We start from the raw sequence: 81,567 nt of genomic DNA, 5'->3' as shown, positions 1-81,567 counted from the left end.
GGGGGGGGGGCACGATCGAAATTTCCGATTCGCTCTCTTATATCAAAAGCTACGAAGTTACATTGGTTGCGGCGCACAATATGTTGCGCCACGCTTTACCTTGTTTACGTCAAGCTGTAGAAAAATCCGGTTATGCAAGCGTAATTAATATTGCGTCAATGTATGGATTAGTGAGCCCGGATCATGGTGTATACAGCTCTCCGCAATCTGTAAACCCGCCGTTCTATGGTGCTGCAAAGGCTGGCTTGATTCAGTGGTCGCGTTATGCTGCCTGTGAGTTTGGCCGTGAGAACATTCGTGTAAATAGTCTTTCTCCTGGGCCGTTTCCTTCCAAATCCGTGCAGATAGACAACCCCTCATTCGTTGAGTCGTTGTCAAAAAAGGTACCGCTTGGTCGCATAGGGTACTCAGATGAAATCAAGGGGCCTGTACTATTTCTGGCTTCTTCTGCTTCCTCGTTCGTCAATGGCGCCAATATTAGCGTCGATGGCGGTTGGACGTCGTGGTGAGCGGCAAAATGCGGATTGCTATACGTGCAGATGCTTCATTGCAAATAGGCACAGGGCACATCATGCGTTGTCTGACGCTAGCCCGTGCGCTGCGTGAACGCGGACACGATTGCCTGTTTATCTCTCGCGAGCATCCGGGCAATCTTCTGAAGCTGATCAGCGATGAAGGTTTTGCGGTGCATGCTCTGCCTGTCGGCAGTGAGCTCGATAGCGAACTGGCGCATGCGCAGTGGCTGGGCGCGTCCCAGGCTGAAGATGCATTGTCTTGCAAGGGGCTACTTGCATCCTGGTGCCCTGACTGGCTTGTGGTTGATCACTATGCGTTGGATCATCGATGGGAAGTAAGCGTGCGGCCTGTCGGCTGCCGCGTGTTGGTAATTGATGACCTTGCAGATAGACAGCATAGTTGTGACCTGCTGCTGGATCAGAACCTGGGGCGTTCTCGTCTCGATTATCAGGATTTGTTGCCGCAAGATTGCGCAATCCTTACGGGCCCGCATTACGCTCTTCTGCGTCCGGAGTTCGCGGAGTTACGCCACGGCTCAATGATCAGACGCCAGAATTCGAGGTTGGAGAACATACTGATCTCCCTGGGTGGTGTCGATCAATCCAACCATACCGGTCTTCTTCTGGAGGCGTTGAAAAAATTAGAGCTTCCTATCCGCACTCGATTCACTGTAGTGCTAGGGCGTACCTCCCCAAATCTGCAAACGGTGCTTGAAACAGCCAACGGCTCTCCATGGTCGGTCGAGGTGCTTTGTGGGATTAATAACATGGCACAGCGCATGGCCGATGCTGACCTCGCGATTGGTGCGGCGGGCGGTAGTTCGTGGGAGAGGTGCTGCCTTGGGCTGCCTACGTTATTAGTAATATTGGCCGAGAATCAGAAAGATGGTGGGCTTGCGTTGGCAGGGAGAGGCGCGGCCCTGCTCATTGATGCTTCCGTATCACTGAGGCGTCAACTTCAGGATGCATTGGTCATGATGAATGAGCCCCAGGCGCTTCAGCAGTTCAGTATTGCTGCCAGTCATATTGCCGATGGGCTGGGATGCGCGCGTGTGCTGGAAACCATGGAGGCACGGCGATGAATGACATTGTAAGGAATATGCGTGAAGAAGACCTTGCGCGTGTCCTTGAGTGGCGCAACCATCCAGATGTACGCAAGTTTATGTACACCCAGCATGAGATAACGTCTCTGGAGCACCGTAGCTGGTTTGAAAACAGTCAGCGTAATCCTGGCCGCAATTTGCTTATTTTTGAAAGCGGGTCAGTGCCTCTCGGATTCATCAATATTAACCAGACGGTACCAGGCCATGTAGCTGATTGGGGTTTTTATCTCGATCCGGTGGCGCCCCGTGGAGTTGGGCATCGACTGGGCGTCACAGCATTGGCGTTTGCGTATACAGTACTCGGCCTGCATAAAGTCTGTGGTCAGGCACTGGCTTTTAATGAGCGATCAATCAGGTTTCATTTACGTCTGGGTTTTAAGTGTGAAGGTGAATTGCGTGATCAGCATTACGATGGTGAAAGCTATCACTCAGTCATGCATTTCGGTTTGCTGAGCAGCGAATGGCAACCCCCATTGTGAGAGTTGATGTTATGAACAGTTCCTGTATTAGTATTGCTGGTCGCCGTATTGGCATGTGCGAGTTACCTTACATTATTGCTGAACTTTCTGCGAATCATAATGGCCGGCTTGAAACTGCGCTCAGGATCATTGAGGAGGCAAAGAACGCTGGGGCTGATGCTATTAAGCTGCAGACTTATACAGCCGATACGATCACTTTAAATAGTAATGCTGAAGAGTTTCAGATTCGTGGTGGTTTGTGGGATGGAAAAACTCTCTACCAGTTATATAAAGAGGCGCACATGCCTTGGGAGTGGCATAAACCGCTATTCGAGCATGCGCGCAGAATAGGTATCACCATTTTTAGTTCGCCTTTTGATAACACTGCAGTGGACCTTCTTGAGAATCTCAACGCGCCAGCCTACAAAATTGCGTCTTTCGAGGCTGTAGACTTGCCGTTGATCAAGTACGTTGCCAGTACTGGGAAACCGATGATCATTTCTACCGGTATGGCTGACTCTGAGGAAATTGCTGAGGCCATTGAGGCCGCTCGTGAAGGTGGTTGCAAGGAGCTGGCCATATTGCATTGCGTCAGCGGTTACCCGGCACCGGCTGAAGATTACAATTTGCGTACGATCCCGGACATGATCGCTCGGCATGGCTTGGTAACTGGGTTGTCCGATCATACGCTGGATAACACTACGGCAATCACGAGCGTCGCTTTGGGCGCTTCCATTATTGAAAAGCACTTCACTCTAGACCGATCCGGCGGGGGGCCTGATGACAGCTTTTCTCTTGAGCCTCATGAGCTCGTTGCTCTTTGTCGTGATACCAAGACAGCTTGGCAGGCGTTGGGACAAGTGGATTATGGACGTAAATCGAGCGAGCAGGGCAATGTCAAATTTAGGCGTTCTCTGTATTTTGTAAAGGATTTGAAAGCAGGGGATGTTGTAACTCCAGGCTCAATTAGGAGCGTTAGACCGGGCTTTGGTGTGGCGCCTAAGTTTATGAGTGATGTGATTGGGCGTCGTTTAAGTTTTGATGTTGCCGCTGGATCAGCGGTGATGTGGAGTGTTCTAAGTGATAAGGCTTGATTTTTTGAGTTCGCAAAAAGAATTTGGCGTGGCTGTTGGTAGTGTTCTTTTTGCTATATTTGGCGCTATTTTATTGCTTGCCTTAGATGTGGCGTTGCCGTTTACATCTGCCTATGCGGATGTGGGGCCAGCGTATTTAATCTATGCTTCTTTTTTTTGTGTTCTATTATTGTCTTATTTCCTCTCGCTGTTCTTTGTAAGTGGGTCCTCCAATAGGAATGGGCGGAATGGTCTTCCGTCCGGCCTTTTGCAAGTTGTACACATCTCTTTGCTTGTCTCGGTGTTGGCGATTTTTTCTTTATTCATAGATAGGGTTTTTTATCGAGGCATCGACTTCAGTGTGAATAACTTTGTTGAAATTCGCGATGCTCTGAATGCTACTTCTGATGGTTCTGTCTCTTCCGTCTTTAGTTTTTTTGGGAATTTATTTCAGTTCTCATATTTTTTTGCATTGGTCTCTGTTTTTTTTTATAGGGATTTTTTGGGTTGGAAGCGCTTTTTGTTTTATCTTTTCGTTATCTGCATGTGCGTGTTTGTGGGTTCTTATTTGCTCGGGGGAAGGGCGATTATTGCAGTTTTTATTTTGACTCTCTTAACGGTTTTGGTTGCCAGGGTTATAGCGGGATTTTCATCTTTTAAGATTTTTTTAAAGGCTAGATTTTTGTTGTTGTGTGGTGCTTTGGTGGTTCTTTTTTTATTTGTTTTTATTTATGTTTTTTATATGCGTTCTTCTGTGGGGGGGGATGGCTCGCTTGAATATTTGAATAAATTTTTGCTTCATCTCCATGGTGTTTCTCTGCTGCCTTCTCAGTTGTGTGGTGGAGAATTTCTTTGTGATGTAAAAAATTATTTCTATCTCACGGTTTTATATTGTACGCATATATTTTGGGTGCTTGCTGAGAACGTAAGTTATTCACCTTTAGAGGCGGGCGGTGATCCCGTCTTCGGGGCTGTGCTAAATATCTTATCTCGCTTATTTCAGCTTGAAGTGGGCGAGTATAGGTTTTCTGGTTTGTTTAACTCTATGCCGGGCTCTCTCTATTATAGCTGGGGGCTTTGGGGTGTTTGGATTGGGGCGGGGGTTATTGGGTGTTTTCTCGCGTTGGCTGTGTTTTTTTTGCGCTTCTATAAGAGTTTTTTCTCGGTCTTGTTTTTTTATTTTTTTTACATGGTATTACTGGTTTCTCCTGTTCTATCTGTTTTGAATGTTGTGTCTTTTGTTTTTTTAATGTTTTGTTTGTGTTTTTATTTTTTGGTTCTTCGAATATTTTACTCGACTTGAGAGGTGTGATTGTGAAGATTGGTTTCGCAAATATTTTTTCATTTCGGCCTCATGTCGAACAGCTTTATTACTTGGCCACGCTGTTGGAGCATGCAGGTCATGACATCTTCTTTCTGACTTGTGACTCTGCATTGAGCAACTGTTACCCTCGTGCAATCAAAGGTACCAGTAAGCTTAAGGAGTGCGCTAAATGTATGATAGGAGGCGTCCGAAGCTACACTGGGGGAGCTGTTACTTCGATTCGACAGGCTTCATTCAGTGAGCTGCCTGAGTCCATTCTGGACGAGCTCGCGTTGTCTAGTTCCTGCACATTGACGCGCACCGAGTCAGAAAAGGAGTGGCTGGAGCCTGAAGTGGTTCGGGTGCGGCAGTCGCTCTACGAGCCCATTGCAAGCACTTATTCGAGTACGCGGCGCTGGATTGAAGACAACGATATTGAAGGTGTCATCTGTTTTAATGGGCGGATGGACTTGACGCGTGCGGTGACCTTCGCATGCGAACAAGCCGAAGTTCCTTTTATTACTCACGAGCGTCCCTGGTTCAGCCAAGGGCTTAACTTGACGCCGAATGCGAATTGCCTGTCGCTCAAGGCGGTGAGTGATATGGTGGCCGAATTTGATGAGCGGCCACTGACTTTGGCGCAGGCGAGAATTGCAGGTAGGCATATCGGCGAGCGCTTCCTTCAGCGCAACTCTCTTGAGTGGCGCCTTTACAATACGAATCCAGAGCCGGCGCCTTGGCCTCTCAAGTCAGATGGCTTGCGTGTCTTGATACTGCCCAGCAGCAAGAATGAGTTTGCCGGTCATGCCGAGTGGAAATCGCCTTGGATTGATAATACTCAAGCCCTTGACGATTTCTTCGAGGCATTTTCAATAAAGCCAGAGCAGGTTGTGCTGCGTTGCCATCCAAACTGGGCCGAGAAAATCGGACAAGTTGGTGGTGATCGGTCACTGACACTTTATAAGAAGTGGGCTCACCTGCGCGGCGTTCATTGTGTGTCCAGCGAACAAAAGGCCAATACATACGACCTTATCCAGCAAGCCGATATTGTCGTGCTCAATGGGGGGAGTTCTGCAGTCGAGGCGGGGGCCTGCGGTAAGCAAGTCATTTGCCTCGGCCCCTCGAGCTACGCGCGGGCAGGGTTTGTTAGAGCCTTTCCTAATAAGACAAGTATGTATGAGCCCCATGCACGTACAGATCTCGACCCCGACCTAGTAATGCGCAAGACGCTGCGGTTTATCTATGTGCGCTCCCACCGTCATCCTCAGTTCGTCGATTACGTTCGCCCCATTGAAACCACGCGTTATCAATATTTCCAAGGGGCGGATGCTGGTCGGATAATCAATATGTTTAAAACAGGTGTTCTGGTCGCGGACGATCCTGTCTATGGCGCATCTGGAAGCGAAGAAAATCCCATCCTTGAGTTGCTGAAGGAAAAAAATTGGGGAGAGCTTGCGGATTACGAAGTGCCAAGGCGCATGCTGCCGGTAATGGAAATCAAGCGTCGCCCGGCTTTGCGTTGGGTCGATGACTTCAGGGCCATGTTGCCTAGGGGAGATAGAGGTTGAATCAAGTAGGTATCCCGGCGGTTACTATCGTCACGCCGTCTTACAATGCAGAAAAGCTGATTGGGCGAACTATCGAGTCTGTTCTTGCGCAAATTTTCCAAGATTGGGAGTTGCTCGTCATTGACGATTGCTCTGAGGACTCTACTCGAGAGGTCGTCGCGGCCTATGCTGCGCGTGACGAAAGGATTCGCTTGATTGCCCTCACGAAAAATAATGGCGCCCCGGCGGCACCCCGTAACATAGGCGTACGTGAGGCTAGAGGGCATTGGATTGCATTCCTTGATGCTGATGATATATGGCATCCGGCGAAGCTCACCATGCAGTTGGAAGCAGCCGAGGCGAAGTCTGCAGTATTCGTTAGCTCACAGATGAAGGATTTCTGGGATGAGTCTGGCTTGACTTTTCCTGCCGTGACGGGGGCTGGGCTGGAAGCAGTAACCTTTACTCGGCAGCGCCTCAAGGGGCGGATTCCCACTTCAAGTGTGCTTGTGACACGTGAGCTGATGATCGCATTCCCGTTCAATGAGGATATCCGCTACAAGGCTGTGGAGGATTACCACTGCTGGTTAAGGATCCTCGACAGTGGAATTGTGAATTGGAAAGTTAAGTGCCCACTGCTTAATTATCGTCGTATCGCAGGCCAGATTTCCGGCTCCAAGCGTTACATGTTGGAGCGAATGTATATGCTGCATAGGGAGTTTCCCAATACTCGAGTTTCAGCGGCGGCGCTATTTACCGTTACCCACGCGCTGGGTGGTTTTTATTACCGTATTTTAAGGAAAGGTCTATGAAACGGATCATGGTGACCGGCGGAGCCGGCTTTCTCGGCTCACATCTTTGTGAGCGGTTATTGTCCGAAGGCAACGAAGTGTTGTGTGTCGACAATTTCTTCACAGGAACCAAGCGTAATATTGCCCATCTGCTGAGCAATCCTTATTTTGAGTTGATTCGCCATGATGTGACGTTCCCGCTTTATGTCGAGGTCGATGAAATTTATAACCTCGCTTGCCCGGCATCGCCTGTGCATTATCAGTTCGACCCCGTACAGACGCTCAAGACCTGTGTGCATGGTGCTATCAACGTACTGGGGCTTGCCAAACGTACCAAGGCGAAGGTTTTTCAGGCATCGACCAGCGAAGTTTATGGTGATCCTGAGGTGCACCCTCAGCCCGAGTCGTATTGGGGGCGCGTAAATCCCATCGGTATTCGCTCTTGCTATGACGAAGGTAAGCGCTGTGCTGAAACGCTTTTCTCCGATTATCACAGGCAGCATGGTGTAAGAATCAAGATTGCCCGCATCTTCAACACCTATGGCCCACGAATGCATCCCAATGATGGGCGTGTCGTGAGTAACTTCATCGTTCAGGCCTTGCGTGGGCAGGACATCACCATTTACGGGGAAGGTCAGCAAACTCGAAGCTTCTGTTACGTTGATGACTTGATCGATGGCTTTGTACGCCTGATGGGCACGTCCGATAATGTGACCGGGCCGATAAACTTAGGCAACCCGGGTGAGTTCACCATGCTTCAGCTAGCCAAGCGTGTTTTGGCGCTTACTGGTTCTTCTTCGAAGCTGGTGTTCCGTCCTTTGCCTCAAGATGATCCCAAACAACGCCAACCCGACATTACTCAGGCAAAAGCGGTTCTCGATTGGCAGCCCGCCATTGCACTGGATAACGGCCTGGAAAAGACCATCAGCTATTTTGATGCTTTGCTCAAAGAGGAGCCGCTGGTTTGAGTTCGCTGATGAGAATTACGGTTTTTGGCAGCGGCTATGTCGGTTTGGTAACCGGGGCTTGCTTGGCTGACGTTGGGCATTCGGTCATGTGCATCGATGTCGACCAAAACAAGATCGATGGCCTTAATCGCGGCATCATTCCTATTTATGAGCCAGGGCTTGAGGAGATGATCCTCAAAAACTCCAAGGCAGGTCGCTTGAACTTTTCGACGGATGCGGCTGCTGGTGTCGATCATGGTTACTTGCAGTTCATTGCTGTTGGTACTCCACCTGATGAGGATGGCAAGGCTGACCTGAAATACGTGTTGGAGGTGGCAGCTACAATCGGCCGTCACATGACTGATAAAAAAGTTGTCATTGACAAGTCAACTGTTCCCGTTGGTACGGCAGACAAGGTACGTGATCGTATCGATTCGATATTGGCCGAGCGCGCTGTGCAGGTTGATTTTGAGGTGTGTTCGAATCCGGAGTTCTTGAAAGAGGGCGCTGCAATCGAGGACTTCACCAAAGGTGCGCGTATCGTTGTTGGAACGGATTCTCTTGAGGTGCGTGATGTTATGCGTCACTGCTACGCACCTTACAATCGCAATCACGATAAGTTGATGCTCATGGACGTGCGCTCAGCAGAACTGACCAAATATGCCGCCAACGCGATTTTGGCAACCAAGATCAGTTTCATGAACGAGATGGCTGCTCTGGCCGAACGTCTGGGTGCGGACATCGAGCAGGTACGCCTTGGTATTGGTTCGGATCCCCGGATTGGCTATCACTTCATTTATCCTGGCTGTGGTTACGGTGGTTCGTGCTTCCCCAAAGATGTACAGGCGCTGGCACGTACTGCTATGGAGGTCGGAGTCGAGCCAGACCTCCTACTGGCGGTCGAGCGCGTGAACCAGCGCCAAAAACAGGTGTTGTTTGACAAGCTGTCGCGTGCTTTCGATGGCCAGCTCGCTGGCAAGACGGTTGCGCTGTGGGGGCTTGCATTCAAGCCAAATACCGACGACATGCGCGATGCCCCCAGCCGGGTTCTGATGGAGGCCCTTTGGCAGGCGGGAGCCTGCGTGCAGGCTTTTGATCCTGAGGCGATGCAGGAGTGCCGGCGAATCTATGGTGAGCGTACTGATTTGGTGTTGTGCGAATCTCGTGAGGCCGCTCTCAGGGGCGCCGATGCGCTCGTCATTTGTACCGAATGGAAGGCATTCCGCACCATTGACCCGTCTTTGCTCAAAACGAGTCTGCGTTTTCCGGTCGTAGTCGATGGCAGGAATCTGTTCGATCCGGTTGAGATGGCAGAGGCTGGTTTGCTTTATCACGCTATCGGTCGCGGATTGACTCAATGACCATCCTGATAACAGGGGCTTCTGGCTTTGTGGGCGGCGCCCTTGCTAAGCGTTTGGTGGAGCAGGGTGATGGTGTTCGCACCTTGGGGCGGACACGGCCTGGGATTGCTACTGAGTTCTTCGAAGGCTCGATAGATGATCAGCAGGTTTCGGGCAAAGCCCTTGAGGGTGTTGATTGTGTAGTTCATCTGGCTGGCAGGGTGCACCAACTCCGTGAGAATAGTGTCGATTCGCTGGAATGCTTCAGGGCTGCCAACTGCAGGCTTTCCGAAGAATTGGCTGTCCAGGCGATTGAAGCAGGTGTCAGGCGTTTTGTTTTCATCAGCTCAATTGGCGTGAATGGTGCGTTTACACAAGATGGTCGCCCTTTCACAGAGGCAAGCCTGCCGGAGCCGCATTCGCCTTATGCGCGATCAAAGTATGAGGCTGAAGTCGCTCTGCGAAGGCTGGCCGAAAGAAGTGGCATGGAGCTCGTTATTATCCGTCCTCCTCTGGTATATGGCGCTGGGGCGCCTGGTAATTTTTCCAGCCTGATGCGTTGGGTTGGTAGAGGTATTCCTTTACCGTTTGGCTCGGTTCATAACAAGCGCTCCCTGATCGGTGTCGATAACCTGGTTGACCTGATTATTCGCTGCATTGACCATCCTGCAGCTGCCAATGAATTGTTCCTTGCGGGTGATGGCGATGATATATCGATTGCTGAATTGTTGCGTGGCGTGGCTGGTTCCATGGGGCGGCCTGCGCGTTTGATTCCACTACCTGTCGCTTTGCTGCGGTTGACTGCCAGCGCATTGGGAAAAAAGAGCATGGCCCATAGCTTGTTGGATTCGCTGCAGGTTGATATCAGCAAGGCGCGTAACTTATTGGGATGGGAACCGCCGGTTTCCGTAGAAGAAGGGTTAAGAAGGTGTATGCGTGATTCGTCTGTTTGATTTGTTGTTTGCTTCGTTGGGTCTGGTGCTTGGCTTTCCCTTGCTATTGCTTATCTATGTGCTGGGGCTTTTCGATACTGGTTCACCGCTCTTTTGTCAGGAGCGGGTAGGGCGCCATCAGAAGCCTTTCATCCTTGTTAAGTTTCGCACCATGAAGGTCGAAACCGCTTCGGTGGCGAGCCATTTGGCATCTTCTGCATCGATCACATCGATGGGCGGTTTTTTGCGGAGCACCAAGCTGGATGAGCTGCCGCAACTTTGGAACGTTCTCAAGGGGGATATGAGCCTGGTCGGGCCGCGTCCCAATCTGTTCAATCAAGACGAGCTGATTGCCGAGCGTAAGGCGTTTGGGGTGTTCGACGTGCGCCCAGGTATAACTGGTGTCGCTCAGGTTCAGGGCATTGATATGTCCACGCCTAGGCTTTTGGCTGAAACGGATGCTCAGATGATTCGGTCTATGTCGCTTTCCTTGTATTTCAGGTTGATCATGCAGACTGCTCTCGGGAAGGGTGGCGGTGATCGAGTGGTGCGCTGAGGCTCTGCCTTTACCTATCTAGATGCGTTTGTAGGTCATGGCTCGCACGTTAGGTTGGTGGATTAGGGTTATGCGTGAATTTTTAGTGGCTCTACCCAGGCGACAGAAGCGTTTGATGCAGCTTACGGTCGATACGCTACTGGTCTGGTTGGCGCTTTGGTTGTCGTTTGCTGTAAGGCTGGGTGATTTTTTTGCAGCCAAGCCCTTCGATGGGCACGGTTGGTTGTTTGTCACGGCACCTCTCATTGCGTTGCCCATTTTCATTCGTATGGGAATGTATCGGGCAGTGATGCGCTACGTCGGCGGCGACGCGCTTCTGACTATCGCCAAGGCTGTCACTTTGTCTGCGCTGGTTCTAGCTCTTGCGGTCTATTGGTATCGCGGGCCGACGGAAATTGTGCCCCGCTCGATGGTTTTCAATTACTGGTGGCTCAGCCTGCTGCTGCTTGGCGGTTTGCGTCTTGCAATGCGCCAGTTCTTTATCGGTAATTGGCTGGATCCGTTGAATTGGCAGCGTGACACTGGGGCTGGCGTCGCTCGGGTGGCTATTTATGGCGCCGGCACTGCAGGTAATCAGCTTTTGGCGGCCTTGCGCTTGAGCAAGACGATGCGCCCCGTAGCATTCGTGGATGACGATGACGGAGTTGCCAATCGGGTGATCGCTGGGCTGCGTGTCTACACCCCCAAGCATATCCAGCAGATGATCGACGAGACCGGGGCGGATGAGATTCTGCTGGCTATGCCTTCGATTTCACGTGCACGCAGACGTGACATTCTCGAGGCGCTTGAACCTTATGCATTGCATGTGCGCAGCGTGCCGGGGTTTACCGAACTGGCCAGTGGACGAGTGAAGGTCGAGGATATTCAGGAGGTCGACATTGCCGATCTTCTCGGACGCGATGCGGTGCCTCCCAGGCAAGATCTATTCGAGCGTTGCATCAAGGATCAGGTAATTCTGGTGACCGGTGCTGGCGGCTCAATCGGGTCGGAGCTGTGTCGGCAGATCTTGGCGAGCGGTGCGCGTACTCTGCTGCTGTTCGAACACAGTGAATTCAATCTCTACAGTGTCCACGGTGAATTGCAGCAGCGTATCGAGCGGGAGTCGCTACCGATCAAGCTGGTGCCAATTCTAGGAACTATCCGTAATGCCGAGCGATTGCTCGGCATTCTGCAGACCTGGCGGGTCAACACCGTCTATCACTCCGCCGCATACAAGCACGTGCCGATGGTCGAGCATAACGTCTCCGAGGGCGTGCTCAATAATCTGGTTGGCACCCTCAACACAGCGCAGGCCTCGATAAAGGCGGGTGTTGCCAATTTCGTTTTGATTTCGACCGACAAGGCAGTACGCCCTACCAATGTGATGGGCAGCACCAAGCGGCTCGCCGAGATGGTGCTGCAGGCGTTGAGCAGTGAATCTGCGCCCTTGTTGTTTGGGGATGGTTCAGGCGTCCTTCAGGTCAACAAGACTCGTTTCACCATGGTGCGCTTCGGTAATGTGCTGGGCTCTTCCGGGTCGGTGATTCCGTTATTTAGGGAGCAGATTAGGCACGGTGGACCGGTGACGGTGACGCATCCGAACATCACTCGCTATTTCATGACGATCCCTGAGGCGGCGCAGCTTGTTATTCAAGCCGGTTCGATGGGGTTGGGAGGGGATGTATTCGTGCTGGACATGGGGGAACCAGTGAAGATCTCCGACCTGGCAGAAAAGATGATCCGTCTGTCGGGCTTGTCTATGTGCGATGAGCTCAACCCCCATGGTGATATCACCATCGAGTTCACCGGTCTGCGCCCCGGCGAGAAGCTCTACGAAGAGTTGTTGATCGGCGATAACGTCAGCCCGACCGAGCATCCGATGATCATGCGCGCCAGCGAAGAACACTTGCCGTGGGAGAGCCTGAAGACAGTACTGGATGAAATCCTCGGCGCGTTGCAGCACGACGACTACGACCGGGTTCGGCAGTTGTTGCGGGAAACCGTGAGTGGTTATGCGCCGGAAGGTGAAATAGTCGACTGGATTCATGTGCAGCGGCGCACAAAAGATCAATAGTGGCGGTTTGACAGCTGTTGGCGGATGACTAGCTTTCAAGGTGCGTGATGGGACGTCACGCACCCACTATGAAAAGGAGCTTTCGCCATGTCCAAGATGCATCTTGCTGCACTGCTGTTTTCCTGCCTTACCGCATTCTCCTTCAACGCCGCTGCCGTCGAGTCCAAAGCCCAGCCAGAGCCGGTTGTCGAGGCTCAGCAGGTGAGCTCGGCTGTGGTCAATCTCAATACGGCCGATGTCGCTACGCTGCAGGCGGAGCTGGTTGGTATTGGCGAGGTCAAGGCCCAGGCAATCGTCGACCACCGCACCAGCAATGGCCCTTTCGCTTCGGTGGATGAGCTGCTGGAAGTCAAGGGTATCGGCCCGGCCACGTTGGAAAAGAATCGCACTCGTCTGAGCGTCAACTGACGCTAGCTGCGCAGGAAAAGCCGGTCAGCGACCGGCTTTTTTGCTTTTCGGTGGCGCTACAATGCGGCTCCCATTCGACCAGGAGCCCGCGCGTGTCGTCATCCCTACCTACTCTCGGTTTCGTCGGTATCGGCCTCATGGGGCTGCCCATGTGTCAACGCCTGCTGGCCGCCGGTTATGCGCTGCATGTCTGGAACCGTTCTGCCGATAAGTGCAGCCCTTTGCTGGCGCAGGGTGCGGTGTTGGAGCCGTCTCCCGCCGAGCTGTGTGCCAAGGTCGATCTGGTCATGGTGTGTCTGGCCGACACAGCCGCGGTGCGTGCAGTGGTGTTCGGGCCTGGCGGCATAGCCGAGCAGGCGAAACCGGGCCAGCTGTTGGTGGATTTCTCCAGCCTGGACCCGGCGGCGACCCGCGAGATGGCGGCCGAGCTGGAAGCGCGCAGCGGCATGCGTTGGGTCGATGCTCCGGTATCGGGTGGAGTCCAAGGCGCGGAAAGTGGCTCGTTGGCGATCATGGCGGGCGGCCGCGAAGAGGATGTCGAGCGCGTGCGTCCGCTGTTGACGCATCTGGGTCAGCGCCTGACGCGAATGGGCGACGTGGGCGCAGGCCAAGTGACCAAGGTCTGCAATCAGATGCTGGTGGCCTGCAATGCCCTGGTGATTGCCGAAGTGGTGGCGTTGGCCGAGCGCGCCGGCGTCGATGCCGAGCTGCTGGCGCCGGCTTTGGCCGGTGGCTTTGCGGATTCCAAGCCGTTGCAGATTCTGGCGCCGCAGATGGCCGAGAGCCGCTTCGAGCCGATCAAGTGGCATGTGCGTACTCTGCTCAAGGATCTGGACACCGCAGTCAAACTGGCTCGCGAGCAGGGCGGGGCAACGCCCATGAGCGGGCTGGCGGCGCAGCTGATGCGTTTGCACGGCAGCCAGGGGCATCTGGAGCAGGACCCGGCGACCCTGGTCAGCCTGTTCCGTGAGCAAACGCCATGAAGATATGCGCCAACCTGTCGCTGCTGTTTGCCGAGCTGCCGTTGGCCGATCGCGTGCAGGCCGCTGTCGCAGCCGGTTTCGATGGAGTGGAAATCCAGTTTCCCTACGAGCTGCCGGCGCTGCGCCTGAAAGAGCTGCTGGAACGTGCCGGTCTGCCACTGGTGCTGATCAATCTACCTGCCGGTGATCTGATGAGCGGCGGTGCCGGGCTGGCCGCCGTGCCGGCGCGTCAGGCGGAGTTCGATGCCGCCCTGCAGCAGGCGCTGACCTATGCGGCCATGACCCGCCCACAGTGCGTCAATGTGCTGCCTGGTCGTTTGTTGGCGGGGCTGGAGCGCGAGCAGGCGCTGAGCTGTCTGGTCGCCAACCTGCACCAGACTGCAGAGGCTTTCGAGTCACTCGGTATCCGGGTGCTGTGCGAAGCGATCAACCCGCTGGATATGCCGGGCTTTCTGGTCAATACCCCGGAACAGCTGGATCAGTTATTGCGTTGGGTCGATCACCCCAACTGCCTGGCGCAGTTCGACCTCTACCACATGGCTCGGCAGGAACTGGATATTGCGGCTGGCATCGATCTGCTGGCGGGGCGCATCGGTCATGTGCAGTTTGCCGATTGCCCCGGGCGGGGTGCGCCGGGCAGTGGCGAGCTGGATTTCGATCCGCTGCTGCGTCGGCTGGAAGCAAGCGGTTATCAGGGCTGGTTGGGGGCGGAGTACAAGCCAGCCGGGCCAACGCTGGCCAGCCTCGACTGGTTGAGGCGCTGGCGCAAGGCATGAATGAAAAGGCCCGCATCCGCGGGCCCTTCTTGTTCTCGGGGCGACTTGTCAGTCCCTGGGGTAGTCGTTGAGAGAGATCACGCGGGTCTTGCCGACGCGGTGGCGATAGATTTCGCGCAGGTACTTGATCGCCTTCTTCACGCTCTCGCGGGACAGGCGGATATCGTTGATCGAGACGAACTTGTCGGTGTCATGGATCAGCTCGCGGTACTTCTTCTCGTACATCGGCTTGATCGCGTACCAGTTGGTGTCGAGGATCTTCGCCGGGTTCTCGTACTCGTTGAGCATGGTCTCGATCAGCGCTTCATCGAACTCCTCGGAGACGATGAAGTCGAGCATGGCGTTGTCCAGGCTTTCGTCGTAGCGGTACTGGTCGCGGGCGAAGCAGCGCTTGATGAAGGCCACGATCAGGGTCAGGAAATCGTCCGAGAGGCACGGGCTTTTGACGATCAGGGTGGTCAACGACAGGTTGGCCGAGGCGCCGATGACCAGGGCGTAGCGCTTGAGCGTGGTGTTGGGGAACAGGCTGTTGAGGTGGCTCTTCAGGCGGTTCAGGTCCATGTAGGACAGCTTGTAGTCCTTGGGCAGGGAGACGATGGACACCACCGAGGAGCAGTTCTTGAAGAAGTGCAGATCGCTCAGGGCGCTGGCGTCGAAGCCGCCTTTCTTGTACTGCTCCAGGGCCGCACGGTAGCGCTTGGCCTCGATCGGCAGCAGGCTGATGCCCTCGATGGCCTGGGTCGCCTTGTTGAAGTGCGGCAGGTCGATGGAGCGGAAGAACAGGTCATCGATATTGAGCTTGGGCTGCTCCTTGTCGAACACCTTGAACTTGTCGGTCGGCGCCGGGGCTGCCTGTTCGGCCACCACCGACTCCGCATAGGCCACCGCCACTGGGCCGGCCAGGCTCATGAACAGGTCGTTGGCGTCGAGACGGATGGTTTCGCCGATGTCGATGCCGGCGCGACGGAAGTAGTTCTGGTCGTAGTCGGTGGTCACTGCCTGGGCGGTGAGGATGTTGAAGATCTGCTGCGAGATGTACTGGTTGGCGTGGCGCTCCATGGCATTCACGTCGATGTTCTGCACGTTGCCGCCGTCGCTTTCCTCGGCGTAGCGCATGATGTCGTTGGAGATCAGCATCATGGCGTTCCACGGGCGGATGCGGCGCATCACGCTTTCTTCGCCGGTCTCCTCGCTGTCGAAGTTGTAGGAGAAGTCCCACTCTTCCGACAGGTATTTGCACAGCAGGCGCCCGGCATTGATATGCAGGGCCTCGGACATCTCGATGCGCTGGTCGGAGATGTTCGGCAGGATGCAGATGCCGCTGGTGAAGATCGGTTCGAAGACGAAGGAGTGGTCGCGATTCTCGTCGCTGGTGCTGTCCTGCTTGGTCTCGAAGGTCTTGCTCATGTAAGCGAACTGCTGAGCCAGGCCGAACTCCGAGGCCATGCCCGAGCCCGTGCCGCCGCCGGCGCTGAAGATGTAGAAGTACAGGCGCGACTGGTTGGCCTTGATGCCGCAGGAGTCGATCAGGTAACTGTGGATGAACTTCCAGTCGGCGTTGGAAAAGCGCTGGGTGTCCTTGTTGAGAATGATCTTGGCCAGGTACTGGCCGAGGATCGGCGCGTTACCGGCGCCACCCGCATGGACCTCGGACAGGTCCATGATCTTCATCTTGCTGTAGTCGTCGAGGAAGCCGCCGTTCTCCGCCTTGCGCGAGAAGCGGATGCGCCCCTCGATGTCCTTGTCCAGGTCGCCCAGCATCACCAGCGGCTCGATCAGGAACACCGGTTTGGCGCCGCGCCCCGAGGACAGGCGCAGGTTGCTGCGTAGCCAGCCGGCCGGGCGCTGCTCGGCCGGACGTTCCTGGTTGCTGAATTCGTTGAGGTAGAAACGCCGGGCGTTGTACACCAGCGAGGCCACGTCAAGGGCGATGTTGGAGCCGCAGCGACCGAGGCCGATCAGACACACCGAAGGGAAATGCTGGGCGTGTCGGGCATCCAGGGCGTCGTCGCCATGCAGCTGGGGAAAGACCCGCTCGCGCAGGCCGTCGAGGTTTTCCAGGATGCGCTCGATGTCGCGCTCGGTGAAGTACATGTACTGCTCGCCGGCCGCCTGGGCGACGACGGGGGGAAGGGGGGCGGGTTCGACGGGAGGAATCAGGGTGCGGGGTTCGGAAACGGAGGAATCTGCGTCTTTAGTTGTTTTCATCGTCGACATTCCAGTACGTGTTGGCGGCAGCTTGGCGGTGCATCTGCATCAGTTATAGTTTTTCTGTTACACGAGTTAGCACTATATACAGCGCCACCCCAGAGTTCGAGGCGTGGGCAGGCTCTTTTTTAGCAGTGGCAACAGTCTGTCCTTGTGGTCAGTTTTTCTCTGACTGTAGCTTGCGCCGCCGGTGGAGGCGGGAGTAGGGTGGCGGCCCGTCGAAGCTCTGGAGCCGCTGTGAAACCCATTTCCCCGGTCCTGCTGGTGCTGGCGCTGATACTAGCGGCGATCAACCTGCGCCCCGGTATTACCTCTCTCGCCCCGTTGATCGAACGCATCGCCACCGAGCTGTCGCTCAGTCGTGGCCTGATCAGTCTGACCACCGCGCTACCGGTGCTGTGCATGGGCCTGTTGGCACCGCTGGCGCCGCGCCTGGCACTGCGCTTCGGTCTGGAACGCACCATCGCTGCCTGCCTGGCGCTGATCACCCTGGCGCTGCTCGCGCGCCTGGGCGGGCATATCACCGTTGTACTGATCGGCAGCGCGGTGCTGCTGGGGGCCGGCATCGCCGTGGCCGGTCCGCTGCTGTCCGGTTTCATCAAGCGCCACTTCCGCGAGCGGGTGGGGCAGGTGGTGGGCTGGTACTCCTTCAGCATGACGATTGGCGGTGCCGGTGGCGCCGTGCTGACCGTGCCGCTGACTCAGGCCCTGGGCGATGACTGGAGTCTGAGCCTGGCCGCCTGGTGCGTGCCGGCGCTGCTGGCGCTGCTGCTCTGGCTGCGCCTGCCGAGCCGTGCGGAAGCGGCAGAGCCCGGTGAGCGACAGGGTTTGCCCTGGCGCGAGCCGCGGGCCTGGCTGGTCACCGGCTTCTTTGCCATCCAGGCTGGCTTCTTCTACACCCTGGCTACCTGGTTGGTGGCGCGCTACCACGAGGCGGGGTTGAGCCTGCTGCACAGCAATGCCCTGTTCAGCCTGTTCATGCTGGTCGGCCTGCCCAGTGCCTGGCTGCTGCCCTGGCTGGCCCAGCGCTTCGATATGCGCCAGCCATTGCTGCTGGTCTGCAGCCTGAGCACCACGCTGGGGGTAAGCATGATCACCTTCCAGCCAACCCTGGTGCCCGAGGTGTGGGCGGTGCTGCTGGGCTTTGCCTTGAGTGGCTCGTTCGCCCTGTCCCTGGTGCTGCCGTTGTACGAGGTGCACACGCCGCTGGCGGTCAGTCGCTGGACCGCGATGATGCTGTTTGCCGGCTACAGCCTGGCGTGCCTGGCGCCGATCCTCACCGGCCTTGGCCGCGACCTGGCCGGCGACTACCGTACACCCTTCATGGTGCTGGTCGGTCTGGGCGTGCTGATGACTCTGTTCGCCTGGGCACTGCGCACGCCGAAACGGCCGACATAGGGACTGGTTCCTTTGCAGCGGCCGGCCCCTGTGTTAGAAGGCAGCCTGCACTTTCTGGAGTACCCGCGTGGAGTCCGAATCCATCGTCTATGGCTGTATCCGCGACTGGCCGTCCGGTGACCGTGAGCAGCGCTTGCAGCGGCGCGCCACCAACCAGCGGGTACTGGCGCAACTGCCCCAGGGCGACGCCTGGCCCTTCCTCGGCCGCGAGATGTTCTCCTGCTGCAGCGCCGAAGGCGCGGGCCTGTACCAGACCCAGGTGATCCATTTCGGCGCCAGCTACCAGGCCGTCGAGTACGAGTGGAACCTGTGGGTCCAGGAGTTCGAGGCACTGCTCAAGCGCCTGTACTGGGCCAACGCGGTGGTCCATCTGGAAACCGAACTGAACGGCCTGCACACCTTTCGCTGGGAGTCCGAGAGCGGCTTCCACAGCCCCCAGGAAGAAGACCTGCGCATGCGTTGCGTATGGGAACGCGAGGGCAGCCTGCGCGGCTGATCTATTCCGATCTGCTGCGCGTCGGAAAAACTGTATCGAAAGCGGCTTCAGAATGCTCATTTACCATAGGTAAACTGCGCTTCTTCAGCCGCTTTCTCCTTGTTTTTCTCTAGCTCGCGAGATCGGTACATCTGCTTCAAGAAGGTACGATGCTCAACTACTTCTGGTTCTTCCTCGCAGCGCTGTTCGAGATCGCCGGCTGCTACGCCTTCTGGATGTGGTTGCGCCTGGGCAAGAGCGTCTGGTGGATCGCGCCTGGCCTGCTCAGCCTGAGCCTGTTCGCCCTGTTGCTGACCCGCGTCGAGGCGGCCTACGCCGGACGTGCCTATGCCGCCTACGGCGGTGTCTACATCGTCGCGTCGCTGCTCTGGCTCGGGGTGATAGAGCGGGCTCGCCCGCTGGCTTCGAACTGGTTGGGGGCGGCGTTTTGCCTGGCCGGGGCGGGCATCATTCTGCTCGGTCCGCGTTTCGCCAGTCACTGAGGCCGCAGAGGCTGGTTACTGCTCCAGCCACTCCTTGGGCACTTCCTCGCGCAGCATCAGTTGGCATTGCTGGCTGTCCGGGTCGAAGGCGATCACGGCCTGGCCTTTTTCCAAGGCCCGGCGGGCCCGCTCGACACGGATGTCCAGTGGCGTGTCGTCGCCATTGTCGGTGCCCTCGCGGGTGACGAAGTCTTCCAGCAAGCGGGTCAGGGTCTCGGCTTCGAGCATCTGGTGGGGAATCAGCATGGGAGCTCCTGTTGGCGGGCGATCATGCTAATCGGTCGCGTGCGCCTCGGCGAGCAGGTAATGGTCGAGCAGGGCGAACAACTGCTGGCTATCCAGCGGCTTGCCGAGGAAGTCGTTCATGCCGGCCTGCAGGCTCCGCTGGCGGTGTTCGTCGAGAATATGCGCGGTTAGGGCAATGATCGGTACCGCCGCTAACTGCCGGTTGTACTCCAGGCGGCGAATCTGCCGGGTAGCTTCCAGGCCATCCAGTTCAGGCATTTCGCAGTCCATCAGGATCAGCTGAATGGCGTTCGGATTGCGCCGATATTCATCGACCACAGATTGCCCGTCGCCGACCAGACGCACCTGATAGCCGCGGCTCTTGAGCATGCCCTGTACCACCTGCTGGTTCACCTTGTTGTCCTCGGCCACCAGGATGCAGGGTGTCTGCCCAGGTGTCTGGCTCGCAGTGGCGTTGCTGCTGGTCGGCAGGGCTTGGCGCTCGCTGTAGAGCTCGTGTAGGCTTGCGCGTAGTGCCACCAGCGAGAGTGGCAGCGGCAGGCTGTGCAGATACAGGCCTTGGCTGTCGGGCAGCGCTTGATGTTGCCCGGCTGCATTGAGCAGGAGGATGCGCTGCCCCGGCTGCAGGTACGGGCGCAGGTTGTCCAGACAGTGACTGCCGAGGCCTGGCCAGGGCTCCATCAGCACCAGCAGCGGCGGCGCGGTGAATTCATCGAGATCTTTGCGCAGGCGCTCGGGATCGCGGCAGTGCTGGGTGCGCATGCCCCAGCGACCCAGCAGGTGGCCGAGGCAGTCCAGGCCCTGGCTGTCCATGGAACAGAGCAGGGCCGTCTGATTGGCGAGCAGCTTGGCGAGTTCTTCGTCGCTGCTGCTGGCCGCCTGCAGGGGAATATCGAAGGCGAAACGCGAGCCCTGGCCTGGTGTGCTCTGTACCTCGATGCCCCCGCCCATCAGTTCCACCAGCTCCTTGCAGATGGCCAGGCCCAGACCGCTCCCCCCGTAGCGTCGGGTGGTGCTGGAGTCGCCCTGAGAGAAGGATTTGAAGAGCTGACTGCGGGTGGATTCGCTGATGCCGATACCGCTATCCGCCACGGCGAAAACCAGGTGCGCATGTCCATGGCTGTCGCTGCGCCGGCTGACGGTGAGGGCCACATGCCCCTGTTCAGTGAACTTCATGGCATTGCCCAGCAGGTTCATCAGCACCTGTTTGAGTCGGGTCGGGTCACCCGAGATGCATTGCGGCACGCCGCCTTCCACGCGGATGTAGAGTCGCAGTCGTTTCTCCACGGCCTGGGCGCTGAACAGCATCAGCGTCTCGGACAGCAGCTGCTCCAGATCGAAGTCGATCTGTTCCAGGTTCAGCTTGCCCGACTCGATGCGGGCATAGTCGAGGATGTCGTTGATCACCGTCATCAGGGTGTTGCCGGAGCTGCTGATGGTCTCCACGTAGACGCGCTGGTGGCTGTCCAGTGGCGTGCCCCGCAGCAGCTGCAGCATGCCCAGTACACCGTTCAGCGGGGTGCGGATCTCATGACTCATCTTGGCCAGGAAGCGGCTCTTGGCCTGGTTCTCCAGGTCGGCGCGGGAGGCGGCTTCGCGCGAGCGATAGCCCTCTTCCTTGAGCATGTTGATGCGATCGGCCAGGCCGAGCGAGAGGGTCAGCAACTCGATGGCCACGCCCGCCTTGACGATGGCCGAGCTGTAGATGCCGAAGAACTCCGTGCCCAGCGAGGCACTGGTGACCAGCATGAAAGCCACCAGCAGCACGCTCCAGGCCAGTACGTAGTAGGAACCGTGACGCAGGCCGCTGCGCCAGGCATAGATGCCGGCGAGCAGCAGGCACAGCGAGGTGCCCAGCACTACCAGGCTGGAGAGGATGCTCCAGGCGGCCATGCCGATCAGCGGCACCGACAGCAGGCAGCCGACCGTGCCCAGCATCAGCAGGCGCATGCCGCGATCCAGGCGCGGGAAGTGTTGAGGGAGGCTGAGGAAGTGGCGACTGAACTGCATGGCGGTGAGGCTATGCAGGAACATCAGGATGTAGATGCTGACCGACTGCAGGGCCACCTGATCGGGCAGTAGCTTGAACAGCAGGCCATCGATGCTGGTGGCGAGCAGGCCGACGTTGAAGATGTACACCAGGTACCAGAAATAGGCCCGTTCGCGCAGCGATACGAAGAGGAACAGGTTGTACACGAACATGGCGAACAGCACGCCGTAGTAGGCGCCGTTGAAACTGGTCAGGGTTTCCTGCGCGGCGGCGCTGGCGGCATAGGTGCTGAAATACAGCGGCACGAAGATGGTGCTGCTGCTCTCCACCCGCAGCAACAGGGTGTTGTCGCCGGGGGGCAGTTCGAGGGGGAACCAGAAATTGCGCACCCGCACCGGGCGCTGGTCGAAGGCGAAGGTGTCGCCGCTGCGTTGGTGTTGCAGCTGGCCGTCCTGGCCCGGCACGAAGAGGTCGAGGTGGTCGAGCAGGGCGTAGTTGACTTCGAGAAAACCGGCCAGTGGCTGCGGCCGACTGTTGGCCAGGCGTACCTTGAACCACCAGACGGAGGCGTTCTTGCCCAGGTTGGCGTTGTCGCCGTGAACCGGTTTGAATGCGCTGTCGGCCAGGTTCAGCACCGTGGCAGCGTCCAGGCTGCCGGCGCGATCCTCGTAATAACCGACATAGGGGGCTAGCGACAGGCGTAATTCGTCGTGATCCAGCGGAGCCGGGGTCAGCGCCCACAGTGATCCGCTCAGGCAGAGCAACAATACAGCCAGACACAAGCGAGGCATTCGCCGACCTCAGGGTCTTTTATTTGTTGCCAGCACTATTGCCCAGATTCGTGATCGGCTTCAAGCGCGAGGCGGACTCATTCTTCTGGCGTCGGACGAGTGCCCAGCACGCTCTCCAGGGTCGGCACCTGCGTATCGCTGCCCAGCTGGGTGTCGTGCTCGATCTGGTGGCTGAAGCGCTCCAGCGACTGTTCCTTGGCCGGCTGCGCGTCGCTGGCGAATACCGGCGGGCTGAGCAGGTAGGCGCCGAGCAGGCGGCTGAGAGCGGCCAGGCTGTCGATATGGGTGCGTTCGTAGCCGTGGGTGGCGTCGCAGCCGAAGGCCAGCAGGGCGGTGCGGATGTCATGGCCGGCGGTCACCGCCGACTGCGCATCGCTGTGGTAGTAGCGGAACAGGTCGCGGCGCACCGGAATGTCCTGCTCCGACGCCAGCTTCAGCAGGTGACGTGACAGGTGGTAATCGTAGGGCCCTCCGGAGTCCTGCATGGCCACGCTGACCGCGTGTTCGCTGGATTGCTGACCGGGTGCGGCCGGGGCGATGTCGATGCCGACGAACTCGCTGACGTCCCAGGGCAGGGCGGCGGCAGCGCCGGAGCCGACCTCCTCGGTGATGGTGAACAGCGGGTGGCAGTCGATGGCCGGCTCCAGGCCGCTTTCCACTACGCCCTTGAGCGCGGTGAGCAGGGCGGCGGCGCCGGCCTTGTCGTCCAGGTGGCGCGAGCTGATGTAGCCACTTTCGGTGAACTCGGGCAGCGGGTCGAAGGCGATGAAATCGCCGACTTCCACGCCCAGGGCCTGGGTCTGCTCGCGGTTCTCGGTGATGGCATCCAGGCGCAGTTCGATATGGTCCCAGCTCACTGGCAGCTGATCCACGGCGGTATTGAAGGCATGCCCGGAGGCCAGCAGCGGCAGCACACTGCCGCGCAGCACGCCTTTGTCGGTGAACAGGCTGACCCGGCTGCCCTCGGCGAAGCGGCTCGACCAGCAGCCGATCGGCGCCAGGCTCAGGCGGCCGTTGTCCTGGATGCCGCGCACGCTGGCGCCGATGGTGTCGAGGTGGGCCGACACGGCGCGATCCGGGCTGTAGCGGCGGCCCTTGAGCGTGGCGCGAATGGTGCCGCGGCGGGTCAGCTCATAGGGGATGCCCAGCTCGTTGAGGCGCTCGGCGACGTAGCGCACGATGGTGTCGGTGAAGCCGGTGGGGCTGGGGATGGCCAGCATCTCCAGCAGCACCTGGCGCAGGTAGGCGAGATCGGGTTCGGGTAGTTGCGACATGGCAGCTCCTCAAGGAGGCATTCCCGCTCCCGGCTGGGAGCGGGAGAGTATTCAGGGGTGCGGGCGGCTGAGCGGAAACAGCAGATCGACGAAGCGCTCGGCGGTCGGCTGCGGCTCGTGGTTGGCCAGGCCGACCCGCTCGTTGGCTTCGATCAGCACGTACTCGGGTTGGTCGGCTGCCGGCACCAGCAGGTCCAGGCCGACCACCGGAATTTCCAGCGCTCGCGCCGCCTGCACCGCGGCTTCGGCCAGCTGCGGGTGGAGGATGCCGGTGACGTCTTCCAGGGTGCCGCCGGTGTGCAGGTTGGCGGTCTTGCGCACGGCCAGGCGCTGCCCGGCATCCAATACGCTGGAGTAGTCGTAGCCGGCGTCGTGCAGGGTGCGCTGGGTTTCGGCGTCCAGCGGGATGCGGCTCTCGCCGCCGGTGGCGGCCTGACGCCGACGGCTCTGGGTCTCGATAAGCGCACCGATGCTGTGCACACCATCGCCGACCACGGTGGCCGGGTGGCGAATGGCGGCGGCGACTACTTCATAGCCGATCACCACGATGCGCAGGTCGAAGCCCGGGTGATAGCTCTCCAGCAGCACGCGGCTGTCGAACTGGCGGGCGCGGGTGATGGCGTCCTCCAGTTCCTCGTGGCCACGCAGGTCGACGGCCACGCCCTGGCCCTGTTCGCCGTCCACCGGCTTGACCACCACACTGCCGTGCTCGGCGAGGAACGCGGCGTTGCTCTCGGCGTCGCCGGCCAGGCGCTGGGCCGGTTGCTTCAGGCCGGCGCGGGCGAAGGCACGGTGGGTCAGGCGCTTGTCCTGGCACAGGGTCATGCTGACTGCGCTGGTCAGGTCCGACAGCGACTCGCGGCAGCGAATGCGCCGCCCGCCGTGGCTGAGGGTGAACAGGCCGGCCTCGGCGTCGCTCACCTGCACCTCGATGCCGCGGCGCTGAGCCTCGTCGACGATGATCCGCGCATAGGGGTTGAGCTCGGCCTCCGGGCCGGGGCCGAGGAACAGTGCCTGGTTGATGCCGTTGCGCCGTTTGATGGCGAAGGTCTGCAGGTCGCGAAAGCCCAGCTTGGCGTACAACGCCTTGGCCTGCAGGTTGTCGTGCAGTACCGACAGGTCCAGATAGCTCAGGCCGCGGCTCATGCAGTGCTCGATCAGGTGGCGTACCAACGCCTCGCCCACGCCTGGGCGCTGGCAGTCCGGTGCCACGGCCAGGCACCACAGGCTGCTGCCGCCTTCCGGGTCGGCGAAGGCCTTGAGGTGGTTGAGGCCCATTACCGTGCCGATGATCTGGCCGCTGCTTTCGTCCTCGGCCAGCCAGTAGCTGGGGCCGCCTTCTTCACGCGGGGTGAGGTGGTTGACGTCGACTGGCAGCATGCCGCGCTGCAGGTACAGGCAGTTGACGGCGTCCCAGTCGGCCTCGTTCTGCACCCGGCGGATATGGAAGCCGCGGAAGCTGCGGTGTGCCGGGCGGTAGTCGGTGAACCACAGGCGCAGGGTGTCGGACGGGTCGAGGAACAGCTGCTGCGGCGCCTGGGCCAGCACCTGTTGCGGCGCCGCCACGTACAGCGCGATATCGCGTTCGCCGGGTCGCTCGTTCTGCAGCTCGGCGGCCAGGGCGGCGGCGTCCGGGTAGGTCTGGCCGATCAGCAGGCGGCCCCAGCCGCAGTGAATATGCTGCGGCTGGCCCTGCTCGCTGCCGTCCTTGGCCAGATGGGCCTGCATGCGCTGGTAGGAAGGCGGTTGGCCGCGCAGCAGGCGTTGGTTGTAGGCGGTGGCACGCATGGTGAAGCTCCTTGGTCGTTGTTCTGCGGTCGAGGGCGGCGACGCGCTAGCGCCGCCGCTCCTTACAGGCCGTGTTCGCTGAGCCAGAGGTTGAGCGCGGCCAACTGCCACAACTTGGAGCCGCGCAGTGGAGTGAGTTGGCCGCGCGGATCGCTGAGCAGGCGATCGAGCATGGCCGGTTCGAACAGGCCGCGATCCTGGCCCGGGTCGAGCAGCAGGTCGCGCACCCAGCCGAGGGTGGCGCCTTCCAGGTGCTTGAGACCAGGGACCGGGAAATAGCCTTTGGGGCGGTCGATCACCTCGTGGGGGATCACCTGGCGCGCCGCTTCCTTGAGCACCTGCTTGCCGCCGTCGGGCAGCTTGAAACGGCCGGGGATGCGCGCCGACAGTTCGACCAGGCGATAGTCGAGGAACGGCACACGGGCCTCCAGGCCCCAGGCCATGGTCATGTTGTCGACCCGCTTGACTGGGTCGTCGACCAGCATGATGGTGCTGTCCAGGCGCAGGGCTTTGTCCACCGGCGCGGCGGCGCCGGGCATGGCGAAGTGCTCGCGGACGAACTCGCCGGCCCAGTCCTCGCCCTGCCACTTGCGCTGCAGGGTTTCCAGCAGCTCGGCGTGGTCGCGGTCGAAGAAGGCCGCGCGGTAGGCCGCGTAAGGGTCTTGCGCGCCATCCACCTGCGGGTACCAGTGGTAGCCGGCGAACAGCTCGTCGGCGCCCTGGCCGCTCTGTACCACCTTGCAGTGCTTGGATACTTCACGCGACAGCAGGTAGAAGGCGATGCAGTCGTGGCTGACCATCGGCTCGCTCATGGCGCGGAAGGCCTCGGGCAGGCGCTCGATGATCTCGTGCTCGCCGATGCGCAGCTGATGGTGGCGGGTGCCGTAGTGGTTGGCGATCAGGTCGGAGTAGTGGAACTCGTCGCCGCGCTCGCCGCCGGCATCCTCGAAACCGATGGAAAAGGTCGAGAGGTTGTCGACCCCGGCCTCACGCAGCAGACCGACCAGCAGGCTGGAGTCCACCCCGCCGGAGAGCAGCACGCCGACATCCACTGCCGCGCGCTGGCGAATGCTCACCGCTTCGCGCAGGCCGTCGAGCACCAGATCGCGCCAGTCGTTCAGTTCGTACGGCACTTCGTCGCGCTGCGGGCCGAACTGCAGTTGCCACCAGCAGTGCTGTTCGCGGCTACCGTCGGCCTCGACGCGCAGCCAGGTGGCCGGCGGCAGTTTTTCCACACCACTGAGCAGGGTGCGCGGCGCCGGCACCACGGCGTGGAAGTTGAGGTAGTGGTTGAGCGCCACCGGGTCCAGGCTGGTGTCGATGCCGCCGCCCTGCAGCAGGGCCGGCAGAGTCGAGGCGAAGCGCAGGCGGGCGCCGTCCTGACTCATGTACAGTGGCTTGATGCCGAGACGGTCGCGGGCCAGGAACAGACGTTCGCGGTCGCGCTCCCAGATGGCGAAGGCGAACATGCCGTTGAGTTTCGGCAGCAGGTTCTCGCCCCAGGCGTGATAGCCCTTGAGCAGTACCTCGGTGTCGCCGTCGGAGTGGAACTGGTAGCCCAGGGTCTGTAGCTCGGCGCGCAGCTCGGGGTAGTTGTAGATGGCGCCGTTGAACACCATGGACAGGCCCAGCTGGTGATCGATCATGGGCTGGCCGGAGGCGGGCTCCAGATCCATGATCTTCAGCCGGCGGTGGCCGAAGGCCATTTGCCCGCTGCTGTGGAAGCCACAGGCGTCAGGGCCGCGAGGGGCCAGATGATGAGTAATTTTCTCGATGGCGGCCAGGTCGGCCGGGCGTTGGTCGAAGCGTATTTCTCCAGCGATTCCGCACATATATCCTTACCGGTTTTGCCGTTGGGGAGGTGTCCGTCCTATGACGAATCCTTTTACACCAAAACAAAATAATGCTTTGATGTCAAAGTTTTATTTCCGATAAAACCCTGTTTGTGACAGAAAAAATGATTCCTACTGAATGTGATTTGTCGGCTTTCGAGCCGGCCCTGTTTCGTGCCATGCGCCGCCTGCAGCAGGCCGGCGAAGTGCATGCCAAGCGCCTGGCGCGCTTCGGTGGGCTGACGCCGATGCAGTTGATGATTCTGCGGGTGCTCGATGGCGAGGTACGACTGACCGCCAGCGAGCTGAGTGGCAGGGTCAGCCTCAGTGCCGCGACGCTGTCGGGCATGCTGGAGCGTTTGGAAGAGCGCGGTCTGCTACTGCGTCAGCGCGACGATCAGGATCGTCGCCGCCAGTGGCTGGCGACCAGCGATGCTGGTCGCGCGCTGCTGGCTGAGGCGCCGCCTTTGCTGCCGCCGGCTTTGCGCACGGCCTTTGCCGCGCTACCGGAGTGGGAACGCCACAGCCTGACCGCGGCGTTGTTGCGGGTGGCCGAGCTGTGCGGCGAGGCCGACTGACTATTTCAGCCGAGGCCGCAGCCACGATTGGCCGGTACGGCGATATCCATCAGCTTCGGATTGGGTAGTTTGAGGTTGTTCATCAGCTCGACGTAGGCCTCGACATCGGCCACCTGCAGGCGCGGATTGTGCGCGGCTTCCTCGGCAATGCTGGAGCGGGTCCAGCCCCGGTAATCGTGGCCGGGGCAGACCTCGGTCTCGCCGGGCAGGCTCAGCAGGCGCTGCAGGCTCTGCCACTGGGCGCGGGCATCGCCATTCTGGAAGTCGGTGCGGCCGGTGCCGCGAATCAGCAGGGTGTCGCCGGTGAAGACCCGGGCCGGCCGCTGCGCATCGGCCGGCAGCAGGAAACAGTAGGAGTCGTCGGTATGGCCTGGCGTGTGCCAGGCGATCAACTCGCGTGCGCCGAAGCCCAGGCACTCGCCGTCCCTGAAGGTGAAGCTGGCGCAGGCGCTGCCACTTTCCTGGCCGAAGCCGCTGCGACAGCCGGTGGCCGTACGCAACTCGCCGAGGGCGGTGATGTGGTCGGCGTGGGTATGGGTGTCCACGGCCAGCACCAGGCGCAGTTGCAGTTCGCTGAGCAGGCGCAGGTAGTCGTCGAGCTTGTCCTTTACCGGGTCGATCAGCAGCGCTTCGCCGCTGTCGGCCAGCAGGTAGCTGTAGGTCGAGCTGTCGGCATCGAAGAGTTGGCGAAATAGCATGATCAGGCTCCTGTGAAGAGTTTCTGCGCGGCCAGGCTCAGGCTGACTGCCACCAGCATTAGGGCGAACAGGCGTTGCAGCAGTTGGCCACCCAGGCGTTGGGCCAGGCCGTTGCCAGCCAGCACACCGGCCGCGCCGCCAAGAGCCAGGCCGGCCAGCAGGGGCAGCGAGGGCTGCGCGCCGCTCAAATAAAAGAGGAAGCCACCGCCGGAGACCAGCGCGATCACCGCCATGGAGGTGGCGGTGGCGGCCAGCATGCTCAGTGGCGTGAACGCCAACAGTGCCGGCACCACCAGAAAACCGCCGCCGACGCCCATCAGGCCGGAGAACACGCCCACGGCCAGGCCGATCAGCACCAGCGGCAGGCTGCGTAACGGGCCACTGCCGCTGCGTACCTGGCAGGAGCTGCGCCACATGCGCCAGGCGGTCCACAGCACCAGGGCGCAGAAGCCGAGAATCAGCACGGCCTCGGGAATCTGCCGGCCGAGCCACTGGCCGAGCGCATTGCCGGGCAATCCCGCGATCGCCAGCAACAGTACCGGCCGCCAGGCCACCTGGCCTTGATAGGCGCGTGGTACGGCGCCTATCAGGGCGGTGAGGGCCACGGCACCGAGGCTGACGCCGATGGCGTCGCGCAGCGGCAGGTGCAAACTGAGCAGCAGCGGCAGGGCCACCAGGGAGCCACCGGCGCCAGTCAGGCCCAGCAGCAGGCCGAGCACGGCACCGATGCCCAGCGCTTCCAGCAGCAAGATCTCCATCAACGGTTCCAGGGCATGCGGGCGAGCAGCAGGGCCATGCCACAGGTATTGCTCAGGCCGGCGAAGGTCAGGCCGGCGCCGACGAAAGCGGCCAGGCCGTACCAGCCAGGATGCAGCCAGGTGCCGAGGGCGACGCCGAGCAGTACCAGGCTGCCGGCGCTGATCTGCACCTGGCGCTGGATGCTGATCACGCCGCTGGCAGCCTGTTCGGTGGGTAGGCCGCAGGCGACGCAGGCCTGGGTGCCGCCATCGATTACCTGCACGCCCGGTAGCAGGCGCTGCAGTTGCTCGGCGGCGCGGCGAGCACGTTGGCCGCTTTGACAGATCAGATAGAGCTCGTCGCCGCTTTGCAGTCCTTCCCGGCGTAGCTGGGTAACCAGTGACTCCGGGTTGAGCTGGTCGAGCGGCACATTGCGTGCGCCGGCCACATGCTGGGCGCGGAATTCGGCAGGGCTGCGCACGTCGATGAGGAAGCGTACATGGCCCTGCTGGCGCACGCTGGCAAAGCGCGGTGCATCGATCAGGCAGATGTTGTCGGTCATTTCGGGTACTCCCTTGGAGTATTGGTGCTACGTACCAGCGACCCGCAGCAGGGCAGAACTGGTTATTCAGGTGTACTTGGTGAAGATTGCCCGCACCCTGGCCAGGGTTTCGGCGTCGTCGCGCTCGGGATCGAGCATGGTTTCCTCCAGCAGGCAGGCGAGCATTTCCTGGTAGGCCTTATCCAGCGCCTTGCGTGCGGCGGAAAACTGCTGGGCGATGGCCTCGCATTCCTCGCCGCGCCTGATCATGGCCTGGATGCCGCGAATCTGCCCTTCGACGCGGGCCAGGCGTTTGAGCATGGCGTCCTGTTGCTGCGAGTTCGGGGTGCTCATGGTGACTCTCCTGTATACCCGGTGGGGTATCTATTACTGGGGGGAGTATGTTTGCGGGCGTGAGCGGATGCAAGTCCGTTGGTCGTCAGGCCTCTGCTGCGCTCAGCTGTTGCGGATCAGTTTGCGCAGGACGAAGCGGTTGGGGTGGCAGGCCTCGGCCACGCTGCGCGGTAACGGCAGCGGCTCGTCGTTGAGCCAGGCGGCCAGCAGTTCGCCGCTCAGCGGGGCGCTGATCAGGCCGCGCGAGCCGTGACCGCTGTTGACGTACAGGCCTTCACGCCAGGGGCAGGGGATGTCCGGTACCTGGCGCGCGTCCTTGGCCAGCACCGCATAGGCGCTGGCGAAGGCTTCGGCGTCGGCCAGCGGGCCGACGATGGGCAGGTAGTCGGGGCTGGTGCAGCGGAAGGCGGCACGGCCTTGCAGTTGTGCAGGGTCCAGATCGCCGGCCTGCATGCGTTCGGCGAGTTCGCGGGAAATGTCTTGCAGCAGCTGCAGGTTGCTCGCGTGTTCGCCCTGGGTGGGGGTGAGGTCGTCGCTCTGGAAATCGAAGCTGGCGCCCAGGGTGTGCTCGCCATCGCGTGCCGGTGCCACGTAGCCCTCGGCGCAGAGCACGCAGCTCAGGGCCGCGCTGGCCGGGGTTTGCGGCAGACGGCTGATCTGCCCGCGGATGCGTTTGAGCGGCAGTTCGGCGGCGAAACGCCGTACCTCGGCGGCGCCGGCCAGTACCACCACCGGGGCTTCAGCCAGCACCCGGCCATCGTTCAGGGCCTGCCAGCGGCCGTCGACCCGGCGCAGCTCGACAGCCTCGCTGTGCAGTTGCAGGCGGATGCGCGGATGCTCCGCCAGCGCCTGGCACAGCGCCGGCGGATGGACCCAGCCGGCCTCCGGGTAGAACAGCCCGCCGGCAGGCAGGCTGACACCGGAAACGGCCTCGGCCTGCGAGCGATCCAGTGGTTGTAGCAGTTCGCGGGGGAAGGCTGCGCCGAGCTTGGCCTGACGCTGCGCCTCCTTGTCGTCGAAGGCCAGTTGCAGCACGCCGCAGGCGGCCCAGTCGCGACCTTGCTGCAGGCGTTGCAACTGGCGGCGGGTGTGGCCGAAACCGGCCACGACGAGTTGCGAGAGGGCGGTGCCGTGCGCGGAAAGCTTGAGATAGAGCACGCCCTGGGGATTGCCGGAGGCTTCCTGGGCGACCTCTGCGTGGCGCTCCAGCAGAGTCACCTGCCAGCCGCGCGCCGCCAGGCTGGCGGCCGTGGCGCAGCCGGCCAGGCCGGCGCCGATCACCAGCGCCTCGCGTTGGCGCGGGTGTGCAGGCGGGCGGGCGTACCAGGGATTGCTGGCTTTCGCGGGCGTGCCAGCAAAGTGGCCGCAGAGCACTTCCCATTTCTTGCCGTAGCCGGGGCGCTTGCGCATGGCGAAGCCAGCGGCGATAAGACCGCGGCGCACATCGCCCATGCTGGTGAAGGTAGCCAGGCTGGCGCCGGGGGCTGAGAGCCGGGCCAGCTGCGCGAACAGCTCGGCCGTCCACATGTCGGGGTTCTTGCTCGGGGCGAAACCATCGAGGAACCAGGCATCGATGCGCGCATCCAGCTGCGGCAGCATGTCCAGGGCATCGCCGATCAGCAGGGTCAGCACCACGCGGCCGCCGGCCAGGAGCAGGCGCTGGAAACCGGCATGGAGGGCCACGTATTGCTCCTGCAGCTGTTCGGCCCAGGGCGCCAGCTCCGGCCACAGGGCCAGGGCGCGGCTCAGGTCGGCGACGCTCAGCGGGTATTTCTCGACGCTGACGAAATGCAACTGGGCGTCGGCCGGCGCCAACTGGTCGAACAGTTGCCAGGTGCAGAGGAAGTTGGTGCCGGTGCCGAAGCCGGTTTCGCCGATGATCAGGCGCCCGCCCGCAGGCAGGGCGGCAAAGCGCGCGGCCAGGTCGTTGCCGTCGAGGAATACATGGCGGGTTTCGCCCAGACCGTCTTCGCGGGAGAAGTACACATCGCCGAACTGGCGTGACAGCGGTTGACCTTGTGCGTCCCAGTCGAGCTGGGCAGTGGGGGATTCGGACATCGGAGCACCCTGGCAGACAGGCGCGCATTGTAGCGGCAGCCCCAAAGCCTGGGCTAATCCGCTAGGCTGAGCGGATCGAAGCAAGGAGATGGGCATGTTCGAGTCTGCCGAACTGGGTCGCGCAATCGACGAGGAAACCTTTGACAGGGAAGCGCCGGCGCTGCGCGAGGCGCTGCTGGAGGCGCAGTATGAGTTGAAGCAACAGGGGCGTTTCCCGGTCCTTATCTTGATCAACGGCATCGAGGGTGCCGGCAAGAGCGAGACGGTCAAGCTGCTCAACGAGTGGATGGACCCACGCCTGATTCAGGTCAGCACCTTCGACCAACAGACCGACGAGGAGCTGGCCCGGCCACCGGCCTGGCGCTTCTGGCGGCAGCTGCCGCCCAAGGGGCACATCGGTATCTTCTTCGGTAACTGGTACAGCCAGATGCTCCAGGGGCGGGTACATGGTCACATCAAGAACGCCGTGCTGGATCAGGCCATCGACGGCGCCCTGGCCCTGGAACAGATGCTCTGTGACGAGGGCGCGCTGATCTTCAAGTTCTGGTTTCACCTGTCCAAACAGCAGATGAAGGCGCGCCTGAAGGCGCTGCAGGACGACCCGCAGCGCAGCTGGCTGCTCAGCCCGCTGGACTGGCAACAGTCGAAGACCTACGACAAGTTCGTGCGCCACGGTGAGCGTGTGCTGCGCCGCAGCAGTCGTGATTTCGCGCCCTGGTACGTGGTGGAGGGCAGCGATGAGCATTACCGCAGCCTGACGGTGGGGCGCATCCTTCTCGATGGCCTGCAGGCCGCACTCAAGGCCAAGAGCCGGCGTGTACCGCAGCCCCACGTCGCGCCCATGGTGGCCAGCCTGGACAATCGCGGCCTGCTGGACAACCTGGACCTGACCCAGAGCCTGGAGAAGGACGAATACAAGGACATGCTGGCGGTAGAGCAGGCGCGCCTGGCCACGCTGGTGCGTGACAAGCGCATGCGTCGGCATGCCCTGGTGGCGGTGTTCGAGGGTAACGATGCGGCGGGCAAGGGCGGTGCCATCCGCCGTGTGGCGGCCGCCCTGGACCCGCGGCAGTATCGCATCGTGCCGATCGCCGCACCCACCGAGGAGGAGCTGGCCCAGCCCTACCTGTGGCGTTTCTGGCGGCACATTCCGGCGCGCGGCAAGTTCACCGTGTTCGACCGTTCCTGGTATGGCCGGGTGCTGGTGGAGCGGGTGGAGGGGTTCTGCGAACCGGCCGACTGGCTGCGCGCCTATGGCGAAATCAACGACTTCGAAGAGCAGCTGGCCAGCGCCGGGGTCGTGCTGGTCAAGTTCTGGCTGGCCATCGACCAGGACGAGCAGTTCAAGCGCTTCAAGGAGCGCGAGGCGATTCCCTTCAAGCGTTTCAAGATCACCGAGGACGACTGGCGCAACCGGGAAAAGTGGGACGAATACTGCGACGCGGTGGGCGACATGGTCGACCGCACCAGCACCTCGGTCGCGCCCTGGACGCTGATCGAGGCCAACGACAAGCGCTTTGCCCGCGTGAAGGTGCTACGCACGCTCAACGATGCGCTGGAGCGGGCGTTCGCCAGGGACTAGAAGGCACTCATGCTGTGCGCCGAAGAAAACGCCGCGCCTCTCTTGCAGGGCGCGGCGTTTTTTCTGATCAGGGCGCGCAGATCGTTTCTGCGGCAGCGTGCATCGTCAGCGAAGCGTCGGTGTCGCCCCACCGGTTTGCGAGCAGAGCTCGCTGCTACGCGGCCTATCGCTTGGCTAGAAGGCGCGGCTTTCGATGATATCGCTGGCCTGGCGCATGCGACGGATGTAGAAGGCGATTTCCCGTTCGGCATCGACACGGGTGAAGTAGGGGCCTTCCAGGGTGCCCTCGCGCGTGGAGAAGAAATACTGACCGTTGACTGCGCTGACCCGCTCGCTCCGGTAGTGGGTGCTGGGCGCGGGGTCGATGGTGCGTTGACCGAACATGGCAAGTCCTCCTGCCGCAGGGTGTACTTGGTTTCAGTGTAGTGCGCGGCTTTTGCCTGGCGGCGGTGGGCGACAGGTGGTCATTTTTTAACCTCTTGCTGTTAGGTGGGGCCGGTACATATCAGCTCCAGTGAGAGGTGCTGGGGGCACTCGGCCTTGGCCGCGACACAGGTGGCGTGAGTGGCCCTGGACCTCGCTATCGCGACTGAAGTCGCTCCCACAGAGGCGGCGCGCATGCCGCTTACTTGTGCGCGGAGCAGATTTTCGTGGGAGCGACTTCAGTCGCGATGCGAGAGCACGCTGTGCTGGGTTGTGCCCTCGTTAGGCCAATCTGCGGAAGGCAGGCAAGCTGGGGCTCTGGCAGCACAGTTCCTTCTTGTCCAAGCGGTCAACTGTGGCTGTGAGGCCATTGCCCGCGGGCCTACAATGGCCGCTCTGCCTGTACCCGCTCGTTTCGAGGACCTCATGCATATCTCTTCCGGTCGATGGCTCTATGGCCTGCTGCTTGCCCTGACTACCGCGCTGCTCTGGGGCATTCTGCCGATCAAGCTCAAGGAGGTGCTGCAGGTCATGGACCCCATCACCGTGACCTGGTATCGCCTGCTGGTGGCGGGGCTGGTGCTGCTGGTCTGGCTGGGTGCGCGCCGTGGCTTGCCGCGCCTGGCACCACTCGGCAGCAAGGGGCGCTGGCTGCTCCTGCTGGCCATCGGTGGGCTGGTCTCCAACTACGTGCTGTACCTGGTGGGGTTGAGCCTGCTCAGCCCGGGTACCACTCAGCTGGTGATCCAGATGGCGCCGATCCTGTTCCTGATCGCCAGCCTGGTGGTCTTTCGCGAGTCGTTCAGCCTGGCCCAGGGCTGCGGCCTGGCGGTGCTGTTGCTGGGCTTCGGGCTGTTCTTCAATCAGCGCCTGGGTGAGCTGTTCGGTTCGCTGGGCGCCTATACCAGTGGCGTGCTGATCGTGCTGCTGGCTGCCTTCGTCTGGACCTTCTACGGGTTGGCGCAGAAGCAGTTGCTGAGCGTCTGGAGTTCGCCGCAGATCATGCTGGTGATCTATCTGGCCTGTGCCCTGATCCTCACGCCCTGGGCGCATCCGCTGCAGGTGCTGCAACTGTCGCCGCTGCAGGGCTGGCTGCTGCTGGCCTGTTGCCTGAACACCCTGGTGGCCTATGGCGCCTTCGCCGAGGCCCTGGCGCACTGGGAGGCCTCGCGGGTCAGTGCCACCTTGGCGGTGACGCCGCTGGTGACCTTCGCCGCCGTGGCTCTGGCCGCACTGTTCTGGCCGGAGCATGTGCGACCTGAACAGATCAACGCCCTCGGCTATGGCGGTGCGTTGCTGGTGGTGCTGGGCTCGGCGCTGGTCGCCCTGGGCCCTTCGCTGCTGGCGGGCCTGCGTGCCCGTCGGGCGCGGCGCATGGCGGTCATGCTCTAGGGTCTAGACCTTGACGCCGAGGGCTTCGGCGCGGCGCAGCCAGCCCTGGCGTTGCTCCTCGCTGGAGGGGCGTACCGGGGCGAACTCGGCCAGGCGCCGGGTGCGGATGCCGCAGAAGCCGAGAATGGTACGCACCATCTGGCGGTGCGCCGGAGCGCCGTAGATCCAGCGGAAGTACCAGGGCGGGGTGTCCAGGGTCACCAGCAGGTCGGCGGTGCGTCCGGTCAGCAGCTTGTCCCACAGCTGCGAGCGGCTGCGGTACTTGAAGGCGAAGCCGGGCAGGAAGGTGCGGTCGAAGAAACCCTTGAGCAGCGCCGGCACGCCGCCCCACCAGACCGGGTAGACGAACACCAGATGCTCGGCCCAGTGGATCTGCCGCTGGGCCTCCAGCAGGTCGGGCTCCAGGGTCTGGCTCTGGTCATAGCCCTCGCGCAGGATCGGATCGAACTGCAGGTCGCCGAGTCTGAGCTGGCGCACCACATGGCCCTTGCCGCGGGCACCACTGGTATAGGCCTCGGCGATGGCATGGCACAGGCTGTCGCGCTTGGACGTGCCGACGATCATCAGGATGCGCTTGCCGTCGCCTTCCAGCGGGGTGGCACCACTCTTCACTGTTTCAACCATGTTGACCTGACTCCAGCATGTTTTCCGGGCGCACCCAGGTGTCGAATTCCTCGTTGCTCAGATAGCCCAGCTGCAGGGCTGCCTCGCGCAGGCTGAGATCCTCGGCATAGGCCTTCTTGGCGATCTCGGCTGCCTTGTCGTAGCCGATGTGGGGATTCAGCGCGGTAACCAGCATCAGGCCGCGCTCCAGGTGCGCGGCCATCTGCCGGGCATCCGGCTGCATATCGAACACGCAGTGCTGGGCGAAGTTGCGGCAACCATCGGCGAGCAGGCGCACCGACTGCAGCAGGTTGTAGATGATCACCGGTTTGAACACGTTGAGCTGCAGATGCCCCTGGCTGGCGGCGAAAGCGATGGTGGTGTCGTTGCCCAGTACCTGGCAGGCGAGCATGGACAGCGCCTCGCACTGGGTCGGGTTGACCTTGCCGGGCATGATCGAGCTGCCCGGCTCGTTGGCCGGCAGCTTGACCTCGGCGAAACCGGCACGCGGGCCGGAGCCGAGCAGACGCAGGTCGTTGGCGATCTTCATCAGCGCCACGGCCAGGGTCTTCAGGGCGCCGGCCAGGGCTGTCAGCGGCTCGTGGCCGGCCAGCGCGGCGAACTTGTTCGGTGCCGACACGAAGGGCAGGCCAGCCAGGGCCGCCAGCTCCGCGGCCATGGCTTCGGCGAAGCCATGCGGCGCATTCAGCCCGGTGCCGACCGCCGTGCCACCCTGAGCCAGTTCGCAGACCGCCGGCAGGCTGGCGCGGATGGCCCGTTCGGCGTAGTCGAGCTGGGCGACGAAGGCCGACAGTTCCTGGCCGAAGGTGATGGGCGTGGCATCCATCAGGTGAGTGCGGCCGGTCTTGACCAGGTTCATGTGCCGCGCGGACTGCTCGGCCAGCGCGCCGGAAAGTTCGCTGATGGCCGGCAGCAACTGCTGCTGCACAGCCTGTACCGCGGCGATGTGCATGGCGGTGGGGAAGCTGTCGTTGGAGCTCTGCGCGCGGTTGACGTGATCGTTGGGGTGCACCGGGCTTTTGCCGCCACGTTGCTGGCCGGCCAGCTCGTTGGCGCGCCCGGCGATCACCTCGTTGACGTTCATGTTGCTCTGGGTGCCGCTGCCGGTCTGCCAGACCACCAGGGGGAACTGCTCGTCGTGCTGGCCGGCGAGGACTTCGTCGGCGGCCTGCTCGATCAGCCGGGCGATGTCCGGGGGCAGCCCGCCGATACGTGAATTGACGCGTGCCGCCGCCTTCTTGATCAGGGCCAGGGCATGCACCACGGCCAGCGGCATGCGCTGTTCGCCGATGGCGAAGTTGATCAGCGAACGCTGGGTCTGCGCACCCCAGTAAGCATCCTCGGGTACTTCGATGGCACCGATGCTGTCGGTTTCGATACGGCTCATGAGCTGTCTCCGGATTGTTTCCGGCAGTTTAGGCCGCCGGAGGTGGAGCGGGTTCCCCGGCGTTTCTATCGGCTCGATTACCAGCGGGCGTGGGTGGCGCCGAGCCAGCCATAGGCGCTGCTGACCGGTACCTTCTCGCCTTGTGGGCCGCGCAGTACGCCATCGTAGCGGCCGAACCACTGGCGTGTGTCGGCGTAGAACGGGCCGAGCTTGGGGTTGGCCTGGTGCAGCTGGCGCGGGGTGAAGCACAGCTCCACCTGGCCGCTGGGGCTCGAAAGGCGCCAGGGCGCCAGTGGCCCTTGCGGGTTCTGCTCGATCTGCACCTGCTCTTCCAGGTGCAGCAACTCGCCGCCGAACCACAGGGCGTTCTCCGACAGGCCGCTATGCTCACACCAGCCGGTGCCGAAGTTGCCGGCGATGCCGCCCGGTGCGGCGAAGGCGGCACGGGTCCAGTGGCTGTGCAACGGCCATACGCCACGGGCGAAGTCGAGGGAGGCGAAGCTTTGCCCCGGGCTGCACAGGTACTGGCGACGCCCCAGTTGCAGGCTGCCGCTGACGGGCAGGCCGAGCTGGCGGCAGGAGGCGTGGAAGGTGTTGCTGCCCATGGGGCAGACCAGGTTCACCGATTCCAGGTGCGGCGGGCGCTGGATATCAAGTGCCACCTGCAGGGGCTGGCCGCCGATGTCCGGGGCCACCACGGTCAGGCGCACGGCGTTACCACGGTCGTCGGCCTTCAGTTGCAGGCGCGAGTGGCAGAACTCGTGGCTCTCCAGGGGAGTGTCGGGCAATTGGCAGCCAAAACCGAAAGGGCGTAGCTGGGTATGCGAGACGGACTTGCCGCTATGCAGGTCCAGGAAGTAGGCAGCGCCATAGCCGAGGTAGTCGAGGTCGGCGAAGGTCAGCGAGAGCATCCAGTCTGGCGTGGTGATGCACCAGTGGTTCCAGCGCTTGCGTCGACCCAGATGGCCGGGCAGGGCGCAGTGCACCCGTGGTCGCGTGGCCCAGCCGATGGCTTCATCCAGCAGACGGCCGCGAGCATCGCACAAGGGCTGCGGCAGCGTGGAAGGCGGGCGGGTAAAAGTATTCATCTGACACGTCCATGTGTGAGGGCTGGCGGCCGGTGTGCGAATTCCGTGCCTGCGCCTCGGGAGGGACGCAAGCATGCACAGTTGTACCAGTACAGGGCAAGTGCTGGCTTTTTGCTAACTCCGCTCGTCAGCGGTTTGCTTGAGTGACGACACGCCTGCGCGCAGAATGGCCGCCCGCCGAATTGCCCCGAAAGGATCTCTGAATGACCCGCCTGCGAGTCTTTTGTTCCGCCCTGCTGTTGCTGATCAGTGCCCCCTTGCTGGCTGATAGCGCCAGCCATGCTGCCGAGGCCCGGCGTTTCCTCGAGCTGACCCGAGTTGACCGGCTGACGGTGCCGGCCTACAGCCAGGTACAACAGATGTTCGCCCGTCGTTTCGCCCAGTCCGGCGGCCAGGCCAGCCAGAAACCGCTGCTGGAGCGTTATCAGGCCCAGGCCAACGCGGCGCTGGATAAAGTCGTCGGCTGGGACAAGCTCGGCCCGGACCTGGTCGCGCTGTACACCGATGCGTTCAGCGAGGCCGAGCTCAAGCAGCTGGTTGCCTTCTATCAGACGCCGCTGGGCAGCAAACTGCTGGAGCAGATGCCGCAGCTGATGGCGATTTCCGCTCAGCGCACCCAGGAGCGCCTGCAGGCGGCGGCACCGGAAGTGGATCGGCTGCTGGGCCAGATGGATGCCGAGCTGAAGCCCGGCAAGCAGTGAGGAGTTCTCAGATGAGCATGCGCGACAAGCTTCTGCAAACCCTGGCCGGCCTGGAGCCGGAGTACCTCGACGTGCTGGACGAGAGCCATATGCACAGCCGTGGCCAGGAAACCCACTACAAGGCGGTGATCGTCAGCCCGGCCTTCGTCGGCCTGAATGCGGTCAAGCGCCACCAGAAGGTCTACGCCACTCTCGGCGAGCTGATGCAGCAGTTCCACGCCCTGGCCCTGCACACCTATACCCCCGAGGAGTGGGCGCAGCAGGGCGGGGCGCCGGACTCGCCGACCTGCCGCGGCGGCAGCAAGCTCGATCACTGATGGCGCCCTGGTAAGCGGGCCTTGGCCGCGATCGTGTGCGGCTGACGGCGCTCGCCATTGATCCAGGTCGGCTGCAGAATCCTGTCCGCCTGGGTTAGAATCGCCCCCGCGCCGGCCCCTGCCGGCGCTTTCATTTTTATCCCCGGTCCGCCCTTTGCGAGGGTGACCACTGGAGAGAGTCCGCATGACCGACAAGATCGTTGTCGCGGCGCTGTACAAGTTCGTTTCCCTACCGGACTACCAAGCGCTGCGTGAACCCCTGCTGCAAACCCTGCTCGACAACGGCGTCAAAGGCACCCTGTTGCTGGCCGAGGAAGGCATCAACGGCACCGTGTCCGCCAGCCGCGCCGGTATCGACGGCCTGCTCGCCTGGTTCCGCCAGGACCCGCGCCTGGCCGATATCGACCACAAGGAATCCTACTGCGACGAGCAGCCGTTCTACCGCACCAAGGTCAAGCTGAAGAAGGAAATCGTCACCCTCGGCGTGCCGGGCGTGGACCCCAATCAGAAGGTCGGTACCTACGTCGAGCCGCAGGACTGGAACGCCCTGATCAGTGACCCGGAAGTGCTGCTGATCGACACCCGCAACGACTACGAGGTGGCCATCGGCACCTTCGAGGGCGCCATCGACCCCAAGACCAAGTCGTTCCGTGAGTTTCCCGAGTACATCAAGGCCCATTTCGATCCGAGCAAGCACAAGAAGGTCGCCATGTTCTGCACCGGTGGCATCCGTTGCGAGAAGGCCTCCAGCTACATGCTCGGCGAAGGCTTCGAGGAGGTGTACCACCTCAAGGGCGGCATCCTCAAATACCTGGAAGAGGTACCCCAGGAGCAGACCAAGTGGCAGGGCGACTGCTTCGTCTTCGACAACCGCGTGACCGTGCGCCACGACCTCTCCGAGGGCGACTACGACCAGTGCCACGCTTGCCGCAACCCGATCTCGGCCGAGGATCGCCAGACCGAGTTCTACAGCCCCGGCGTCAGCTGCCCGCATTGCTGGGACTCGCTGCCGGAGAAAACCCGCCAGGCTGCCCGCGAGCGGCAGAAGCAGATCGAGATCGCCCAGGCGCGCAACCTGCCGCACCCGATCGGCTTCAACTACAAGGCGCTGCAGAACGACTGAATGCCGTAGGCTGGGTTGGCCGCTTGGCGGCTTGACCCAGCAAGCTTGCTGGATGCGGCCTGCGGTATAACCCACCCCAAAGCGCTCAAGGAGCCCGCCGTGCGCCAACCCCGCCTCATCTATGTGATGGACCCGATGTGCTCCTGGTGCTGGGGTTTTGCCCCGGTGGTACAGGCCCTGGCCGAGCAGGCCGCTGCTGCGGGTGTAACGCTGCACCTGGTCGCCGGAGGCCTGCGCAGCGAGCGCGCGGCGCTGGAGCCGGCGGCGCGGGTGCGCATCCTCGGGCACTGGCAGGCGGTCAACGCCGCCACCGGGCAGCTGTTCAACTTCACCGAGGCCTTGCCCGAAGGCTTCGTCTACGACACCTCGCCAGCCTGCCGCGCCCTGGTCACGGCACGGCAGCTGGACGAGCAGAGCGTCTGGCCGCTGGCCAAGCTGATCCAGCAGGCGTTCTACGTTGGCGCGCGCGATGTGTCCCGCGCTCAGGTGCTGGTGGAACTGGCCGAACTGGCCGGGATTCCGCGCATCGAGTTCGCCGAAGCCTTCGACAGCGAGGCTATGCATGAGGCTACCGCCTCCGACTTTACCTGGGTGCAGGACCTGGGCATCAGCGGTTTCCCGACCCTGCTGGCCGAGCGTGATGGCCAACTGGCGTTGCTGACCAACGGCTACCAGCCGCTGGAGGCACTTTCGCCGTTGCTGGCGCGCTGGTTGGAACGCGCGCATGCCTGACCGTTTGACCTGGGCGGAAATCCGCCGCCTGGCTCTGCGCCATCGCAAGGGCCTGCTGTTGGCCAACCTGATCGCCGTGCTCGCCACCCTGTGCAGCGTGCCGATTCCACTGCTGCTGCCGCTGCTGGTGGACGAGGTGCTGCTGGGGCAGGGCGACGCCGCACTCAGGGTGATGGATCGCTTCCTGCCTGCCGCCTGGGAAAGCGCCGCCGGCTATATCGGCCTGATGCTGGTGCTGACGCTGAGCCTGCGTCTGGGCGCGCTGGTCAGCAACGTCCTGCAGGCGCGGCTGTTCGCCCGGCTGTCCAAGGATGTCATCTACCGCCTGCGCATGCGCCTGATCGCGCGGCTCAAGCGCATCTCCCTGAGCGAGTACGAGAACCTCGGCGGCGGCACGGTCAGCGCCCATCTGGTCACCGATCTGGACACCCTCGACAAGTTCATCGGCGAAACCCTGTCGCGGGTGCTGGTGGCAGTGCTGACCCTGACCGGCACCGCCGCCATCCTGATCTGGATGCACTGGCAACTGGCGCTGCTGATCCTGCTGTTCAATCCACTGGTGATCTTCGCCACCGTGCGCCTGGGCAAGCAGGTCAAGCACCTGAAGAAGCTGGAAAACGACAGCACCTCGCGCTTCACCCAAGCCCTTACCGAAACCCTGGAAGCCATCCAGGAAGTACGTGCCGGCAACCGCCAGGGCTATTTCCTCGGTCGCCTCGGCTTCAAGGCCCGCGAGGTGCGCGACTATGCGGTGGCCTCGCAGTGGAAGAGTGATGCTGCCGCACGCACCAGCGGCCTGCTGTTCCAGTTCGGCATCGACCTGTTCCGCGCCGCCGCGATGATCACCGTGCTGCTCTCCGACCTGTCCATCGGCCAGATGCTCGCGGTGTTCAGCTACCTGTGGTTCATGATCGGCCCGGTCGAGCAGCTGCTCGGTCTGCAGTACGCCTATTACGCCGCCGGCGGTGCGCTGGCGCGGATCAACGAACTGCTGGCGCGGGCCGACGAGCCGCAGTATCCGGCGCAGATCGACCCTTTCAGGGACCGTGAAACCGTCGGCATCGAAGTGCAGGGCCTGACCTTCGCCTACAACGACGAGCCGGTGCTGCAGGATCTCGACCTGAGCATCGCGCCGGGCGAGAAGGTGGCCATAGTCGGCGCCTCCGGTGGCGGCAAGAGCACCCTGGTGCAGCTGCTGCTTGGGCTCTACAGCCCGCAGGCCGGCAGCATCCGCTTCGGCGGTGCCAGCCTGGAGGAGATCGGCCTGGAGACGGTGCGCGAGCATGTGGCCGTGGTGCTGCAGCACCCGGCGCTGTTCAACGACACGGTGCGCGCCAACCTGTGCATGGGCCGCGAGCGCAGCGACGAGGCCTGCTGGCAGGCGCTGGAGATCGCCCAGCTGGCGCCGACCATTCGCGCCCTGCCGCTGGGCCTGGAGAGCATGGTCGGCCGTTCCGGCGTACGCCTGTCAGGCGGCCAACGCCAGCGCCTGGCCATTGCGCGCATGGTGCTGGCCGAACCCCAGGTGGTGATTCTCGACGAGGCCACTTCGGCGCTGGACGCCGCCACCGAGTACGCCTTGCACCAGGCCCTGGGGCGCTTCCTCAATGGCCGCACCACGCTGATCATCGCTCACCGCCTGAGCGCGGTTAAGCAGGCTGACCGGGTGCTGGTGTTCGACGGCGGGCGCATCGCCGAGGACGGCGATCACCAGCAGCTGATCGCCGACGGTGGCCTGTACGCCAAGCTCTACGGGCATCTGCAGCACTGAACGAAAAAGCCGCCCGAGGGCGGCTTTGTTCACTTCGTTTGCTTGGCCTCCCAGGCCTGCAGCGCCTTGACCCGGGCCTGGCTGTCGGCCATGGGTTTGGCCAGGGATTCTTCGTAGAAGGCCAGCCAGCTGCGCGAGCCGGCGATCATGCGGGCCAGGTCGCGCATGCCGACCTTGAGGGCGCTCAGACTCTCCTGATAGTTGTGTTCCTGGCCGATCAGGGTCTTGGCCACCATGGAGACGGTTTCCCTTTCGTTCTGGCTGGCCTCTGCTGTGGGCGCGACGCTGGCAGGCTTGGGCATCTGTTGCTGGACCATGACGATCAGCTTCTGCTGCTCCTGCAGCTGTTGCTGCAGAGTGCCGACCTGCAGTTGCAGGGCGCCGAGTTCCTGCTGCAGCGCCTGGACGCTGGCCTGGCTGGCGGCGGGCTCGTCTTCTTCCGGCGTTGAGCCGAGCAGGGCGATCAGCAGCCAGGCCAGCAGAGTCAGGAGCAGTACGCCGGCCAGGGCGAAGATCAGGATGCGGTTGAGCTTGCCGGCTTTCTCCAGCCGCTCGATGCGTTGCTGGTCGTCGAGGGGCTCGTCGCCAGTCGCGTCGGTGTCCGTTGCGGTGTCGCTGCTCATGGTGCCGTCCCTTGTTGTTTTAGGGTGCCTGGGTGTGAGTGGCATAGTGCCACTATTTTTGACGCCAGAGTTACCACATATCCGCAGGATAGCCGCACGCGTCAGCGGCGACGGCTAGAAGCTGGCGAGGATACGCCCCAGCACCTGCATGGCCTGCTCGTTCTGGGACGTCCAGGGATGGCCATGGTTCAAGCGTGCGCAGTGCTGAAATGCACGGGTGGCGGAGAAGATCGGCCCCGGCGCCAGGCTGATGCCCTGGGCCAGCGCGAGCTGGAACAGCTGCAGCGAGTCGACCCGCTCGGGAAACTCGAACCACAGGAAATAGCCGCCTGCGGGGCGGGTGACCCGCGTCTCGCTCGGGAAGTGTCGCGCGGCGGAGGCGAGCATGGCGGCCTGCTGGGTCTCCAGGGCGATGCGCAGCTTGCGCAGGTGGCGGTCATAGCCGCCGTGCTGCAGGTAGTCGGCGATGGCCGCCTGGGCCGGCACCGAGGGCGAGATGGTGGTCATCAGCTTGAGTCGGGCGATCTGCTCGGCATAGCGCCCGCCGGCCACCCAGCCGACCCGGTAACCCGGCGCCAGGCTCTTGGAGAAGGAGCCGCAGTGCATCACCAGACCCTCGTCATCCAGGCTCTTCACCGGCTTTGGCGGCTGCGTGCCGTAGTACAGCTCGGCATACACGTCGTCCTCGATCAATGGCACCTGATGGCGTTTGAGCAGGGCGTACAGCTCGGCTTTCTTCGCGTCATTCAGGCTGGCGCCGATGGGGTTCTGCAGGCTGCTCATGAACCAGCAGGCCTTGATCGGCAGCTTGTCCAGGCGCTCGGCAAGCATGCCCAGGTCGATACCGCTGCGCGGGTGCACGGGGATTTCCACGGCCTTGAGCTTGAGCCGCTCCAGCACCTGCAGGGTGGCATAGAAGGCCGGCGCCTCGATGGCCACCAGGTCGCCCGGCTGGGTCACCGTCTGCAGGCACAGGTTCAGCGCCTCCATGGCTCCATTGGTGATGACAAGCTCCTCCAGCGGCAGGCGCACGCCGGCGACCATGTAGCGCAGGGCGATCTGCCGGCGCAGGTCGGGATTGCCGGCAGTCATGTCGGCGATGACCGCGTGTGCGGGCAGGTCGCGCAGGGCCTGGTTCATCGAGCGCGCCAGGCGCGCCAGCGGGAACAGCTGCGGGCTGGGGAAGGCCGAGCCGAAAGGCACGGTGTGCGGGTCTTTCAATGAACCGAGTACGGAGAACACCAGCTCGCTGACATCGACCTCGCTGGTCGGCGGCGGGGCGCAGCCCACTTCGGCCTCGGCCAGCGGCTGCCCGGCCAGGGTCCGCACGAAGTAGCCGGAGCGCGCGCGGGCCTGGATCAGCCCGCGGTCCTCCAGCAGGTAGTAGGCCTGAAACACGGTGGACGGGCTCACGCCATAGGTGCGGCTGGCGTGGCGCACTGAGGGCACCCGGTCACCGGGGGCGAGCATGCCCGAGCGGATCAGCTCGGCGATCTGGTCGGCGAATTGCTCGTAGCGTTTCATCTTGTCCGTGACGGTGGCCGTTATCGGGCCACAGTCTACGGGCAGTTGGCGCGGCTCGCTCACTCAGCGGCCGGAGGGCGCGATAAAGGTGCTGCCGGCCTGCTGGCGCTGTTCGGGGCGATCCAGGTTGCGCACCTCGAAGTTGAGCTCGGCGGGGCTGCGCCCCAGCGGCTCGCGCACCAGGCTGACGCTGACCGGTACATCGAGGATTTCCCCGGGCGCCAGCTTCAGCTCGCCCGGCAGGCTCATGGCGAAGCGCGGGTCGTCGACCAGGCTCAGGCGGTAGCGCTGCGCGTGCTGGGTCTTGTTGATCAGCTTCAGGCGATAGACGTTCTCGATCTGGCCGGCCGGATTCTCGCGGAACATGCCGCGATCCTTGGCCACGTCGAGGGATACCAGCGAGCGCGCCTGCAGGGCCCAGGCGAAGGCGCCGATCATCAGCAGTAGCGCTGCCGCGTAGCCGAGCAGGCGTGGGCGCAACAGGCGGGTGTGGCCGCCCTGCATCTCGCGCTCGGAGCCGTAGCGGATCAGACCACGCTCGTAGCCCATCTTGTCCATGATGCTGTCGCAGGCGTCGATACAGGCGGCGCAGCCGATGCAGTCCACCTGCAAACCGTCGCGGATGTCGATGCCGGTGGGGCAGACCTGCACGCACATCGTGCAGTCGATGCAGTCGCCGAGGCCGGCGGCCTTGTGGTCGACTTCCTTCTTGCGCGGGCCGCGGTTTTCGCCACGGGCGGCGTCGTAGGCCACCAGCAGGGTGTCGCGGTCGAACATCACCCCCTGGAAGCGTGCGTAGGGGCACATGTACACGCAGACCTTCTCACGCAGCCAGCCGGCGTTGAGGTAGGTGGCGGCGCTGAAGAACAGCACCCAGAACAGCGCGGCGCCGCTCAGCTCGCCGCTGAACAGTTCCAGCGCCAGCGGGCGGATGGGCGTGAAGTAGCCAACGAAGGTCAGTGCGGTGAGCAGGCTCAGTGCCAGCCACAGACCATGCTTGGCACTGCGGCGCAGCAGCTTGAGCGGGCCCCAGGGGGCGCTATCCAGCTTGATGCGCTGGTGGCGCTCGCCCTCGGTGAGTTTCTCCACCCACATGAACATCCAGGTCCACACGCTCTGCGGGCAGCTGTAGCCGCACCACACGCGGCCGGCGAACACGGTGATGGTGAACAGGCCGAAGGCGCAGATGATCAGCAGCGCCGAGAGCAGGATGAAGTCCTGCGGCCAGAAGGTGGCGCCGAAGATGTAGTAGCGGTGCTCGGCCAGGTTCCACAGCACCGCCTGACGTCCGTCCCAGTCCAGCCAGGCGGTGCCGAAGAAGATCAGCATCAGCAAGCCCGCACCATACAGGCGCAGGTTGCGGAAACGGCCGCTGAAACTGCGGGTATGGATCGGCCCGCCGGCCTGGGCCGGAGTCAGGCGCAGGGGCTGGCGGGGGTCGATGGTCTCGATGACCTGCGCGGGGATGCGCTCGCTCATGGTGGGCCTCTTCGGGCGGTAATCAGGCTGCGCGCACTGTGCACTCCGAGCTGTTTGCATAACAGACTCAGGTTTATCGATAAAAACCGTATCAGATGGAGTGGGGCTGGCTTCAGCAGGAGAAGTCGCCGAGCGCGGGCAGCATTCGTTCAGCCCCTGAGCGCTGCCGTTCGCCGCGACCTGTTGCGCCCGAAATATGGCGTTATTTTTCTGTCATTTCTGACAGTTGGCAGAAAGCCATCTATACCTCTTGGGTATCTCGCAAAGCCGAAGAGCAGGCACTCATGAGCCAGGAAGCCAATGCCGCCGGAATGCATGCGCCCTCGCAACTGCTACGGCTGGTCTGGCCCTTCGTGCTGGTCGTGCTGCTGCAGTCGCTGCTGGCCGGCGGCAGCCTGTATCTGCATTCGGCGGTGCGCGCCTATGTGGCAGGTGAGAGCCTCTGGTCCAAGGGGTTGAAGGACGCCATCCACTACCTCGACCTGTATGCCCAGACCGGCGAGCCGGAATATCTGGCGGAGTATCAGCAGGCCATCGCGGTTCCGCTGGGCGACCATGTCTTTCGCCAGGCGCTCGATCAGCCGGTGCCGGACCTGGCCATGGCCCGCCAGGGCATCCTGCGTGGCAAGAATCACCCGGATGACGTGGACTCGATGATCTGGCTGTACCGTCACTTCCGCCAGTTCAGCTACCTCGAACGGGCGATCGAGCAGTGGGCGCAGGGCGATCACTACGTGCTGCAACTGGAGGAGCTCGCCGACGAGATTCTGCAGGGGCGCCAATGGCGGGTGGATGCCGAGGAGATCGTGCCGATCTGGCGTGCGCGTATCGACCTCATCAATCGCGGGGCAACCCTGGCCGCCGAATCCTTTTCGCAGATACTCGGCGAAGTCTCGCGGGTGGTGCGACGTCTGCTGATCGCCACCAACCTGCTCACCGCCGCGCTGTTGATCTGCCTGGCGCTATGGCGCACGCGCAAGCTGCTGGACGAGCGCGAGGCGGCCGACCAGGCGCTGGAGCGGGTCAAGCAGCGGGCGCAGACCATTCTGGCGTCGATTGGCGACGCGGTGATCAGCCTGAGCAGCGATGGGCGCATCGCCTACATGAACGCCGCCGCCGAGCAGCTCACCGGCTGTGCCTTGCCGCAGGCTCAGGGCCAGCCCTTCGAGCGGCTGTTTTCCATCGTCGACGAGCAACCGGGCGTCGCCGGTGAGCCGCTGCTGGAGCAGATTCTCGGCAGCGGGGCGGCGGGCGACTACGCCAAGCTGATCGTGCGCCCGGACGGCAGCTCGGTGGCGGTCAACCTGGTCGGCACACCGGTGCAGGAGCGCGGCCTGGTCAGCGGCGTGGTCATGGTGCTGCACGACATGACCCGCGAGCGCCAGTTCGTCGCCAGCCTCTCCTGGCAGGCCAGCCACGACGCCCTGACCGGCCTGGCCAACCGCCGCGAGTTCGAGTACCGCCTGGCCCAGCTGCTGGCGCGAATGCTGCGTCAGCCGGGCCGGCACGCGCTGATGTTCATCGATCTGGACCAGTTCAAACTGGTCAACGACACCTGCGGCCACGCGGCCGGCGACGAGTTGCTGCGCCAGGTCTGCGAGGCGCTGCAGGCGCACCTGCGCGAGGGCGACACCCTGGCGCGCCTGGGGGGCGACGAGTTCGGCGTGATTCTGGAGAACTGCCCGAGCGACGCCGCCCTGCGTGTCGCCGAGGCCTTGCGCGTGGCGGTGCAGGAGCTGCGTTTTGCCTGGGGCGAGCGGCTGTTCTCGATCAGCGCCAGCATCGGCGTGGTGCAGGTGCCGCCCGGGCAGATCAGCCTGGCGGACCTGCTGCGCACCGCCGACCTGGCCTGCTATTCGGCCAAGGAGCGCGGGCGCAACCGAGTGCATGCCTACCAGCCCGATGACACCGAGCTGTCCGAGCGGGTCGGCGAGATGAGCTGGGTGCAGCGCATCCAGCGAGCGCTGGAGGAGAACCGCTTTCGCCTCTACGCCCAGCCCATCGTGCCGCTGCGCCGCGGCGAGGAGGGCGGCCATGTGGAGATTCTCCTGCGCCTGCAGGACGAGGACGGCACGCTGATCGCGCCCGGCAGCTTCATTCCGGCCGCCGAACGCTATGGCCTGATGCCGCAGATCGACCGCTGGGTGGTGCGCCACACCCTGCAGGCGCTGGCGCGCTTCCACGTCGAACATCCGCACGCGCCGCTGCTGCACTGCGCGATCAACCTGTCCGGCGCCAGTATCGGCGACCGCGACTTCCTCGCCTTTATCCGCGAGCAACTGGCCGAGCAGCCGCTGGCGCCGCAGGCGATCTGCTTCGAGATCACCGAGACCGCCGCCATCGCCAACCTGACCGAGGCCACCCACTTCATCAACGAGCTCAAGTCCCTGGGCTGCCGCTTCTCGCTGGATGACTTCTGCGCGGGCATGTCGTCGTTCATGTACCTCAAGCACCTGCCGGTGGACTACCTGAAGATCGACGGCAGCTTCGTCCGCGACATGCTCGACGACCCCATCGACCGGGCCATGGTCGAGATGATCAACCAGATCGGCCACGTCATGGGCAAGCGCACCATCGCCGAGTTCGTCGAAACGGCCGAGGTGCTGGCAGCCCTTGGCGAGATCGGCGTGGACTTCGCCCAGGGCTATCACCTTGGCAAGCCGCAGCCACTGGCCGGCCTGCTGGCGATTCCCGAACCGCTTTTTGCGATGGGACTGGCAGCCGACTGAACCACCCTGGCAAGAAAACCTTACGCCTGGCCAGGCCTCGGCGTGCCTTGGCTGCTGCTGTAAGGAAAACTTGCCGGGTGCCACGGGCAAGCCACGTGCCTGGCCGGTTCCGCCGGCTTGTCCGCTCGCCGGCCAGGGGTTGTGATGGGGGCAGTCTAAACGCACCGCCAGCCGGCGGGCGCATGCCCACAACAACAATTCAGGGAGGCCGGATGAACGCCGTGGCCAAGATCGAGCAACACAACCCCATCGGAACCGACGGTTTCGAGTTCGTCGAGTTCACCGCGCCGACGCCCGAAGGCATCGAGCAGCTGCGCCAGCTGTTCCGCGCCATGGGCTTCACCGAAACGGCCAAGCACCGCTCGAAAGAGGTGTGGCTGTTCCAGCAGAACGATATCAACATCGTCCTCAACGGCAGCCCCTCCGGGCATGTGCGTGCCTTCGGCGAGAAGCACGGGCCGAGCGCCTGCGCCATGGCCTTCCGGGTGAAGAACGCGGCCCAGGCCGCCGCCTACGTCGAGCAGCAGGGAGCCACCCTGGTCGGCAGCCACGCCAACTTCGGCGAGCTGAACATCCCCTGCGTCGAGGGCATCGGCGGTTCCTTGCTGTACCTGGTTGACCGCTACGGTGACAAGAGCATCTACGACGTCGACTTCGAATACATCGAGGGGCGCTCCGCCAACGACAACGCCGTCGGCCTGCAGTGCATCGACCACCTGACCCACAACGTCAAGCGCGGGCAGATGGACGTCTGGTCCGGCTTCTACGAGCGCATCGCCAACTTCCGCGAGATCCGCTACTTCGACATCGAGGGCAAGCTCACCGGCCTGTTCTCCCGCGCCATGACCGCGCCCTGCGGCAAGATCCGCATCCCGATCAACGAGTCGGCCGACGACAAGTCGCAGATCGAGGAATTCATCCGCGAGTACCACGGCGAAGGCATCCAGCACATCGCCCTGAGCACCGACGATATCTACGCCACCGTGCGCCAGCTGCGCGCCAACGGCGTGGACTTCATGACCACTCCCGATACCTACTACGAGAAGGTCGACAGCCGCGTCGCCGGCCATGGCGAGCCGACCGACGTGCTGCGCGAGCTGAATATCCTGATCGATGGTGCGCCCGGAGATGACGGCATCCTGCTGCAGATCTTCACCAACACCGTGATCGGCCCGATCTTCTTCGAGATCATCCAGCGCAAGGGCAACCAGGGCTTCGGCGAAGGCAACTTCAAGGCGTTGTTCGAATCCATCGAGGAAGATCAGTTGCGTCGTGGTGTGATCACTCAGGAGTAGTCATGTGCCGATTTTCTACTGCGCTTGCCCTGGCGGTGTTGCCGCTCCGCTCAGGTTGCTCATTGACCGGCATGTCAACTGCGCACCTTCGCGAAGCGGCGCCTAGCCAGGCCTGCGCTCGCTACGAAATTCGACACATGACAGGAGCTCCGCGATGAGCCGCCAATGGATCAGCTTTCCCCTGCGCGAGGGTGAACACTCGCGCCAGGCGCACTGCGATTTTCCCGAAGGCACCTACGAGCGGGAAATGGGCCGCGAGGGCTTCTTCGGTCCGGTGACCCACCTGCACCACCAGCACCCACCGACTGGCTGGGTCGATTGGGAAGGGCCGCTGCGCCCGCACGCCTTCAATTTCAACCGGATTGCCAGTGAGCGCGACTGCCCGCTGGAGGCGCCGCTGTGCCTGCATAACGCCGACGTGAAGCTGCGCGTGTGGAAGACCCACGGTGCCATGCGCCATCTGGCGCGCAACAGCGACGGCGACGAACTGCTGTTCGTGCATGACGGTGCCGGGCATTTCTACTGCGACTTCGGTCACCTGGAATACCGCGACGGCGACTATCTGGTAATCCCTCGCGGCACCGCCTGGCGCATCGAGCCGACCGCGCCCAGCCACTTCCTGCTGATCGAAAACACCGACGGCGCCTACCAGCTGCCGGACAAGGGGCTGCTGGGCCCGCAGGCGATCTTCGATCCGGCGGTACTCGACCACCCGCGCATCGATGCGGCGTTTAAGGCCCAGCAGGGCGAGCAGACCTGGCAGATCCGCATCAAGCGGCGCAACCAGATCAGCACCGTCACCTATCCGTTCAACCCGCTGGATGCGGTGGGCTGGCATGGCGATAACACCGTGGTGCGCCTCAACTGGCGCGACATCCGCCCGCTGATGAGCCATCGCTACCACCTGCCGCCGTCGGCGCACACCACCTTCGTCGCCAATGGCTTCGTCGTGTGCACCTTCACCCCGCGCCCGGTCGAGAGCGACCCCGGCGCGCTCAAGGTGCCGTTCTTCCACAACAACGACGACTACGACGAGGTGTTGTTCTACCACCGTGGCAACTTCTTCAGCCGCGACAACATCGAGGCCGGCATGGTCACCCTGCACCCCTGTGGCTTCCCCCACGGCCCGCACCCCAAGGCGCTGAAGAAGGCCCAGGAAGACCCGGCCACCTTCGCCGAGGAAGTGGCCGTGATGATCGACACCCGCCGCGCGCTGGAAGTGGCCGAAGCCGCCGCCGCCGTGGACGTGCCCGAATACGTGAACTCCTGGCGTGCGCCAGGAAAACCAGGCTAAGGCCACGCAGAACAGCTCCCTCTCCTTCTGGGAGAGGGTTGGGGTGAGGGTGCTACAGGCTGCTCCGAGCAGTCTGGGAATCCCTCAGCCTACGCGGCCCGCCCCGGCCCCTCTCCCAGCGGGAGAGGGGAGACCAACCCATTTGAGGTAACCCATGAAACTCGCATCACTCAACCAAGGCCGCGACGGCGAACTGATCGTCGTTTCTCGCGACCTGACCCGCGCCGTGAAGGTGCCGCAGATCGCCGCCACCCTGCAGGCTGCGCTGGACGATTGGGACATCAAGCGCCCGCTGCTGGAGTCGGTGTACCAGCGTCTCAACGACGGCCTGATCGACGAGGCCTTCGTCTTCGACCAGACCGACTGCCACAGCCCCTTGCCACGTGCCTTCCACTGGGCCGACGGCAGTGCCTACGTCAACCACGTCGAGCTGGTGCGCAAGGCGCGTGGCGCCGAGATGCCGGAGAGCTTCTGGCACGATCCGCTGATGTACCAAGGCGGGGCCGACAGCTTCATTCCGCCGCACAGTCCGATCCAGCTGGCCGACGAGGCCTGGGGCATCGACCTGGAGGCCGAGTTGGCGGTGATCACCGACGACGTACCGATGGGCGCTACGGCCGCCGAGGCCGGCGAACATATCCGCCTGCTGCTGCTGGTCAACGACGTGTCGCTGCGCAATCTGATCCCCGGCGAACTGGCCAAGGGCTTCGGTTTCTACCAGAGCAAGCCGTCATCGAGCTTCTCGCCGGTGGCCGTGACCCCGGACGAGCTGGGCGAGGCCTGGAAGGACGGCAAGGTGCACCGGCCGCTGGTGTCGCACATCAACGGCGCGCTGTTCGGCCAGCCCAACGCTGGCGTGGACATGACCTTCAACTTCCCGACCCTGGTCGCCCACGCCGCCAAGACCCGCCCGCTGGGCGCCGGCACCATCATCGGCTCCGGCACCGTGTCCAACTACGACCGCAGCGCGGGTTCGTCCTGCCTGGCCGAGAAGCGCATGCTGGAGATCGTCGAGCAGGGCGAGGCGATCACGCCCTTCCTCAAGTTCGGCGACCGGGTGCGTATCGAGATGTTCGACGCCGCCGGCCAGAGCATCTTCGGCGCTATTGACCAGGCGGTGGAGCGCTATGAGCACTGAGCTGACGCTCCATGGCTACTGGCGCTCCAGTGCCGCCTACCGGGTGCGCATCGCTCTTGGCCTCAAGGGCTTGGCCTACCGCCAGGTGCCGGTGCATCTGGTCAAGGACGGCGGCCAGCAGCACGCGGATGGTTACAAGGCGCTGAACCCGCAGGAGTTGGTGCCGCTGCTGGTGGATGGGGCCAACGGCGGGGTACGCATCGCCCAGTCGCTGGCCATCCTCGAATACCTCGACGAAGTCTTCCTGGTGCCGGCACTGCTGCCGGCCGAACCGGCCCAGCGCGCCCAGGTGCGCGCCCTGGCCCTGCATATCGCCTGCGATATCCACCCGCTGAACAACCTGCGGGTGCTGCAGTATCTGAGCGCCGAACTTGGCGCCACGGATGAGGCGAAGAATACCTGGTACCGGCATTGGGTGGACAAGGGGTTGGCGGCGGTGGAGCAGGGGCTGGCGGTGTTTGGCGGCGGGCTGTCGCTGGGTAATCGGCCGGGGTATCTCGAAGCTTGCGTGATTCCGCAGCTGTATAACGCGCGGCGCTTCAACTGCGAGTTGTCGAGTTATTCGCAGTTGTTGGCGATGGAAGAGCGGTGTTTCGCACTGGATGCCTTCAAGGCGGCCGCACCCGAGGCTCAGTCTGACGCGGTGTTCTGATCCGTAGGGCGGGTTCGCTCCGCTTGGTGGCTTGGGAAATCAAACTGCCCATTTCCTACCGTTACATTTGCATTTCCGCCAATGCTCTACGCAACGGAGCATCTGAAATCTGGATCGGGCCATGGAAGGGGATATCCATATCGAGCACCAGATAGACTGAGGCAGCGATCAGCAATGCAGAGATGGCGAACATGCTTATTACCATCGGGTTTCGAGGTGCCCGATAGCCGAAACTGGCATAGATCAAGGTCATCCACGCAAGCAGCATCCCTATCAGTGGTAGCGGAATAGTCCCTTCGGATTGCTCGACAATTCTCCAGCGCTGCTCGATGAGTGAGTGATATTGCTGGCGCAGGTCCGACAGTATCGTCTCCTGGTATCGGCTCTGAGGCGTGATGGCGGCCAGGGTGACGCCGATATCGTCCAGGTATTGGGTGGCTGGGCTCCTGCGGTGCTGCAGGGCTTCGTCGCCGCGATAGGGGTTGGCGATGGCGTGCTCCAGGTACGTGGCCAGGTTTGCTCGCGTGTCCTGTGCCGCGTCACCGTAGTTTTTCAACGTGCGGTCAAAAATGATCAGGCTAGTCGCGTAGGCATGCAGATTCGTGTCGATAGCTTCGAACGTGTTCTTGGCCGAGTTGATCATCAGGCCGAACACCAACGACGTCATGACCACAAAAATATTGGCAACCAGCCGGACTACCGTATTTGTCTCTTCATCCCGGTGGCGGGCTGAAAGCCTGGGTGACCAGTACATCATCACCAGGGAGGCCGACAGCAGGCAGGCAAAGATACCCAACGTGATCCAGATAGATTCCATAAGGGGCACTCATAGTGCTTGGGGATGGTGTCGCCGTAGCATGCCAGCGCAGTACTGCCTTGTCTTGGCTGATGCGGAGAAGGGCCATTCATGGCCCATCGTCGCTCTCGCGGCATCCATGCGGCTCAACCCCTTCCACAACGATTCCGCTTACCCTCCTGAAGGGGCGTTTGGCGCTGCCTGAAAGTCTGAGCACCAGCGCATCATGCTACTCGTGGGAGCGGCTTCAGCCGCGATAGCCGGCAACTGAGGAGTAGGTTTCATCGCGGCTAAAGCCGCTCCCACAAAGCCATAAACACGCGCACTAACCGTGTAGGAGGGGCCTTGGCCGCGACTATCCGTGAAGTGGCCATATCGCGGCCAAGGCCCCTCCTACAAATAACGGTTCTGCACATCGACAGAATCCACCAGGCACCTCGGAGCCCAAGTCCCCGTCAGAAGGCCGAGTGGAGGTGTTGCGCAGGGGGACGAGCCGCAGGGATGCGGCGAGACGGCTGGGCGCCCCTTGTACGCCGGCCCCCGGAGCGGCACCGGAAGGAGGGAAGTCTGGCCGCAGGCCAGACCCGGATGTAGGGGTGGCCTTCTCTTTGGTTACTTTCTCTTGGGCAAACAAGAGCAAGTGACTCGCCGTGAGGGCGAAAGGGGGAAGGGCATTCAGCGCATTGCACCGGAAAATAAATCCGTCCCCTTTTCCTCGTTGGAAAATAAAAATGTTCCCTTTCCATCAAGTGTGTGATGGCTCACTGCGAGCGTAAGGCTCGATTGCTATAAAGCGCGCCCATTCAAAAGGAAGGATCCTCATGAAGCACGCAGTTTGTATTTGCCTACTCTCCACAATCCTACTGGCTGGATGCCAAGACGACGATGACAAATCCGCTTCATACGAACCATCTTCCGAGCATTGTCAGCCTGACTATTGGAAGTCTCTTCCCGATAATAAGGATCGAGAAAGCCTAGTTGAGAAGTGCATGACTGGCGGCTCATATCAACACTCGGAACCTAAAACGTTCTGATTTGATCGGCCTTGAGTTGATAACGCAGAGTTCGATATGGCTCTTGCCGAATAGCTCCGGCGCACTTGGCAAGGTGTTCTCGACTAGGTCGTGATTCACCTCATGAAAAACGCCCGGTATTGCCGGGCGTTTTTGATCGTCAATCCAACGGCAACTCCGTAGTCCTCTTCACCACACTCATCGCAATATGCGAATGCGCCTCCTGCACATGCGGCCGCTGCAACAGATGGTCGCGCAGGAAGCGCTCATAGTCGGCAATGTCCCTGGCCACCACTTTGAGCAGGTAGTCCGAGCCGCCGGCCATGGTGTGGCACTCCAGCACCTGCGGGTAGCCGACCACCGCTTCCTCGAACTCTTCCAGGTTGTTGCGGCCATGGGCCGACAGCTTGATATCCACGAACACCGTCATGCCCAGGCCGAGCTTCTGCGGGTTGAGCAGGGCGACCTTGCGTTCGATCAGCCCTTCCTCCTGCATGCGGTGGATGCGGCGCCAGCAGGGCGATTGCGACAGCTCCACCTTCTCGGCGATCTCGGCGGCGGAGAGGTCGGCGTTGTGCTGCAGCAGGCGAAGAATGCGGCGGTCGATGGGGCTCAGCTTTTCCTGCATGAATTTTTCTCTTTGTTCGTCATGGCGGAATAACTCATGCGCAGTATTCCGCTGTAGGCACAAAAAAAGAAAGAAAAATCCAGAACTCCTCGGTCATAGTTTTGCCCATCCGGCCTGTCGTGGTGACCCCGCGTCAGGCTTAACGGCGACCTCCAAGAAAGGTCGTCTCGCTCACACAAGAATAAAAGGAGCGCCCCATGTCTCTGGCCGAAATCCGTCTGGACGACAAGTACCGTGTAGCCACTGGCCGGCTTTACCTGACCGGCACCCAGGCGCTGACCCGCCTGCCCATGCTGCAGAAGCAGCGTGACACTGCCCATGGCCTCAACACCGCCTGCTTCATCTCCGGCTACCGCGGCTCGCCGCTCGGTGGGTTGGACAAGAGCCTGTGGGAAGCCAAGCAATTCCTCCAGGACAACCACATCCACTTCCAGCCGGGCGTCAACGAAGAGTTGGGCGCCACCGCCGTATGGGGCAGCCAGCAGGCCAACCTGTTCCCCGGGGCGCGCTATGACGGCGTGTTCGCCATGTGGTACGGCAAGGGCCCGGGCGTGGATCGCAGTGGCGATGTGTTCAAACACGGCAACTCGGCGGGTGTCTCAGAACACGGCGGCGTGCTGGTGCTGGCCGGCGACGACCATGGCTGCAAGTCCTCGACCATCGCCCACCAGAGCGAGCATGCCTTTATCGCCGCGTCGATGCCGGTGCTGAATCCGGCCAACGTCCAGGAAATCCTCGACTACGGCATCCTCGGCTGGGAGCTGTCGCGCTACAGCGGCTGCTGGGTGGCGCTGAAGACCATCGCCGAGAACGTCGATTCCTCCGCCGTGGTGGACGTCGACCCGCTGCGCGTCGAGGTCAAGCTGCCGACCGATTTCCAGCTGCCGGAAGACGGCGTGCATATCCGCTGGCCGGACCCGCCCCTGGCCCAGGAAAAACGCCTCAACCAGTACAAGATCTACGCCGCCCGGGCCTTTGCCCTGGCCAACAAGCTCGACCAGATCAAGCTGGACTCGCCCAACCCGCGCCTGGGCATCATCACCACCGGCAAGTCCTACCTCGACGTGCGCCAGGCTCTGGATGACCTGGGACTGGACGAGGAGCTGTGCGCGAAGGTTGGCCTGCGCGTGCTGAAGATCGGCATGAGCTGGCCGCTGGAGCCGGTGTCCGTGCACAACTTCGCCGAGGGCCTGGACGAGATCCTAGTGGTCGAGGAGAAGCGCAGCATCATCGAGGACCAGCTCACCGGCCAGCTGTACAACTGGCCGGTCGGCAAGCGCCCGCGGGTGGTCGGCGAGTTCGACGAGGAGGGCAACTCGCTGCTGCCCAACCTGGCCGAGCTGACCCCGGCAATGATCGCTCGGGTGATCGCCAAGCGCCTGGCGCCGATCTACACCAGCCCGCAGATCGAGGAGCGCCTGGCCTTCCTCGCTGCCAAGGAAGCGGCGCTGGCAGCACCGAAGCACGACACCAAGCGCACCCCGCACTTCTGCTCGGGCTGCCCGCACAACAGTTCCACCCAGCTGCCGGAAGGCAGCCGGGCCCTCGGCGGCATCGGCTGCCACTACATGACCCAGTGGATGGACCGCAACACCGACACCTTCACCCAGATGGGCGGCGAGGGCGTCACCTGGATCGGCCAGGCGCCGTTCACCGACACCCCGCACGTGTTCCAGAACCTCGGCGACGGCACCTACTTCCACTCCGGCCACCTGGCCCTGCGCGCTGCCGTGGCCTCCGGGGTCAACATCACCTACAAGATCCTCTACAACGATGCGGTGGCCATGACCGGCGGCCAGCCGATCGACGGCGAGCTGCGCATCGACCAGCTCAGCCAGCAGGTCTACGCCGAGGGCGTCAAACGCATCGCCCTGGTCAGCGACGAGCCGGACAAGTACCCGACCCGCGCCACCTTCGCGCCGATCGTTACCTTCCATCATCGCCGCGAGCTGGATGCCGTGCAGCGCGAGCTGCGCGAGATCAAGGGCACTACGGTGATTCTGTATGACCAGACCTGCGCCACCGAGAAGCGCCGCCGGCGCAAGCGCGGCAAGCTGGTCGACCCGCAGAAGCGTGCCTTCATCAACCCGTCGGTGTGCGAGGGCTGTGGCGACTGCAGCGTGAAGTCCAACTGCCTGTCCGTGTTGCCGCTGGAAACCGAGCTGGGGCGCAAGCGGCAGATCGATCAGAACGCCTGCAACAAGGACTTCTCCTGCGTCGAGGGCTTCTGCCCGAGCTTCGTCACCGTGCACGGCGGTGGCCTGCGCAAGCCCGAGGCGCTGGGCGCCAAGGCGCTGTTCGTGGCGCTGCCGGAACCGCGCCTACCGGATCTAGCGCGGCCGTGGAATATCCTCCTGCCGGGTGTCGGCGGCAGTGGTGTGACCACCGTCGGTGCGCTGCTGGGCATGGCCGCGCACCTGGAAGGCAAGGGTTGCACCGTGCTCGACCAGGCGGGCCTGGCGCAGAAATTCGGTCCGGTGATCAGTCATATCCGCATCGCCGCCAAGCAGGACGATATCTACGCCGTGCGCATCGCCGCCGGCGAGACCGACCTGTTGCTGGCCTGCGACCTGGTGGTGGCAGCCGGCGAGGAGTCGCTGGCCAAGCTCAACGACAAGATCGCCCATGCAGTGGTCAACAGCCATGAGGCGGCCACCGCCGAGTTCACCCGCAACCCGGACGCCCAGGTGCCCGGTGCGGCCATGCGCGAGGCGCTGGTGGAAGCGGTGGGCGAGGGCAAGACCCACTTCGTCGACGCCACTCGCCTGGCCACCGCGCTGCTCGGTGACACCATCGCCAGCAACCTGTTCATGCTCGGCTACGCCTACCAGAAAGGTTTGGTGCCGGTGTCCGCCGAGGCCATCGACAAGGCTATCGAGCTCAACGGCGTGTCCATCCCGCTCAACCAGCAGGCCTTCCTCTGGGGCCGCCGCGCCGCCCATGACCTGGCCGCCGTGGAGCAGCTGGCCACGCCGAAGAGCCCGGAAGCGCCGCGCTGCGAAACCTTCGAGGAAATCGTTGCCGACCGCATGCAGCGCCTGACCGCCTACCAGGATGCGGATTACGCGCAGCGTTACCTGAGCCTGGTCGAGCGCGTGCGCCAGGCCGACAGCAGTACCGACCACGCCCTGAGCCGTGCCGTGGCGCGCTACTACTTCAAGCTGCTGGCCTACAAGGACGAGTACGAAGTGGCGCGGCTGTACAGCGAGCCGAGCTTCCGCCAGCAACTGGAGGCGCAGTTCGAGGGCGACTACCGCCTGCACTTCCACCTGGCGCCGAGCTGGCTGGCCAGGCCCGATGCGCGCACCGGCGCGCCGATCAAGCGCGAGTTCGGGCCGTGGGTGCTCAAGGCCTTCGGCGTGCTGGCGCGCTTCAAGTTCCTGCGCGGCAGCCTGCTCGATCCGTTCGGCCACAGCGCCGAGCGCAAGGTCGAGCGCGAGCTGATCGAGGAATACGAAGAGCTGGTCGAGCTGCTGCTCAAGGAGCTGCGCCCGGACAACTACCGCACTGCCGTGGCCCTGGCCGAACTGCCGGAGCAGATCCGCGGCTACGGCCACGTCAAGGAGCATGCCGTGGCCCAGGTACGCGAGCAGGCCAAGCAGCTCAAGGCACGTTTGCTGGTCAGCGAGATCGCCGCGGTGCAGCTGTTCGAACCGGCCGCCTAACGCGTCACCCTTGCCGTCCTCTGCCTTTCCCCTGAGGGGAGAGGACGGCCTTTTACATCCCCAAGCCCACGAATGCCTTTGAAGTGCTTTGTGGGAGCGGTTGGGCGGTAGTCCGCTTAGCCGCGAATGAACAACGCAAGAGCATCGCGGCTAAAGCCGCTCCCACAGGACCACTGAGGGCAGCCGTTTGGCGTGCCTAGATTTGAGGAAACAGCATGTCCGTCTTCACCCATATCGACTTCGACCATCACGAACAGGTGGTCTACGGCCACGACCAGGCCAGCGGCCTCAAGGCCATCATCGCCGTGCACGACACCACCCTGGGGCCGGCTCTCGGCGGCTGCCGCATGTGGAACTACGCCAGCGACGAGGAAGCGCTGCGCGACGTGCTGCGTTTGTCGCGCGGCATGACCTACAAATCGGCCCTGGCGCGCTTGCCGCTGGGCGGCGGCAAGGCGGTGATCATCGGCGACCCGCGCAATGGCAAGAGCCAGGCGCTGTTCCAGGCCATGGGCGACTTCGTTGACAAGCTCGGCGGGCGCTACATCACCGCCGCCGACTCGGGTACCGGCGTGGCCGAGATGCAGATCATGGCCCAGCGCACCCGCCATGTGGCCGGCGCCGGCCAACGCGAGGCCTTCGGTGGCGGCACCCGCGATGGCGATCCGTCGCCGTCCACCGCCTACGGCGTGTTTGTCGGCATTCGCGCGGCGGTGCGCCATCGCCTCGGTCGTACCGACCTCAAAGGTCTGAAGGTAGCGATCCAGGGCGTCGGCCAGGTCGGCTTCGGTCTGGCCAAGCACCTCAAGGATGCCGGCGCCGAACTGTGGGTGACCGACATCTTCGAGGCCAACCAGCGCCGCGCCGTCGAGCAACTGGGTGCCCAGGCGGTAAGCCAGCACGACATCTTTGGCCTCGACGTCGACGTGTTCGCGCCTTGCGCCCTCGGTGCCATCGTCAACCCGCAGACCCTGGAAGCGCTGCGCGCACCGATCATCGCCGGTGCCGCCAACAACCAGCTGGCCAGCCCGGAACTGGCCGAGCAGCTGCGCCGGCGCGACTGCCTGTACGCGCCGGACTACGCGATCAACGCCGGCGGCATCATCGACGTGTGCTACGAGCGCACCGGCGGCAGCACCGAGCAGCTCAAGGCGCATATCGAAGGTATCGAAACGACCCTCGACGAGATCTTCCGCCGCGCCGCAGCCGAAGGCGCGACCACCACGGCGGTTGCCGATCGCATGGCCCGCGAGATCCTCGGCCGCGCCTGACCCGATCAACCGCGCCGCCGGCGTGCGGCGGCGCATTCCTTCCGTCACACACAACAACAAGCAGGTGACGCATGACCCGTGAAAAACCGAAGAACCTCTGGCTCTCGCGCTGGGGCTTCATCCTCGCCGCCACCGGCTCCGCCGTGGGCCTGGGCAACATCTGGAAGTTTCCCTACATCACCGGCGAATACGGCGGTGGCGCCTTCGTCCTGATGTACCTGGCCTGCATCCTGGCCATCGGCATTCCGGTGATGATGACCGAGATCGCCCTCGGTCGCCGTGGCCGTGGCAGCCCGCTGGACGCGGTGGCGCGGGTCGCGCGCGAGGGCGGGGCGCACCCGCTGTGGCGTGGCGTGGGGCTGATGGCCATGGTCGCCGGCTTCATGATCCTGTGTTTCTACGTGGTCGCCGCCAGCTGGGCCTTCGCCTATACGTGGAAGATGCTTGATGGCTCGCTCGCCGCCACCAGCGTCGAGGCGCTCGGTGGCGTGTTCGAGGCGCACAATGCCAACCCCTGGCAGCTCGGCGGCTGGAGCCTGCTGGTGGCGCTGCTGACCCTGTTCATCGTGGCCAAGGGCGTGCAGAAGGGTATCGAACGCTCGGTGAGCTGGATGATGCCGGGCCTGGCCGTGATGCTGCTGATCCTGGTTGGCTATGCCTACAGCAGCGGCAGTTTCAGTGCCGGGGTGGATTTCCTGTTCACCTTCGATGCCTCGAAGATCACCGGCGAAGCGCTGCTGGCCGCCCTGGGCCATGCCTTCTTCACCCTCAGCCTGGCCTCTGGCGCCATCCTCATCTACGGCTCCTACCTGCCGGACGGCCAGTCGGTGGCGCGCACCACCTTCGTCGTCGCCATCGCCGATACCCTGGTGGCGCTGCTCGCCGGCCTGGCGATCTTCCCGATCATCTTCGCCAACGGCCTGAGCCCGAGCGCAGGACCGGGGCTGATCTTTATGAGCCTGCCGCTGGCGTTCCAGCAGATGCCGTTCGGCACCTTCTTCGGCGTGCTGTTCTTCGCCATGGTGTCCATCGCCGCGTTGACCTCGGCGATCTCCCTGGTCGAAGCCACCGTCGCCTACCTCAACGAGAAGCACGGCATCAGCCGAGCCAAGGCCGCCACCGGTGCCGGCGTGGTGCTGTTGCTGATCAGCCTGCTGGCCATGCTCTCGTTCAACGTCATGGCGGGCTGGACGCCGGGCGGCAAGAACCTGTTCGACTGGCTGGACTACCTGACCTCGCGCTGGATGATGCCGCTGGGTGGCATCGGCATGGTGATCCTCGCCGGCTACTGCCTGCGCAGCGAGGTGATGCGCGACGAGCTGAACCTGCCGCCGCTGGGCTACGCGCTGTGGCTGTTCATGGTGCGTTACGTCAGCCCGGTGCTGATCGGTATCGTGTTCCTGCATGCCCTCGGCTGGCTGGGCTTCGATCCGATTGCCAAGTGGTACTGGATCGCCGGTGCCATCGGTGTGCTGGCGGTCGCCGGAGAGTTGCTGGCGCCGCGGGTGCGGCAGGAGCTGGCCAGAGGGTGATTGGAGTTTGCAGGGCTGTGCACCGTGTTTGCCGGCTGTTGGGCTTGGCGGTGTTCAGCCCAACCTACGAACTGCGCCAGTCGGCGGGTCTGACAAACCTGTAGGTTGGGTTGAGGCCACTCGGCCGAAGCCCAACAGCGGCTACAGGCCCGGCTCTTGATCCTCGTGGGAGCGGTTGGGCGGCACTCCGCTTTAGCCGCGATGGGGGCAGCTGAGGTGTTGCCTACATCGCGGCTGAAGCCGCTCCCACAAAAGCGCTCCATCGATCGTCGGCTCTTCATAGGAGCGAGCTTTGCTCGCGAACGGGGCGCCGCAAAAGCATCGCGAGCAGAGCTCGCTCTTACAGTGCCCTGGCGTCTGTTGGCGCCGGGCGTCAGGTACGGAAACGCCCGACCAACCCTTGCAGCTCGCTGCCGAGGCGCGCCAGTTCGGCGCTGGAGGCCGCGGTCTGTTGGCTGGCGCTGGCGCTCTGTTCGCCGATATCGCGTACCCGGGTGATGCTTTCGTTGATCGACTCGGCCACCGCGCTCTGCTGTTCGGCGGCCGCGGCGATCTGCTGGTTCATCTGTTCGATGGTGCTGACCGCCTGGGTGATGCTGCTCAGCGCGCTGCCGGCTTCGCCCGCCAGGCTGACGGTACGCTGGGTCAGGTCGCGGCTGCTTTCCATCTGCTCCACGGCCGCGCGGGCCATGTGCTGCAGGCCGGCGATCAGTTTTTCGATTTCCTCGGTCGAGTCCTGGGCACGCTTGGCCAGGGCGCGTACCTCGTCGGCGACTACGGCGAAGCCACGGCCCTGCTCGCCGGCGCGGGCGGCCTCGATGGCGGCGTTGAGGGCCAAGAGGTTGGTCTGTTCGGCGACATTGCGGATCACCTCCAGCACGCCGCCGATGCGTGAGCTCTCGGTATTGAGCGCCTGAATCGCCTCGGCCGACTGCTCCACCTCGCTGGCCAGGCTGCCGATCTGCTCCACTGCCTGCTGCACCAAACGGTTGCCCTGCTGGGCTTCCTGATCGGCGTCGCGGGCGGCCAGGGAAGCCTGCTCGGCGTTCTGCGCCACCTCTTGCACGGTGGCGGTCATCTGATGCATGGCGGTGGCGGTCTGTTCGGTCTCCAGCTTCTGCGTCTGCACACCATCGCTGGTCTGCGCGGTGATCGCCGAGAGTTCCTCGGCGGCTGCGGCGATCTGGCCGACTCCGGCGCCGATGCGCCCGACCAGGTCGCGCAGGCTGTGGGTCATGCTCTGCATGGCGTTGAGCAACTGGCCAAGCTCGTCGCTGCGCTGTTGTGGCGGCAGGTCCTGGCTGAGGTCGCCCTCGGCGATGCGCTGGGCGATGGCCACGGTCTGGCGCAGCGGCGCGACGATGGAGCGGGAAATCAGCAGCGCCGCACCCAGGCCGATCACCACGGCAGCCAGGCCCATGACGCCGAGCATCAAAAGGGCGCGATTGCTGCCGGCGCTCATGGCCTGTTCGGCCTCGTTCTGCGCGGCTTCGGCCAGGTCCAGGACGGCGTTGGCCCGTTCGATCATCTGTTGCCGGGTGGCGAGGTTCTGTTCGTGGATCTCGCGGTACTTGGCGAAGGCTTGCTGGTAGGTGGTCAGCGCCTGCAGGGCAGTCTCGATGGTGGCCTTCTGTTCGTCGTCCAGCCACACCATCAGGCTGCGGGCGACGTTCTGCAGCTCGTCGCTGACGTAGGTCCATTCTTCCAGGGCCTCAGTCGAGCCGTCGATGATAAACAGGCTTTCATGGGTGCGCAGGTCGAGCATGCGTTTGCTCAGGCCGGAGGCGGTTTCCGCCAGGGTCAGCGGGTCGCTGCCGCGCAGACGGTCGCCCTGCAGGCGCAGTTCGCGCACGGCGTCGTACATGTCCAGCTCGATGGTCTCGAACTGGTCGCGGGCCTCGCCGGCGGCGCTGCGCATGTCCTCGCGGGCCTGGCGGGCGGTGTTCTGCAACTCGACATAGCGCTCGAACCGGCTGCTGTAGTCGTTCACCGCCGCGACCATGTCGGCGCCGCTGTCGCTGTTCTGCTGCAATTTCCCCAGCAGGCTCTGCACGCGGCCCAGGCTGTCGCGCACAGGGCTGGCGTTGTCGGCGCTCGGAGCCAGGGCGAAGGCGCTTTCCAGGCTGCGGGCCTGGAGGATTTCCTGGTTGATGGCGCTAAGCTGGCCGACCCTTTCATGGCCCTGCAGCACAGCGCGAAGGGCGAGAAAGCCGCTGAGGGTCATGGCCAGTGTCAGCAGCAGGACCAGGCCGAAGCCGCAAAGCAGCTTCTTGCCCACGCCCAGGTTGGCGAACAGGCGGAAGGCAGCGTTAGACATGCAGGAAACTCCAATTATTGTTTTTGCCGCACATGGGCCAGCCGAGCTAGTAGGCAACCGCTGTGCCATGTCGCGCCGCGTGGCTCATGCACAGATTCTAGACAGCGGCGGGTCGGGCGCCGGTGCCAGGCACGCCTCTCCATCGGCGGGTTTTTGCCGATGTAAGGTCTGCTTGTGGCGGTTTTCCGCCAAGCCCTCGGCCGGGTGGCTCGGGTATACTGCGCGGCGCTCGTCGCCAGGCGAGCCGCGGCCGACAGGCCCAGACGATGCCGCCGGACCACGAGTCCGGTGGATTTTCCGACAGACAGGTGAACCCATGCCTCGCACTTGCCTCGCCCCGCGTTCGACCCGGAGCGCCCGCTGATGTCCGAACACTTGCACACCGGCCCGCTCAAGCGCGGCCTCAAGAACCGTCATATCCAGCTGATCGCCCTCGGTGGTGCCATCGGCACCGGCCTGTTCCTCGGCTCTGCCGGGGTGATGCAGAGCGCCGGTCCGTCGATGATCCTGGGCTACGCCATCGGCGGCTTCATCGCCTTCCTGATCATGCGCCAGCTCGGCGAGATGATCGTCGAGGAGCCGGTTGCCGGCTCCTTCAGCCACTTCGCCCATGGCTACTGGGGGCCGTTCGCCGGCTTCCTGTCCGGCTGGAACTACTGGGTGCTCTATGTACTGGTGGGCATGGCCGAGCTGACGGCCGTGGGCAAGTACGTGCAGTACTGGTGGCCGGAGATCCCCACCTGGGCCACGGCGGCGGCTTTCTTCGTGCTGATCAACCTGATCAACCTGGTCAACGTGAAGGCTTTCGGCGAGACCGAGTTCTGGTTCGCCATCATCAAGGTGGTGGCCATCATCGGCATGATCGTCCTCGGCGGCTATCTGCTGATCAGCGGTGCCGGCGGTGAGCAGGCCAGCGTCAGCAACCTGTGGAGCCACGGCGGCTTCTTCCCCAACGGGGTGTCCGGGCTGGTGATGATGATGGCCATCATCATGTTCAGCTTCGGTGGCCTGGAGCTGGTGGGCATCACCGCCGCCGAGGCCGATCAGCCGAAGACGGTGATCCCCAAGGCGATCAATCAGGTGGTCTGGCGCATCCTGATCTTCTATATCGGCGCGCTGACCATCCTGCTCTCGCTCTATCCCTGGGACAGCCTGGTGCAGACCCTCAATGCCGGTGGCGATGCTTATGGCAGCAGCCCCTTCGTGCAGATCTTCTCGCTGATCGGCGAGGGTACCGCCGCGCATATCCTCAACTTCGTGGTGCTCACCGCGGCGCTGTCGGTCTACAACAGCGGCGTGTACTGCAACAGCCGCATGCTCTACGGCCTGGCCGAGCAGGGCGATGCACCGAAGGCGCTGATGAAGGTCAACGAGCGCGGCGTGCCGGTGCTGGCCATCGCGCTGTCGGCGGCGGTGACCCTGCTCTGCGTGCTGGTCAACTATCTGGCCCCGCACAGCGCGCTGGAGCTGCTGATGTCGCTGGTGGTGGCGTCCCTGGTGATCAATTGGGCGATGATCAGCTTCTCCCACCTGAAGTTCCGCAAGGCCATGCTCGCCAAGGGTGTGCAGCCGAGCTTCAAGGCCTTCTGGTTCCCCTTCGGCAACTACCTGTGCCTGTCCTTCGTGGTCTTCATCCTCGGCGTGATGCTGTTCATTCCCGGCATTCAGGTGTCGGTGTACGCCATCCCGTTCTGGATTGCGCTGCTCTGGGGCTGCTATCGCCTGAAGCTGATGGCCGAGCGCAAGGCCGTCGCCCAGGCCTGAGCCTGCTGGTATGAAAAAGCCCCGGTCTAGCCGGGGCTTTTTTGTTTTGTGGGCGCCCTGTCCGGCAATCCAGCAGCCTCAATCGCGGCTAAAGCGGATTGCCGCCCAGCCACTCCCACAGAGCCTAGGGCGTTTTGTCAGGTGGCTCAGGTCTGGAACTGCAGCACCGAGCTTTGCATGCTGCGCGCGACCTGATCCAGGCGCTGCGCGGCGTTGGCCAGTTCGTCCACGGTGTGGCTGTTCTGCTGCGACATGCGGGCGATCTGCTCGACGCGCTGGGCCACTTCGTTGCTGGCCTTGCTCTGCTCGCCGATGGTGTAGGAAATCTCCTCTACCACTTCGGCCGCGCGGTGCGCGCCGCCGCGAATCTCGCCGATGGAGTCGCCGGCCTGGCGCGCCAGGCTGACGCCGTCGCTCACCCGCTGCACGCCGGTCTGCATGCTGCTGACCGCCTGTTCGGTGCTGGCCTTGATGCGTTCGATCATGCTGGTGATTTCCTGGGTCGACTGCGCGGTGCGCGCGGCCAGGTTGCGCACTTCGTCGGCGACCACCGCGAAGCCGCGTCCGGCTTCGCCAGCGCGAGCGGCCTCGATGGCGGCGTTGAGCGCGAGCAGGTTGGTCTGTTCGGCGATGCTGTTGATCACCTGGATGATCGAGTGGATCTCCTCCGAGGACTCACCCAGGGCGGTGATGGTGCTGGAGGACTGGTTGACCGCCTCGGCGATGCGGCTCATGCCCTCGACCACGCCGAGAATCACCTGGCCGCCGTCGCTGGCCAGCTGTTCGGACTGCGAGGAAATGCCCTGGGCATTGCGCGCGTGGTCGGCGATCTGGGCGATGTTGTGGATCATCTGCTCCATGGCCGCGGCCATACTGGTGGCGCTGTCGGACTCCTCGCGCGAGCTGTGCACGATGCTCTGCGAGGCACTGTTCAGGCTCTGCGCGGTTTCCTGCAGTTGTTCGCCCTGGTTGCGGATACTTTCGATCATCTGCCGCAGGTTGCCCTGCATGTCGGCCAGGGCCTGTTGCAGTTGCCCGGCTTCGTCATTGCTGTCGACCTGGATGGTGCTGCGCAGGTTGCCCTGGGCGATGGCGCGGGCTGCCGCGATGGTCTTGGCCAGCGGGCGCAGCACGGCCTTCATCAGGTGGCCGGTGAGCAGGCACAGCAGCAGGCACACCAGCACGATGCCGCCGACCAGCAGCCAGGCGGCCTGGGTGACCGCCGCTTCGCTTTCGCTGCGAGTCTGCGCGGCGTGCTGTTCGATCAGCTCGCTGAGGGCCTCGTTCTTCTCCTCCAGCTCGCCGAAGCTGCTGTCGAAGGCTGCCATCTGCTCGCGTGCGCTCTGCGGGTCGGCCAGGGCCAGGTCGACGATGCGGCTGGCCTGGCCGATATAGTCGGCCAGCGCCGGCTGTGACTGGGCGATGGCCTGGCGGATGTCGGCGCTCAAGGGCAACTGGGCATTAGCCTGCAGGGTACGCTGGAACCACTGGCTGTGTTCCGTCAGGTCGGCACGCACCTGTTCGGCAGCGCTGGTGTCGCCCTGGGGAATGTAGAAGGCGGCCAGCACGTCGGCGCGCAGGGCATCGTGCATCATGTCGCCCTCCAGGTGATTGCGCAGGGCGCTGACGCTCAGCTCGTTTTCGGCCAGCGCCGCCGCCAGGCGCATCTGCCCCCAAAAGCCGATACCGCCGAGCAGGGCCGCGGCGAATACGCTGATCGCCCCGCAGGCGATCATTTTCTGACGGATTTTCATGCTGGACTCTCCGGCTGGCGGTTTTTCGTCAAGCCTAGTCCAGTCGCGAGCTCAGGGTTTTTTCTGCAGGGCGTTGGCCCAGGTGAGCAACTGGATCGGTTCGCGCTCGTCCCAGATGCGTTGCCACAGCGTCAGCAACTGCGCCGGCTCGCCGCGGTTGAAGGGCAGGCGGTCCACCCAGGGGCGTGGCTGCCAGGCGCCGTCGCGCCAGTCGGCGAAGACGAAGCGGAAGGGGTGGTAGCCGGTCATGCCCAGGCGCAGGTCGGTGACGATCAACTGGTCGCCGATGCGGTCGAAGCGCAGCACGCCGTCGGTGAACCAGCTCAGCCGGGCGTAGCCGGGCGAGTTGGCCAGTGCTGCGGCGAGATGGGTGCCACGGGGAATGCGCTCCAGGCGTGGCGGCGTATCGTCGAGCCAGCCGACCAGGGCCTCGTGGTAGTCCTCGCCGTCGATCACGATCACCCGCCACAGCAGGCTGTTGAAGGGCGTCGGTGTGCTGAACAGACGCTCGGCCTGGATGCCTTGGCGCGCCAGCTGCTCCTCGACCCGTTGCTCGGCCATCCACTTGCCGGCCAGGGTGCTGGCCAGGTACAGGCTGGACAGGCACAGCGCTGAGATCGCCAGCCACTGCGGCCGTTCGCGCAGGCCACGAATCAGGCCGACGATGACGGCGACCAGCAGCGGCACGGTGTACAGCGGGTCGATGATGAACACCGAGGACCAGGCGATGGGCGGCATCTGCAGCGGCCAGAGCAACTGGGTGCCGTAGCTGGTGAAGGCGTCCAGCAGGGGATGGGTGATCAGTGCCAGCCACACGGCGAAGAACAATCGCCGTGTGGAATAGGCGGGGTTGGGCCTGAGTCGGCGGGCCAGCAAGGTGATCAGCACGGCCAGGGCGCTGAGTACGAACAGCGAGTGGCTGAAGCCGCGGTGGTAGGTCATGTCGGCCACGGCGTCGCCGTAGTCGATGATCACGTCGAGATCGGGCAGGGTGCCGAGTATGGCGCCGTAGAGCAGGGCGCGGCGGCCTTGCCAGCGGCCGAGCAGGGCGCCCTGGATGTTGGCCCCGAGGACGGCCTGGGTGATCGAGTCCATTGCGTTTCTCGCGAGAAGATCCAAGGCCGCTAACTTAGCGCCGAGAGCGCCCGCTGGCAGCCGGGATTTTCCGACGAAAGATTTCAGGCGCCTGCGGGGTTAAAGTGTCGGCATGGCAAACCTGGAGTCCGCCCCATGCATCCCCGTGTTCTGCAAGTCACCGAACGCCTGATCGAACGCAGTCGCGCCACCCGCCAGCACTACCTGGCGCTGATCGCCACAGCCGCCGCCCAGGGCCCGCAGCGCGGCAGGCTGCAGTGTGCCAACTTCGCCCACGGCGTGGCCGGTTGCAGCGCGACGGACAAGCAGACCCTGCGTCTGCCGGATGCGGCCAACGTGGCCATCGTCACCGCCTACAACGACATGCTTTCGGCGCACCAGCCCTATGAGCATTTCCCGCAACTGCTCAAGCAGGCGCTGCACGAGGTCGGCTCGGTGGGCCAGGTGGCCGGCGGGGTACCGGCAATGTGCGATGGCGTAACCCAGGGCGAGCCAGGCATGGAGCTGGGCATTGCCAGCCGCGAGACCATCGCCATGAGCACGGCTGTGGCGCTGTCGCACAACATGTTCGATGCCGCGCTGTGCCTGGGGGTGTGCGACAAGATCGTGCCCGGCCTGATGATAGGGGCACTGCGCTTCGGCCATCTGCCGATGCTGTTCGTGCCGGCGGGGCCGATGACCAGCGGCCTGTCGAACAAGGACAAGGCCGCGGTGCGCGAGCGCTATGCCGAGGGCAAGGCCAGCCGCGACGAGCTGCTGGAGTCGGAGATGAAGGCCTACCACGGCCCCGGCACCTGCACCTTCTACGGCACGGCCAATACCAACCAGATGCTCATGGAAATCATGGGCCTGCACCTGCCCGGCGCCTCCTTCGTCAACCCCGGCACGCCGCTGCGCGAGGCGCTGACCCGCGCCGCCGCGCAGCAGGTAACGCGTTTGACCCAGCAGGGCGGCCAGTACCTGCCGCTCGGGCAGATCGTCGACGAGCGCTGTCTGATCAACGCGGTGGTGGCCCTGCATGCCAGTGGCGGCTCGACCAACCACACCCTGCACCTGCCGGCGATTGCCCGCGCCGCCGGCATCCAGCTGACCTGGCAGGACATGGCCGAGCTCTCCGAAGTGGTGCCGACCCTGGCCCACGTCTATCCCAGCGGCAAGGCCGACATCAACCAGTTCCACGCCGCCGGTGGCGTGGCCCTGCTGGTGCGCGAACTGCTCGACGCCGGCCTGCTGCACGAAGACGTCAACACCGTGGCCGGACGCGGCCTGCACCATTACACCGAGGAGCCCTTTCTCGACGGCGAGCGCCTGGTCTGGCGTCAGGGGCCGAGCGTCAGCCTCGACGACACTATCCTGCGCCCGGTGGCGCGGCCGTTCTCGCCGGAAGGCGGTCTGCGTCTGATGCAGGGCAATCTCGGGCGGGCGGTGATGAAACTGTCCGCCGTGGCACCCGAGCATCAGGTGGTCGAGGCGCCGGCGCGGGTGTTTCACGACCAGCAGGCGCTGGCCGATGCCTTCCAGGCGGGTGAGCTGGAGCGCGACTTCGTCGCCGTGCTGCGCTTCCAGGGGCCGCGCTGCAACGGCATGCCCGAGCTACACAAGCTCACCCCTTTCCTCGGTGTGCTGCAGGATCGCGGCTTCAAGGTAGCCCTGGTCACCGACGGGCGCATGTCCGGCGCCTCGGGCAAGATTCCCGCGGCTATCCACGTCTGTCCCGAGGCGTTCGACGGCGGGGCGCTGGCGCGGGTGCGCGATGGCGATGTGATTCGTGTCGACGGCCGCAGCGGTGAACTGCGCGTGCTGGTGGGCGCTGACGAGTGGGAAGCCCGCGAGCTGGCGCCCGTGCCCGCGCCGGAAGTCGGTTGCGGCCGCGAACTGTTCGCCTTCATGCGTGCCAGTTTCAGTCCGGCGGAGCAGGGCGCCAGTGCCTTTACCGCCAGCCTGGAAAGCCTGCGGTGAACCTGGCCGAGCTGGCGTTACCGCCAGGTGTGCTCGCGCATCAGCATGCAGATGCGGGCGCCCAGGCCGAGGCGATGGCGCTGCAGGTGGCTGAAGCCTTGCGGCAGGCGATCGAGGTGCGCGGCGAGGCGCTGCTGGTGGTGTCCGGCGGGCGCAGTCCGATGGCGTTTTTCGAGTGCCTGGCGCGTCAGACGCTGGATTGGAGCAAGGTCAGCGTGAGCCTGGCCGACGAGCGCTGGGTGCCCCAGGATCACCCCGACAGCAACGAGGCGCTGGTGCGCCGGCATCTGCTGCAGGCGAACGCAGCGTCTGCGCGCATGCTCGGTCTGTATCACCCTGCCGCTGATGTCGAGCGTGCTGCCGAGCGGGCCGAACAGGCGCTGGCCGGATTACCGCTGATCGATGTGCTGGTGCTGGGCATGGGCGAGGATGGCCACACGGCGTCGCTGTTTCCGGGTAGCCCCCATCTGGCCGAGGCCTTGCACGAGGACTGCCCGCGCCGGGTGCTGGCGATGCAGGCACCGGTTGAGCCGCGGCAGCGCCTGAGCCTGACCCGGCGGGTACTGGCCGGCGCCCGTCTGCCCATGCTGGCGATCCAGGGCCAGAGCAAGCTGGAAACCCTGAAGCGGGCCCTGGCCGAGGATGGTCTGGACCTGCCAATTCGCGCCTTTTTGCGAGCGCCACTGCAGATTCATTACTGCCCCTGAAAAATTTTTCTGCGGCCTGTCGATCTATGTGAATCTCGTTCGACCAATGAATGAGAGCCACCGCGGTGGTGGCGTCAGCACAGGGAGAAGACGATGCGATTCATGGTAATGATCAAGGCGACCCAAGACTCGGAAAATGGCGTGATGCCCAGCCAGGAACTGCTCACGGCGATGGGCCAGTTCAATGAGGAGTTGGTGGCGGCCGGCGTCATGCAGGCTGGCGAGGGGCTGCATCCGAGTAGCAAGGGCGCCCGTGTGCGCTTCTCCGGTGCCGAGCGCAGCGTGATCGACGGGCCCTTCGCCGAGACCAAGGAGCTGGTCGCTGGCTTCTGGCTGTGGGAAGTGGCCTCGCTGGCCGAGTGCATCGAGTGGGTCAAGCGTTGCCCTAACCCGATGCCCGGTGATTCGGAAATCGAGATTCGCCAGGTTTTCTCGGCCGAGGACTTCGGCGCCGAATTCACCCCCGAATTGCGTGAGCAGGAAGAGCAGCTGCGCTCGCGCATGGCCGAGCAATGAGGTGCCTGTGATGAACATCCATGCCTACCTGATTTTCGACGGCCAGTGTGCCGAAGCCTTCCGCTTCTACGCCGAGGCCATCGGCGGCGAGCTGCAGGTGATGCCGTTCGGTGATAACCCGCAATGCGGCGAGATCGCTCCCGAGCACCGCGAGCGCACCCTGCACGCCTGTCTCAATCGCGACGGCCAGTTGCTCATGGGCTCGGACACCATGCCGGGTGATCCCTACGACGGCATCAAGGGCTGCCACATTTCCCTGCAGGCCGAGGACATGCCCCAGGCCGAGCGCCTGTACCGCGCGCTCGGCGTTGGCGGCAGCGTGCAGATGGAGCTGCAGCGCACCTTCTGGGCCGAGGGCTTCGCCATGCTCACCGACCGTTTCGGCGTGCCCTGGATGATCAACTGTTCGGGCGACTGCCAGGTCTGAGCGCTTAGGCAAATGCTCCGTACCCGCAAAAAACCTGCCCAACCGTGCCGGCAAAGGCATATCACACAGTGGGAGCGGCTTTAGCCGCGATAGCGGAGCCTGGGGCTAAGTCGCGCGGCTTGTGTCGCGGCCAAGGCCCCTCCTACAAGAGCTGAGTGCAGGCGAAACCGAGTTAGGTGCCGCTACAGCACATAACGCGATCTGGCCTGCGCGCAGCTGGCTGCGCACAGGCCAGGCATCGTTGAAGACCGGCGTCCGTCAGCTCACCAGTTCCAGCGAGGCTGGCTGGCTGTCGTTCAGGCCGACTGCGTCGAGGAAGTCGTCGCCCCAGCGGCGGATGTCGTTGTAGCAGACGGTGTCGAACAGCTCACGCAGGCGCGCCTGGGCCTCGGCCTTGGGCAGGTTCAGGGCCAGGTAACAGGTCTGCGTCAGGTCCACCGGGTCATGCGGGTTGGTCAGCAAAGCGCCCTTGAGCTCGGCGGCGGCGCCGGCGAACTCCGAGAGCACCAGCACGCCGCTACCGCCGAGCAGGCCCTGGGCGGCAACGAACTCCTTGGACACCAGATTCAGACCGTCGCGCAGCGGGGTGATCCACATCACGTCGGCCATGGCGTACCAGGCGCTGACTTCCTCGAAGGGCAGGCTGCGGAAGAAGAACTGCAGTGGCGTCCAGCCGATGCGGGCGAAGCGGCCGTTGATACGGCCCACCGCCTGCTCGATCTGGTTCTGCAGCTCGTCGTAGATGGTCATTTCCTTGGCCGCCGGCACGCACACGGTCACCAGAGTGACCTTGCCCAGCAGCTCGGGGTTTTCCGCCAGCAGGCGCTCATAGGCGTTGAGCTTTTCCAGGATGCCCTTGGTGTAGTCGAGGCGCTCTACCGAGAGGATCAGCTTGACCCCGGCCAGGTCCTCGCGCAGACGCGTCATCAGTTCCTTGATCTTCGGTGCTTCCAGGGCATTGCGGACCCGCTCGATATCCAGCCCTACCGGGTGGGCGCCGAGCTTGACCGTGCGGGTGCCGGTGTCCAGGGCGGTGGTCATGCGCTCCAGGCCCACGGCGCAGCCGTAGGTGAGGAAGCGCGGCGCGCAGTTCTGCCGGTCGAGAGTTTTGAGGGGGAACACACCGCGTGCCACGTCGACGAAGTTCTCCACCTGGCGCGGAATATGGAAGCCGATGTAGTCGCACTGCAGCAGGCTGCCGACGATCTGTCGGCGCCAGGGCACCACGTTGAACACGTCTGCGGAAGGGAAGTAGGTGTGGTGGAAGAAGGCAATGCGCAGGTCCGGGCGCAGCTCGCGCAGGTAGGCCGGGACCATCCACAGGTTGTAGTCGTGCAGCCACACCACGGCGCCTTCGGCGGCCTCCAGGGCAGTGCGTTCGGCGAAGGCGCGGTTAACCTCGCAGAACACCAGCCAGTCGTCCTCGTTGAAGGTGGCGCGCTCCCAGAAGGTGTGCAGGGTCGGCCAGAAGGCTTCCTTGGAGAAGCGCTTGTAGAAGATGTCGACCTTCTCCTTGCTCAGTGGCACCCGCGCAGCGGTCAGCCGCGGGTAGCGCTCGGCGTCCACCGTGGTATGGGTGTCGAAGGCCTCGCTGTTGTCTTCTTCGTGTACCGCCCAGGCGACCCAGGAGCCCTTGCGGCCGTCGGCGAAGAAGCTCAGCAGGGTCGGAATGATGCCGTTGGGCGAGGTCGGACGACGGCGCTGCAGCTTGCCGTCGACACGATGCTCCTCGTAGGGCAGGCGGTGGTAGACGATCACCAGATCGGCTTTGCCCGGTTGCGCGGCCTGGCGGCGTTCGGCGGCGATGCCGTGCTCGCCGAGGAAACCGAAGTGGGCGAATGCCTCGAGGATGCCGCCGCAGCCGGTGCGGGTGGCGTGCAGGGTGCGTGAGTGGTTGCAGGTGGCCTCCAGCAGACCCTGCTCGGAGGCGCCGACGCAGACGCCCTTGAAGGTGGAGCTGAGCATGGACAGGTCATTCAGGGTATCGCCGGCGGCCAGTACCTGGTCGTGTTCCAGCTCCAGCCAGTCGGCCAGGGCCTGCAGGCTGGAGCCCTTGTTGACCCCACGCGGGAGGAAGTCCAGATAGCGCTCGGCCGAGTACAGCAGGTCGCAATCCAGCGCCTCGGCGGCCTCCAGCAGGGCCGGGTCGGCGGCGCGCTCCGGGGTGCAGAAGTAGGAGCAGCGGCGGGCCTGGGGTACGTCCTGGCGCTCCAGGTCGGCAAAACCGGCCAGGGCCTGGGCAACCTGCGATTCGCCAGGCCAGCGCAGGTCGATCTGTCCTTGCAGGGGCTGAATGGGTTGCAGGGTCTGGCCGTCGTAGAGGCTGGCGCCGACGTCGGCGATGATGAAGTCGGGTTGCGGCAGGGTCGGATCGGCCAGCAGCGGCAGTACCGCTTCCAGGCTGCGCCCGGTGACATAGGCAAGGCGGATTTCCGGGTGGGCGACGATGGTCTGGTAGAGGCTGAGACGATCTTCCGGGTCGCCGGCGAGGAAGGTTCCGTCCAGGTCGGTGGCGAGTAGCATGGCGTGTTTCTCCAGAATGGCCCTAAGGGCCTGGTTCTGGCTGCTTGGGGTAGGCTCGGGGCCTTGCCGAAGCAGCCTTCGGACGTCATCAAGACGTGGTTTCGTTGTGCTCCTGTGGCGGGGCATCGGGCATCAGCTCGAGCACAGTCGGGCTGGTGCGCAGCATGGGCATGAAGTGGGCCTGGTCGCCGCTGATCAGGTCGCTGACATGGCGCAGGCGGTACAGGGTGTAGCCGGCCAGCAGGGCCAGGGTGGCGGCGAAGTACAGCGGCAGGGCTATGGCGCCAAACTGCTCCATCAGCACGCCGACCAGCAGCGGCCCGCAGGCGGCACCGACACCGTTGACCAGCAGCAGGCTGCCGGAGCCGGCGAGGATTTCGTCCGGTTGCAACTGGTCGATCAGTTGCGCCACGCCCAGGGGGTAGATGGCAAAGGACAGGCCGCCCCAGAGGAAAAACAGGCCGAGCAGCAACTTGCCGGCAGGTACCAGAGCCATGGCCATGGCTGTGATCACGGCCAGTGTCACGACCCAGAACATGACCCAGCGTCGGTCGTGGGTGTCGGAGAAGCGGCCGATCGGCCACTGCAGCAGGGCGCCGCCAAGAATGGTGGCGGTCATCAGCAGGCCGACGCCGCCGGCGTCGAAGCCCAGCAGGTTGGCGTAGGCTGGGGCCATACCCCAGAAGCCGCTCAGCGACAGGCCGGAGAGGCCCGACGCTGCGAGAGCTAGCGGGGCGATGGCGAACAGCTCGCGCAGGTTGCTGCTCGGCGCTTCCGGCAGGCTGGGTTGCATCTGGCGGGTCAGCGTCACCGGCATCAGCGCCGAGACGATGAAGATCGCGGCGACGGTGAACAGGGCGAAGCTCAGGCTGGTATCGAAGTGCAGAAATTGCTGGCCGAGGGCCAGGGCACCGAGGTTGACCGCCATGTACAGGGCGAAGATCTTGCCGCGGTTCTCGCTGGTGGCGCGGGCGTTGAGCCAGCTCTCGATGACCATGTACAGGCTGATCAGGGCGATGCCGTAGAGCACCCGCAACAGCAGCCAGACCCAGGGGTTCACGATCAGTACATGGAGCAGGGCGGAGATGGCGGCGAGGGCGGCACAGAAGGCGAAGGCGCGAATATGGCCGACTCGGCGAACCAGCGGGCCGCCGACCCAGATGCCGATGAAGAAACCGGCGAAGTAGCCCGACATGATCAGTCCGAGCATGGTCGTCGAGTACCCTTCAGCCGCCCCCTTGAGTGTGAGCAAAGTGTTGAGCAGGCCGTTGCCGAGCAGAAGCAGTGCGACTCCGCTCAGCAAGGAGCTGATGGGTGCGATCTGGGGCCACATGCTTTTTACCCTAGGGAATGCGGACGGGCATGGCAACCCCGACTATCTAATTTCTGTATATAAACATTTGATTTATAAAGACTAATTATAATTTCGAAAGATCCTTTCCGAGGCGGCTGTCGTTCGCTGTCGACCTGCTGCAGGCGGCTACGGGTTATCCTTGGCCGCCGTTTGCCATGAAGACCGCGCCATGCTGGTGATTTCCAACAGCGTCCATCTGCCCGATGCCGAAGTCGAGCTGACCGCCATTCGGGCCCAGGGCGCCGGCGGGCAGAACGTCAACAAGGTGTCCAGCGCGGTGCACCTGCGTTTCGACAGCCAGGCCTCGTCGCTGCCACCGTTCTACAAGGAACGCCTGCTGCAGCTGCGCGACAGCCGCATTACCGAGGGCGGCGTGGTGATCATCAAGGCCCAGCAGTACCGCACCCAGGAACAGAACCGTGCCGACGCCCTGGAGCGCCTGGCCGAGCTGATCCGCAGCGCCGGCAAGACCGAGAAGGCCAGGCGCCCGACCAAGCCGACCCTGGGTTCGAAGAAGCGCCGTCTGGAGGGCAAGAGCAAGCGCGGCGCGATCAAGGCCGGGCGCGGCAAGGTGGACTTCTAGGGCCCTGCCGGCATAGCCTCTGGCTAACGTCCATTCCTGTGGTGCCCCGCTCATGAGCGATCCCTTCCAGGCCGACAGCGCCGTGTACAAGACCCTGCTGGAGTCGACCAAGGCGATTCCCTGGAAGATCGACTGGGCGAGCATGACCTTCGCCTACATCGGCCCGCAGATCGAACAGCTGCTGGGCTGGACGCAGCAGAGCTGGATCAGCGCCAACGACTGGGCCGAGCGTATTCACGAGGAAGACCGCGAAAAGGTAGTCAACTTCTGTATCACCCAATCGCAGAGCGGCATCGATCACGAGGCCGACTACCGCGCGCTGACTGCCAGTGGCGATTACGTGTGGATTCGCGACGTGGTGCATGTGCTACGCAACGAGGCCGGCGAGACCGAGGCGCTGGTCGGCTTCATGTTCGATATCAGCGAGCGCAAGAAGACCGAAGAAGAGCTGCTGCGCCTGCAGAAACAGCTGGAGGCGTTTTCCTATCAGGATGGCCTGACCGGCATCAACAACCGGCGCATGTTCGATTCGATCATGGATATCGAGTGGAGCAGCGCCCAGCGCACGCGCCGGCCGCTGTCGCTGATCCTGCTGGATATCGACTACTTCAAGCAGTTCAACGACCACTACGGCCATATCCAGGGGGACGAATGCCTACGGCGCGTCGCTCAGACCCTGCAGGAGGCCGGCGTGCGCCCGCGTGACTGTGTGGCGCGTTACGGTGGCGAAGAGTTCGTGCTGGTGCTGCCGGAGACCGATGCCGTGTCGGCGCAGAAAGTCGCCGAACGCTGCCGCCAACTGGTGCGCCAGCTGCGCATACCCCACGATCAGTCCAATGTGGCGCCATTGCTGACCATCAGCCTGGGCGTCGGTACCATCATTCCGGAGGCCAACGACACGCCCCTGACCTTCGTCGAGGCCGTGGATCGCCTGCTCTACCAGGCCAAGCAGCAGGGCCGCGATCGCCTACAGCATGGCCACTGTGGTGGCAGCGAAGCGAAGGCCAGCAAGGCCTAGGATCGCTGCGGGCGTGGCAACGTCGGTCGTCTGCCTCGTCATTCCCGCGTAAGCGAGAATCCAGCGAAGGGCGTGCGCGGGTTGGAATGCGGCTCCTCAGGCGCGACGCAAGCTGCCGGTTTCAGCGCGATGGTTCAGATGACGAGTCGCTGCGCGTTCTGCTCAGGCCCTGACCCAGCGCTGGCGTGTCCAGCCGCTCAGAGCATCCACCGCGAACACCAGCACCAGCATGGCCAGGATCACCGTGCTGGCCTGCGCCTCCTGGAACAGGCTGAGGCTGACGTAGAGCATCTGCCCCAGGCCGCCGGCGCCGACGAAACCGAGCACGCTGGCCATGCGGATGTTGTTTTCCCAGCGGTACAGCGAGTAGGCCAGCAGTTGCGGCCACAGGTTGGGCAAGGTGCCGTAGCAGAACGCGGCGATCTGGCTGCCACCCTGCAAACGGATGGCCTCGGCCGGTTCTCGTGGGGTGTTCTCCAGGGCCTCGGCAAACAACCGGCCCAAGACTCCCGCGGTGTGCAGGGCCAGGGCGAGGGTGCCGGCATTTGGCCCCAGGCCGGCGGCTAGCACCATCAGCGCCGCCCACACCAGTTCCGGAATTGCCCGCAGGCCGTTGAGCAGCAGGCGCACCAGGCTTTGCAGCGGCCAGCCGAAGCGCCCGGCCGCCGGCAACGCGAGCAGCAGGCCGAGTACGGCGGCGAGCAGGGTGCCGAGGGCCGACATGGCCAGGGTTTCCAGGGCGCCACGGCCGATGGCCAGCAGGTGCGTGGCGCTCAGGTCGGGCTGCAGGAAGCGTGCGGCGTAGGCACCCATGTGCCGCAGGTTGTCGCCCTCGCCCAGCGCCGCCAGATCCAGGCCCAGGTAGGCGAACGACGCGGCGACGGCGACGAGGATCGCCAGCAGCAGCGCCAGATTGCCCAGGCGCTTCATGCCAGCCTCCCGCGCAGCACGCGGCTGAGTTGGTCGGCCAGCAGCACCAGCAGGAGGAAGGTCAGCAGCATGCTTGCGACCTCGCCACCGGCGAACATGCGCAGCGACAGGTCGATCTGCTGGCCCAGGCCGCCGGCACCGACGAAACCCATCACCACCGAGGCGCGGATCGCGCATTCCCAGCGGTACACCGTGTAGGAGGTCAGTTCGGCGGCGGCATTCGGCAGGATGCCGTAGACAAAGGCGGCCAGGCGGCCACTGCCGGCCTGTAGCAGGGCGTGGGCCGGGCGCTGGTCGACCGACTCGAAGATTTCCGCGTAGACCTTGCCGAGCATGCCGGCGTAGGTGATGGCGATGGCCAGCACGCCGGCGGTCGGGCCGAGGCCGACGGCACGCACGAACAGCAGCGCCCAGACGATCTCCGGCACGCTGCGCAGGAAGATCAGCAGGCCACGCACCGGCCAGCGCAGCGCCTGGCCGAGGGCGCTCGGGCGACCGCTGCGGGAGGCGGCGGTCAGCGACAGCGCGCGACTTGCAGCCAGGCCAGCGGGAATCGCCACCAGCAGCGCCAGGGCCATGCCGGCGGTGGCGATGGCCAGGGTCTGCAGGGTGGCGTCCAGCAACAGCTGGAGGAAGTCCGGGCCATGCGCCGGTGGCCAGAATGCGGCAACGAAACGGCCCATTTCGCTCTGGCTGTCGGCCTGCAGCAGCACGCCCGGGTTCAGCTCGGCAAGCTGGATGCCCGGCCACAGCAGGGCTACGGCCATCACGGTCAGCAGCAGGCGGGGCAGGGCGGCGGGGTCGCGGTTATCGCGGCTTAGCATAGGGCTGCCCTGAGGTGGGATGGCTTTGTGGGAGCGGCTTTAGCCGCGAATGGGGCAGCGTAAAGGCATCGCGGCTGAAGCCGCTCCCACGGTGTGGCACTGTGCAGCCCGAGCGCCTGTAGAGGCATCGCGGCCAAGGTGGAGTGCTGCCCAGCCCCTCCTACAGGTGACATTCGCGGCATTGGGTTCAGCATCGCGGAATCTGCAGGCTCAGGGTTACTGCCGGTACCTGCGGCGACACCAACTGCTCGTTGGCATAGAGGGCGTCGAGCAGTTCCGGGGTAACTTCGCTGGCCGGGCGGTCGAAGGCGATCTGCCCGTCGCGCACGCCGACGATGCGCGGGAAGTGCGCCAGGGCCAGGTCCACCGCGTGCAGGCTGGCGATCAGGGTGACCCGGTGCGTCTCGGCATGCCGGCACAGCACGCTGAGCGTGTGGTCGGCCAGCACCGGGTCCATGGCCGAGACCGGCTCGTCGGCCAGCAGCAGCTCGGGGGCCTGGTACAGCGCGCGGGCGATGCCGACCCGCTGTAGCTGGCCGCCGGAGAGCTGCTGGCACTGGGCGAACAGCTTGTCGGCCAGATCCAGCTTGCTCAGTTCCTGGCGGGCACCGGGGATATCGACGGGGTGCAGCAGATTGAGCAGGCTCTTGCCCAGGCCCCACTGGCCGAGCTTGCCGGCCAGCACGGCAGTGACCACGCGCTGCCGGGGCGGCAGCGGCGGCGCCTGGTGGATCAGGCCGATGCGCGCGCGCAGGCGCTG

At 63.5% G+C, this 81,567-nt stretch carries 70 protein-coding genes and 2 pseudogenes; 42 read left to right on the top strand and 30 right to left on the bottom strand.

Going from position 1 to position 81,567, the window contains the following annotated elements:
- From AYB31_RS21135 to AYB31_RS10785, 15 genes are all read left to right on the top strand, one after another.
- A partial coding sequence (locus tag AYB31_RS21135) for an SDR family oxidoreductase (protein WP_153020698.1) occupies positions 1 to 509 on the top strand: 509 nt, incomplete at its 5' end.
- Positions 506 to 1,597, top strand: coding sequence for a UDP-2,4-diacetamido-2,4,6-trideoxy-beta-L-altropyranose hydrolase (gene pseG, locus AYB31_RS10835; RefSeq protein ID WP_236715538.1), 1,092 nt, complete (start codon positions 506 to 508; stop codon positions 1,595 to 1,597). The genes AYB31_RS21135 and pseG, both read left to right, overlap by 4 nt.
- On the top strand, positions 1,594 to 2,097 hold the full coding sequence (gene pseH, locus AYB31_RS21130) for a UDP-4-amino-4,6-dideoxy-N-acetyl-beta-L-altrosamine N-acetyltransferase (RefSeq protein WP_236715537.1): 504 nt from the start codon (positions 1,594 to 1,596) through the stop codon (positions 2,095 to 2,097). The genes pseG and pseH overlap by 4 nt, the downstream gene beginning before the upstream one ends.
- Complete coding sequence (gene pseI, locus AYB31_RS10830; protein ID WP_442961806.1) at positions 2,079 to 3,170, top strand: pseudaminic acid synthase; 1,092 nt, start codon at positions 2,079 to 2,081, stop codon at positions 3,168 to 3,170. Before pseH ends, pseI begins: the two co-directional genes overlap by 19 nt.
- On the top strand, positions 3,157 to 4,452 hold the full coding sequence (locus AYB31_RS21490; RefSeq protein WP_153020697.1) for a hypothetical protein: 1,296 nt from the start codon (positions 3,157 to 3,159) through the stop codon (positions 4,450 to 4,452). Before pseI ends, AYB31_RS21490 begins: the two co-directional genes overlap by 14 nt.
- Positions 4,453 to 4,463: 11 nt before the next feature.
- The gene (locus tag AYB31_RS10825) at positions 4,464 to 6,020 is read left to right on the top strand and encodes a capsule biosynthesis protein (protein ID WP_068828513.1); all 1,557 of its coding nucleotides are present in this window, start codon (positions 4,464 to 4,466) and stop codon (positions 6,018 to 6,020) included.
- Complete coding sequence (locus AYB31_RS10820; RefSeq protein ID WP_068828504.1) at positions 6,017 to 6,811, top strand: glycosyltransferase family 2 protein; 795 nt, start codon at positions 6,017 to 6,019, stop codon at positions 6,809 to 6,811. Before AYB31_RS10825 ends, AYB31_RS10820 begins: the two co-directional genes overlap by 4 nt.
- Positions 6,808 to 7,758: a UDP-glucuronic acid decarboxylase family protein gene (locus AYB31_RS10815; protein ID WP_068828502.1), complete on the top strand. Its 951-nt coding sequence runs from the start codon at positions 6,808 to 6,810 to the stop codon at positions 7,756 to 7,758. The genes AYB31_RS10820 and AYB31_RS10815 overlap by 4 nt, the downstream gene beginning before the upstream one ends.
- 8 nt (positions 7,759 to 7,766) lie before the next feature.
- Positions 7,767 to 9,098, top strand: a complete 1,332-nt coding sequence (locus AYB31_RS10810; protein WP_068828512.1) for a UDP-glucose dehydrogenase family protein — start codon at positions 7,767 to 7,769, stop codon at positions 9,096 to 9,098.
- The gene (locus AYB31_RS21125; RefSeq protein WP_082805274.1) at positions 9,095 to 10,030 is read left to right on the top strand and encodes a UDP-glucose 4-epimerase family protein; all 936 of its coding nucleotides are present in this window, start codon (positions 9,095 to 9,097) and stop codon (positions 10,028 to 10,030) included. Before AYB31_RS10810 ends, AYB31_RS21125 begins: the two co-directional genes overlap by 4 nt.
- Entirely contained in the window at positions 10,014 to 10,565 is a 552-nt protein-coding gene (locus AYB31_RS10805) for a sugar transferase (RefSeq protein ID WP_068828500.1), read from the top strand. The genes AYB31_RS21125 and AYB31_RS10805 overlap by 17 nt, the downstream gene beginning before the upstream one ends.
- 70 nt (positions 10,566 to 10,635) lie before the next feature.
- The gene (locus AYB31_RS10800; RefSeq protein WP_068828499.1) at positions 10,636 to 12,618 is read left to right on the top strand and encodes a polysaccharide biosynthesis protein; all 1,983 of its coding nucleotides are present in this window, start codon (positions 10,636 to 10,638) and stop codon (positions 12,616 to 12,618) included.
- An 87-nt stretch (positions 12,619 to 12,705) separates the two neighbouring features.
- Positions 12,706 to 13,026: a ComEA family DNA-binding protein gene (locus AYB31_RS10795; protein WP_068828497.1), complete on the top strand. Its 321-nt coding sequence runs from the start codon at positions 12,706 to 12,708 to the stop codon at positions 13,024 to 13,026.
- Between the two features lie 92 nt (positions 13,027 to 13,118).
- A complete protein-coding gene (locus tag AYB31_RS10790) occupies positions 13,119 to 14,009 on the top strand; it encodes an NAD(P)-dependent oxidoreductase (RefSeq protein WP_082805273.1) in 891 nt (296 codons plus the stop codon).
- On the top strand, positions 14,006 to 14,785 hold the full coding sequence (locus tag AYB31_RS10785; protein WP_068828493.1) for a hydroxypyruvate isomerase family protein: 780 nt from the start codon (positions 14,006 to 14,008) through the stop codon (positions 14,783 to 14,785). Before AYB31_RS10790 ends, AYB31_RS10785 begins: the two co-directional genes overlap by 4 nt.
- 48 nt (positions 14,786 to 14,833) lie before the next feature.
- Here the strand turns inward: AYB31_RS10785 and AYB31_RS10780 are convergent, their stop codons facing one another.
- Positions 14,834 to 16,879, bottom strand: coding sequence for a hypothetical protein (locus tag AYB31_RS10780; protein WP_236715539.1), 2,046 nt, complete (start codon positions 16,877 to 16,879; stop codon positions 14,834 to 14,836).
- Between the two features lie 351 nt (positions 16,880 to 17,230).
- Here AYB31_RS10780 and AYB31_RS10775 point away from each other — a divergent pair, with 351 nt between their 5' ends.
- The 3 genes from AYB31_RS10775 (at position 17,231) to AYB31_RS10765 (ending at position 19,369) form a co-directional block, all read left to right on the top strand.
- Positions 17,231 to 18,391 (top strand): MFS transporter, encoded by a 1,161-nt coding sequence (locus tag AYB31_RS10775; RefSeq protein WP_068828491.1) that lies wholly within the window; start codon positions 17,231 to 17,233, stop codon positions 18,389 to 18,391.
- Positions 18,392 to 18,458: 67 nt separating this feature from the next.
- Entirely contained in the window at positions 18,459 to 18,887 is a 429-nt protein-coding gene (locus tag AYB31_RS10770) for a hypothetical protein (protein WP_068828489.1), read from the top strand.
- Positions 18,888 to 19,036: 149 nt separating this feature from the next.
- Positions 19,037 to 19,369, top strand: coding sequence for a YnfA family protein (locus tag AYB31_RS10765; protein WP_068828488.1), 333 nt, complete (start codon positions 19,037 to 19,039; stop codon positions 19,367 to 19,369).
- Between the two features lie 15 nt (positions 19,370 to 19,384).
- Here the strand turns inward: AYB31_RS10765 and AYB31_RS10760 are convergent, their stop codons facing one another.
- From AYB31_RS10760 to AYB31_RS10740, 5 genes are all read right to left on the bottom strand, one after another.
- Positions 19,385 to 19,615 carry a YheU family protein gene (locus tag AYB31_RS10760; RefSeq protein ID WP_068828486.1) on the bottom strand — a complete coding sequence of 77 codons (231 nt, stop codon included), beginning with the start codon at positions 19,613 to 19,615 and terminating at the stop codon, positions 19,385 to 19,387.
- Between the two features lie 27 nt (positions 19,616 to 19,642).
- A complete protein-coding gene (locus AYB31_RS10755) occupies positions 19,643 to 22,396 on the bottom strand; it encodes a hybrid sensor histidine kinase/response regulator (protein WP_068828484.1) in 2,754 nt (917 codons plus the stop codon).
- A gap of 77 nt (positions 22,397 to 22,473) precedes the next feature.
- Positions 22,474 to 23,670 (bottom strand): osmoprotectant NAGGN system M42 family peptidase, encoded by a 1,197-nt coding sequence (locus tag AYB31_RS10750; RefSeq protein WP_068828482.1) that lies wholly within the window; start codon positions 23,668 to 23,670, stop codon positions 22,474 to 22,476.
- Between the two features lie 51 nt (positions 23,671 to 23,721).
- Positions 23,722 to 25,458: an N-acetylglutaminylglutamine synthetase gene (gene ngg / locus AYB31_RS10745; RefSeq protein ID WP_068828480.1), complete on the bottom strand. Its 1,737-nt coding sequence runs from the start codon at positions 25,456 to 25,458 to the stop codon at positions 23,722 to 23,724.
- Positions 25,459 to 25,520: 62 nt separating this feature from the next.
- A complete protein-coding gene (locus AYB31_RS10740) occupies positions 25,521 to 27,290 on the bottom strand; it encodes an N-acetylglutaminylglutamine amidotransferase (RefSeq protein WP_068828473.1) in 1,770 nt (589 codons plus the stop codon).
- A gap of 125 nt (positions 27,291 to 27,415) precedes the next feature.
- Between AYB31_RS10740 and AYB31_RS10735 the strand changes: the two genes are divergently transcribed.
- A complete protein-coding gene (locus tag AYB31_RS10735) occupies positions 27,416 to 27,868 on the top strand; it encodes a MarR family winged helix-turn-helix transcriptional regulator (protein WP_442961805.1) in 453 nt (150 codons plus the stop codon).
- A 5-nt stretch (positions 27,869 to 27,873) separates the two neighbouring features.
- On the opposite strand, the gene AYB31_RS10730 is transcribed toward AYB31_RS10735, so the two are convergent.
- From AYB31_RS10730 to mnmC, 5 genes are all read right to left on the bottom strand, one after another.
- Positions 27,874 to 28,566 (bottom strand): MBL fold metallo-hydrolase, encoded by a 693-nt coding sequence (locus tag AYB31_RS10730; protein WP_068828470.1) that lies wholly within the window; start codon positions 28,564 to 28,566, stop codon positions 27,874 to 27,876.
- A gap of 2 nt (positions 28,567 to 28,568) precedes the next feature.
- Complete coding sequence (locus tag AYB31_RS10725) at positions 28,569 to 29,324, bottom strand: sulfite exporter TauE/SafE family protein (RefSeq protein WP_068828468.1); 756 nt, start codon at positions 29,322 to 29,324, stop codon at positions 28,569 to 28,571.
- Complete coding sequence (locus AYB31_RS10720; RefSeq protein ID WP_082805271.1) at positions 29,324 to 29,866, bottom strand: rhodanese-like domain-containing protein; 543 nt, start codon at positions 29,864 to 29,866, stop codon at positions 29,324 to 29,326. The genes AYB31_RS10725 and AYB31_RS10720 overlap by 1 nt, the downstream gene beginning before the upstream one ends.
- Positions 29,867 to 29,932: 66 nt before the next feature.
- A complete protein-coding gene (locus tag AYB31_RS10715) occupies positions 29,933 to 30,199 on the bottom strand; it encodes a metal-sensing transcriptional repressor (RefSeq protein WP_068828466.1) in 267 nt (88 codons plus the stop codon).
- Positions 30,200 to 30,301: 102 nt separating this feature from the next.
- On the bottom strand, positions 30,302 to 32,257 hold the full coding sequence (gene mnmC / locus AYB31_RS10710) for a bifunctional tRNA (5-methylaminomethyl-2-thiouridine)(34)-methyltransferase MnmD/FAD-dependent 5-carboxymethylaminomethyl-2-thiouridine(34) oxidoreductase MnmC (RefSeq protein ID WP_068828464.1): 1,956 nt from the start codon (positions 32,255 to 32,257) through the stop codon (positions 30,302 to 30,304).
- A gap of 94 nt (positions 32,258 to 32,351) precedes the next feature.
- On the opposite strand from mnmC, the gene pap reads away from it, so the two are divergent.
- The gene (pap, locus tag AYB31_RS10705) at positions 32,352 to 33,839 is read left to right on the top strand and encodes a polyphosphate:AMP phosphotransferase (RefSeq protein ID WP_068828462.1); all 1,488 of its coding nucleotides are present in this window, start codon (positions 32,352 to 32,354) and stop codon (positions 33,837 to 33,839) included.
- Positions 33,840 to 34,013: 174 nt separating this feature from the next.
- On the opposite strand, the gene AYB31_RS10700 is transcribed toward pap, so the two are convergent.
- Positions 34,014 to 34,223, bottom strand: coding sequence for a DUF6316 family protein (locus AYB31_RS10700; protein ID WP_068828460.1), 210 nt, complete (start codon positions 34,221 to 34,223; stop codon positions 34,014 to 34,016).
- 465 nt (positions 34,224 to 34,688) lie between these two features.
- Between AYB31_RS10700 and AYB31_RS10695 the strand changes: the two genes are divergently transcribed.
- Entirely contained in the window at positions 34,689 to 35,654 is a 966-nt protein-coding gene (locus AYB31_RS10695; RefSeq protein WP_068828458.1) for a DMT family transporter, read from the top strand.
- A gap of 3 nt (positions 35,655 to 35,657) precedes the next feature.
- On the opposite strand, the gene AYB31_RS10690 is transcribed toward AYB31_RS10695, so the two are convergent.
- From AYB31_RS10690 to AYB31_RS10680, 3 genes are all read right to left on the bottom strand, one after another.
- Positions 35,658 to 36,278, bottom strand: coding sequence for an NAD(P)H-dependent oxidoreductase (locus AYB31_RS10690; protein ID WP_068828456.1), 621 nt, complete (start codon positions 36,276 to 36,278; stop codon positions 35,658 to 35,660).
- Positions 36,271 to 37,665, bottom strand: a complete 1,395-nt coding sequence (locus AYB31_RS10685; RefSeq protein ID WP_068828454.1) for a class II fumarate hydratase — start codon at positions 37,663 to 37,665, stop codon at positions 36,271 to 36,273. Before AYB31_RS10685 ends, AYB31_RS10690 begins: the two co-directional genes overlap by 8 nt.
- Before the next feature lie 77 nt (positions 37,666 to 37,742).
- Positions 37,743 to 38,753 (bottom strand): DUF2804 domain-containing protein, encoded by a 1,011-nt coding sequence (locus tag AYB31_RS10680; RefSeq protein ID WP_068828453.1) that lies wholly within the window; start codon positions 38,751 to 38,753, stop codon positions 37,743 to 37,745.
- A gap of 203 nt (positions 38,754 to 38,956) precedes the next feature.
- Between AYB31_RS10680 and AYB31_RS10675 the strand changes: the two genes are divergently transcribed.
- From AYB31_RS10675 to AYB31_RS10655, 5 genes are all read left to right on the top strand, one after another.
- A complete protein-coding gene (locus AYB31_RS10675; RefSeq protein ID WP_068828451.1) occupies positions 38,957 to 39,454 on the top strand; it encodes a DUF2059 domain-containing protein in 498 nt (165 codons plus the stop codon).
- An 11-nt stretch (positions 39,455 to 39,465) separates the two neighbouring features.
- Complete coding sequence (locus AYB31_RS10670) at positions 39,466 to 39,771, top strand: BolA family protein (protein WP_068828449.1); 306 nt, start codon at positions 39,466 to 39,468, stop codon at positions 39,769 to 39,771.
- 184 nt (positions 39,772 to 39,955) lie between these two features.
- Positions 39,956 to 40,894 carry an oxygen-dependent tRNA uridine(34) hydroxylase TrhO gene (gene trhO / locus AYB31_RS10665; RefSeq protein ID WP_068828448.1) on the top strand — a complete coding sequence of 313 codons (939 nt, stop codon included), beginning with the start codon at positions 39,956 to 39,958 and terminating at the stop codon, positions 40,892 to 40,894.
- A gap of 126 nt (positions 40,895 to 41,020) precedes the next feature.
- Complete coding sequence (locus AYB31_RS10660; RefSeq protein WP_068828507.1) at positions 41,021 to 41,626, top strand: DsbA family protein; 606 nt, start codon at positions 41,021 to 41,023, stop codon at positions 41,624 to 41,626.
- Complete coding sequence (locus tag AYB31_RS10655; RefSeq protein ID WP_068828446.1) at positions 41,619 to 43,397, top strand: ABC transporter ATP-binding protein; 1,779 nt, start codon at positions 41,619 to 41,621, stop codon at positions 43,395 to 43,397. Before AYB31_RS10660 ends, AYB31_RS10655 begins: the two co-directional genes overlap by 8 nt.
- Before the next feature lie 29 nt (positions 43,398 to 43,426).
- On the opposite strand, the gene AYB31_RS10650 is transcribed toward AYB31_RS10655, so the two are convergent.
- The 3 genes from AYB31_RS10650 to ccoG form a co-directional block, all read right to left on the bottom strand.
- Positions 43,427 to 44,020, bottom strand: a complete 594-nt coding sequence (locus AYB31_RS10650) for a hypothetical protein (RefSeq protein ID WP_068828444.1) — start codon at positions 44,018 to 44,020, stop codon at positions 43,427 to 43,429.
- A 114-nt stretch (positions 44,021 to 44,134) separates the two neighbouring features.
- Positions 44,135 to 45,544, bottom strand: coding sequence for a GntR family transcriptional regulator MpaR (gene mapR / locus AYB31_RS10645; RefSeq protein WP_068828442.1), 1,410 nt, complete (start codon positions 45,542 to 45,544; stop codon positions 44,135 to 44,137).
- A 63-nt stretch (positions 45,545 to 45,607) separates the two neighbouring features.
- Positions 45,608 to 47,023 carry a cytochrome c oxidase accessory protein CcoG gene (ccoG, locus tag AYB31_RS10640; protein ID WP_068828441.1) on the bottom strand — a complete coding sequence of 472 codons (1,416 nt, stop codon included), beginning with the start codon at positions 47,021 to 47,023 and terminating at the stop codon, positions 45,608 to 45,610.
- A gap of 284 nt (positions 47,024 to 47,307) precedes the next feature.
- Between ccoG and AYB31_RS10635 the strand changes: the two genes are divergently transcribed.
- The 5 genes from AYB31_RS10635 to maiA all read left to right on the top strand — a co-directional run bounded on the left by AYB31_RS10635 (position 47,308) and on the right by maiA (position 54,131).
- Positions 47,308 to 49,752: an EAL domain-containing protein gene (locus AYB31_RS10635; RefSeq protein ID WP_068828439.1), complete on the top strand. Its 2,445-nt coding sequence runs from the start codon at positions 47,308 to 47,310 to the stop codon at positions 49,750 to 49,752.
- Positions 49,753 to 49,964: 212 nt separating this feature from the next.
- Positions 49,965 to 51,047 carry a 4-hydroxyphenylpyruvate dioxygenase gene (gene hppD, locus AYB31_RS10630; RefSeq protein WP_068828438.1) on the top strand — a complete coding sequence of 361 codons (1,083 nt, stop codon included), beginning with the start codon at positions 49,965 to 49,967 and terminating at the stop codon, positions 51,045 to 51,047.
- A gap of 154 nt (positions 51,048 to 51,201) precedes the next feature.
- Positions 51,202 to 52,341, top strand: coding sequence for a homogentisate 1,2-dioxygenase (locus AYB31_RS10625; RefSeq protein WP_068828436.1), 1,140 nt, complete (start codon positions 51,202 to 51,204; stop codon positions 52,339 to 52,341).
- A gap of 154 nt (positions 52,342 to 52,495) precedes the next feature.
- Positions 52,496 to 53,479, top strand: coding sequence for a fumarylacetoacetate hydrolase family protein (locus AYB31_RS10620; RefSeq protein WP_068828435.1), 984 nt, complete (start codon positions 52,496 to 52,498; stop codon positions 53,477 to 53,479).
- Complete coding sequence (gene maiA / locus AYB31_RS10615; RefSeq protein WP_068828433.1) at positions 53,469 to 54,131, top strand: maleylacetoacetate isomerase; 663 nt, start codon at positions 53,469 to 53,471, stop codon at positions 54,129 to 54,131. The genes AYB31_RS10620 and maiA overlap by 11 nt, the downstream gene beginning before the upstream one ends.
- Before the next feature lie 61 nt (positions 54,132 to 54,192).
- On the opposite strand, the gene AYB31_RS10610 is transcribed toward maiA, so the two are convergent.
- Positions 54,193 to 54,948: a bestrophin-like domain gene (locus AYB31_RS10610; protein WP_068828431.1), complete on the bottom strand. Its 756-nt coding sequence runs from the start codon at positions 54,946 to 54,948 to the stop codon at positions 54,193 to 54,195.
- A gap of 800 nt (positions 54,949 to 55,748) precedes the next feature.
- On the opposite strand from AYB31_RS10610, the gene trbK reads away from it, so the two are divergent.
- On the top strand, positions 55,749 to 55,961 hold the full coding sequence (trbK, locus tag AYB31_RS21120; protein ID WP_082805270.1) for an entry exclusion lipoprotein TrbK: 213 nt from the start codon (positions 55,749 to 55,751) through the stop codon (positions 55,959 to 55,961).
- A 139-nt stretch (positions 55,962 to 56,100) separates the two neighbouring features.
- Here trbK and AYB31_RS10605 read toward each other — a convergent pair whose 3' ends face one another.
- A complete protein-coding gene (locus AYB31_RS10605; RefSeq protein ID WP_068828430.1) occupies positions 56,101 to 56,568 on the bottom strand; it encodes an Lrp/AsnC family transcriptional regulator in 468 nt (155 codons plus the stop codon).
- Positions 56,569 to 56,765: 197 nt separating this feature from the next.
- Between AYB31_RS10605 and AYB31_RS10600 the strand changes: the two genes are divergently transcribed.
- The 3 genes from AYB31_RS10600 (at position 56,766) to AYB31_RS10590 (ending at position 63,036) form a co-directional block, all read left to right on the top strand.
- On the top strand, positions 56,766 to 60,233 hold the full coding sequence (locus tag AYB31_RS10600; RefSeq protein WP_068828428.1) for an indolepyruvate ferredoxin oxidoreductase family protein: 3,468 nt from the start codon (positions 56,766 to 56,768) through the stop codon (positions 60,231 to 60,233).
- A 215-nt stretch (positions 60,234 to 60,448) separates the two neighbouring features.
- The gene (locus AYB31_RS10595) at positions 60,449 to 61,504 is read left to right on the top strand and encodes a Glu/Leu/Phe/Val family dehydrogenase (protein ID WP_068828426.1); all 1,056 of its coding nucleotides are present in this window, start codon (positions 60,449 to 60,451) and stop codon (positions 61,502 to 61,504) included.
- Positions 61,505 to 61,575: 71 nt separating this feature from the next.
- A complete protein-coding gene (locus tag AYB31_RS10590) occupies positions 61,576 to 63,036 on the top strand; it encodes a sodium-dependent transporter (protein WP_068828424.1) in 1,461 nt (486 codons plus the stop codon).
- 373 nt (positions 63,037 to 63,409) lie between these two features.
- Here the strand turns inward: AYB31_RS10590 and AYB31_RS22300 are convergent, their stop codons facing one another.
- Both AYB31_RS22300 and AYB31_RS22295 read right to left on the bottom strand, forming a co-directional pair.
- Positions 63,410 to 64,273, bottom strand: a complete 864-nt coding sequence (locus tag AYB31_RS22300) for a methyl-accepting chemotaxis protein (protein ID WP_442961809.1) — start codon at positions 64,271 to 64,273, stop codon at positions 63,410 to 63,412.
- Positions 64,265 to 64,456, bottom strand: a pseudogene (locus AYB31_RS22295) (HAMP domain-containing protein); the annotation flags it as partial. The gene AYB31_RS22300 and the pseudogene AYB31_RS22295, both read right to left, overlap by 9 nt.
- A gap of 1,257 nt (positions 64,457 to 65,713) precedes the next feature.
- On the opposite strand from AYB31_RS22295, the gene AYB31_RS10580 reads away from it, so the two are divergent.
- On the top strand, positions 65,714 to 67,117 hold the full coding sequence (locus AYB31_RS10580) for an amino acid permease (protein ID WP_153020700.1): 1,404 nt from the start codon (positions 65,714 to 65,716) through the stop codon (positions 67,115 to 67,117).
- A 146-nt stretch (positions 67,118 to 67,263) separates the two neighbouring features.
- Here the strand turns inward: AYB31_RS10580 and AYB31_RS22290 are convergent, their stop codons facing one another.
- The 3 genes and pseudogenes from AYB31_RS22290 to AYB31_RS10570 all read right to left on the bottom strand — a co-directional run bounded on the left by AYB31_RS22290 (position 67,264) and on the right by AYB31_RS10570 (position 69,966).
- Entirely contained in the window at positions 67,264 to 67,977 is a 714-nt protein-coding gene (locus tag AYB31_RS22290) for a methyl-accepting chemotaxis protein (protein ID WP_442961808.1), read from the bottom strand.
- Positions 67,978 to 68,118: 141 nt separating this feature from the next.
- Positions 68,119 to 68,871, bottom strand: a pseudogene (locus tag AYB31_RS22285) (HAMP domain-containing protein); the annotation flags it as partial.
- A 51-nt stretch (positions 68,872 to 68,922) separates the two neighbouring features.
- Positions 68,923 to 69,966: a metal-dependent hydrolase gene (locus AYB31_RS10570; protein ID WP_068828419.1), complete on the bottom strand. Its 1,044-nt coding sequence runs from the start codon at positions 69,964 to 69,966 to the stop codon at positions 68,923 to 68,925.
- Between the two features lie 135 nt (positions 69,967 to 70,101).
- On the opposite strand from AYB31_RS10570, the gene edd reads away from it, so the two are divergent.
- From edd to AYB31_RS10550, 4 genes are all read left to right on the top strand, one after another.
- Positions 70,102 to 71,925, top strand: a complete 1,824-nt coding sequence (gene edd, locus AYB31_RS10565) for a phosphogluconate dehydratase (RefSeq protein ID WP_068828418.1) — start codon at positions 70,102 to 70,104, stop codon at positions 71,923 to 71,925.
- On the top strand, positions 71,922 to 72,632 hold the full coding sequence (gene pgl / locus AYB31_RS10560) for a 6-phosphogluconolactonase (RefSeq protein WP_068828417.1): 711 nt from the start codon (positions 71,922 to 71,924) through the stop codon (positions 72,630 to 72,632). Before edd ends, pgl begins: the two co-directional genes overlap by 4 nt.
- Before the next feature lie 93 nt (positions 72,633 to 72,725).
- Complete coding sequence (locus tag AYB31_RS10555) at positions 72,726 to 73,148, top strand: YciI family protein (protein ID WP_068828416.1); 423 nt, start codon at positions 72,726 to 72,728, stop codon at positions 73,146 to 73,148.
- Between the two features lie 10 nt (positions 73,149 to 73,158).
- Entirely contained in the window at positions 73,159 to 73,575 is a 417-nt protein-coding gene (locus AYB31_RS10550; RefSeq protein ID WP_068828415.1) for a VOC family protein, read from the top strand.
- A gap of 258 nt (positions 73,576 to 73,833) precedes the next feature.
- On the opposite strand, the gene ggpS is transcribed toward AYB31_RS10550, so the two are convergent.
- On the bottom strand, positions 73,834 to 76,098 hold the full coding sequence (gene ggpS / locus AYB31_RS10545; protein WP_068828414.1) for a glucosylglycerol-phosphate synthase: 2,265 nt from the start codon (positions 76,096 to 76,098) through the stop codon (positions 73,834 to 73,836).
- Between the two features lie 88 nt (positions 76,099 to 76,186).
- Positions 76,187 to 77,431, bottom strand: a complete 1,245-nt coding sequence (locus AYB31_RS10540) for an MFS transporter (protein ID WP_068828412.1) — start codon at positions 77,429 to 77,431, stop codon at positions 76,187 to 76,189.
- Positions 77,432 to 77,621: 190 nt separating this feature from the next.
- Here AYB31_RS10540 and arfB point away from each other — a divergent pair, with 190 nt between their 5' ends.
- Positions 77,622 to 78,035: an alternative ribosome rescue aminoacyl-tRNA hydrolase ArfB gene (gene arfB / locus AYB31_RS10535; protein WP_068828410.1), complete on the top strand. Its 414-nt coding sequence runs from the start codon at positions 77,622 to 77,624 to the stop codon at positions 78,033 to 78,035.
- Between the two features lie 52 nt (positions 78,036 to 78,087).
- The gene (locus tag AYB31_RS10530) at positions 78,088 to 79,053 is read left to right on the top strand and encodes a sensor domain-containing diguanylate cyclase (protein WP_068828408.1); all 966 of its coding nucleotides are present in this window, start codon (positions 78,088 to 78,090) and stop codon (positions 79,051 to 79,053) included.
- Between the two features lie 162 nt (positions 79,054 to 79,215).
- Here the strand turns inward: AYB31_RS10530 and phnE are convergent, their stop codons facing one another.
- The 3 genes from phnE to AYB31_RS10515 all read right to left on the bottom strand — a co-directional run.
- A complete protein-coding gene (gene phnE / locus AYB31_RS10525) occupies positions 79,216 to 79,983 on the bottom strand; it encodes a phosphonate ABC transporter, permease protein PhnE (protein WP_068828406.1) in 768 nt (255 codons plus the stop codon).
- Positions 79,980 to 80,807, bottom strand: coding sequence for a PhnE/PtxC family ABC transporter permease (locus AYB31_RS10520; RefSeq protein ID WP_068828404.1), 828 nt, complete (start codon positions 80,805 to 80,807; stop codon positions 79,980 to 79,982). Before AYB31_RS10520 ends, phnE begins: the two co-directional genes overlap by 4 nt.
- Positions 80,808 to 80,994: 187 nt before the next feature.
- Positions 80,995 to 81,567 (bottom strand): phosphonate ABC transporter ATP-binding protein (locus AYB31_RS10515; protein ID WP_068828401.1); only part of this gene is annotated, 573 nt, incomplete at its 5' end.

Origin of the sequence: Pseudomonas sp. BMS12 (genome assembly GCF_001592875.1) — a bacterium.
Taxonomy (GTDB): Bacteria; Pseudomonadota; Gammaproteobacteria; order Pseudomonadales; family Pseudomonadaceae; genus Aquipseudomonas.
The sequence above is the reverse complement of the archived record's forward strand: the minus strand, read 5'-3'. Positions and strand labels throughout refer to the sequence as shown.

Coding starts and splice junctions, on each gene's coding strand:
- pseH (WP_236715537.1), top strand. CDS start 1,594: ATGAATGACATTGTAAGGAATATGCGTGAAGAAGACCTTGCGCGTGTC.
- pseI (WP_442961806.1), top strand. CDS start 2,079: ATGGCAACCCCCATTGTGAGAGTTGATGTTATGAACAGTTCCTGTATT.
- AYB31_RS10815 (WP_068828502.1), top strand. CDS start 6,808: ATGAAACGGATCATGGTGACCGGCGGAGCCGGCTTTCTCGGCTCACAT.
- AYB31_RS10810 (WP_068828512.1), top strand. CDS start 7,767: ATGAGAATTACGGTTTTTGGCAGCGGCTATGTCGGTTTGGTAACCGGG.
- AYB31_RS21125 (WP_082805274.1), top strand. CDS start 9,095: ATGACCATCCTGATAACAGGGGCTTCTGGCTTTGTGGGCGGCGCCCTT.
- AYB31_RS10800 (WP_068828499.1), top strand. CDS start 10,636: ATGCGTGAATTTTTAGTGGCTCTACCCAGGCGACAGAAGCGTTTGATG.
- AYB31_RS10795 (WP_068828497.1), top strand. CDS start 12,706: ATGTCCAAGATGCATCTTGCTGCACTGCTGTTTTCCTGCCTTACCGCA.
- AYB31_RS10785 (WP_068828493.1), top strand. CDS start 14,006: ATGAAGATATGCGCCAACCTGTCGCTGCTGTTTGCCGAGCTGCCGTTG.
- AYB31_RS10780 (WP_236715539.1), bottom strand. CDS start 16,879: ATGTACTTCACCGAGCGCGACATCGAGCGCATCCTGGAAAACCTCGAC.
- AYB31_RS10765 (WP_068828488.1), top strand. CDS start 19,037: ATGCTCAACTACTTCTGGTTCTTCCTCGCAGCGCTGTTCGAGATCGCC.
- AYB31_RS10760 (WP_068828486.1), bottom strand. CDS start 19,615: ATGCTGATTCCCCACCAGATGCTCGAAGCCGAGACCCTGACCCGCTTG.
- AYB31_RS10755 (WP_068828484.1), bottom strand. CDS start 22,396: ATGCCTCGCTTGTGTCTGGCTGTATTGTTGCTCTGCCTGAGCGGATCA.
- AYB31_RS10750 (WP_068828482.1), bottom strand. CDS start 23,670: ATGTCGCAACTACCCGAACCCGATCTCGCCTACCTGCGCCAGGTGCTG.
- ngg (WP_068828480.1), bottom strand. CDS start 25,458: ATGCGTGCCACCGCCTACAACCAACGCCTGCTGCGCGGCCAACCGCCT.
- AYB31_RS10740 (WP_068828473.1), bottom strand. CDS start 27,290: ATGTGCGGAATCGCTGGAGAAATACGCTTCGACCAACGCCCGGCCGAC.
- AYB31_RS10735 (WP_442961805.1), top strand. CDS start 27,416: ATGATTCCTACTGAATGTGATTTGTCGGCTTTCGAGCCGGCCCTGTTT.
- AYB31_RS10730 (WP_068828470.1), bottom strand. CDS start 28,566: ATGCTATTTCGCCAACTCTTCGATGCCGACAGCTCGACCTACAGCTAC.
- AYB31_RS10725 (WP_068828468.1), bottom strand. CDS start 29,324: ATGGAGATCTTGCTGCTGGAAGCGCTGGGCATCGGTGCCGTGCTCGGC.
- AYB31_RS10720 (WP_082805271.1), bottom strand. CDS start 29,866: ATGACCGACAACATCTGCCTGATCGATGCACCGCGCTTTGCCAGCGTG.
- AYB31_RS10715 (WP_068828466.1), bottom strand. CDS start 30,199: ATGAGCACCCCGAACTCGCAGCAACAGGACGCCATGCTCAAACGCCTG.
- mnmC (WP_068828464.1), bottom strand. CDS start 32,257: ATGTCCGAATCCCCCACTGCCCAGCTCGACTGGGACGCACAAGGTCAA.
- pap (WP_068828462.1), top strand. CDS start 32,352: ATGTTCGAGTCTGCCGAACTGGGTCGCGCAATCGACGAGGAAACCTTT.
- AYB31_RS10700 (WP_068828460.1), bottom strand. CDS start 34,223: ATGTTCGGTCAACGCACCATCGACCCCGCGCCCAGCACCCACTACCGG.
- AYB31_RS10695 (WP_068828458.1), top strand. CDS start 34,689: ATGCATATCTCTTCCGGTCGATGGCTCTATGGCCTGCTGCTTGCCCTG.
- AYB31_RS10690 (WP_068828456.1), bottom strand. CDS start 36,278: ATGGTTGAAACAGTGAAGAGTGGTGCCACCCCGCTGGAAGGCGACGGC.
- AYB31_RS10685 (WP_068828454.1), bottom strand. CDS start 37,665: ATGAGCCGTATCGAAACCGACAGCATCGGTGCCATCGAAGTACCCGAG.
- AYB31_RS10680 (WP_068828453.1), bottom strand. CDS start 38,753: ATGAATACTTTTACCCGCCCGCCTTCCACGCTGCCGCAGCCCTTGTGC.
- AYB31_RS10675 (WP_068828451.1), top strand. CDS start 38,957: ATGACCCGCCTGCGAGTCTTTTGTTCCGCCCTGCTGTTGCTGATCAGT.
- AYB31_RS10670 (WP_068828449.1), top strand. CDS start 39,466: ATGAGCATGCGCGACAAGCTTCTGCAAACCCTGGCCGGCCTGGAGCCG.
- trhO (WP_068828448.1), top strand. CDS start 39,956: ATGACCGACAAGATCGTTGTCGCGGCGCTGTACAAGTTCGTTTCCCTA.
- AYB31_RS10660 (WP_068828507.1), top strand. CDS start 41,021: ATGGACCCGATGTGCTCCTGGTGCTGGGGTTTTGCCCCGGTGGTACAG.
- AYB31_RS10655 (WP_068828446.1), top strand. CDS start 41,619: ATGCCTGACCGTTTGACCTGGGCGGAAATCCGCCGCCTGGCTCTGCGC.
- AYB31_RS10650 (WP_068828444.1), bottom strand. CDS start 44,020: ATGAGCAGCGACACCGCAACGGACACCGACGCGACTGGCGACGAGCCC.
- mapR (WP_068828442.1), bottom strand. CDS start 45,544: ATGAAACGCTACGAGCAATTCGCCGACCAGATCGCCGAGCTGATCCGC.
- ccoG (WP_068828441.1), bottom strand. CDS start 47,023: ATGAGCGAGCGCATCCCCGCGCAGGTCATCGAGACCATCGACCCCCGC.
- AYB31_RS10635 (WP_068828439.1), top strand. CDS start 47,308: ATGAGCCAGGAAGCCAATGCCGCCGGAATGCATGCGCCCTCGCAACTG.
- hppD (WP_068828438.1), top strand. CDS start 49,965: ATGAACGCCGTGGCCAAGATCGAGCAACACAACCCCATCGGAACCGAC.
- AYB31_RS10625 (WP_068828436.1), top strand. CDS start 51,202: ATGAGCCGCCAATGGATCAGCTTTCCCCTGCGCGAGGGTGAACACTCG.
- AYB31_RS10620 (WP_068828435.1), top strand. CDS start 52,496: ATGAAACTCGCATCACTCAACCAAGGCCGCGACGGCGAACTGATCGTC.
- maiA (WP_068828433.1), top strand. CDS start 53,469: ATGAGCACTGAGCTGACGCTCCATGGCTACTGGCGCTCCAGTGCCGCC.
- AYB31_RS10610 (WP_068828431.1), bottom strand. CDS start 54,948: ATGGAATCTATCTGGATCACGTTGGGTATCTTTGCCTGCCTGCTGTCG.
- trbK (WP_082805270.1), top strand. CDS start 55,749: ATGAAGCACGCAGTTTGTATTTGCCTACTCTCCACAATCCTACTGGCT.
- AYB31_RS10605 (WP_068828430.1), bottom strand. CDS start 56,568: ATGCAGGAAAAGCTGAGCCCCATCGACCGCCGCATTCTTCGCCTGCTG.
- AYB31_RS10600 (WP_068828428.1), top strand. CDS start 56,766: ATGTCTCTGGCCGAAATCCGTCTGGACGACAAGTACCGTGTAGCCACT.
- AYB31_RS10595 (WP_068828426.1), top strand. CDS start 60,449: ATGTCCGTCTTCACCCATATCGACTTCGACCATCACGAACAGGTGGTC.
- AYB31_RS10590 (WP_068828424.1), top strand. CDS start 61,576: ATGACCCGTGAAAAACCGAAGAACCTCTGGCTCTCGCGCTGGGGCTTC.
- AYB31_RS22300 (WP_442961809.1), bottom strand. CDS start 64,273: ATGACCCACAGCCTGCGCGACCTGGTCGGGCGCATCGGCGCCGGAGTC.
- AYB31_RS22290 (WP_442961808.1), bottom strand. CDS start 67,977: ATGGAGCAGATGATCCACAACATCGCCCAGATCGCCGACCACGCGCGC.
- AYB31_RS10570 (WP_068828419.1), bottom strand. CDS start 69,966: ATGGACTCGATCACCCAGGCCGTCCTCGGGGCCAACATCCAGGGCGCC.
- edd (WP_068828418.1), top strand. CDS start 70,102: ATGCATCCCCGTGTTCTGCAAGTCACCGAACGCCTGATCGAACGCAGT.
- AYB31_RS10555 (WP_068828416.1), top strand. CDS start 72,726: ATGCGATTCATGGTAATGATCAAGGCGACCCAAGACTCGGAAAATGGC.
- AYB31_RS10550 (WP_068828415.1), top strand. CDS start 73,159: ATGAACATCCATGCCTACCTGATTTTCGACGGCCAGTGTGCCGAAGCC.
- ggpS (WP_068828414.1), bottom strand. CDS start 76,098: ATGCTACTCGCCACCGACCTGGACGGAACCTTCCTCGCCGGCGACCCG.
- AYB31_RS10540 (WP_068828412.1), bottom strand. CDS start 77,431: ATGTGGCCCCAGATCGCACCCATCAGCTCCTTGCTGAGCGGAGTCGCA.
- arfB (WP_068828410.1), top strand. CDS start 77,622: ATGCTGGTGATTTCCAACAGCGTCCATCTGCCCGATGCCGAAGTCGAG.
- AYB31_RS10530 (WP_068828408.1), top strand. CDS start 78,088: ATGAGCGATCCCTTCCAGGCCGACAGCGCCGTGTACAAGACCCTGCTG.
- phnE (WP_068828406.1), bottom strand. CDS start 79,983: ATGAAGCGCCTGGGCAATCTGGCGCTGCTGCTGGCGATCCTCGTCGCC.
- AYB31_RS10520 (WP_068828404.1), bottom strand. CDS start 80,807: ATGCTAAGCCGCGATAACCGCGACCCCGCCGCCCTGCCCCGCCTGCTG.